This window comes from Acetanaerobacterium sp. MSJ-12 (assembly GCF_018917875.1).
Taxonomy (GTDB): Bacteria; Bacillota; Clostridia; order Oscillospirales; family Ruminococcaceae; genus Bittarella; species Bittarella massiliensis.
On record NZ_JAHLPK010000001.1, the window covers coordinates 228689 to 342214 of the forward strand.

The window sequence follows — 113526 nt, forward strand, 5'->3', positions numbered from 1 at the left end:
TAATATGGATCAGAAAGCGGGGGGCGCGACCCGCAGGCCGGCGTGATCGCGGGCAAAGGCCTCCACCTCGGCCACTGACACGGCCCCGGTGCGGGAGCCCACCGAGAGGATGGAGCGGTTGGCGGCGGCGGTGGCGAACTCCCCGGCCTCCCGCAGGGTCATCCCGCTGCAGAGGCCGTGCAGGAACCCGGCGTTGAAGGTGTCCCCGGCGCCGGTGGTGTCCTTGGGCTTGACGTCGTAGGCGGGGATGGCGATCTCCCCCTCCCGGGTCTTGACGATGCAGCCCTTGGCCCCCAGGGTCAGAAGGACGATCTTGTCGCTCTCGCCGATGAGCTCGTCGATGGCCGACAGCCCCCGCCCGGCGCAGAACTTTTCCAGCGAGGCGTCGTTGAAGGAGAGGACGGAGGCGTGCTCAAAGTAGAAGCGGTCGTCCGGGTCGTCGTAGGAGGTGAAGGTGGAGCGCTCGGCGTCGTACATGATTTTGACCCCGTGGGCCACCAGGTCGTCGATCAGCTCCCGGTTGCCGGCGATCTCCTTCATGTTGACCATGGTGGTGTAGATGTAGGAGGCCCCCTCCATCAGCTCCCGCTTCTGGGGGGTCATGGTGATGAAGGGCTTGTGGTTTTCGTAGAGGAGCACCGTCTTCTCGTTGCCCGAGAGGAGGATCTGGGCGCGGATGTTCTCCTCCCCCGGCAGCACCTCGATGTAGTCGGTGTCGATGCCGTGGCTGCGCAGGTCCTCTAGCAGCATGGGGGTGTACTGGTCGTCCCCCAGCGAGTCCAGCAGGTAGGTCTTGGTGCCAAAGGCGCTGAGGATGACCGCGCTGTTGGCCGTCAGCCCGCCGGGCGAGACCGACAGCTGGCGGATAAAGCACTTGTCTCCCACCACCAGCGGCTGCACGCACTCGTAGTACTCGTCGATGTCGTTGGGCCCCACGGCCACCACGTAGCCGCCCGGGCGATTTGTCTGATTCATGGCAGTTGCCTCCTTTATATTGCAGCGCGCCGCGCTAGCGCAGCAGCAGCTTTAACAGGTCCAGCTTTTCGCCGTAGGGCGGGTAGCGCACCGGCAGGTCCAGGCTGCCCCGCAGCACCACCGGCTTTTGGTGGCTCATGGCCAAAAAGCCGTGGGGGCCGTGGTAGCGGCCCATCCCGCTGGCCCCCACCCCGCCGAAGGGGAGGGTGTTCCCGGCCATCTGCACCACCGTGTCGTTGACGCAGCCCCCGCCGAAGGAGAGCTGTTCGCAGACCCGGCGCACCGTCCCCGCGCTGCGGGTGAAGAGGTAGAGGGCCAGCGGTTTCTCCCCCGCGCGCACCAGGCGGATGGCGTCGCCCAGCCGGTCGAAGGTGACCAGGGGCAACAGGGGGCCGAAGAGCTCCTCCTTCAGCAGGGGGTCGCCCGGCTCCGCCTCGACGACGGTGGGCTCGATCTTCAGCTCCTCCCGGCAGACGCCACCCCCCACCAGGGGGGTGCGGCCGATGAGCAGCCCCGCCAGCCGGTCAAAGGCGCGGGCGCTCGCCAGGCGGGGGTAGTCTTTGTTGCGGGCAAAGTCGGGGCAAAGCAGCGCCAGCTGCCGCCGCAGCTCTGCCACCAGCGCCTCCTTCACCGAGCGGTGCACCAGCAGGTAGTCGGGGGCCACGCAGGTCTGCCCGGCGTTGAGCAGTTTGCCCCAGAGGATGCGCCGGGCCGCCAGGGGGATGTCGGCGCTGGGGGCGACGATGCAGGGGCTCTTCCCCCCCAGTTCCAGGGTCACCGGGGTCAGGTGTTCCGCCGCCGCCCGCATCACGATCTTCCCCACCCGCTGGCCACCGGTGAAGAAGATGTAGTCAAACCGTTCGGCCAGCAGGGCCTGGGTGGTCTCCACCCCGCCGGGGATGCAGCTGACCCATCCCTCCGGCAGGGCCAGCCGCAGCAGTCGGCAGAGGGCCTGGGCGGTGGCGGGCGCCCCCTCGGAGGGCTTGAGCACCGCGCAGTTGCCCGCGGCGATGGCGTCGATGAGGGGGATGAGGCAGAGCTGCACCGGGTAGTTCCAGGGGGCGATGATCAGCACCAGCCCCCGGGGCTCGGGGCGGAGGAAGGCCCCCGCCGGGAAGTGGAGGGGGGAGACCGCCGCCAGCTTGGGCCTGGCCCACCTTCGAAGGTGGGCCAGGGTGTAGCGCAGGTGCTGCCGCACCAGCCCCACCTCGGTCTCGTACCCCTCAAAGGGGTGTTTGCCCAAATCCCGCTCCAGGGCGGCCAGCAGGTCGCCCTCGCTCTGCTCCAGCGCCCGCAGCAGCCGGCGCAGGGCTGCCTCCCGCCGGGGCAGAGGGCGGGTCGCGCCGCTGTCAAAGTAGACGCGCTGCCGACCTAGCCGCTTTTCCAGATGGTTCATCGCTCTGTCTCCCCACTTGTCAAATCGTTTTTTTCACTCTGTACACCTAGTATAGCACAACCTGGCCCCTCTGTTTCGGCGCTTTCCCGGTTGTCCTCCATTCTCTGTGCAAGTTCACAAAAGATTCACAAAGAAATTGTTGCATATCGCCAACAGCCGACGTATAATAAACCACATTGATAATTTACATACTGAACTATTTGCAGGGGAGGAACGGGAGATGCAGGACGACCGCGCGTTGGCGGTGCAGATTTTGAAGGAGACCCACCGGTTTGGCTACCGGCGGATGGCCCGGGCGCGGGACGCCGCCCTCTTCCAGGGGGAGATGGCGGTGCTCGGCTGTCTCTACGGCTGCACCGAGGGGGCGGAGGGGCCCCTCTCCCCCTCTCAAATCAGCGCCGAGCTGGGAGTCAGCCGGGCCCAGGTGACCTCGGCCCTCAACTCCCTCGAGAAAAAGGGGCTGTTGCAGCGCCAGCCCAGCCAGTCCGACCGCCGCCGGGCCCAGGTCACCCTCACCGAGGAGGGGCGGGCCTTTATCCAGGGGCAGACCGACCTCTTTGTGGAAAAGGTGACCCACATCATCCGCCAGATGGGGCGGGAAGACTTTTTGCAGATGATCTCGCTTGTCAAGGCGGCCTTTCAGGCCGCGTTTCAATACGACCGGGAACACCCCGAGCAGTCGCCCAGGGGGCCCCGGCACACAGGTGAAGGGAGAGAGAGAGATTGACCAAACTGACAAGGTATTTCAAGGCCTACTGGTCGCAGATTTTAGCGGTCTTGGCGCTGCTGTTCCTGCAGGCCATGTGCGACCTGTCGCTGCCCGACTACATGTCGGACATCGTCAACAACGGGGTGGCCGCCCAGGACCTGGCCTACATCCTTCCCGCCGGCGGGAAGATGCTGCTGGTGGCCCTGGTGGGGGCCGGCTGCACCGTGGCGGTGGGGCTGATCGCCGCCCGCATCGCCGCCGGCATCAGCCGCGACCTGCGAAACGACGTCTTTTCCAAGGTGGAGGGGTTTTCCCTGGCCGAGTTTGACCGCTTTGGCGCCTCGTCGCTGATCACCCGCACCACCAACGACATCCAGCAGATCCAGATGGTGACGGTCATGCTGCTGCGCTTCGTCCTCTACGCCCCCATCCAGGGCATCGGCGGCGTCATCAAGGCTGTGGGGAAGAGCCCCTCCATGAGCTGGCTCATCGCCCTGGCGGTGCTGGTCATCCTCGGGGTGATCTTGGTGCTGTTCTCCATCGTCCTGCCCCGCTTCAAGGTGGTGCAGAAGCTGGTGGACCGCCTCAACCGGGTCACCCGCGAATCCCTGGTTGGGATGCTGGTCATCCGCGCCTTCAACAACCAAAACCACGAGGAGGAGCGCTTTGACGAGGCCAACCGCGACCTGACCCGCCTCAACACCTTTGTCCACCGGATCATCGCCGCCATGATGCCCACCATGATGCTGGTGATGAACGCCCTCACCGTGGGCATTGTCTGGTTCGGCTCCCATTATGTGGACGCCGGCAGCATGCGGATCGGCGACATGATGGCCTTCATCCAGTACGCCATGCAGATCATCATGAGCTTCCTGATGGTGTCCATGGCCTTCGTCCTCCTCCCCCGGGCCAGCGTCTCGGCCGAGCGCATCAACGAGGTGCTCACCTGTGAGCCCGCCATCCGCGACCCCGAGGGCGACCGCTCCGCCGAGGGCGGCAACACCCTCCCCGGCACGGTGGAGTTCCGCAACGTCTCCTTTGCCTACCCCGGGGCCGACGACGAGGTCATCAAGAACATCTCCTTTGTCGCCAAGCCCGGGCAGACCACCGCCTTCATCGGCTCCACCGGGTCGGGCAAATCGACCCTCATCAACCTGATCCCCCGCTTCTACGACGCCACCGAGGGCCAGATCTTGGTGGACGGGGTGGACGTGCGGGAGCAGAGCCAGCACGCCCTGCACGACAAAATCGGCTATGTCCCCCAGAAGGGGGTGCTCTTCACCGGCACCATCGCCGACAACCTGCGCTACGGCGACGAGGAGACCAGTGAGGAGGAGCTGCGCCAGGCCGCCCAGGTGGCCCAGGCGCTGGACTTCATCGAGGAGAAGCCCGACGGCTTTGAGACCGAGATCGCCCAGGGCGGCGGCAACGTCTCCGGCGGGCAGAAACAGCGCCTCTCCATCGCCCGCGCCCTGGTGAAAAAGCCCGAGGTCTACATCTTTGACGACAGCTTTTCCGCCCTCGACTTCAAGACCGACGCGGCCCTGCGCCGGGCCCTGGCCCCCCAGACCAAGGACGCCACCGTCCTCATCGTCGCCCAGCGCATCTCCAGCATCATGCACGCCGAGCAGATCGTGGTGATGGACGACGGCCAGATCGCCGGCATCGGCACCCACCGGGAACTGCTGGAAAACTGTGAAGTCTACCGCGAGATCGCCCAGTCGCAGCTTTCAAAGGAGGAATTGGCATGAGTGAGAAAACCACCCACCGCCCCCGCCGCGGCGGCCCCATGGGCGGCGGCATCAAGCCTGCGGGTGAAAAGGCCAAGAACTTCAAGGGCACCATGGGTCAGCTGGCGCGGTACATGCGCCCCTACTACCTGAAAATCGCCGTTGTCTTTCTCTTCGCCATCGCCAGCACTGTCTTTGTGGTCATCGGCCCCAAGATCCTCGGCAACGCCACCGACGCCATTGTGGACGGCTTTGTGCAAAAGGCCGCCTATGGCCAGATCATGGAACACCTGCCCGAGGGCGTTCAGCTGCCGGAGGGCACCACCGCCGGCCAGCTGCTGGCGCAGATGCCCGAGGAGGCCAAGGCCAAGATCCCCGAGGGCACCCTTGAAAAGATCCAGGAGATGGACCTCTCCCACGAGCCGGGCATCGACTTTGGCCGGGTGGGGAGCATCCTCCTCTGGCTGCTGGGGCTCTACGCCCTCAGCGCGGCCTTCAGCTATGTGCAGGGCTTTATCATGAACGGGGTCTCCCAGCAGGTGTCCTACAACCTGCGGCGGGACATCTCCAAAAAAATCAACCGGCTGCCCCTGGCCTACTTTGACCGCCAGACCCACGGCGAGGTGCTCAGCCGGGTCACCAACGACGTGGACACGGTGGCCACCACCCTCAACCAGTCCCTGACCCAGATGGTCACCGCCGTGGCCACCCTGGCCGGCGTCCTCTACATGATGCTGTCCATCAGCGTCTGGATGACCCTGGTCGCCCTGGTGATGCTGCCCATCTCGGTGGGGCTGATCTCCACCGTGGTCAAAAAGAGCCAGAAGCACTTTGTCGGCCAGCAGAAATACCTGGGCAACGTCAACGGCCACATCGAGGAGATGTACTCCGGCCACAACGTGATCAAGGTCTTCAACCGGGAGGACGTCTCGGTCAAGAAGTTCAAAAAAATCAACCGCAAGCTCTACGACTCGGCCTGGAAGAGCCAGTTCCTCTCGGGGCTGATGATGCCCATCATGACCTTCGTGGGCAACCTGGGCTATGTGGGGGTCTGCGTGCTGGGCGGCTACCTGGCGGTGCAGGGCTCCATCAGCATCGGCAACATCCAGTCCTTCATCCAGTACCTGCGGCAGTTCAACCAGCCCATCTCGCAGATGGCGTCCATCGCCAATGTGCTGCAGAGCACTGCCGCCGCGGCGGAGCGGGTGTTTGAGTTTTTGGCCGAGACCGAAGAGGTTCCCGAGAAAGATCCCCCCAAAGAGCTGGGCGAGGTGCGGGGCCAGGTGGACTTTGAAGACGTCTCCTTCGGCTACCGCGACGACAAGATCATCATCCACGACTTCACCTCCCACATCCAGCCGGGGCAGCGCATCGCCATTGTCGGCCCCACCGGCGCCGGCAAGACCACCATCGTCAAGCTGCTCATGCGCTTTTACGACGTCAACGGCGGCGCCATCAAGGTCGACGGGGTGGACATCCGCGACCTGCGGCGCAGCGACCTGCGGGATGTCTTCGGCATGGTGTTGCAGGACACCTGGCTCTACGGCGGCACCATCCGCGAGAACATCCGCTACGGGCGGCTGGACGCCACCGACGAAGAGGTGGAGGCCGCGGGAAAGGCCGCCCATGTGGAGCACTTTGTCAAGACCCTGCCCGGCGGCTACGATGCCGAGCTCAACGAGGAGGCCAGCAACGTCTCCCAGGGGCAAAAGCAGCTTTTGACCATCGCCCGGGCCATGGTCAGCGACCCGAAGATCCTCATCCTCGACGAGGCCACCAGCTCGGTGGACACCCGCACCGAGGTGCGCATCCAAAAGGCCATGAACAACCTGATGAAGGGGCGCACCAGCTTCATCATCGCCCACCGGCTCTCCACCATCAAGGACTGCGATTGGATCTTGGTGATGAAGGACGGCGACATCATTGAGCAGGGCACCCACGACCAGCTCATCGAGCAGGGCGGCTTTTACAAGACCATGTACAACGCCCAGTTTGAACAGACCGCATAAGGGCTTGTCCGACAGACAAAAGGGGCCCGGCGCCATTGCGCGCCGGGTCCCTTTTTTTGGAAGCGGTGCCGGGGGAAGAGGGAAAAAGCCGCCCCCGGCAGGCGGGAACGGCTTGACAGGCCTTTGACCATTACATGGCCAGGATCTGGGCCAGGGTATTGGCCTTTAATTCTGCAATCAAGACATTTTGAATGCGACAGAGTTCTTTGTGGACGGTGCAGACCTTTTCCCCGCTGTTGTTGATACAGACATAGCCCCCTTCCAGGCACTCGTTGAGCAGCAGGTTGCCGCCGATTGCCCGGGCAATGTCCAGCAGGGTCGTCTCGTTGAGATCACAGAGCAGGCGGTAGCCGCCGCCCTGGCCGCGGATGACAGTTACGATTTCGCTGTGACTGAGCTTTTTGAGAACTTTGTAACCGAACTCGGTGGGGATATCCTCCATGCTGCATATTTCTTTGATGTTGTGTTTTTCGCCATCGGCCAGTGCGCGCACCGCCCGAATGGCATAGTCCATTTCCCGTGTGATTAACATGATACACCACCTTATTGAAGAACTGTTGTCTGCACAGCGGAGGACAGGCCCTCGCCGTTTAACTGTACCAACATTCTAACAAAAAAGGCAATAATGGTCAATAAATGGGATTGCTTTACAGAAAATGGATGAAAAGGGAGAAGTACTTCCTGTGCCGGGGGCCATTTCCTGATTTTCCCCGGCGAGGTCCCCGCAGGGCAATCAGGTGCCGGCGGGGGGCAGAAGGGAGGGCCTCTGTCCGGACCAGGGGAGGCAGTGCCGTTCGCGCAACCCCTTCCGGTTTTTGAGGAGTATTTTCTCTGCCGCCGGGCGCACACTCGCCGCCATCTTCATCTAGTGCCGCAATAGATAGAAAAGGGAAAGACTCCCGCCAGTTGATTGCCGCGAAACCCCACGCCAAAATGGAAAAGCGGGGTCACCCAAGGCCGGACGCAGGGCGACTTGCCCTTGTGTGGCGGCTTTCGACCGTGTTATACTGGCGGTAGAAGGAGGCGAGCGCCTGTGAAGACAACGACCCGCTTTTTCCAACTGCTTTCCCTCTGCGCCCTGGCGGCCCTGCTGGCCGGCTGCGCGCCCAAAGAGCCCCCGACCCTCACCGCCCGAGCGGGAGAGACCGCCCTCCCCACCGTCTGTGCCAAGAGCAGGTGGGGCGGCGCGGTGTACGACCGGGAGGACGTTTTTGCCGCCCTCGCCCAGCGGGAGGGGTGGGAGAACCTGCCCGAACTGGCGGAGGGGGAGGAGGTCGTCCTGCGGCTGGACGGCCGTTTCCCCGATGAGATGGCGGCGGGGGGCTGGACGCTGGACGAGCAGGGCCGCCGGCTGGAACCCTTTTCCGCGGCCGCCCCTGTCTGGGACGGGAAGGACGGCAGCTGGACGGTGCCCGCCCTGCCGGAAGGCGAGGCGGTTTGCGGCGTGTTGCTGGCGTGCAGCTGGGGCGAAAACACCCGCTGCGAGTACGCCTTTGCCTACCGACGGTAGCCGCAAAGTTTCGCCGCTCCCCTTGTGTGAGGGGGGCGGCCCTCTTTTTACCGCCCTGCTGGGTGGGGAGACTGACTGTCGGGCGGCAGTGCCCTCTTCCCTTTCCCGGTGGACGGCGTCAGGGCGGGATGCAGGACGGGAGGCCGCCGCGTGGTGGATGCCCTTTCCTGCTGCTGGAGCGGAGGGGGGCGACCGACAGAAGCGATGAGGCCCAGTTTCCCCCCATGCCTTTTCCCCCCACTGGACGCGTAGGAACCGACCGCTGAGCGGTGTTTTCCCCTTTTCCCCCTGCCGGTAAACGGTGCCAGAGAAGGAGGGGGGCGAGGCTGTTGCGGATCGTGTCCCCTCTCCTGCTGCTGGCGGGGCGTGCAGAGAGGGCCGCTTGGGGAGTTGGCAGGGGCCGGGCTGCTTTTTCTGCCTTCCCCTCTTGCTGCCCTGCGGGTGGGAGGGGAGGACTGCCGGGCGGTGTTCCCCTCTCCCCTTTTGCCCTTTCTGGCGGACGGCGTCAGAAAGGGATGTGGGGGGAGAGGCCGCCGTGGGGTGTCCGTCCTCTCACGCCGCTGTCGGGAGGAGAGAGGGGGGCGGACGATGGAGAGCGGTAAAGCCTGTCCTTCCCTCTGCACACCTTTTTATGCCCTGCTGGGTGGGGAGAAACCAACAGCTGGGCGGCCGTGCTCCTCTGCCCTCTGCCAGCGGGCGGCGTCGGGGCGGGATGCAGGGAGGGATCGCCGTGTGGCGGATGCCTTCCCCGCTGCTATCGGGGCGGGAGAGGGGGTGGTCTCTGGAGAGTGACAGGGGCTGGCGGCCCTCCCTCTGCGCGCCTTGTCCCCTGCCGCTAGAGAGGGGATGCGGTCCCCCTCTTTTATAAAAGAGAAAGCCCTTCTCTACCCAGCGGGTGGGGTCGATGGGGAAGAGAACTACTTGACTTGCACACCCTTTTGTAGCTCTCGTTTATAAGGGGGAAAAGACGCCCTCGGTTTGACGATGTGGGAAATGTGAGCTGTCTGGATGTCGAAAAAATCTCCCTGCTCCCCGCTCTCGTTCATTTTCCCAGCCAGGGAACTTTGGATGGGGAAATGACGAGATCGGCGATTTGGCGGAGCGGTATCGCCAATTGAGTGAGGAGGACTGGGCGGTTTCCGAAAGACCGCCGAGACTCTTTGAGAGGGGCAGGCGGCCCGCCGCGACCGGAGGGCGGGGAGAAGGGGAGCGCACCTTCTCTTTTTTTGCGGGCCGGTTGCAAAGGGCGTCGAAATTTGTTAGACTTGGAGTATCTTTTCAGAAAGGGAGTATGGCCCATGTCTTGTTCCACCAGTGCCAACAAGGACACCTGCCCCTGCACCGCCGACTGCAAAAATCACGGCCACTGCTGCGAGTGCATCAAGCTGCACCGGCAGGAGAACATCCACGAGGCGGTGGCTTGCATGCAGTGCAAGTTCGCTGAGAAAAAGTAGGATTTCCCGGCAGGAGGGGGCGGCCCGGCAGGCGCTGGGCCGCCTTTTTTTGCGCCGTCGGCCAAACTGTGCTATACTGAACAAAACGACAGATCGCCCCCTGGGGGCGGGGAGGAGCCGACTGTGATCAAGTGGTTTAAAAAGCTGCCCAACACCACCAAAATGCTGATGATGTCGGGCGTGGTGGCCCTGTTGGCCATTCTTTTGGTGACCGTCACCGTCCTGCAAAACGCATAAAAAAGGGCCCGCTTCCGGCGGGCCCTTTTTTGTGCTTACGAGAGCGGGGGCACGGGGCCTGCGGAAGGGCCCCGCCCTGGGGTCGACTGGCGGGAAGGGAAGCGGTGGTAAAACACAAAAAGGGCGCCCGCGAACCCCGTTCGCGGGCGCTTCTTTATGCGCGTCAGACCTGCGCTGCCTCCGGCAGGCGGATGCGGTCGAGGGCCGCCTGGTCGGCAATCATCCGCCCGGTCTGGCGGAAATCCACCCGGTAGATGGTGCAGGCCAGCTGGATCACCGTGTCGATAAAGGGGGTGGGGATCCCCAGCAGCCGCCCCACACTGGAGATGGGGACCAGGCCGGTGGGCACATCCTCCCAGACATAGCGGCAGTCGGTGGACTGGGGGGCGTAGACGTCGGCGTAGGCGGGGTTTTTCTGAATGGTCTCGTAGAGGTCGGCCCCCGGCTCGATGCCGTAGGAGCGCACCAGCCACTCCAGGGCGGTCTCCACCTCCAGCCCGAGGCCGGCGGCCACGGCCACCCGCTCGGCGTCCACCTGGCTGATGTACTGGGCGACCATGGGGGTGATGGCCTCTTTGTAGTAGAGGAAGGTCTGCCCCGACTCGATGCGGGTGTAGTTGAGGAGGATGGGGGTGGGGTGGAAGATCATGCCGATGTTGGTCAGCCCGGTGTAGAGGATGGAGGGCACCCCGTGGATCCCGGAGAAGAGCTCCTGCATCAGCTCCACCGCCGCCGGGGTCCGCTCTGGCTCCAGGCAGGCAAGGCGGATGTCCTCTTTGATGGAGTAGATGATGGGGTGGTTGAACTCCTGGTTGCGGCAGGTGAACACCAGGGTGTCGGTCTCGGCCACGGTGACGTCGGCGGTGCAGCCGCAGCTCTCCAGGGTGTGGGCAAACTCGTAGGCGCCAAAGGTGCGGCCGGGGTTGAGGACCACTGTCTGCCCGCTCTTCAAATAGGGGGCCATTTTGGTGGCGATCTCCTTGTGGGTGTTGGCAGGGGTGGCCACCATGATCAGTTCGCTGCCGCGAATGGCCTCCTCCATGTCCAGGGTCACCAGGCCCACCGGCACGGTGGCGTTCACCACACCGGCCAGGTTGATTTCCGGCTGGGCGCGGTAGAGTTCCACCTTCTGGGGGGTGCGGGTGAACAGCTTGACCTGGTGGCCCAGGTAGGTCAGGTAGCCGGTAAAGGCGGTGCCGCCGTTGCCGCTGCCGATGACAGTAATTTTCATCCTGAATCCCCCTCTGCTTATGCGTGAAGGGGAGCGGGGTCCAAGTGTCCCTCAATCGGGATCCCCTCTTTTTCGCAGAGGTGGGCCAGCCGTTCCCGCTCGGTCAATTCCCGACCGGCCTTCCGGTCGTACGCCACGCAGCGGCCGCCAATGATGGTGGTGAACAGGTCGCCGGTGAATTCGCCGCCCTTGACGATGTGCGGGGCGTCGATAAAGCCCCGCTTGATGCAGTCGGCAATGACGGCCGGCTCGCAGAGGGGGTCTTGGTAATTGCTGTAAAACCGCTCGATAAAGGAGAGGAGGAAGCGGGCCTCCTTGAGAAGGTGCTCTTTGCGGGTCTGCACCCGGGGGTCGTGCACCAGGTCGATCTGGTCTTCCAGGCAGGTCTTGATGACCCCGCGCACGATCTTGCAGCTCTCGATGACGTCTTTGGGGGAGGCGATGTGCTCCGCCTCACAAAAGCCCACCACGTGGATGATGTGGGGGTGGACCGCCATCTGCATATAGGTGGTGGCCGCCAGCTGGCCCTTGGCCACGTCGAGATCGGCGCTGAGGAAGGGCAGGCCGGCCCGGGTCTCCCGGTAGAGGGTGAAGGTGTCGTCCTGCAGGCTTTCGGTCAGCTCGATCATGGCCAGCACCCGCGCCAAGTCCATGGGGAAGGAGAGGGAGTTGGGGACGTTGAACATGTACTGGCTGACGTAGTGGCGGACCCCCGCCTTTTTGGCGTTGCGGGCGCTCAGGTAGGCCATGACCACCGGAATGACGTCGTGGGCGTCGCGCAGGCCCCAGTGGTGGGGTTCGTTCGCCTCGACGGGGATGCCCCGCTCGGCGTGCCAGCGCATCAGCTCCACCGCCTCTTTGACCGAGGTGTCGATGTCCCGGTCGCCCCGGCCGTCGAGCTTGTTGTACCAGCACAGGGGGACGGCGCACCAGGCGTTGTTGAGGGTGTCTTTGAGCAGCTGCGCCATGTCGAAGACGTCGGCAGTGCCGCTGTAACAGCGGATGAGGGGCTGGTTGCCAAACTTGGTGGCGGCCTTCAGGGCCTCGAACTCCTCCCTTGTGCGCAGGGGGACGCCGCCGGCGCCCTCGTACTCGGGTTTGCGCTTTTCGGGGTGGAAGTAAAACTGCTGGGTATTCTGGTCGGGGCCGACGGAGATGACGTCCAGCACCCGGCTCTCGGCGATCTCGCGGATGCCGGCGACCGTCTTTTCCACCGAGGGCTCGCCGTAGTGGTGGCGCAGCAGGGGGTAGGGGTACTTGGCGCCGATACGGGCCACCAGGTCGTCGGGGAGGACCTCGTCTTTGGTGGCCTTTTTGCCGTTGCGCAGAAAGTAGAGGGAGTCGTCGATGTCGTCGCTCCCGTCGGAGATGTAGTCGAAGAAGTCAAACTCCTCCGCCACCCGGGCCACCGGGCCGGTGCCGCCAAAGGACCAGACGGTCTCGATCCCCCGCTCTCTCACCTTTTGCACCAGTTCGGCGATCAGGGGGCGGGCATTGTCGGGGGTGAGCCGGTAGCCGACAGCCACCATGGCGGGGTGGTGCAGCTCGATTTCCCGCAGCAGGTCGTCCACGGGGATGGCGGGCCCCAGGTAGATGGGGGTGTAGCCCTCCCGCTCGGCCAGCTGCAAAAAGTGGGCCACGCCGCCCACGTGCACGCAGTTGCCAAGGGATGCGCCGAGAATGATTTTTTCCATAGTCATTTCCTCCCTCCGAGAAGAGACAGGGCGGTCTTTCGACAAAAAAGCCCCGCAAAACACCCGGGCGGGGCGTTTTGCGGGGCAAACCCGCTTCAGGTATAGCGCAATCAATGGATTTTTGGTGCCGGGTCATTCGCTTGTTCCGCTATCTGCTTCAAAACGCCTCCAGGTGTGTGTTCACCTCTGTTAACTGTTGTTTGTATCGCAATTATTATAGCAGAATTGCCGGCCCTTAACAATCAACATTTTGTGAACAAAAGGGCCCACACAGAAAAGGCGGAGGAGAAATATTGGGGAATTTGACGAAAATTATGAAAAATCATTGTCGCGTTTCAATGGTTTGGGCTGGAAAAGACTGGTGGATCGACCGCTGCGGGCGGGACGGCGATTACTTGTAGGACTCGCACTTGACGGCGAAAAAGCTCTGGGGGTGGTGGCAGGCCGGGCAGATGGCCGGGGCCTCTTTTCCCTCGAACTGGTAGCCGCAGGAGCCGCACTGCCATAGCACCTTTTCCCCCTTTTTGAAAACTGCCCCCTGGGAGAGGTTTTCGATCAGGGCGCGGTAGCGCTCCTCGTGGGCCTTCTCCACCGAGCCGACCTTGGCAAAGAGGTCGGCGATCTCGGTGAAGCCCTCCTCCCGGGCCTCCTTCTCGAAGCGCTCGTAGAGGTCGGTCCACTCGGCATGTTCGCCGCCGGCGGCGTCCAACAGGTTCTCCATGGTGGAGGGGATGCCCGCGTGCAGCAGCTTGAACCAGACTTTGGCGTGTTCCAACTCGTTGGCGGCGGTCTCGGAAAAGAGTTTGCCGTAGGCGTGCAGCCCGTCCACCCCCGCCTGGGTGGCGTAGAATTGGTACTTGGCGCAGGCCTGTGTCTCCCCGGAAAAGGCGGCCCGGAGATTTCGTTCGGTGGCGGTGCCTTTGAGTGATTTCATGAGATGTTCCTCCTCGAAATGGTTTGTGGGCGCTTTTGCGAGGGAGCGCGAAAGCCCTTCAAGCCATTTGTATGCACTGCGGGCCATTTTTGAACCGATTTGGCGCAAAAATGGAACAGAAAGGAGAGAAAAGGGCCTCTTTGACCGGGCGTTTGGGGGAGAGAGGAAGGGGCAAAAAAATCCCGCGGCGGGTGGCCGCGGGGAAGGGGTGCGTGAAGGGAAAGGGAGAAGGGGGAGGGACGGACTAGCGCTTGATCCGGGCGGTGACGGCGTCCACCCCCTTGGCGATCTCCTCGCGGGCGCTCTCCAGGGCGGCGGTGGGGGAGGCCCCCTCGGCGGGCTCGGGCCCCAGGGCCAGGTAGAAGAGATAGTCGCCTGCCCGCACCACCTGGGCGGCCTGGGCCTTGGGGCTGTCGGGGTACTCGCGGACGGCCTTGTCCCGGTAGGCGGCCAACTCCTCTTCCAGGGCGTCGGCCTCCCCCTCCTTGGCCTTGATGGCGATGAAGGCGTCGGGGTGTTCGGAGAGGGCGGCCTCCTCGGCGATGACTTCGTCCATCTTCTCGCGGGTCAGGCCGTACTTGCGGGACAGGGTGTCGTTGTCGATGGCCAGGGAGGGGTAGTACGCCTCGCCGTAGAGGGCCTTGACCTCCCGGTGGATGGCCGAGAGGTCGGCGTCGCTGGAGGAGCCGTTGGAGTCGTTGCCGCAGCCGGTAAAGGCCAGCAGGGCGGCCAGGAACAGGGGGAGCAGGCGGGTGATGGGGGTGTGGCGCATGGCGGTCGTACCTCGATTCTCGATTTCAAGGCCGCCGGGAAAGGGCGGCCCTTTTTCCAGAGTGTTCCCCGGCCGCGCGCCGTTATGCGCAAAAAAGCCGCCGGCCTTTTTGCCGGCGGCTTTTTTGTGAAAAGCGGAAATTTAGCGGGAGAAGCGGGCGCAGATGTCGAGCAGCATCTGGTTGAATTTGTCGCGGTCAGCGTCCAGGGCGACCCAGCAGTTGTCCGGTAGGTTGTGGAGCTTGCGGGTGTCCACGATGGTCTGGCCGTCGGCAAAGCCGCCGGAGATGTCCACGTCCACCCGGGTGTGCAGCAGGCCGGGGAGGACGCTGGGGTCGATGACGTAAGCCACGCAGAGGGCGTCGTGAATGGGGCAGAGGTCGGGCTCGTGCAGGGGCTGTAAGAGGTTGTAGGCCCGGGTGCGGATCTCGATGAGCTGGGCCACCATCTCCCCCACGGGGGTGTGCAGGTCGCGGTAGAGCTGGGCCTCCTCCAGCCGGGTGGAGGCCTTGTGGGTGGCGTCCAGCGGCACCAGCACCACCTTGGCCCCACAGGTGAGGACAATCTCGGCGGCCTCGGGGTCCTTCCAGATATTGAACTCGGCCGCGGCAGTGGAGTTGCGCTCGGTGTGGCCGCCGCCCATGATGACGATCTCCTCGATATTCTCCACCACGGTGGGGTCGGCCCGCAGCACCATGGCGATGTTGGTCAGCGGCCCCACCGGGATGAGGGTGACCTTTTCGGGGCAGGACTTGATGGTGCGGATGTACCAGGGAATGAAGTTTTCATCCACCGGCTTGAGGGTGGCCTTGGGCAGGTCGAACTCCTTGGGGTGGTAGCAGATCTCGCGGCCCTGGTCGTCGTACTGGGTGGTGGGGGTCATGGGCTGGTGCAGCCGCCCGGGGTTGAGCTCTTTGACCAGGGGGACGTCCATCCCCTTGACCACGGGGATGCGCTCCTGCGCCCCCAGCAGCTCGACGATGCGCAGGGTATTTTCCAGGGTGTAGCACAGGGGCTGGTTGCCGTTGACCGCGCAGACCCCCAACAGGTCGATGTCGGGAGAGAGGTCGGCCATGATGATGGCGATGGCGTCGTCGGAGCCGGTGTCCACGTCGAGGATGACTTTGCGGGGTGTCGATTGCATGGGAAAAACCTCCTTTGATTGCCTTGGCTTTGGGTTTTAGTATAGGTGCAGCTTTTGGGGGAGGTCAAGGGGAAAGTGGGGTTTTCTCCCAAACGCTGCAAAGGGGCGGGGCGGCTTTGTGAAAAGGCCACAGTTGCCCGCAAAAAAGCCCCCCGCAGCGCAGTGCTGCAGGGGGCTTACAGGCGCGGGGAAACCGGCCGCCCTCACACGGGGATGAGAAAGGTGGAGAGGAAGAGGACGGCGGGGATGGTGATGACCGAGCAGATGGTGGTGACCGCCACGATCTTGCCGGCGTAGACGTCGTCGGCGCCGAAGATGTTGGCGAACATGGCCGTGGCCACCGCCGAGGGGGTGGAACTGGCGATCAGGTTGACCATCACCGCGAACTCGATGTTTTCGATGCCGGTCTGGCAGAGGAGCCACCCCAGCCCCAAGATCAGCAGGGGGCAGAGCAGCAGGCGGGCCGCCGCCACCTGAAAGACCTCCCTGTTTTTCACCAGCTCTTTGGGCTTTACGTTGGAGATGAGGATGCCGATGATCAGCATGGAGGAGGCGGTGTTCAGGTTGGCGATGTTCTGAATGGCCCCGGTGAAGACGGTGGGCGGGGTGAAGCGGCAGATGTAGAGCAGAAAGCCGATAGCCGCCCCGATGTTGCTGGGGTTGATGAGGGCCTTTTTCAGGTTGATCTTGTAGCGGCCGTTTGACACCTCTTTGGCGCCGTTGGTCCACATGAAGATGCCCGAGGCCGCCAGGAAGCCCACCAGCAGGAACACCCCGGTGGAGCCCAGGCTGGCCTGCACCAGGGGGATGCCGATAAACCCGGCGTTGGAGTAGCCGGTGCCGTAGCGGTTGATGCCGTTCAAGGGGTCGCCCTTTTTGCGGAAGATCAGGGTGCCGGTGAGGACGCAGACGCCCTGCACCACCACCCCCAGCGCAAAGGCGTAGAGGAAGAGGCGAAACTCGGCCGCGTCAAAGGGGCGCAGGAAGGAGTTGATGATCAGCATGGGGGAGACCAGGTAGAGCAGGATGTTGCTCAAAGGGGTGGTGAGGGCATCGCTGATCTTGCCGGTCTTTTTCAGCAGGATGCCGCAGACGGCGATGATGACCATCACCACGACCTGGCCGGATACTGCAAGGGCAATTTCCATAGGGGGTGCACTGTCCTCTCTGTGATGGGATTTGGGGCGGCCCGCCGCAGGGCCGAAAAGGGTGGGGTTTAGAGGGCGGGCTCGTCGTCCGGGGCCTCGATCTCCAGTTCCATCAGCAGCTCTTTGAGGGAGTAGAGCTCCTCCTTGGTGATGGTGACGCCCTTGCCCATCTTGCTGTGGTCGGGGGACCACTCGCGGATGTCGTACTTGGGCTCCCGCTCGTTCCAGCTGATGAGGTTGAGCTCTTTGGTCCAGCCCTTGGCGTTTTCAGAGAGAACGCCGATCATGTCCACGATTTCGTATTTGAATTCTGCCAATTTGAAATACCTCCTGAAAGTCGGCGGGCGCTCTTCGCCCGGCCGCCGTGTTCTCGCTGGCGCTGCGCCGGGGGCGGGGGATACCGCGCTTCCCGGGCGCATCCATTTGTATATCATAGCACACTCCCGCCCGCAAAAAAAGCATGAAAACCAATTTTTGGCCCCTTTTTCGACCGGGGGAGGGGGGATGCGTCGGCGGGGGTGATCGGGAAGGGGCGGGCACAGTGGGGGCGGCGACGGCCGCCGCCCCTTTTATGACCGGGTGAAGAGGAGGTTGCCCCGACGGAGGGGGGCTAAGGGGAAAATGGCGAAGTGGGGGCAACGGCGGGAATGCCCCCTTTTTTGACCGAGAGGGGAGGGGCTGCCCTGGCAGAGGGAGGGGCGGGGGAAACCCGGCAAGGTGGGGGCGAGAGCGGCAGGTTCCCCCCTCTCTTTTTTAGCGGGGAAAGAGGGGCCACCCCGGAGAGGAAGGGGGGATTACCCCGACGGAGGGAGGAGAGAAAACCGGCCCAATGGGGAGCGGCAGTGGCGCCCTCCCTCCTTTTGACTGGAGATGTGGGGGGCGATTTGGCGGGAGAAGATGGCGAAGCGGAGGCGGCGATGGTAGCCCCCGCTTTTTGGGATTGGGGAAGGGCCCCCCTGGCGAGGAGAAAACCGGCAGAGAGACGGCGGCAGCGGCGATCCGCCCTTTTTTGCCGCCGGCGCACGGAGAGGGTGAGGGGTGAAAAAGATTGGCAAAGGGCGGTTGACAACCCTGGTGGATTGTGGTATTTTGGGGCTACAGCAAAGAGCAAAAAAGCCCAGAAGGGGACAGCGGACCAGACGGGACCTTACAGAGAAGCGCCGGTTGGTGAAAGGCGCGAAGGAAACCGTGTGGAAGGGCCTTGGCCCGGCGGACCGTTCCGCCGCCGATCACCCCGGAGCTGCGCAGTGAAACCCAAAAGGGGGAGTAAGTGTCGCCGGTATCCCACCGTTAGAGGGGAGCGTGTTGTTGGACACGGCTGAGCGGCCCTTTTGAGGGGCAACTGAGAGTGGTACCGCGGAGCAGCGATGAAAAACAGTCGGCTTCGTCTCTCTGAACCGATCCGCCCGGGAGGGCGGGTCGGTCAGGGGGGCGGAGCTTTTTTTCTTGCCTTCACGGCAGGGCCCACGTCCAACAGGGAAACAAAACCAGAGTCAGAGGAGGACATTGCAATGCTGCAAAATGAAATCAGCCAAATTGCCGAGAGACTGCGGGGCCTGCGCCAGATGACCGACACCACCCCCGAGGAGATGGCCCAGGTCACCGACACCGCGGTGGAGGAGTACCTGCGCCTGGAGGAGGGGGAGGAGGATTTCTCCTTCACCTTCCTCTACAACTGCGCCAAACACCTGGGGGTGGACTTGACCGAACTGATCACCGGCGAAATGCCGAAGCTGTCCTTTTTCACCGTGGTGCGCCGGGGCGAGGGGATGCCCATCCGCCGCCGGGCGGGGTTTGAGTACCAGCACCTGGCCTATCTGCTGCGGGGGCGGATGTGCGAGCCCTTTTTGGTCAAAGCTCCCTATCGGAAGGAAGAGCAAAACCAGGAGATCGCCCTCTCCCGCCACAAGGGGCAGGAGTTCGACTTTGTCCTCAAGGGGAGCCTGAAGGTGCGCATTGAGGACCACTACACGGTGCTGCACGCGGGGGATTCGATCTACTACGACTCCAGCCACGGGCACGGGATGATCGCCGCCGAGGGCGAGGACTGCGAATTTTTGGCAATGGTTGTGGAAGGGCGTGACGAGAAGTGAGCGAGATGATCTACCAGAGATTTACGGAGGAGACGGTGGACGAAAAGGGGCGGCTGACCGGCATCTCCTTTCACCCGCCAGAACACTTTAACTTTGCCTTTGACGTGATGGACGAACTGGGGCGGACCAAACCCGACGAGCGGGCCATGGTCTGGCTGTCCGAGGCAATGGAGGAGCGGGTCTTCACCTTTGGGGACTTCAAGCGGGAGTCCTCCCGGGCGGCCCACTACTTTGCCAACATGGGCATTGGCAAGGGGGACGTGGTGATGCTGGTGCTCAAGCGCCACTACCAGTTCTGGTTTGCGGTGCTGGCGCTGCACAAGCTGGGGGCGATCGTCATCCCCGCCACCAACCAGCTGATGAAGAAGGACTTTGTCTACCGCTTCAACGCCGCCCGGGTGAAGGCCATCGTCTGCACCTGCGACGGGACGGTGGCCGACGAGGTGGACCGGGCCATGGCGGAGAGCCCCACGGTGGAGCTGAAAATCTGCGTCAACGGGGAGCGGCCGGGCTGGCGGCCCTTTGACGCGGAGTACGGGGCCTTCCCCGGCGAGTTTCCCCGCCCGGCCCCCGAGGAGGCGCCGGACAACGAGGACCCGATGCTGATGTTCTTCACCTCCGGCACCACCGGGTACCCGAAAATCGCGGCCCACTCCTTCACCTACCCGCTGGGGCATGTGGTGACCGCCCGCTGGTGGCACAACAACCGGCCGGGGGGACTGCACTTCACCATCTCCGACACCGGCTGGGGGAAGGCCATGTGGGGGAAACTCTACGGCCAGTGGCTATGTGAGGACTGCATCTTCACCTACGATTTCGACCGCTTTGACGCCAACAAGATCCTGCCCCTGTTTGCCAAGTACCACATCACCACCTTCTGCGCGCCGCCCACCATGTACCGCTTCTTTATAAAGGAAGACCTGAGCAGGTACGACCTGTCCTCCCTGGTCTACTCCAACACCGCCGGCGAGGCCCTCAACCCCGAGGTGTTTCGCCAGTGGAAGGCGGCCACCGGCCTGACCTTGATGGAGGGCTTTGGCCAGACCGAGACCACCCTGACGGTGGGCAACCTCTTGGGGGCCGAGCCGCGGATGGGGGCCATGGGCAAGCCCAGCCCCCAGTACGACGTGGACATTGTGGACGAAAACGGCCGCTCCTGCGTGCCCGGCGCGGTGGGGGAGATCGTCATCCGCACCGACAAGGGGAAGCCCTGCGGGATGTTCATCGGCTACTACCTGGACGAGGCCCTGACAAAGGAGGCCTGGCACGACGGGATGTACCACACCGGCGACACCGCCTGGCGGGATGAAGACGGCTACTTCTTCTTTGTGGGACGCACCGACGACGTGATCAAGTCCTCCGGCTACCGGATCGGGCCGTTTGAGATCGAGAGCGTCATCATGGAGCACCCCTCGGTGCTGGAGTGCGCGGTGACGGCGGCCCCCGACCCGGTGCGGGGCCAGGTGGTGAAGGCCACCATCGTGCTGGCCCGGGGCTACGCCCCCAGCGAGGAGCTGAAAAAGGAGATCCAACAGTACGTGAAAAAGAACACCGCCCCCTACAAGTACCCGCGGATCGTGGAGTTTGTGGAGGAGCTGCCCAAGACCATCAGCGGCAAGATCCGCCGGGTGGAGTTGCGGCAGGAAGCACAGAAGTAGGCGACTGTCAAAAAGCAAAAAAGGGCCCGAGACCGAAGGCGCGGTCTCGAGCCTTTTTTGTTGTGAAATGGGTCACTGCTGCCCCTTTTTGGCCTTGGCGAGCAGGGGGGACCGGGCGTAGTCGCGGTAGAGGCGGGAGGCGGAGCCGGAGAGGGCCAGCAGGCCCAGCAGGTTGGGGATGACCATCAGCCCGTTGAAGAGGTCGGCCAGAGACCAGACCAGTTCCAGCTTGAGCAGGGAGCCCAGGACGATGAAGCCCACCACCAGCAGGGCATAGGGGAGGACGGCCTTTTTGCCAAAGAGGTAGACGATGTTCTGCTGGCCGAAGAAAAACCAGCCCACGATGGTGGAGAAGGCGAAGAAGAGCAGGCAGATGGCGATAAAACTGTTGCCGAACGGGCCGAAGGTGGCGGTGAAGGCCGCCTGGGTCAGCTCGATCCCGTCTGCTCCCGAGCCGTACTGGCCGCTGGTGAGGATCACCAGGGCGGTGAGGGTGAGGACCACAAAGGTGTCGATGAAGACCCCCATCATGGCGACAATGCCCTGCTGGCAGGGGTGCTCCACCTGGGCCAGGGCGTGGGCGTGGGGGGTGGAGCCCATGCCGGCCTCATTGGAGAAGAGGCCGCGGGCCACCCCGTAGCGCATGGCCTTTTGCACCCCGATGCCGCAGGCGCCCCCCAGCACGGCGGCGGGGGAGAAGGCGCCCACAAAGATCTGGCGGAAGGCGTCGCCGATGGAGCCGGCGTGAAAGGCCAGGGCGACGGCGCAGCCCAGGATGTAGACAATGGCCATGAAGGGGACGATCTTCTCGGTGAGGGAGGCGATGCGGCGGATGCCGCCGATGAAGACAAAGCCGGCCAGCACGGCGATGGCGATGCCCACAACCAGTTTGTTGGCGCCAAAGGCGGTGGCGAAGGCCGAGGAGATGGAGTTGGCCTGGACCATGTTCCCCATAAAGCCCAGAGCGAGGATGATGAAGACCGAGAAGAGGACGGCCAGCACCCTGCCGAAGCGCCCCTTAAAGGCCGCTTTTATGTAGTAGACCGGCCCGCCGATGACCGCGCCGTCCTTTTGGGTGCGGTGGGCCTGCGCCAGGCTGGCCTCGGCAAAGATGGTGGCCATGCCGAAGAAGGCGGAGAGCCACATCCAGAAGATGGCGCCGGGTCCGCCCATGACGATGGCGGTGGCGGCCCCCGCCAGGTTGCCGGTGCCCACCTGGGCGGCCACGGCGGTGGCCAGGGACTGAAACGAGCTCATGCCGTCGTCGCCGGCCTTTTTCCCGCTGAAGCGGATCTTGCCGAAGACCTCTTTACAGCTCTGACCGAAGCGGCGCACCTGCACGAATCGCAGGCGGAAGGTGAAATAGATCCCCGCCCCGCAGAGCAGAAAGAGGAGGAAGTAGTTCCAGAGATAGTCGTTTGCAACCGATACGAGAGATTCCAAAAATGACATGATAACGCCCCTTTTTTCTTTTGTCACACGTTTGGCAGTATACCAGAGAAATCGGCAGTTGTCTACAGCAAAAATGCAGGTGTGTTCGGTGTGGAGACAATTGGGCGGGCTGTCAGCTGGTGAAGGACAGAAGGAAAAAGAAACAAAACGGTAAAAAATAGTTGCAAATTAGAAACAAACGCGGTATACTGTATTTACAGAGTTGCGAAAAAGAAATTTAGCAATGAGGACACGATGGGCTGCTGGAAGGGGGGATACTTCCGTCCAGTCAGTTTGCGACCCCATGAGTGAAGATTCTATAAAAATGGCGCGGCACCCCTGTCCGGGGGCTGCGCCGGGGAGAGGTGCGCCCTTTTCGTTTCTGAAAAGAAACGATTATTCGAGTGTCAGGTCGCCTCGGTAGTGTTCGGCGATCTGCTGCAGCTCGCCCAGGGTGGTGATCTCGGCCCCGGAGTCGAGGATGATCTCGCGGACGGCGACGGGGAGGGAGTTGAAGTAGGGGGAGAGGGCGGGGTCGTTGAGGTAGAAGTTGGCATTGGCGGACATGAGAAAGACCTCCTTTGGGAAGAGATGATGGGTTTGCATTTACTGTTTCCTAGCGGGGGCAAAAAATACGGGAGGACAAAAAATGACAGAGAGAGAATGGCGGGAGCTGCCCCATCTGCAGCGGGAGGTCAAGCTGCTGCAGGGGCAGTTGGAGCGGCTGCGCAGGGCGCAGGAGAGGTGGACGATGCGGCGGCCCCGTGAAGGGGAGATGGCGCAGGAGGAGATCGGCACCGAGATGTGGGAGCTGGAGCGCCGCCTGCAGGCCACCGTTCGCGAATACCTGATGCGGGTGGAAGAGGGCTATGCGTTTTTGGGCGAGGTGGAGGACAGCCAGATGCGGCAGATCTTGAACCTGCGCTACCTCGAGGGGATGAGCTGGCAGCGGGTGGCCTTTGCCATTGGCGAGTACGATGAGCAGTACCCCCGCAAAAAGTGCCGCCGGTTCTGGGTGAAGGAGGAGGGACGCATTTGACGAAAAGGACGGCCGGAGGGCGGTATACTGAAATTGTGGAAGGGGAGGACACTCCCCCGATGTGGCAGAGACACCGCAGCGAAGCGGCAGGGGAAGGGGCCGGCGGTGCAGGATAACCAGGGCGGTGAGCCCAGACGATAAAGGGGGAACAGACGTTGACAAAAGCGGAAATCAAGGCCGTTTTGACCGGCGCGCTGCAGGATGGGGTGGCGCTGTACTGGCAGTTCCCACCCAGCGGCACAGGGCGCTGCCTGGTGTGGGGAGAGACCGGCCCGGCCGGGGGGCCAGCCGCCGACAACCGGCCGGGGGAACGGGGGATGAAGGGGATGGTGGAACTCTACACCGCCCTGGAGGAAGACCCCTTGTTTGCCGCGGTGGAAGAGGCGATGCGCGGGGCGAGGCTGGCGTTTTCCTGGGAGAGCAGCGGCTACGACCGGGACGCGGGGCTGGTCAAGCACCGCTGGCGCTGGGTCAGCCTGTGAGGGCTTTTGAGAGGGTGCAGACCGCCGAGAGAGGCGTTTGCAAATAAATTTTTTAAAGGAGCGGATCAAGATGGCGACTATTGGCGTGAGCAAACCGTATTATGCCCTGTATCAGAGCGAGGGCGGCACCGTCAGCTACCAGGGCGGCGGCCTGATGGGCAGGGCAGTGGAACTGTCTGCCAGCATCGAGGCTGGCGAGGAGAACAACCTGTACGCCGACAACATGGTGGTGGAGAGCGACAGCTCGTTTGCCGGCGGCACCCTGACCATTACCACCGACGACCTGCTGCAGGAGGCGAGCAAAGCCCTGCTGGGGCTCAAGACCAACGAAGTGACCGTGGGCGAGGAGAAGGTCACCGAGCTGGTGTACGACGACGAGTCCGTCGCCCCCTATCTGGGGGTGGGGATCATCATCAAGAAAAAGCGCAGCGGCAGCTATGCCTATCGCGCCATTATCTTCACCAAGGTGCAGTTCAAGGTGCCGGAGGACAGCGCCACCACCCAGGGCGAGGCGGTGGAATGGCAGACCCCGGCCATCGAGGGGGCCATCTTCCGGGACGACAGCGCCACCCACGTCTGGAAGAGGGAGGCCACCCTGGACAGCGAGGAGAAGGCGGAGGCCTACATCAAGCAGGTGCTGCACATTGGGGCCCCCTCTCCCGAGCCCCAGGTGTAAGGGGGAGAGCCGATGGAGAGGTTGAGTTATATTGAGCTGGCCGGCCGGCAGTGCCCGCTGAATTTCTCGCTGGGTGCGGTGGAGGAGATCGGCAGGCGCTACGGCAGCCTGGAGGGGATGCAGGAGGCCTTTTCGGCCTTTGACGAAAAGCCGATCCACGAGGCGCTGGGCGACATCCTCTGGATCCTGGCGGTCCTGCTGCGCCAGGGGGCCGAGTACTGCCGGGTGATGGAGGGAAGAGAGGAAGAGCCCTTCACCGAAGAGCAGCTGAAGTGCCTGCTGGGCGCGCAGGACGCCGGGCGGATCACAGAGGCCCTGACCGAGGCGATGCAGCTGGGCCAGGGCAGAGAGGTCGAGGTGCAGGCCGACCCAAAAAACGGGGAGGCCGCGCAGGGCCGGTAAGCACTGCGTGGTACTGGTTTTACGGGAGGATGCTGGGGATCCCCCGCCGAGAGCTGTGCGCGATGCCGATGGGGGAGCTGTGCGACTTGATCGCCTGCTGGCAGATCGCCCAGGGGGCAAAGGAGCGGCCGATGCGGCCGCTGGATGAGGAGATGATCCCCGACCTCCCGTAGGGAAAAGAGAGAAGGGGCGGGCGGTCGTTGGCCGCCCGCCCTTTCTAAAGAGAGAGAAAGGAGGAGAGGATTTGGCGAATGCGATGACGTTTGACTTTAAGGTCGAGGGGAGCGATGCTGCGCAGAAGCAGCTGGATTTGCTGGGGCAGACGATGAAGACGATGCAGGCGCAGATGGACTACGTCTCACAGAAGTTCAAGCTGTTTGGCGGCACAGTCGGCGTGACGACAAGCAAGCTGCTTCTTCTCAACAGCCAGGCAAAAGAGCAAAAGAAGGTACTGGATATCCTGTCTGCCGAACAGGGGAAGCAGATCCAAGCGCTCAACAGTGCCAGAGAGGCGCTTTCTGAGCTGACCAAGGGAAAAAAACAGTACACCGATTTGACGGAAGACGAGAAGAAAGCCGTAGACGATGCGAAAGACAAGGTTTTGGAGCACCAGCTGGCCGTGAGCAAGTTGCAGGAGGAGTACCTGCACGCCAGGACCAATATGGACGGCTTTGCCGATGCGGCCAAGGGCAGCTTAAAGGAGGCGTTTGACCAGTCGAGCGTGAACGCACTGGGGCAGAAGCTGGCCGGTGGGTTCCGAGTGGCCCTTTCGGGGATGCGGTCGGCATTGACCGGTTTTGGTGTGACAATGGCGAAGTCGCTGCCCGCCACCGTCGGGGCGGCCACCAAGGCGGCTGTCTCGCTGGTTTCCTACGCAAAGGACAAGTTTGTAGACTACGCCAAAAATATCTACAGCGCCGCCATGAGCACAGAGGTGGGAAAGGCTTTTAAAGAGCAGTTTGAGGAGGTGAAGGGGAGCGCCCAAGGGGTGCTCAACGAGGCGTTTACCCCGATGTTCCAGGGGCTGAGCGGGCTGCTCACCGCCTTTGGGCCACAGCTCACAACCGCCCTTAGCGGCATCTTTCAGGGGGGAGACGGGAACCTGCTTGCAGATGGGCTCACCAGGTTGTTTACAGATGGGATCGTGCTGCTGTCACAGCAGTTGCCCACTATTTTGGAGGGCCTGAACACTGTGGTGGTCGCGGTGCTGACGGCTTTGGGAGAATCCCTGCCGACGTTGATCAATACGCTGTTGCCGGTCTTAGTGGGGGGATTTGTAGCACTTATTACCAGTATGGTCACCCTACTGCCGGATCTACTGCCCGTTTTACTAGAGGCCGGCATACAGCTGTTTTTACAGCTCATCAACGGTCTCAACACGGTGGTGCCCATTCTCATCGGCCAGCTGCCGGAAATCATTGGGCAGGTCAGCCAGGTGATCATCGAAAACCTGCCGCTGCTCATCAATGCCGGCGTCGAGCTGCTCTTAAATCTGATGGAGGGCGTCACGGTGGCCCTTCCAGAATTGATGGAGCAGTTCATGGCGATGGTGCCGACGCTGGCAAACCTCATCTCCGAGAATCTGCCCAAGATCATCGAGACGGGGATTGCGCTGCTGGTGGCCCTCATCAATGGGATTGTAGACGCCTTGCCGCAGTTGGTTCAACAGATTGTCGACCTGATTCCGACCATTGTCAATACGCTGCTCGACCATCTGCCGGAACTAATTGATGCGGGACTTGATTTGCTGCTTGCGGTGACCATGGGACTGGTGCAGGCGATTCCACAGCTCATCGATGAGATCCCCGGAATCATTGAGAAAATCATCGACACATTTTTGAACACCGACTGGCTGCAGGTGGGTATCGACATCCTAAAAGGACTCGCACAGGGGCTGATCGAGGGGGTCAAACACGCGATCGAAGCGGTGAAAAAGGTGGCCAAGATGATTCTCGACAAGTTCTTTGGCCTCTTTAAAATTCACTCCCCGTCCAGAGTTTTTCGGGACAAGGTGGGTGTAAATCTGGCCAAAGGCATTGGCGTTGGATTTGTAGATGAGATGGAACATGTCAGCAGGCAGATGGCTGCCGCCATTCCCACCCGGTTTAGCGGGATCGTGTTGGCGGGGGGGATCTCTCCCAGCACACTGGCCGCCGCCTCTGCCGGGGCGCCCGGCGGGGTGGTCCTCAACCAGACGGTGAACAACTACAGCCCCAAGGCCCTTTCGCCGGCGGAGACGGCGCGGCTCAACCGCAATGCAATGCGCCAGATGGTGATGGGGGTGAAATTCGCTTGATCACACAGAAGAAAATTACCTGTGAAAACAGCAGGGGGGAGAAGATCTCCTTTGGGTATTTTCTGCCCCTCTGGCTCAAGGACGCCACCGGGCTGACCTCGGCTGCCTATGAGGTGAGCACCCAGCGGCAGGACGGAATGGACGGGGAGAGCTGGCAGAGCAGCTGCGCCCAGAAGAGGAACATCGTCATCACCGCGGCGATCAAGGGGGAGTACGCGGCCCAGAGAGAGCGGCTTTTTGGCTTCTTTCAGCCCCGGGAGAGGGGGACCCTCACCTACTGGGAACAGGGGGGCCGGGAGAAGGTCATCGATTACCAGGTGGAGAGCGTGGAGTTTGCGCTGCAGGGAAAGACCCGGGATGTGAGCATCTCCCTCATCTGCCCCTACCCGCTGTTTCGCGCGCCGGAGCGGTCGGTGGTGAACATGGCCTATTGGGAGCCGCTGGTGCGCTTCCCCTTTGTGTACGGCGCCCCCATCATGACCGCCCGGCGGATCGCGGAGCGGATCGTGGAGGTGCAAAACGACCAGAACGTGGCCTGCGACCTGACAATTACCTTTGTGGCCCGCGGGCCGGTCAAAGACCCCTCTCTCGCCGAGTTGGGGAGCGGGGGAAAGTTGGCGCTTGCGCTGGAGATGGCGGAGGGGGACACGGTGGTGGTGACGACCGGGCGCGGCCAGAAGCGGACGCTGCTCAACGGGATCTCCCACCCGGAGATCTGGCCCCTGGCAAACGACTGGATCCAGCTGTACCCCGGGAAGAACACCTATCAGTACGGCGCGAAACAGGGGGTGGAACACCTGGATGTGAAGCTGGAGTACACCCTGGAATACTGGGGGGCTTGAGAGATGGAACTGTATGTGTACCCACCCGTCGGCCAAGGGCTGGCGTGGAACGGGGTGATCGATCAATTCGGCTCCCTGCGCTGGCGCCGGAAATACACCGAGCCGGGGGAGTTTGAGCTGCACCTCCCCGCCAGCAAAGAGAATGTCGCCCTCCTCCGCCCAGGGGCCCGGCTGCAGCGGCTGGACTGCCGGGAGCAGGGGGAGATTGCGGGGATCAAGCTGGAGGGGGAGGAGATGTCGGTGACCGGCCGCATGCTCTCCGCCCGGCTGGACCAGCACATCCAACCGCTGTTTGCCTGCTCCTGCAGCGCGGTCGAGGCCATGCGCAGGGCGGTGGCGGCCGGGGAGGTAAAGGCGCTGACAGAGCCCTCTGTTGGGGGCGGGGGAGCGGAGGAGACCGTTCAGCTGCAGGCGCGGTTCAAGAGCGACCTGCAGATCGTCTCCGCCCTGGCAAAGGCCTACAACCTGGGGTTTTATCTGGAGGTGCTGGGAGACGGCGCCCTTCAGCTGGCCATCTACCAGGGGGCCGTTCGGACGCTGGAACAGACGGAGAACGCCCAGGTGATCTTCAGCGACCTGTATGACAATCTGCTCGCCCCGGTCTACACCTATTCGGCCACCGGCTACAAAAACGTGGCCCTGGTGGCCGGGGAGGAGGCCGAAAACGGCGAGCGGATGGTGGTGGAGGTGGACCGAAGCGGCGGGGGTGACCGGCGGATGCTCTACGTCGATGCCGGCGGCCTGCGGCGGGAGGAGCGCACAGAGGAGGAGTACCGGGCGCTCCTGCGCCAGGAGGGACTGCAGAAGCTGGCGGAGAGCCAGGTGGCGGAAAACTTCGACTCCTCCATTCTGCCCACCGCCCCCTTTGTGTACGGGGAGGACTGGGCGCTGGGCGATGTGGTGAGCGTCTACGATTCCCGATGGGGGATCCGGCTGGACGCCCGGGTCACCGAGATAGAAGAGGTCTTTGAGGGCGGGGTACACCAGGTGATCCCGGTGCTGGGGACCCCCCTTCCAGAGACGTTGCAGTTGTAAAAGGAGGGATTTGCAGATGGCGGAACAATACGGATATTTTAACGGGCTGGCCTATGACGAGGACTTTCCGGCCCAGCGAATTGCGGCTTTGGTGCCAAACGGCGTCTACCAAAACGGGTCGCAGGTGCTGGCCGACGGGTCGATGAAACTGCAGGTCACGCCGGGACGGGCCTGGATCAACGGGTATTTTTACCGCAGCGACGAGGCGGTCGAGGTCACCGTGCCCACAGCGCACCCCTCGCTGCCCCGCAAGGACGCGGTGGTGCTGCGGTGGGATCTGCCGGAAAAGGTGATGGGGGTGTGCGTGGTCGAGGGGACGCCTGCCAACAACCCGCAGCCCCCCGCCCTGCGCCGGGACAGCCAGGTGTACGACCTGCAGTTGGCGCTGGTGAAGGTGGAGACGGGGACGATCGCCCTGACCCAGTCGGCGGTACAGGACACCCGGACGGACAAGGCGGTCTGCGGGTACACCCAGGGGTTTGACCAGATGGATTTCAGCCAGCTGATGGCGCAGTTGGACGCCTGGGCGGAGGAGTACCGCACCGGCAAAAACGAGGAGTTTCAGGGCTGGTTCGACACCATTAAGGACCAGCTGACGGACAATGTGGCGGGGTCTCTGCAGGCACAGATCAACCAGATCACCGAGAGCAAGGGGCAGCCGGGGGGCATTGCCGGGCAGGACGCACTGCAGGCGCTGGCGGACAGCAGGGGGCAGGCGGACGGGATCGCCACCCTGGACGGCGCGGGCAAGCTGGCGCAGATGCCGACGGCCGGCGATGTGGGGGCCGATGCGGCCGGCAGTGCGGCGGCGGTGCAGGCGGCGCTGGGCAGCCACACCGGCAACAAGCAAAACCCCCACGGGGTGACGGCGGCCCAGGTCGGCGCGGCCCTTGCGGGGCACACCCACACGGCGGCCCAGGTGGGGGCGGTACCCCTCTCGGGCGGAAACGCCAGTATTTCCGGGGGATTGACTGCCGGGGGAACGGTGCGCGCCAACTATTTTTGCGCCAGTGCCAACCAGGGGCTGCGCTATCAAAAGGACGCGGCCACGCAGACCGAGATCATCTTTGGAAATGGCGGGAACACCTATCTGCCGAACCAGAATGTCTACGCCACCTACCAGATATTTCAGAACAACGGGAAACCGGTGGGGGATTACGAGGTGGGCAGCTGGACGCCGAACTGCGCGCAGCTCAACATCGGCTCTAGGAGCGGGCGCTATGTGCGGATCGGCAAACTTGTGTACGCTCAATTTGAAATCCACATTTCCAGCACCAAGACCAACGGGGGGGAGATGGAGTTTTCCGGCCTGCCGTATACGAGCGATTCATTCGGCGTCGGCAATTTGTTCTACACAAATGTGTGCTTTTACATCAATGCCTCCAGCAACAATCCGGCGCCGTCGGTCTTCCCGGGGTGTTATGCTGGAAGCAATACGTTTAGATTGATGGGGTTTTCGGGCGGGCGCCCCTGGACCCTGAGTGGGCGCGAAGTTTCGGGCAGTGGCGACGACGTGATCACCGGTGGCATTGTCTACCGAATTGCTTAGGAGGAGAGAGATATGGAACAGATCTACATTGCGGGACAGATGGTTGATTTACAGGACGAACGGCTGTCATTTCGACTGGACGCGGTCGACCGGGACGGCTGCCAGATCAAAGCGCAGTTGACGGTGGACCTGGGCGGGGCCAAATACACCATTCCCGAGGGCCACAGCGAGGCGCTGAAAAATTCGGAGGAGGGGCGGCAGCGGCTGATGAGCTACCCCAAGCAGGTGCAGGACTGGCTGATCCCCAACGTCTGGGGAGAGGCCCCGACTGTCAGCGAGAACAGAGGAGGGCAGTGATGTCGACCTGTCCCAACGAATACTGCACCGAGCGTTTTTCGAGGCTGGAGGGGCGGGTGGACCAAAAGAGCCAGGAGCTGGACCACCACGCGGTGCAGCTCGCCCGTCTCGAGGAGAAATTCGACAGCCTGACCCACTCCCTACAGGGGCTGACCAAGGCGCTGTGGGGGATGAGCGGGGCCATTGTCTCGGTCCTGCTGGGATTTTTTATCTGGTATGTCCAGACACTTTAAAGGAGGGGTGCAAGTGCAGGTAAAGGAGAAGTTGGCGCGGCTCATCGATGTCAAGAGCATCATCACCCTGATGGTGATGGGGGTCTTCTGCGCGCTGTCGGCAGCGGGGAGGGTCGATGTGCAGAGTTTTATGACGGTGGCCACAGCGGTGATCACCTTCTATTTTGCAAAACAGCCGTCCAGCGGCAAAAAGGGGGAATGAGAGATGGCACAGAGACTGATCCAGCCCCTCAACCGGGCGCGGGTGACCGCGTCTTACAAGTGGGGCGGCGCCTACCAGCGGGAATTTGGGGCCCTGCACTACGGGCAGGACATGACCGGCGGCCCCATCGTCTACGCCCAGGGCGAGGGCACGGTGGCCTTTGCCGGTTGGGACAACGTCTGCGGCTATGTGGTGGGCATCGTCTACGACGACTGCGTCAACCACTTTGACGGCGGCCACCGCCCCCTGGTGGGGCGGTACTACCACATGGCAGACGTGCGGGTGAAAAAGGGGCAGCGGGTCACCAAGGACACCCGCATCGGCACGGTGGGGAACACCGGGAAGCTGACCACCGGCCCCCACCTGCATGTCGAGTTTGACACCGACACCCGCTACCCGGCCTACACCCCCACCCTGACGGGGCACTCCAATCTGCTCAAGAGGGGGCTGCGGGGGGCGAAGGACACCACGGTGGACCCCATGCGGGTGACCCACTGCAAGGCCTCCGGCCCCGACTGGCAGGCCATCGCCACCGGCTACGGCCGGGAATGGGTCGACCCGCGGGATGCGCAGATCCCCGAGATCCAGTAGCGACAAGACCCCATAGAGGGGGAGAGGCCCGACCGAATCGCCGGTCGGGCCTTTCCCTTTGGTGCGCGGGGCATTCACGCCTGCCGCCGCCGGTAGGTGGCGGGGCGCAGGAGGATGAGCATGGGGAAGATCTCCAGCCGCCCCAAGAGCATGTCTAGGCTGAGGACGATCTTTGAGAGGTCGGAGTAGGTGGAGTAATTGTGGATGGGCCCCACGATGTCGAGTCCGGGGCCGATGTTGTTGAAACAGGAGAGGACGGCGCTCAGGTTGGTCACCAGGCTGAAGTTGTCCAGGGAGACGACCAGCAGGGAGGCGATGGCGATTAGGCAGTAGGCCGACATGTAGGTGTTGATCCCCTCGAGCACCGAGCGGCTGACCGGGCGGCCGTTGAGCTTGACCGTCTCCACGCTGTTGGGGTGCAGCAGCTTGCGAAAGCCCGCCTTCATGTTCTTGAAGATGAGGAGCAGGCGGATGGTCTTGACGCCGCCGCCGGTGGAGCCGGCGCAGGCCCCGGCGATCATCAGCACCAGGAGAAGGGCCCGGGAGAGCTCCGGCCAGAGGTCGAAGTTGGAGATGGCAAAGCCGGTGGTGGTCATGATGCTGCTGGTGTGGAAGGTGGCCTCGTGGATGCTCATCCCCACCGAGCCCATCTGGGGGTAGATGTTGCAGGCGATGACGGCCGAGACGCTGAGCATGATGGCGAAGTAGAGCCGCACCTCCTCGTCCTTGAGGGCGGCGCGCCAGTTGCGAAAGAGGAGGTAGTAGACGCTGAAATTGACCCCGAAGAGGGCCATAAAGACGGTGCAGACCCCCTGCAGGTAGATGGAATAGCCGGCCATGCTGTCGTTTTTGATGCCGAAGCCCCCGGTGCCGGCGGTGCCGAAGGCGGTGCAGAGGCTGTCGAAGAGGGGCATCCCCCCCGCCAGCAGGAAGAGGACGCAGATGACCGTTAGCCCGACGTAGAGGAGATAGAGGATCTTGGCGGTCTGGCGCATCTTGGGCACCAGTTTCCCCACCGAGGGGCCGGGGCTCTCGGCGCGCATCAGGTGCAGGGTAAAGCCCTGCCCCTTTTGCCCGGGCGCGACGGCCAGCAGGAAGACCAACATCCCCATGCCGCCCAGCCAGTGGGTGAAGCTGCGCCAGAAGAGCAGCCCCTTGCTCATGGCCTCCACGTCGGTGAGGATAGAGGCGCCGGTGGTGGTGAAGCCGGAGACCGTCTCAAAAAAGCAGTCCACCAGGCTGGGGATCTCCCCGCTGAAGTAGAAGGGGAGGCTGCCCAGAAAGGACATGACCACCCAGGCCAGGGCCACCAACACAAACCCCTCTTTGGCGTAGAAGGTGGAGCCGGATCTCTGCCCTGCCTGCCGCAGGAGGAGCCCCAGCACCACGAGGATGCCGACAGTCAGGAGGAGGCCGCGGCGGGCGGCCTCCTCCCCCAGGGAGGCGGAGATGGCGGCGGGGGGGACGAGGAAGGCCGCTTCCAACAGCAGGAGATTGCCCAGGTAGCGGCTGATGATCGCGCAGTTCATAGCTTCCTCCCCCGCCTATCCCGCGAAGATGTCGCCCAGGTCCCGGATGGTCTGCTCGGCGGTGGTGACGACGATGACGGTGTCGCCCAGGTGGATGCAGTCGGAGCCCTGGGGGATGATGGTCTTTCCCCCGCGCAGGATGCAGGAGAGGAGGATGTTGGGTTTGATGGGCACCTGGGTCAGGGGCTCGTCCAGATGGCGGGTGGCGGAGGTGGCCACGAACTCCAGCGCCTCCGCCTTCCCCTCGACGATGTAGTGCAGGGTCTGCACCGCGCCGCCGGTGGTGTTTTCCATGGCGCGCACATAGCGGACGATGTCGGTGCAGCAGAGGTCTTTGGGGCTGATGACCGTGTCGATGCCCAGGTCGGAGAAGGTGTCGACGTACTCGGCCCGGTTGATCTTGGTGATGCTCTTGGGGACCCCCACATGGGTGGCGTACATCGAGATGATGAGGTTTTCCTCGTCCATGTCGGTGAGGGTGACCACCGCGTCGGTGGAGGCGATCCCCTCGGCCCGCAGGATGTCCTGCCGGCTGCCGTCGGCGTTGATGATGGTGGCCTTGGGCAGCAGGGCGGCCAGCTCCTCGCAGCGGGCGATGTCCTGCTCGATGATCTTGACGGTGATGCCGCTGGAGAGGAGGCGGCGCGCCAGGTAGTAGGCGATGCGGCTGCCGCCGATGATGAGGGCGCTGCGGGTGCGCTCGGTGGTGAGACCCAGATTTTTTAGCAGGGTCACCAAGTCCTTGCTGTCGGCGGTGACCGAGATCTTGTCCCCCTCTTCAAGGGTGAAGGCGCCGGAGGGGATGTAGACCATCCCCCGCCGCTCGACAGCGCAGACGAGCACCTTGACCCGGATGAGTTTGTAGAGCTGGGAGAGGGGCTTGCCCCGCAGGGGGGAGTCGGTGCAGATCTTCAGCTCCACGATCTCCACCCGCCCCTTGGCGAAGCGGTCGCGCTTGAGGAAGGAGGGGAACTGGAGCAGGTGGTCGATCTCCCGGGCGGCGGCCATCTCGGGGTTGATGGTCATGGAGAGGCCCAGCTCGTCCTTGAGGAAGTTGAGCTGGCCGGCGTATTCGGGGCTGCGCACCCGGGCGATGGTGTGGACATTGGCCATCTTGTTGGCCACCATGCAGCACAGGAGGTTGATCTCGTCGCTGCTGGTGGCAGCGATGAGGAGATCGGCGGTGTCGATGCCCGCCTCCTCCAGCACCGACTTGCAGGCGCCGTTGCCCTGCACCACCATCACGTCATAGGTCTGTAAACTCTCTTCCAGCACCCGGGGATCGCGGTCGATGACCACCACGTCGTGCCCGGCGCGGGACAGGCGGGCGGTGAGGGCCAGACCGACCTTGCCGTCGCCGACAATGACGATTTTCATTTCAACACCTCTCATCTCTCGTGAAAAGAAAAGAATTTTGTCGCGATGGGTATATCTTAACACGTTATTAACAATAAGGCGAATGAAATTAACGAAATCTTTATATAAATCCTGCCCTGATTTTTTGGCGAAAAGGGAGAAAAACAGGGGGGCAGGTCGGGGAGGAGGGCTACCGGGGGCGGCGAAAATCTGCTATACTGTCTGACAGGAGATCGCGGGGGCGGCTGGCTTGCCCCTGGAGTAAGGGAGGAAATGAGCGGTGGAAGAGCGGGTGTTGGAAGTCCCCAACCTAGACTACTTTGAGAGCGGAAACGACTATGTGGGCAGCCACAGGGGGTTTAACTACCGGATCTGGCCCCAGGAGGGACAGCTGCTCGCGGAGGTCTGGTACGGGTATTTTTGCCGGGCCAAGAGCGCGGTGGAGGGCGAGCAGTCCTTTCCCCTCGACGAGGGGGGGCGCACCGCCCTGGAGGGTTGGCTGAAAGAGGCCGACGCCGCCTTTGCGGAGAAAAAAGAGGCGGGGGAACTGGAGGAGAAGCTGCGCATCTAAAAGAAGGGCCGCCTGCAGGCGACTTGAGAGAAGAAAAAGAGCGGGTCACCGGCAACTGTGCCGGTGGCCCGCTCTTTTTATGTGGGAGGGAGAGGGGCCTGCCCCCAGATGGGAAGTGGGGACAGGCCTTTTTTTGTTGGTTTTCTCTGCCGGTGATGGGGGAAAATCGCCTTTTGCCAGGGGGCGAAAGCGCACTCTGCCCATTCAACGGGAGCAAAAGGGAAGGGGGATACAGGGACAGGGGCGCCTTTTCGTTCGCGGGTCGGGGGGGAGGTTGGGGGTAGAGATGGGCGCAGTCTTTCCCCTCGGGGGCCTGTGGCGGAGGAAGCCGGGAGGAGAGATGGGTGCGGCCCTTCTCCTGGGGGGTGCGTCGAGAGAGGCCGGAGAGAGGTGAGCGCAGTTTTTCCCCTGGGGTCTGCGGCGGGGGAAGTCAGGGGAAGAGATGGGTGCGGCCCTTCCCCCGGGGTTGCGTCGGGAGAGGCAGGGGGAAGAGATGGCGCGGCTTTTCTCCGGGGCCTGCGGCGGGGGGAAGTCGGGGGGAGAGATGGCGCGGCCTTTCCCGGGGGCCTGCGGCGGGGGAGGTTGGGAGGAGAGACGGGTGCGCCCTTTTTCCTGGGACCTGCGCTGGGGGAGGCAGAGGAGAGAGATGGGGCGGCCTTCTCGCGGAGTCTGTGTTGGGAGAAGCCGCCCTTTGCTGCCGGTTTTTCCCCTTTAATGGAGGTTGGGGGCGGCGGCGAGGATGGCCTCTTTCCACTGCGCCTGCTTGGGCAGGGTGAGCTTTAGCACCCCGCCGTCCGCTGCGATGACCACAAGCGCCTTTTGCAGCAGGCCGAACTTGCCGTCCCGCACGGCCTGGATCTCCTCCAGCGGGATGGAGATGGCGCCGTACTGGCCGGTCATCTTGTTGACAGCGGCGGCGGTGAGCCCGGTCCTCAGGTTGAATCCCTCCAGCTTTTCGGGGATCGCCAGCAGTCGCCGGTCGGTGAGGTAGATGGACGCGCTTGTGCTCATCTTCCCGAAAAACTGCTTGTCCTCGGTCGTGAAGGTGCCAGACGCTTCCAGCAGTTTTTTCTCCCCTTCGCCGCCTGCGAGGCGGGTGCCGCAGCGGGGGCAGCAGTCCTCGCCGTCCGGAGCCTGCTCGGCAAAGCCACAGAGGGGGCATTTGATCTCTGACATAGGGTGTAGACCTCCTTTTTTCTGTGTCGGCGGGAGGGGCCCTTTCGGCCGCGCGCCGGCAGATGTCCCCAAAAGGGGGATGTATTGGCATGATTTGAGTATAGCACGAATGGGGAAGCGCCACAATGGCCCCCTTGGCGGCGAGTCGGGCGGAGGGGGAGGGTCTGCCCGACCTGTGCAGCAGCCTTATGACGGTCCGGCCTTTGCGCCCGCTGGGCGTCCCCCCGCCCCTGGCAAAGAGGGGAGCGGCGGCAAAAGAAAAAAGGAATGGCCTTTTGATAGTGGACAGACTGCTGTCAGCTTTTTTGCGGTAGGATGGGAGCAGCAAAGGGGAAGACCCCCTTGGAGAGAGGAGCGTATCAAATGAGCGAAGCGTACTGCCAATCCTGCGGGATGCCATTGGGCGAAGGCGAAGAGATGCGGGGGAGCGAGGCCGACGGCAGCCCCAGCCGCGACTACTGCAAATACTGCTACGAAAAGGGCCGGTTTCTGGCCGACTGCACCATGGAGGAGATGATCGACTTCTGCGTCCCCCTCATGGCCCAGTCGGGGATGGACGCCGGCCAGGCCAGGAGGCAGATGGAGGCGGTTTTTCCCCAGCTGAAGCGCTGGAAGCGGGATTGAGACAAAAAGGGGGAGCCCCGGGACAGGAAGTCTGTCCCGGGGCTCCCCCTTTTTGCCGGTTTAGCGGTAGAAGCCGTACTTGACCTTGATACGCTCGAGCTTTTGGATGAGGGAGGGGCCGAAGAGGAAAAGAAAGAGGGCGGTCCCCGCCCCGTGGAGGGCATCGTAAGGGACGCCGGAGAGGTAGAGGAGCCCCAGGGAGGGGAGGGTGAGCCCCATGCCCGAGGCGGGGAGGGCGCTGGCCATCACCAGGGCGGCGGCGTTCATGATCCCCCCGTAGACGATGAAGGTGGTGAGAAAGCCGAAGGAGGCGAGGGTCAGCCCGTCCAGCGGCAGCCGCCTGCGCTGGATGACCAGCCCGCAGAGGAGCCCCAGGGCGCCGAAGGCGTAGAGCCGCCAGCCGAGAAAGCTGCCTCCGCCGTCCCAGCGCTTGGCCAGGAGGGCCAGGGGAACGGCCAGCCCCAGGCAGAGGAGGGCGGCGAGGAGGGGGAGGGCGTCCCCCGCCCGCCGCCACTGCCAAACGCCCAGGCCGAGGGCGGCGGCGACGGCGGTGAGGGCGGCCGCCAGCAGCGCCAGGCGCCCCCCGGCGAGGGCCCCGGTGCCCAGCAGGTGGACCGCCAGGGCCGTCGCCACCGAAAGGAGGGTGCAGACCACCGGCCCCTGCACCAGCTGGAATTGGCGGGAGTTGGTGCGGTTGGCGGCGGCGCGGTTGAAGACCAACCCCGCCAGAAAGCCCAGCAGCCCCCAGCAAAACATCTGCCAGGGGGTCCAGGGCCCCTGCATGGAAAAGAGGTTGGCGCAGAGCCGGGCCAGGGCCCCGGTGAGAAACCCCGCCTCGGGCCCGAAGGCGATGCCGGCGATGATGACCAGGGCGGTGCCCGGCTGCAGGGGGCCCGCCAGATAGCCCAGCAGGTTGCCGCAGACGGCCAGGGCCGCCATCATGGCGATCATCACGATCTCCCGCGCCTTGGGCCGCCGCTTTTCGTAGACGAGGAAGAAGGGCAGAGAGGTGTAAAAGACGATCAGCAGGCTGACCAGGAGATAGCGCTGGTCGTCCAGCAACGCTACCCCCGCGAAGATGGTGAGGGGGATCAGCAGAAAGATGATGGCGGCGGAGAGGAGGGTGCGCCGCTTTCTGGCCCGGAGCTGTTGGCGGTCAAATTCATTGCGCACAGTGTGATCACATCCTGACAGGTGACGGCCTCTGCAAACAGGTGGCGGGACATCCGGTTGGCGGAGGTGGTGTAAAAGCTGTTGCCGCCGAAGAAGCGGCGAGGCGGGTCCTGCGAGGCGATGCAGCCGTCGAAGAAGAGGGCGCAGGTGTCCCCGTATTCGGCGCAGAACTCGATGTCGTGGGAGACCATGAAGAGGGTGAGCCCCCGGGCCAGCAGAGACTTGAGCAGCTTGGCCAGAGAGGCCTTGAAGAAGGGGTCGAGGCCCTTGGTGGGCTCGTCCAGCAGCAGGATCTGGGGCTGGCGCAGGAGGATCTTGCCCAGGGCCAGCCGCTGCTGTTCCCCCCCGCTCAGGTCGTAGGGGTGGGCGGCGCGCCGGCCGGTCAACTCCAGCAGGGCGAGCATCTCCTCCACCCCCTCCCGGCGGGCGCGATCGGTGCCGGGGAGGTCTGCCAGGGCGTCGAAGAGCTCCTCCTCGGCGCGCAGCTCGGTGAAGAGGGCCTGGGGGTTTTGGGGCAGCACCCCCAGGGCCAGCCCGTCGGCCACCTTTACCCGGCCGCGGTTTGGCTTGAGCAGCCCGGCAATCAGTTTGAGGGCGGTGCTCTTGCCCGCCCCGTTGCCCCCCAGCAGGCAGTACCACTCCCCCCGGCGCACCGTCAGGGAGAGCCCCCGCACCACCTCGTCCTCCCCTCGCCGGTAGCGAAACCAGACGTTTTCCAGGGCGAGGGCGGGCTCCGCCGGGGGCGGGGGGGCGGTGTCCCTCTCCGGGAGGGCGGGCTGGGGGACCCCCTGGGGAAAGAGGTCGTCCAGCCAGAGCCGCCCCTCCCGCACGGTGACGGGGCAGGGGCCCTGGGGCTGCACCCCGGCGCAGATGCGCACCGCCGCCGGCAGGCCCAGGTACATGGGGTGCGCCTGCCCGGCCCGGCTCAACTGGGCGCTGACGGCCTGGGGGGTGTCGAAGGCGGCGATGCGGCCCCCCTCCATCACCATCACCCGGTCGGCCAGGGGGAAGGCCTCCTCCAGCCGGTGCTCGGAGAGGAAGACGGTGGTGCCCAGCTCCCGGTTGATTTTGGCGAGGGTGGCGAAAAACTCCGAGGCGGCGATGGGGTCGAGCTGGGAGGTGGGCTCGTCGAGCACCAGCACCTGCGGCTGCATGGCCATGACCGCGGCCAGGTTCAGCAGCTGCTTTTGCCCGCCGGAGAGGGCGTAGACGTCCCGGTGGAACCAGTCCTGAATGCCGAAAAAGCTGGCCATCTCCGCCACCCGGCGGCGGATCTCGGGGGTGGGCAGCCCCAGGTTTTCCAGCCCGAAGGCCAGCTCGTGCCACACCTTGTCGGTCACCAGCTGGGCGTCGGGGTCCTGCTGCACAAAGCCGATGGCGCAGGCGGCGGTGCGGGGGTCGAGCCGGTCGATGGGGGTGCCGCGGTAGAGGACCTCCCCCCGGCGGTCGCCGTAGGGGGTCATGCTGGCCTTGAGGTGGCGCAGCAGGGTGGATTTGCCGCAGCCCGAGCGGCCGCAGAGGACGGCGAAGGAGGCGGCAGAGAGGGAGAAGCTGACCTCCCGCAGGGCGTCCTCCTCCCGGTCGGGATAGCAAAAGCTCAATCGCTCACAGCGGATCTCTTCCATTGGCGCTCTCCTTTCCAGTCGATCAGGGGGGGCAGCAACAGCAGCGCCCCGTAGGCGGCGGCAGAACAGACAAAGAGGGGGCTTGCGGGGGGAAGGACGATCTTGGGGTAGAAGGCCACCTCCCAGGCGCCGCTGAAGATGCCAGCGCAGGCCGCGGCAAAGAGCCCCCCGATCAGCCCCAGCAGGGCGCCGTCTTGCCGGGTGAAGCGGAAGGTGTGAAAGCTGGTGCGGCCCTTGAGGCCGTAGCCGCGGGCCTCCATCGAGTCGGAGGTGGCGATGGCCGCCTCCAGCGACCAGGAGAGGAGGATGGACAACTCCCGCCCAAAGACCCGCAGCCGGGACAGGGGGCCGCCCTGTCCCCCCCTGCCCAGGCAGCGTTGCCCCGTGGACACCTCCCCAAACCGGGCTTTGAGCAGGGGGACAAAGCGGAGACAGATGGAGAGGGTGAGGGAGAGGGCGGGGGAGACCCGGCCGAAGAGGTAGACCACCTTGTCGGAGCGAAAGAGGGGCCCCATGCAGGAAAACCAGAGGAGGATGCCCCCCATCAGCACGCCGGTGGCCAGCCCGTAGAGAAAGGCCTCGGCGGTCATGGGGTTGTCGGCCAGGTAGAAGAGGACGGTGGCCCCCCGGTGGTTGAAGAGGGGGTTGATCAGCGCCGTCAGCACCACCGCCGGCAGGAGGAAGAGGAGGGCCAGCCGCAGGGCGGCCGCCCCCCGCTGCAAGAGGGCATAGAGGAGGGCCGAGCAGAAGGTCAGCCCCAACAGCAGCGGGTGGAGGGAGAAGACCGAGGCGACCACCAGGGCGGCAAAGTAGGCAAAGGTGACCAGGGGGTGGCAGCGGGCAAAGCCGCCCTCCCGCGGGGGGGCCCTCATCTGCCCCCCACGTCCTTGCCGAAGTCGCAGGTGTAGCACCAGACCAGGGTGTCCCCGTCCTTGAGCGGGTACTGGCTGCATCCGTAGTTGGGGAAGGTGCCGTTCACCTTGTACATCCACCCGCTGCCGCTGCCCACCTGTTTTTCGTAGAGGTGGCCGATCCCCTCGATATAGGCGCTGCCGTAGCCCGACTGGCTCTGAAATTCCATCTGGATGCGGTGGCTGCGGGTCACCCGCTTGAGCACCTCAAAGGCGCTCTCCCCATCCTGGATCTCCACCTTGGTGGGGGGGAGGATGACCCCGTTTTGGGGGATGTAGGGGCGGAGATTGTCGTCCACCTGGTCGAGTTTGTCCAACAGGGTGGTGCAGACGATGGAGACGGTGACGGTGGAGGTTTGGGGGGTGCTGCTCCCCCCGGACGGAGCGCCCTGCGACGAGCCGGCGGAACTGCCGGCGCTGCTGGGACCCGACGGGCTGGCGGGGGCAGAGGAGCTGCCGCCCGCGGGGGTGGTCGAGGGGGCGGAGGGGGCTTCGGGCTGCTCCTCCTCCCCGCTGGACTGATCGGGAGCCTCCTCCCCTGTCGCGGGGAGGAGGACCCAGCTCCCCCCCTCCCCCAGGGAGAAGGAGAGGGCCCCCTCCTCCGCCTGCACCGGGCCGGCGTATTCCAGCGCGCCGCCGGTGTAGCGGTAGAGGGCGGCGTAGGCTGTCTCCCCCCCTGTTTTCAGGGAGAGGTCGGCCCGCACCGGCAGGGCCCCGTTGTGGCAGAAGGCGAGGGTGAGGGCAAAGGCGGGGTCCTCTTTCCCCTGCGCTGCCAGCAGTTGGGCGATCTCGTCGCCCTCCGACCCGCCGGCGACCACCTGCAGGTTGACGGGGACCGCCTCCCCCAGCTGGTCGCAGGGGAGGGACCAGGTCAGTTCCCCCGCCCCCTCGACGGAGAGGGTTCGGGTCAGGGGCGCGCCGCTCTCGGCGGCGGCCTGCAGCTCCTGCGGGGTCAGACAGTTTTGGTTGGCGCCCTCGGCAAAGCGGGCACCCTCCTCCGCCAGGGCCTGGGCGGCGGCTGCCCGCTCCTCCTCGGTGGCGCTGTCGCTCTGGGCCAGGGTCTGGGCGCTCTCCAGCGCGCGGCGCAGGGCACCCAGGGCGTTCCAGGAGTATTCGCCGGCGGCGTTCCCCTCCTGGGCGCCGTCGAGAAGGGCCTGGGCGGCCTCGATCTGCGCCCCCAGTTCCCCGCCGCGCCCGGCCGGTTCGATGGTGGTCAGTTTGAAGATCCCCGCCGCGGCGAGGAGGGCAAAAATGCCCACAACGGCCCACAGGCGGGCCCTTTTTTTCCAGGTGCTCATCGGCATCTCCCCCTTGGTTTGGTCCGTGCGCGCAAAGGGCGACCGGCGACGGGGCCGGTCGCCCTTTTCAGCGGGTGGGTGCGAACAGATAAGGCGGTCAGGCCCGGCGGCGCTTGCAGGCGAGGGCCAGCGAAAGGGCGGTCAGCGCGGCGGCAAGCAGGGCTGCCGGGGCGGAGGCGTCGGCGGTGTTGGCGCTGGCGTCGCCATTGCCTCCCTCTGCGCCGGGCTCATCCAGCAGGGCGGCGGCCTGCTGGGCCACCTCGTCGGCCAGCTGGCCGTTTTGCAGGTACTTCAAGTCCCCTTCCAGGATGCCGTCGCGGTAGCCCTGGATCTCCCGAGCGATCGCCAGCAGCTCGGCGGCGTTTTCGGCGGTGACGGGGATGGGCTGTCCGTCCTTCATCAGCAGCTGGGCGGTCATCAGGTTGACCAGGTCCACCTTGGCCGGGCTCAGGTACTGCTCGATCTCGGAAATTTTGGCCAGGTCGGCGGGGAGCAGCCCCTCCAGCGCCCGGTCCAGCTCCTGGATGAGGGGGCGGCTCTCCAGGGTAATCTCCGCCCCGCCGAGTTTGTCGGAAATCAACTGGGCGGCAGCGGCCATCTGCTCCTCGATGGCAGCCACCCGGGCGCGGCTGTCGGCCAGCCGCTGCCGGTTGGCCAGTTTCTCCCGCTGGGCGTCGGGGAGGGCCTCATAGCGCGATTGCAGGCTGTCCACCGCGGCGCGGTCGCCGGAGGTGAGGGCGGAAAGGCCGGGCAGGGCGGCGATGTCCTCGTCCAGCTTCTGGACGATCGCCTCCTGGCGCAGGGCCTCGATGGCGGCCGCCGCCCTTTGCAGGGTGTCGACGCCGGCGATCTGCGATTGCTCCTGGGCGGAGAGGGCCTCATAGGCCGAGAGCAGGGCGCTCACCTTGTCCGCGTCTTGCAGGGTGAGGGACGGGAGGTCGAGAGAGGCGATGCCCTGGTTGATGCGGGCGATGGGGTCGGCGGTGGAGAGGGCCAAGATCTCCTCCAACTTGCCGTGGTTTGTCACCTTGGCCTGTTCGGCGGCGGAGAGGGCGCGGTAGCGGGTCTCCACCCGCCGGGCCTCCGCCAGGTTGACGTAGCGGTAGGAGCTGGCGTCGGGCAGCCGCTCGATCTGGCGCTGCACATCGGCGGCGGTGAGGGCGGTGTTCCCCTTGTTGCCGTAGCAGTAGAGGTAGCCGGCGTCGTTGTACCAGACCAGCGAGCCGTTGGGGGCGATGGCGATGCTCTGGGTGCAGTACTGGCGGCGGCCGATGCCCGGGACCACCTCCACCTGGGGCGCGGTCTGGCCCTCTTTATCCTTTAAGATGAAGAGGTTGTCGGAAGACTCGTTGGCCACGAAGTAGAGATAGACCTGGTTGCCGTTTTCGGCGCTGGCATAGGCGGTGGTCAGGGCGGCGGAGCCGGCGCTGTTGACCGCGTCGGTCTGGTAGAGGGTGGTCATGGTGTTTGTGTCGACGACAAAGACCGGCATCTGCGCGCCAAAGCTCTGGCCGGCCAGGTAGAGCCGGTCGTTGTAGATGACCGGGGAGGACTGGGTGTCTCCCCCCGAGATGCCGGCCGTCCACTCCCGCAGGCTGGCCTGGTCCAGCTTGCCGTCGGCGAGCAGCTTGTAGCTGCGCACCGCCGCCCCCGCCGTGGGGTGGCCGGAGGAGAGGTAGACGCGGCCGTCCTTTTCATAGTAAAAGGGGGTGGAGCGGGCGTTGTAGCCGCTGGGCAGCGAAAAGGTGTCGGCCACCGCGCCGGTCTTGTAGTTGACCGACCAGACGGTGCTGGAGCCGGCGTAGTTGGCGTCGGTGAAGAGGGCATAGTCCCCGGCAAAGGCCACGCCGTTTGTGTTGAAGCCGGCGTCAGAGGGGGAGGCAACGGTCCAGTTTGCGGCCTTCACCTCGGTGGCGCTGGCGGGGTTTTCGTCGGCGGTGTCAAAACAGGCGTAGACCCCGCCGGTGCGGTAGGAGCCGGTGAACACCCGCCCGTCGTGGCAGGTGACCGGGCTCTGCACGGCCGAGCCCGGCAGCTCCTGGGTGACGTAGAGCTGCTCGAGGGTCTCGGCGTCAAAGGCGCGCAGGAAGTTTTTCTGCACCCCGGTGGCGTCGGCGTCCAGGTTGTTGATCTCGCAGGGGACGAAGATCTTGCCGTCCCCCGCGCCCAGGATCATGGTGTACTGGTTGTGGGCCGCGCCGAAGACCGGGGCGCTGGCCACCTCTTTGCCGCTGCCCAGCTCGTACTTGCGCAGGCGCTGAAAGCTGTAGCAGTAGACGTAGTCCCCCAGGATGACGGGGGTGCTCGACGAGTCGGTCCAGGTGCTGGAGTCGCCGGTCTGCTTCTCCCACTTGAGCTCGATTTCGGCGGCGGTGGTGGGGGCCTTGGCGTCGGAGACGCCCTTGAGCCCGTCGGCTCCCAAAAACTGGGGCCAGCCCAGTTCCGCCGACGGTTCTGCCGCCAGGGCGGGCAGGCTGCCGGAGGCGCAGAGGCAGAGCGCCAGCAACGCCGCTGCCGCCCGTTTTTTTACAGAGATGTTTCCCATTTTTTCTCTTCCTCTCGATGGTCGCGGGGGATGGGCGGCCGGGGAGGACGACAAAAAAAGACCGTCGTCCGACGGTCTCTCGTGCAAAAAGGGGCGAGCGCAGGGCAGCCCAGCCTGTTTTGGCACTTTTGTCCTCGGCCGGAACTACTCATACACCCTGTTGCGGCAGGTCTCCTGACTCGGATGTCTCCCTACTCTCCAACCCGCCTTCCCAGGTCCAAAAGACCCAGTGGCGGCAGCAAAGCTGCCGTTGGATTTCGCCATCCTCACAGTAGCGGCGACTGTCACGGATTTTCACCGTGTTCCCTTTTGCTCCGCCCCAGAAGGGGCGGACCACAACAAACCATTTTATTTTGATGAGACCACTATACCACGGCCCGGGCCCACAAGTCAATTGAAGGGGGGATTTTGCCGCAGATGTGCGCCCGGCCGCGGGAAGGCCGGTCCATTTTTCCCCGCTGGGCGGGCGGTCTTTGGCGGCGGCTGGATAACGGCGGGGCGGCTGTGAAAAATAAGGGGGAGGAAGGGAGGGGGAGAAACGAATGGACGCATTCACAGCGTATCTGGAGGGGCTTGAGACGGTGCAGCAGCGGGCAGTCCTCGGCGGGGTCCTGCGCTGGGTCGGGGAGGCGTTTCCCGATTTGACCCCCAAAATTGCCTGGAGCCAGCCGATGTTCACCGACCACGGCACCTTCATCATCGGCTTTAGCGCCGCCAAGGCCCACCTGGCGGTCGCCCCGGAGAGGGCCGGGATCCTCCGCTTCTCCGGCGCGATCGAACGGGCAGGGTACCGCCACAGCAAGGAGCTCATCCGCATCCCCTGGGGACAGGCGGTGGACTTTGCGCTGCTGGGGGAGATCATCCGCTTCAACCGGGAGGACAAGCGGGACTGCACCAGATTTTGGCGGGGGTGAACCGCCCTCTGCCCCTGCGCGCCGGTTTCCCCCACCGGGGTGGCGGGGGGAGGACGACCCGCACAGGGGCAGAGAAAAAAGCCCCGGCGCAGACGCGCCAGGGCTTTTTTGTTTGGAGCAGGCGATGGGAATCGAACCCACAACCTCAGCTTGGGAAGCTGATGTTTTACCACTAAACTACGCCTGCACCTGTAAGTGCTTTACTATTATAGTACGGCTTGGCCCCAAACGTCAAGCCCCGGGCGAGAAATTACAAAAAAATTCCCGATCCCCACCCCTTCGACAGGGCGGGGGACAGCTGTGGAAAAAAGGGCGTTGTACTTGGGTGAAAAAGGTGCTATTTTAGAGGGGAGAAAGAGGGGAGTCGCGAGATGAAAGAGGCAAAGGGGGAGAAGCGGGTGTGGATTTTGTACGCGGTGCTGTCGGCGGTGTTTGCCGCCCTCACCTCGATTTTGGCCAAGGTGGGCATTGAGAAGATCGATTCCAACCTGGCCACCGCCATCCGCACGGCGGTGGTGCTGGTGATGGCCTGGGGGATCGTCTTCCTCACCGGCGCCCAGGCGGGGCTGCGGCAGATCGGCGGGCGCAGCCTGGTCTTTTTGGTGCTGTCGGGGCTGGCCACCGGGGCCTCCTGGCTGTTTTACTACAAGGCCATCCAGATGGGGGAGGTCTCCCGGGTGGTGCCCATCGACAAGTTCAGCGTGGTCATCACCATGGTGCTGGCCTTTGTCTTTTTGCACGAAAAAATCACCCTGAAGACCGCCCTGGGCGGGGTGCTGATCACCGCTGGGACCTTTGTCATGATTTTGTGATCCGGCCGGGCGGACGAGGGGCGGACCCCGTCGGGGGCGCCGAAGGCGGGCGAGCGGACCGCGGCAACAGGCGGGGGAGAGGGGATGCCTTCTCCCCCGCCTGTTTCTGCGCCCTTTGGGCGCTGGAGGGGGGCGCCCTCTCCCCGCAAACTGCGCCCAGGGGGCAGAGAGGGACCGCGCCCTCCCCCGCCGTCAATCGGCGTTTTGCGTATATCGGCACCTGGGGAAATGGGAGCAGCCCCAAAACTGCTCTCCCGCATGCGCCCCTCTGGTGGCCGTTCTGAGGACGAGTTTGCCCCCGCATCTCGGGCAGACTTTATTGGCCGACGGACTGGCGGGCGAATGGTGCTTTTTGTGTATATTTTCGATGTGCGACCGCTTTTCGGAATCGCCCGCTTGCGCCAGTGGGGCCAGCCGGTCGTACAGCTCATCGATTTTTTGGGGTTTGAGCTGGCTGCCCAGCCCTCTTGCCGTCTGGGCTATATCGGACAGGACGTCGTATCGGTTGACGACGCGGTGTTCCCGGCTGGTCAGGCGGATGTCTTTTAATGTGCAGCGATCGCTAAAGACGATATAGGAGAGAAAGGGGACAAAATCCTCCTGCAAAAACGCCTTCAGCCATTTCAGATGCACCTTGTTCTGCACGATCGGGTTGAGAAATGAAACTTTTTTTGCACGGCCCTTCCCCGCGGGCAGGGTCTGCGTCCAGTATGAGTTGGTTTCGGTGCCAAAGATCCACCCGCTGTAGTTTTTTGATTCAAAGACATATATGCCCGACTCGTGGAGGAAAATGACGTCTATCTCTGTTTTTCCCCCGTCCTGCTTTGGCAAATAGCAGTTGAAGAGGAAGCGCTTGTAACCCGGCAGTTGCCGCAGGCACCGGTATGTATAAAACTCGCCAAGCAGCCCCTTGTCCCTTCGGACGCGCCAGTAGGGGTTGCGGGTTTGTTTGAAATACGCCGTCTTTTCGTATCTTTTTCGCGCGATCTCACAGGCCAAAAAGGCGGTTGCGACGACGGCCAAAAGCAATATCATAGGCTCCCCCCTGTGCGTCTGTCTGCTGTGCTGCAGCGCACTGTTTCGGCTGTTCGATCGCCCTTTTCGCCGCATTTCCGCTTTTGCCGAAAAGCAGTGCTGCCGGCCTTCCCCAGAGGCGGAAAAACGGCGGTCCACAGGGGCTTGCCGCTGCTGTGACAGGGTTTTTATTGACCAAAGGGGACCTGTTTTTTTCGAGTTCTCCCCTGGTCTCCACCCAGTTTTCCGCGTGGCCGCAGTCGCAGCAGACATAGCGGATGACGGGGATCTTCCCCATCGGGGTCATGGACGAGGGGGAGATGTTGCTGCCGCTGGCATGGCGATTCGGAGCGTCTGGGACGCGGACGGTGTTTTGCGAACCGCACTTGGGCCATCTTCTCGCATTCTCCACTTCTTCATCTCCCTTCCCCCTATATTATAGGTTTGTCCTGCGGGGGAGCGCAAGTGAAAAGGGGAAAGATCTCGCAGAGTTTTGGCCGCTGCGCTATTCCCGTGTTCCCTGTATCCCCTCTTGTGGCTGGGTGCGGCTGAAAGGTGAGGGCGCGCCGACCGCCGTGCGGCGGGAAAAAGAGAAACGACACCGCTTTGGCGGTGCCGTTTCTCTTTTGGGGAAGGGCATTTTCTCGCGAGAGGATCGCCCTTCGCGGACTAGATGTTGAAGCTGGGCGGCTGCTTTTTGGCCGGGTCGAAGGACTGGCCGCCGGGGTAGGACAGGTCGAAGTAGATGCGCGAATCCACCGTGGTGCCCCACTCTTTCTGGCTGCCGGTGTCCTGAATGCGGTTGAAGGCCTCGCGGAACATGGTGTTGTGGGCCTCCTCCCGGTTGAGGAGGAAGTCGATGGTGTCCCGCACCCCCTTGTCGTCGATTTGGCGGTAGAGGTACTGGTAGACCACCTTGGCCCGCTGCTCGGCGGCGATGTCCGAGAGGATGTCGGCTGCCAGGTCGCCGGTCTCGTTGACGTAGGCGGCTGTCCAGAGGTAGCCGGAGGCATTGGCCAGCATGGGGGTCAGCCCGGTGAGGACGTGGGCCTCCACGTTCCCCACGGTGGCGTGGGCGGCGTCCAGGTCATGGCCGTTGAGCAGGTTGACTGCGGTGGCCACCATCTCCATGTGGCAGAGCTCCTCGGCGGCCACGTCCAAAAACAGGTCTTTGATCTCCGGGTCCTTGATGCGCATGCTCTGGGACAGGTACTGCAGGGCGGCCTTCAGCTCGCCCTGGGGCCCGCCCAACTGCTCCTGCAGCATGGCGGCGTAGTTGGGGTTGGGCCTGTCCACCTTTACTTCGTGGAGCAACTTTTTCTCGTGTTTGAACAACGTTTCTTCCTCCTTTGGCGCCAGAGGCGCAGCTGTTTTTAGCGGGGGGCGGTCCGCTCTGCCGACCCCCCGCTGCCGGGGAAAGAGGGAGCTTAGCGGCCCAGGCGGCCAAAGGTCGCCCGGCGGCCCAGCTCCTCCTCAATGGCGAGCAGGCGGTTGTACTTGCAGACCCGCTCGCTGCGGGCGGGGGCGCCGGTCTTGATCTGCCCGGCCGAGAGCCCCACGGCGAGGTCGGCGATCGAGGTGTCCTCGGTCTCGCCGCTGCGGTGGGAGAGGATGGCCCGGTAGCCGTTTTGGCGGGCCAGGGACACCGTCTCCGCCGTCTCGCTGAGGGTGCCGATCTGGTTGGGCTTGACCAGCACCGCGTTGGCGGCCCCCGCCGCAATGCCCTGGCGCAGCCGGGCGGGGTTGGTGACGAAGAGGTCGTCCCCCACGATCTGCACCCGGCCGCCCAGGCGGGCGGTGAGGGCGGCAAAACCGGTGAAGTCGCTCTCCCCCAGCGGGTCCTCTAGGGAGACGATGGGCCAGCGCCCGCAGAGACCGCACCAGTACTCGGCCAGCTCTCCGGGGGTGAAGGGCTGGCCCCGCTTGGGCAGCCGGTACCCCTCGCCCTGGCTCCACTCGCTGGCCGCCGCGTCCAGGGCGATGGACAGGTCCTGCCCTGGGCGGTAGCCGGCAGCCTCGATGGCCTGGCAGAGCAGGGCGAGGGCCTCCTCGTCCCCCGGCAGGTCGGGGGCAAAGCCCCCCTCGTCCCCCACGGCGGTGGAGAGGCCCCGCTCCCGCAGCAGGCGGCCCAGGCTGTGGTAGACCGCGACGCCCATCTCCATGGCCTGGGAAAACCGATTTGCCCCCACCGGCACGATCATGAACTCCTGTACGTCCAGGTTGTTGCCGGCGTGGGCGCCGCCGTTTAGGATGTTCATCATCGGCAGCGGCAGGGTGCAGGCGGCCGCTCCGCCCAGCCAGCGGTAGAGGGGCAGCTCCCGCGCGGCAGCGGCGGCCTTGGCGCTGGCCAGGGAGAGGGCCAAAATGGCGTTGGCCCCCAGGCGGGACTTTGACTCGGTGCCGTCGGCGTCGAGCATGGCCCGGTCCACCGCCAGCTGGTCGTCGGCGTCCAGGCCGGTGAGGGCCTGGGCCAGCGCCCCTTTGACGTGGGAGACCGCCCGGGTCACCCCTTTGCCGCCAAAGGGCTCTCCGCCGTCCCGCAGCTCCCGCGCCTCAAAGGCCCCGGTGGAGGCGCCGGAGGGCACCATCGCCTCCCCCACTGCGCCGCAGCGCAGCCGCACCTGGGCGGCGACGGTGGGGTTGGCCCGGGAGTCAAAGACCTGTCGGCCACTCACCCCGCAGATGGCGGTGGGAAAACAAGTTTTTTCATCCATTTTTTTGCCCTCCTTGTGTCGCGCCCTGGCGCTCCCGCCGGTGGTCGTAGAGCACTTCGCCCCCGATGAGGGTGTAGAGGGTCTCGGTGAACACCTCCATGGGGTTGCCGGAAAAGACGGCGATGTCGGCGTCCTTCCCCGGCTCCAAGGTGCCCAGTCGGTCGTCCACCCCGCAGATGGCGGCGGCGTCACAGGTGATGGCCCGCAGGGCCCGCATGACGCCCAGTCCCTCCCGGGCGGCGATCCCCGCGTAGATGGGCAGATACTGGAGAAGGGAGACCGGGTGGTCGGTGGTGATGGCCACCGTCACCCCCTCGTCGGCCAGGATCCCCGCGGTCTTGAAATCGGCGTACTGCACCTCCACCTTGTTGCGCGAGGCGATGGAGGGCCCGACGATGGCGGGGAAGCCCGACTCCTTGACCTGCCGGGCGATCAGGTGCCCCTCGGTGCAGTGGTCCAGGGTGAGGCGGAGGTCGAATTCCCGCGCAATGCGGATGGCGGTGAGGATGTCGTCGGTCCGGTGCGCGTGGGCCTTGAGGGGGATCTCCCGGCGGAGCACCGGCAGCCAGCACTCCTTGCGAAAGTCCTTCTCAAATTCGCCGCCGCTTTTTTGGGCGGCCTCCTTTTTGGCCAGGTAGGCCCGGGCGGCAGTGAGCTCTTCCCGCAGCATCCCGGCAATGCTCATGCGGGTGGCCGGCATCTTGCCCTGGCCGCTGTAGTTGGTCTTGGGGTTCTCGCCGAAGGCGACCTTCATGGCCGCCGGGGCCAGCACCACCATCTCGTCCACGCTGCGGCCGTCGGTCTTTAAAAAGGCGAACTGCCCCCCCACCACATTGGAGCTGCCCGGGCCGATCATGGCGCCGGTGATGCCCGCCCGCACGGCGTTGTGAAAGGCCGCGTCCATGGGGTTGATGGCGTCAATGGCCCGCAGATAGGGGGTGATGGGGTCGGTGGTCTCGTTGCAGTCGTCCCCCTGCAGACCGGTCTTCTCCTCGCTGATGCCCAGGTGGCAGTGGGCCTCGATGATGCCCGGCAGGATCCAGCCGCCGCCGGCGTCCAACACGGTGGCCCCCGCCCGCTCCTTTGGGGTGCAGTGGGTGTCCACCCGCAAAATTTTGCCCTCCTTAATAAGGACACATCCGTTTTCAATGGGGTCTTCGCACATGGGGAAGACCCGCCCGTTTTCAATGATCAGCACGCTTTCGCCGCCCTTCGAGTGATTCCTTGTTTTGGCAGTATTAGCATGGCTTTTTCCCCTTCTTTTATGCGGTGACGGCTGCATAAAAAGGCGGCGCAGGGCGGATACTAACAGCGTACTTTTCAATGGAAAGGGGGGTCGATCCATGTACGAGCAGAATCAGCAGCAGAACCAGCAGAACCAGCAGAATCAGCAGAACCAGCAGCAGAGACAGCAGCGCCAGAACCAGCAGAACCAGCAGCAGAAAAAGCAGCAGCAGAATCAGCAGAACCAGCAGAACCAGCGTCAGAACAACAACGACTAGTGATCTGATGTTTTGAAGGCCGGAGCCTTGAACCGCTTTTTATAGGGCGGCTCAGGGCTCTGGCTATTTTTGTGTCTTTTGAAAGGGGAGATGGGTATGTAGGGGGGCGGAGGTCCGCCCCCTGTCAGCTCGTCTCTGCCGCCGGTTCAGTTGAGCTTGAGCACCTGCCCGGGATAGATGAGGCGGGGATTTTTCAGTTCGTTGATCCCCGCGAGGCGGTTGACGGTGGTGCCAAAGCGGGTGGCAATGGACCAGAGAGTGTCCCCCCGCTGTACGGTATAGGTGATGGCCCCGCCGCTGGCGGCGCTCGCCTGACCCGCGGAGATCCGCAGCACCTGCCCGGGGTAGATGCGGCTGGGGTTTTGGATGCCGTTTTCGCTGGCGATGGCCGAGACGGTGGTGCCGAAGCGGCGGGCGATAGCCCAGAGGGTATCGCCCCGGCGCACGGTGTAGGTGGCGGCGGACACAGAAGAGCGGTCGACCGCCGCGCCGGAAGAGGCGGCCCCGACCCGCAGCACCTGCCCGGGGTAGATGCGGCTGGGGTTTTGGATGCCATTTTCGCTGGCAATGGCCGAGACGGTGGTGCCGAAGCGACGGGCGATGGCCCAGAGGGTGTCCCCCCGGCGCACGGTGTAGGTGATGGGCCCACCGCTGGCGCCGACGGTGCCGCTGCCGGCGTGGCCGGGCAGGCGCAGCACCTGCCCGGGATAGATGAGGTTAGGGTTTGAGATGTCGTTGAGGGAGGCCAGCCTCCCCACAGTGGTGCCGAAGCGGCGGGCGATGGCCCAGAGGGTGTCTCCCCGCCGCACGGTATAGCTGCCACCGGCGGGCACCGGCGCGGGGGCGGTGACGGTGGGCAGGGGATCGCTGTCGCCGCGCAGCAGGGCCTGGGTGAAGCGGTCTAGGTCCACCCGGCCGGAGATGCCGGGCACCTGGCCGTCGTCGGCGTACTGCCAGCCGGCCCAGTAGGCCCAGACGTTGCCGGCATTGGGCCGGTCGACCCCGTACTCGGCGACCCACAGGGGGTAGGAGGCAAAGCGGCTGTCGAAGACGTCCCGGGCGTTGGAGGCGTCGGCATAGATGGCGCAGGGTTTGCCGGTGACTTCCTCCAGCTCTTCCAGGAAGGCCAGACCGACGGCGCCGATCTCCTCACGGCTCAGGGAGCCAAAGGCCTCAAAGTCCATGGCCAGCAGGCAGTCCGGCTGGGTGCCCCCGGCCAGCGAGGCGAAGTAGCGGGCCTCCTGCCGGGCCTGGTCGGGGGTGCGGGCGGTCACGTAGTGGTAGAGGCCCACCAGCAGCCCGGCATCCTTGGCCCGGCGGTAGTTTTGCCGGTAGAGGGGGTCTTGGTAGTCGCCCCCTACCCCGGCGCGGATATAGACCATCTCAACGCCGGAGGCGCGGACGGCGGAAAAGTCGATGTCTCCCTGCCACTCGCTCACGTCGATGCCGCGGTATTCCCGGCCGGGGGCCGGGTCCAGGGCAAAGGCGGGCAGCGCGCAGCCCAGACAGAGCAGCGCAGCGAGCAGGGCGACGGCCCATTTGCGTAAAGGGCGGTCAAACACGGTTGATCCCTCCCGTTGGGTGTAGATTTGAGGTGCGCGCTCGGCGCACACCACCAGTTTATGAGCGGGGGGAGAGGCGGGTGTTTGGGGGGGAGGAGGGGCTATATACAAGTACAGAATGCTCGGCAGTAATTTTTGGTGGGCTGTCAATAAAAAGAAGAGAGATTGTTGTGACCATATGAGTAAAGCTTTAGAAAAAGAGCATTATTGAAAATATTTCTGCAACAAATTACCAAACTGGTAAAAAGGAGAATACCTGAGAACTTGTAAGAGTTGGTAAAAAGGTCGGTATTCCGTATAAACTAGAGGCAATCGTAAAACAAGTAACTGATTAAAAGGAGAAGGCTGATATACTATTAGATAATTTATACGACAAGGCTAAAAAAGAAATTGAAAAACATATGGCGGGTTTGCAGTGTGAGGAAAATTTCAAGAAGATGTAAAATTATTAGGGTTAAACGCTTACAACGTGAAGCTTTAAAGCTAGAATAGAAAGGAATAATGGCTATTTGGCATGAGTAGCCTAGAAGCTCTAATTGAAAAAAGTGTCCTAGTACAGTATAATGTTTGTAATATTAGCCGATGAGACTAAAAAGTTGTGTGATGGTGTTATGAAGAGTTATAGTGTGTTGATGTCAGTTTATTATAAGGAAAACCCAGAGTTTCTTCGTCAAAGTATATACAGCATGATAGATCAAACAGTACAAACAGATAACTTTATACTTGTTTGTGATGGACCACTTACGGAGGAGTTAGATGAAGTTATTGCCTGCTTTTCCGAAAAGTATCCAACGATTTTTAATGTAATTCGTTTGAAAGTTAATCAGGGTTTGGGGCATGCGCTAAATGTCGGTTTGAGGCATTGTAAAAATGAGCTTGTGGCAAGAATGGATTCTGATGATATTAGCGTGAGAGAACGCTGTTCTATGCAGATGCGTAAATTTGCAGAAAATCCTGAGTTAACAGTGGTCAGTGGTACCGTTAAAGAATTTATGGGCAGTGCTGAACATATCACAGCAGTTAAGATTTTACCAGAACAACATGAAGATATTTATGAATACGCGAAAATGCGTTGCCCATTTAATCATCCGGCAGTTATGTATCGCAAATCTGCAGTGTTGTGTGCAGGTGGGTACCAAGAGGTCCCTTTATATGAGGATTATGATTTATGGGTACGCATGCTTATAAGGGGAGCAAAAGCCTATAATTTTCCTGAAACTCTTTGTCTAATGCGGGCAGATAGTGGGTTGTATAATCGCCGAGGCGGCTGGAGCTATCTAAAAAAGGTGGCAGCCTTTCGCACTAGAATAAGGAAAATGCATTTTTGCACTTTTTTGCAATATATAATTGGAATATGTGGGCAAGGGATAGTATGTTTGGTTCCTAGCAGCTTGCGCCGCTGGATTTATATGCATTTTTTGCGCAAATCTAACAAAAATGTAGATGCAAATTAAAGGTGGGGATATCGTTGGCTTTCCTAAGTATTATTATACCCGTTTATAATGCAGAAAAAACTGTAGGATATTCCATTGAGAGTGTTTTGGCACAGAAATGGGATGATATAGAAATAATTGTAGTAGATGATGGCTCTTCAGATGGATCGTTAACAATATGCAAAGAGTATGAAAAGAAAGACACACGGATTAAAGTAATTCATCAGGAAAATGGTGGGCCTGGGGCAGCAAGAAATACTGGCTTGCAAAATGCGAAAGGAGACTATATTGCATTTGTAGATGCCGACGACTATATAGAAAATGAAATGTATGATATACTCCTTGAAAAACTGTGTTCTACAGATGCAGATGTTGCTATCTGTGGATATATACGAGAATATTATAAAGGCGAACACCTTTCGGCATGTAAGAAGGTAACAACTGAAAGTGCAGAGGTTTCTAAAAAAGCTTGGCGGCAATATTTCGATGAATGGTACTATAAAAATTATTTCAACGTCCTTTGGAACAAAATATATAAAAAGGAAGTAATCGAGAATTATAATATTTTATTTCAAACGGACATATACAATGGGGAAGATTTGATTTTTAACCTTTCTTACTTTGCCCATATACAAAAAGTTGTAGTATTGGATCAAGCATTATACCACTATGTAGAAAGGCGAGGGGATTCTTTAACTCACCGATGTGATCCGAGCTTTTTCAAAAATAAAATTTATCTTTTTGAAGCCGTCTCTAAATTTTGTCAAACCCATTTCTCGGATTCACATTCATATTGTTCTATTTACAGTGTCTTTTTAAGAGATTGTTTTCAAAGTATAGATAGATATTATCAGGACAAAGAGACTATAAAACAGATAATTGACCATCCTTATACTTCTATAGCGATTCAAAATAGTGCCTCAGCGAATGGGGCGTTTTTGTTGTACAGGTTGGCGCTAAAAAGTAGATTGGTTTGGGTAGTTAGAAAAGTTTCCGACTTAAGGAAATTGTTTAAAAATCATTTGTTAGGACGATGAAAGGATAAAAATGAATAAAATATTATCGGTTGTTGTGCCTTCTTATAATGTTGAAAACTACATAAAAAAAGGTCTAGAATCCTTTATAAGCGCAAAAGCAATGGAGTATCTAGAAGTCATAATTGTAGACGATGGTTCATCGGACCAGACAGCAAAGATTGCCGAAATGTTTGTAAATGAGTACCCTCAAACTTTTTTTCTAATTAGTAAAGAAAACGGGGGACATGGCTCTGCTGTCAATGCTGGTATTAAACATGCTACCGGAAAATATTTTAAAATTGTTGACGGCGATGACTGGATTGAGACAGAAAATCTGGAAAGCTTTTTGTCTCAACTAATGATGACCAATGCAGAGCTGGTTCTTACGGATTATCAAACTGTTCACATGGAAACAGGTGAAGTGCAAAAATATTTATTTAATGGTTTGGAAAGAAACCAGGAATATACAGTTGAAGCGATTTTACAGTCAGGTGTTCTCTTTCCAATGGCAACATTATGTTATCGGACTGATATATTACAGAAAAATAATATTCGGCTTCAAGAAAAAACTTTTTATGTAGATGAAGAGTTTGATGTACTTCCTTTTGTGTACATACAAAAGATTTTTGTGTCCAGTCTTTTAATATATAATTATTTGATAGGGAATAGCAATCAAAGTGTTTTTATGCAGAATCAAATACGCCGGTTGGAAGACAAGAAAAAAGTAACTCGGCGATTAGCAAAATATTTAGTAGAAAATCAGACTGTAAGTAGCAATTATCAATATTGCTTTTATAAGGTAAAAGGAGCTATTGAATCAGTTTTCCTAGTTTCTTTTATTTATGATGAAGACTCACTTCACGGCCGTAAAAATGCAGTGCAGTTTTATAAAGAGATGAAAGAAATAAATATACGATTAGCTGTAGCGGTTAGAAAAAAATTTGTTTTGTTTTGGTTATTAAATCACTTTAAAAATCGAAAATCCTTGTATCTAAAAATAAAACAGGCGAAAAAAATAAAACAATAAAAAATGGGGTGCGCTATTTATGGAAAATATAATAGTTGTCGGATGTGGATATGCAGGGGCTGTCGTTGCAAGATTAGCTGCAGAGAATGGATATTCTGTCACTGTTTTGGAAAAACGTGGGCAAATAGCAGGTAATATGTTTGACTTTTATAATAAAGATGGAATTTTAGTTCACAAATTTGGTCCACATATTTCAGTGATGAATAAAGAAGAAGTCTTTAATTTTCTTTCTCGATTTACAGAGTGGGTGCCATATATTCATCATGTAAATGCAGAAATTGATGGAATCGAAGTTCCATTGCCTTTTAATCTTAATGGGATAGATCGACTCTTCTCATCAGAAAAAGCATCAGCATATAAAAAAGCTCTTTGTGATGAATATGGGATAGGGAAAAGTGTGCCAATTTTGACCCTTTTACAATGTGAAAATCCGTTGATACAGGAACTGGCACAATTTGTTTTTGAAAAAGTTTTTTTACACTATACTATTAAAATGTGGGGTCTCTCCCCTGATAAAATTGATCCGGCTGTGACCGGGAGAGTTCCAATACGCCTTTCTTATGATGACCAGCATTTTCTTCATAAATACCAAGTTATGCCCAAAGATGGCTTTACGGTGCTTTTTGAAAGGATGCTTAATCATCCTTCAATTTGTGTAAAATTAAATACAGATGCACTGAATGTGTTGCGGCTGGATGAGGCAAATCATGTAGTTTGGTACAATAATGAACGGTTTGAAGGGAAAGTTGTTTATACAGGTGCTTTAGACGCCCTGTTTGCTTATGAGTTTGGCATGTTGCCGTATCGCTCTTTAAAGTTCGAGTTCAATACATTTGATGTAGATTATATACAGAGTACATCTGTCTTAAACTGGCCTGATTCACGTAGCGCTACCCGACGGACAGAGATGAAGCGGCTTACACAACAGGTGCTCCCTGGTAAAACGACTACAATTACAGAATTTCCAGGGGCATATGAGTTAGATTCAAAAGAGTTTGGGGAGCCATATTACCCTATTGCCAATGAAGAATGCTTGGCCATATACAATAGGTATAAAGACAAACTAAAACAGTTTCCATCTGTATTAGGAGTAGGGCGTTTGGCAGATTATAAATATTACAATATGGAAGATACAATTAGCAGAGCCTTAGATTTTTTTGAAGAGCATTTAAAATAAGGAGAACTAATATGCAAAAAGTACTGCATATTGTTGCAAAAAGCAGAACTCTATTTATCTACTGCTATATTTTTGCTATGACAGCAGTTACAGTCCCCTTTCTTCATTACTATACTGGTTCGATAACAAAAGTACTATTAGTGTGGGCAGCGCTAATCTGCTGTGTGGATATTGTACAAAGAAGAGATATCACGAAAGTGTTTGGAGGAAAAATACTACTTGCTTTTATTGCCTGTTCAGTCATTACAATTATTGTAAATTATCGGCTTAACTTGATTGAAAATTTAAAGAACTTTGCGTATTCATTGGTGCTGTTACTAATTGTTTTTACAGACTATTATGGGAAGTCAAGGGAACGCTGTGAATTAGATTTTGAGCATTACAACAGGTTCTTTTGCATGATCACATGTATTGCGTCAGCTATTTCTTTAGTGATGTTTTCGTTGCGATATACTGTAGTTTTTAATCAATATCGTATTGGATTTTATTTGGGCAGGCTATGGGGAGTATATGTTAGCCCTAATGCGGGAGGAATTACTGCAACTATTTCAATAATTTTATCTTTGGTATCTATCTTTTCCCTAATTCATCAAAACATAAAAGCAAAAAGGACATGGCAATTTTTCTATTGGTTTAATATTATTATCGAGTTTGTGTATATTTCTCTGACAGATTCTTATGGAACCTTTGTTTCCTGTATTATAGGCTCTGCTATAGTTGGCTTTATGGTTGCAAAATTTATTTTATGTAGGAAATATACATTTTGTTTCTGGAAAAAATATTTATTAGTTTTTCTGTATGTGCTTATATTCCCTTTCCTTTGTTTTAGTTTGCTTAAGGGTATTGCTAAAGTTGTAAGCTATTTACCTTCAATAGTATATGTGGTGCAAGATCAGAGTGAAACCAATAAGTCTGAAAGTGTGATACCATATGATATTACATCGAATGGTAACCAGGAAAAAGAACCCCTTCCAGAATCTTCATCATCAAAGCAGGCAATCTCTCAGTCTTCAAAACCTGCAAATGAGTCTAAGCCTTTGCGCCTGTGGTCAGAAAAAACAGAACGTCAGTATGAGGACGATCCGGGTGGATCTGGACGTATCACGCTTTGGCGGGTTGGTTTACGCATTTTAAAGCAAAAGCCTGTTTGGGGTGTTGGACAAGCAAATATTTTAGATTATGCACAGCAAAACAGCTACGGACTGAATCAAAATATCGTTGCTAGGACAGCATCCGGAATGCATAATATTTATTTACAGGTAGCAGTAAGCAATGGATTGATAGGGGCTATTCTATTTTTGTCCTTCTTTGCTTATGGGTTTGTGGATTTTGTCCGAGATATTAAAAAAGGAAAATATTCTATTTCTATTATTGACATTCTTCTGTTTGGATTGATTGCTCTTATGCTTGCCAATAATATGGTTGAGGCTACTGTATATATGTGCCAATCGGGGATTACAGTAATGTTTTGGCTAGTGCTAGGATACTTTGTTGGCATTAGAAAAGCAGGGCTGATTGGAAATACTCTGTAGGGAGAGGAACGAGCAACGTGATCGCTTTTTTATGTGCGACCCCCTATCAAATATTTAACTGCGTGGCTTTGAAAACAACATTATACTCTGATGAAAAGGCGGACTTATACCTTCTCACGCATACCAGTGATATTTCAATGTATTTTTCGAGATTAAAAGCTTCGCATATGTTTTCAAATATATATGTTATCAATGCTTTTCGCCATCCATCAAATATGTGGAATACGATGAAGGACTTTCTGTTTTTAGACAAAAGCTTGTCAAATGTTCTAAATAAAAAGTTCTACAAGATACTACTGGGGACATGTATAGGTGTTATTAATTCCGTCTTTTACTCTAAACTTTATAAAAATAATCCAGATTTGCGATTTTTTTATTATGATGAAGGAATAGGTATTTACTGTACTCCACTTATTGAGGCTAGCACTAAGCTTAAGTTTTTTATAAGAAGTATAGGAGGAAGAGATTATTTTGAGTCAATTTCTGGGTTGTATGCTTATATGCCAGAGGCAATACTCACTAACAGGCAATTCCCAGGCTACTGCATTCCTGCAGTATCTTTAGAGAGACAGGAGTTATTTAATTGTATTTTTGCTTATAGTGGTGAAGCCGAGTTTTATAAAGATAAAACTTTTGTCTATTTAGATCAAGCATATAAAAAGCAGCTAAATATCGATATTGATAATGGCAAGTTACTAACACAAATTTGCAGAGTAGTTTGTAAAAGTCAGATTACTTTACGATTACATCCTACACGAATGCCTGATGATCAAGAATATTCAGGTAATAGCGTCGAGGTTGCACCTGCTGTCGATATTCCTTGGGAAGTCCTCCTGTTGAATATGGATTTACAAAATAAAGTGTTTATATCCATTAATTCGACCGCGTGTATTACTTCTAAAATGGTTTTTGATCAAGAACCGTTTGTCATTTTGCTATATGAGCTTGTACCTGAATGTATGGCATTTCACGCAGATGGAGGAAAAACAATGAAAATGTTTTTTGAAAAAATTCGGTGTTCTTATCGAAACCCGGAACGCTTTTTTATTCCAAAGACTTTTGACGAGCTTCATAATGTGTTGGAATCCATAAGTAAAGAGGTACAATAGAGTATAATTGCATTTGTAGCGTAACTAGATGTTTAAAGAACGGTGAAGTGTATTTATGTCTAAAATCCGTCGCATTATTAGTTCAAAAAACGAAAATGTTTTGGCTATATTTAATATTTTGGGGCCAGTTGTGCTCAATGGTATTAATTTTTTTACGGTCCCAATTTTTACTCGATTGTTGGGGACAGATAACTATGGAATTGTCTCCCTTTATACAACATGGGTTCAAGTGTTTTCTATTATTATGGGTATCCAAACAGGAGGAACGATTGCCGTCTCCCGTGCTCATCTGAAAGAAAAAGAACAGGACAGATATTATTCTAGTATTATATCTTTGTCATGTCTATCTTCAATAGCAATAGCTGTTTTAACTGTCGTATTTATAGGACCAATATCTAAGTTTATGAAGTTTTCACCAGCGCTGGTTTTCGTCATGCTACTTCAGTCTTTTGGTACCTATATAATTAATTTTGCTTCACTTAAGTTTACATACCATAAAGAGGCATTTTCCAATTTTATTATATCCACAAGCGTAGCTATCATCTCTGTGGCCTTGTCCTTAGTTTTAGTTTCTTGTATTAGCTCTTTTGAAGATCGATATTGGGGAAGAATTATTGGTTATGCGATACCAGCAGGGGTTGTTGGTATCAGTATACTTGCTTTCTTTTTATTGCGAGGGAAAACTTTCTTTGATAAGCAATATTGGAAGTTTTGTTTGCCGTTGTGCCTTCCCCTAGTTTTTCATGGTTTATCCCATATTGTACTAAGTCAATCGGATCGTATTATGTTGCAGCAACAGCTTCAAGATACAGGTGCTGTCGGCATCTATAGTTTTGTTTTTACTTTAACTCATATTTTGTCGATTATCTGGAGTGCTCTCAATAATACCTGGGTTCCTTTTTACTATGATTATTTATCTCAAAAAGATACAAAAGTAATTATACGCAGAAGCCGAAATTATATTTTTCTTTTTACATCTCTTTGTGTTGGCTTTATATTGGTAGCACCTGAATTTACTATGTTATTTGCATCAAGGGATTTTTGGTCTGGCATGGATTTAATCCCAATTATGGTTATTTCTGTTTACATGGTATTTTTGTATAGCTTTCCAGTGAATTTTGAATTCTTTCATAAAAAAACATCGGTTATTGCTGTAGGCACTTGTGGCGCAGCAATTTTAAACATTGTGCTCAATTTCTTATTGATTCCTATTTGGGGTACAATGGGGGCTGCATTAGCTACTATGGCTGCCTATGTGCTTCTTTTCTGCTTTCATCAGATATTAGCAAACTATATCGGTCAAGGAGATTATCATTATAGAACAATGATGTTTTTGCCAGGATTGGCAGTTTTAACTCTTGCTGCTGTTATTTATTATATTACTTCTGATTTTTGGTATATTCGGTGGATTTTAGCATTGGTGACTGGAGTCCTTTTGCTATGGCGGATCATTAAACAAAAAAGTGTATTCTAAGTGCTTTTAAGGTGAAGAGAGGATTTTTATGAAGGTTTTAGCTATTATCCCTGCTCGAGGTGGCTCAAAGGGAATCCCACGAAAAAATGTGCGATTAATGAATGGTAAGCCTTTAATTTACTATGCCATTCATAATGCACAGCTGTGCAGTTTAATTACTGACGTAGCAGTTAGCAGCGATGATGAAGAGATTTTAGGTATTGCTGCAACCTATGGTGCCGAAGCCTTACAAAGGCCTGCCTATTTAGCAGAAGATTCTGTAACACTAGATCCAGTGATTTGCGATGCGGTGTTACAAATGGAGAAAATGCGAAACCAGCATTATGATATAGTTATTACGCTACAACCTACATCACCCGTTTTGCGTGCGCAAACACTTGAAAAGGCATTACAAGCATTTATAGAAGATGCTGCTGATACATATATCAGTGCTGTTAATAAGCCTCATCTATCCTGGTCTAAGTCTGACAAAGGCTACTACCCCCTATATAAGGAACGTCTAAACCGTCAACAACTTCCCCCCAATTATTTAGAGGCAGGAGCTTTTTTTATCACTCGTAGAGAGTTTATTACAGAGAACAGCCGTATGGGAAGTCAAATTTCGGTATATGAAATTCCTGAACAAGAGGCAGTAGATATTGACACAGCTAACGATTGGATAGTTTGTGAAGCTATTTTAGGGCGCAAGAAGATTGTTCTACGTGCTGATGGTCATCAAACACTTGGCATGGGACACATTTATCATTGTTTAACTCTAGCTTATAATTTGATTGGCCACGAAGTAATGTTTGTAACAAAAGCAAGATATCGAGAGGGGATAGAAAAACTCCAAGAATCCTTTATGCCCATAATGATAGTGGAAAATGACGAGGAGTTTTTTCGATTTTTAGAAAAATATTGTCCGGATGTGGTGGTTAATGATTGTCTTGACACTTCTGAAGAGTATATGAAAAAATTGAAAAAAATTTGTCCGCGCGTGGTTACCATTGAAGATATGGGGGAAGGAGCTCGCTATGCCGATGTAGTAATTAATGCTTTGTATGCAGATGAGAAGGTGGCGGTTTGGAAAAATGTATACTGCGGTGAAGACTATATTTGCCTACGAGATGAATTTTTAGTGGCTGAGCCTAAGCCATTGTCTCAAGAGGTTCGGGAGGTTGTGGTTCTCTTCGGTGGGACAGATCCATCAAATTTGACGGAAAAGGCATATCGTTTGGCAAAGAAAATTCACCCACAATATCCCCATATGCATTTTACTTTTATTGTAGGGATTGGTTATGACAGTAAAGCCCACGGGGTGATTTCTTGCGAGGGATGTAATATAACAGTTATACAAAATGCAAAGTTTGTTAGTGCTTACATGAAGCGGGCCGATTTAGCTCTCACGTCACAAGGGCGTACGGTGTATGAACTAGCAGCTTTAGGTATTCCTGCAGTTGTCATGGCACAGAATGAGAGAGAGCAACTTCACATTTTTGCGCAAATGCAGAATGGCTTCTTTAATTTAGGATTGGGGTCTCATTTAGAGGATGAAACATTAGAACGCACATTTGAGTTTTTAGTCAACACACCTCAACTTCGCGATGAAATGCGTCAACTAATGCTATCCCACCGTCAGCGCCTAAAAAATGGAGTAAAAAATGAAATTAGACTTATTTTAGATGAAAGATAAAATCAATTTATTGGTTCAGCATTTCTCGAAAAATGCTTTGTTTGCTATTTGTGTGTAGAAAAGAGAGGCTGGTGTTACAATGGAGAGTACAGTAGTTCGCAGACTTGAGGAAGGTAAGTTTGTACTTATTGCTGAAATTGGTGTAAATTATTATGATATAGCCACGGAGCGAGGAATCTCCCCTATGGATGCTGCCAAGCTGATGGTGCGAGAAGCAAAGGCGGCGGGTATTCATGCTGTTAAATTTCAAACCTACAAAGCTGAAACATTAGCTGCCAAGGCATCCCCTTACTATTGGGACATAACTGAGGAACCAACCCGCTCTCAGTTTGAACTGTTTCAAAAATTTGATGCATTTGGCAGAGAAGAGTATGAACTATTGGCCAAATACTGTGATGAACTGGGTATTGAGTTTTGTTCTACGGCTTTTGATTTCGAATCTGCAGATTATTTAGACTCCATGATGAATATCTACAAAATTTCATCGTCTGATCTCAGCAATCTTCCGTTTATCATTCATCAAGCCAAAAAAAATAAGCCTATTTTATTGTCTGTGGGGGCTTCCAATTTGGATGAAATTGACCATGCAGTTGAGACTATTCGACAGTATAATAAATGCCCCCTTGTTTTGCTTCACTGTGTCCTTGAGTATCCGACTCCCTATGAACACGCAAATTTAAATAAAATTATTTCGCTAAAAGAGCGTTATCCAAATGTGTTCATAGGTTACTCGGATCATACAAAGCCCGATGCCTGTTATGATGTAATTAAAACTGCGTATTGCCTGGGGGCACAAATAATAGAAAAACATTTCACTCTTAATAAGAAGCTAAAGGGGAACGATCATTACCACGCTATGGATCCGGATGATGCTCATAAAATCTTAGATAGTATCGAGTTTATCAACCAAATTAGAGGGAGTTATGAGATAAAGTGTCTTGATAGCGAACGAAAGGCACGGCACAATGCAAGAAGATCAATTGTAGCAGCATGTGACATACCTCAAGGAACGATTTTGACTCGAGAAATGCTCACCTTTAAACGACCGGGAAGTGGCATTTCACCAGCAGAAATAGAGAGTATCGTGGGTGCTGTTACTGCAACAGCAATAGCTAATGATACTATTTTGCAAATGGATATGTTGAAAAAGTGATTTTTAGGCAAAAAAATTTCCCCGAAAAATATAAGCACATCTTTCGGGGAAATTTGGCGGAGCGGGTGGGATTCGAACCCACGGAGCCTTGCGGCTCAACTGATTTCGAGTCAGTCCCGTTATGACCACTTCGATACCGCTCCCTATTCAATTGGGCTGTGACTACCTGTCACAGCCCAATTATTATAACAAATCGCTCTACAAAAGGCAATAGCCTGCAAAAAATTGCTTTCATGGCCTGCCCTTTTTCACCCCTTCATGCAGGGAGGAACGGCACTAGTATTTTCGCTCGATATCGATTGCGTGAGGAACAGCCCCAGTCTCAATAAAAGCGGAGATGTTGCGGTTGGCGATTTCGACGATCCGCTCCCTGCTGACAGCGTTGCAGGAGCCGCCGGTGACGTGGGGGGTGATCAGCACGTTGGGGTATTTCCAGAGGCGGTGCTCTTGGGGGAGGGGCTCCGGGTCGGTGACATCCAGCCCGGCGGCGCCGACTTTGCCGGCGTCCAGCGCCTGGCAGAGGGCCTCGGTGTCGATGGCGGTCCCCCGCCCGATATTGATGACCAAGACGCCGTCCTTGCAGCAGGAGAGGGTGCGGGCATTGAGGATTTGGCGCGTTTCGGGGGTGTCGGGGAGGGAGAGGACCAGGGCGTCGGCCTGGGGCAGGACCTCTTCTAGCTGGTCCATCGTCGCCACCTGGTCAAAACCGGGCAGATTTGCGGCGGGGGTGCGCTTGACGCCAATGGTATGGGCGCCCAGCAGCTGGGCTTTTTTGGCGTAGCTGGCCCCCAAATCGCCGGTTCCCAGGCAGACCACCGTGCTTCCGGCCAGCTGGCTCACCTGGCCGAGCATCTCCCATCTGCCCTCTGCCATGGCGTCTCGGTACTGGCCGAGCTGCTTGAGCAGGTAGAGGTGCATGCCAATGGTGAACTCGGCAATGATCTCTCCGTAGGCGCCGCTGGCATTGGCCAAAATGACCTGGCGGGGATAGTCGGGGTCGTTGACGTAGACGTCCACGCCGGCCGAACAGAGCTGCAGCAGCTTGAGGTCGGGGAGCTCTTTTATGAGCGAAACCGGGGGATTGCCGATGATGCAGTCAAACCCGGCGAGTTCGGCTGGGGTGGGCAGGTGATCAAAGAAGTGGACTTCCTGGCGGGGATGGGCCGTCTTCAGCCGCTCCTTTTGAGCGGGGCTGAAGGGGCCAAAAGACGGGATAACGGCAGTTTGAAACACGGTGAGCACTTCCTTTCAAATGGTGCGGGTGTAAGGCAATTGTAACACAGCGGGGGAGAATGGCACAAGAAAAGAGGGCCCTTTGCGGCCCTCTTTTTCTATCGCTAAACGCTGATGACATCCGCAAACCCATATCCCTTTGCGATCTCCGCCAGCTGCCCCATATACTCCTCTGACGGGGTTTCCAGCTGGTTGTATGGCTCCCGCACCCCAAAGGGGCGAAAGCGGATCAACTTGTAGCGGATGGGCCCTGCGGAGAGGTAGGGGGCCAGCAATTCACAGTAGCCCCGCACCGTCTCCTCATTGGGCAGATAGTCGGGGATGACCACCGTGCGGATCTCGGTGAGTTTCCCCCTTTTTGCCAGAAAAACGGCGTTTTCCCGCACCTGTTCACTGGGCTGGCCGGTGAGTTTTTGGTGGATGGCGCTGTCAAAGCACTTGATGTCCAGCATCACCCCGTCACTGGCGTCCAGCAGTTCGGCATCGGCGGAGAAGTCCCGGCTCCCGTTGGAGTCCAGAAGGGCGGTCAGCCCCAGGGCGTGGACCCGCTCGAAGAGGGAGACGACGAAATCGCGGTAGAGGGTGCACTCCCCGCCGGAGACGGTGATCCCCCGAATAAAGGGCACCCCCTTCTCGATTTCGGCCAGCACCTCCTCCACCGTGAGCAGCCGCACCTTGGGGGAGGAGAGGTGGGGGCAGACCTTGATGCAGGTGTCGCAGCCGACGCACAGGGCGGGGTCCCAGCAGACGGCTCCCGCTGCATCCCTCTGCAGGGCGCCCACCGGGCAGTCCGCCACGCAGGTCCCGCAGTTTTGGCAGAGGTGGATGGTCTCCGGGTTGTGGCAGTAGTGACAGCTGAAATTGCACCCCTGAAAGAAGATGGCCGTCCGGTTGCCGGGGCCGTCCACACTGCTCTGGGGGATGATTTTGTTGACGGGCGCTCTCAGCATAAGCTCCTCAGCTTTCGGTCGTCAAAGTGGCGCAGCCGCATGGAGTTGGCGCCCAGGGCCACTGTGTCGTGCTGGACGGCCTTGCCGCTGTCGTATTTTTCCATGTCGCTCCGCTTGACCAGATAGCCGGTGATGCGGATGACGTCGCTGTCGCTAGAGTAGGTGGAGAAGTAGCGCATCCCCGCGGCAAAGCCGCCCTTGATGACGTCCAGCACGCTCTCGGGGTTGCGGGCGGCGGTGGACTCGAAGGGGAAGATGTCGCCGGCGCCGGAGACGAAGTACTTCTCGTAGCGGCCGCAGTGGCGCAGGTGGTCGTAGAGTTCGGGCTCGTCGCCGATGGCGATGCGCACACCGGGGGAGCACTGGCTGTCGCTGTCCACCCCCACCTGGGCGTGCAGGAGGAAACGGCCGCCGGTCTGGGGGCAGTAGGGGTTGTGGTGGGCCTTGACCCGCTGGTCGATGAAGGCCATGATCTCATCGCCCAGGGCGTTGGCCACCTCGTCGTGGCCGTAGCGCCCGTCCACGCCCTCTTTTTTCAGCAGGTCGTTGACGCACTCGCACATCCCCACCATCCCGAACATCCCGGTAAAGCGGTCGGGGTGGACAAACCCCTCGGTGACCAGGAAGTTGGAGCGGAAGAAGGCGGATTTGTTGACCAAAAAGTCGATTTTGGCGTCCATGATGGCGCACTGCACATCGATGGCCCGGGGCAGGCGGTTCTGGAAGAAGTCCTCCTTGCCCTCGGAGTGGAAGGCGATGTTGTTGAGCAGCAGCCGGGCCAGGGTGTAGGAGCCGCCGCCCAGCAGCAGCCCGTTGTAGCAGCTGGCGATGCCGTACTCGTTTTCGCCCAGGTCGGCGGAGAACATCTTGTGGTTGGCAAAGGAGGGCTTGGCGCAGTCCAGCGCCGCCTGTACACAGAGACAGGCAAAGTCGTCCGGCGTCTTGTCTGGGTCGTAGAGGAGGGTGATGTTGGGGGTGGAGTCCTGCAGCTCCCGCTCCGCCTCCAGAATGAGCCGGCCGGCGGTGGTGGCCTCGGGGCCCAGGTCGCCGTGGCAGAAGGAGTCGGAGATGGTGCGGTCGATAAAGCGCATGAAGTCCTTGATCAGGACCTTGGCCTCCGCCTCATCCTCGATAAAGGGCTCCAGCAGGCGGTCCAGCTTGCCGATGAAGACGGGGAAGTGGGTGGTGGAGGGGACGTGGTGATAGAAGATCTCCAGGGTGTTGATGGCCTCCCGCAGGTTGGTGGGGGGATCGAGGCGGAGGAACTGGCAGCCCTCTCTCATCAGCTTGTCGTAGTCGGGGAGGATGTAGCGGGGGACATAGGGGACAAAGCCCTCCCCCATGGCGCTCATCTCGTCCAGTTCATCCTGCAGCTCTAAAAAGCCCTCCGGCATGGGGAAGCCCTCGGTGTAGCTCTCGGCCAGGCGGGAGAGCTGCATCATGGCCTGTTCATGGGTCAGGTGGGTGTCGCTGACCACCCGCAGAACGGCCTCTTGAAACTGTCTGTATTTGGAATTTTCTTCCACGGCGATATCCTCCTTATGGCGGGGGCGGTCCGGTCCGGCGGGAAAGGCGCCCCTTCGCAGTTTGTCTATGGCCTTATTGTAGCGCCGGGTGTATACTAAAAACAATGACAGTTGTCACTGTTTGGGGGAGGTTTTGCAGAGATGGCCGTGGGGTACAGCGAAGGGGAGAAGAGGAAGGTCGCCGCCATTGTGGCAGGGGGGATGGGGCGCCAGCACACAGACGGGTCGGTCCGGCGGGAGCTGGCGCCGCTCTGCGGGCAGACTGCCTTTTTGAGGCGGGCCAAGAGGGGGGAGGTGCTGCTGCTGAACGGCGACCCGGCGGACCGGGTGGTGCTCTTTCTCTGCGGGCGGTGTGCGGTCAGCCGGTACAGCGCGGAGGGGGACAACCTCTCCTACGCGGTCCACGAGGAGGCCATCCTGCTGGGGTTGCTGGAGTACCTGGGGGGACAGTCGGCGGTGCTGGCCACCGTGTCGGCGCTGGACGAATGCTGGTACCTGACCTTTCCGGGGGAACTGTTTTTGGAGGTGGTGCTGTCTGACCGGGAACTGACGCTGAAGATCCTCCGGTTTTTGGCCTCCTTCGCCGGGGGCAGCATCGATCGGGTCAACGAACTGGCCCAGTACACCAACCGGGAGAATGTACTGCTCTGCCTCTACCGGTACAGCCGGGGACAACCCCTCCCCTTTGTGTTCAAAAAGAGCAAGCGGGCCCTGGCGGAGGAGCTGGCGATGAACCTGCGCACCCTCTACCGGCAGCTCGACGCGATAGAGGGGGAGGGACTCATCCAGCGGGTGGGGGGAAAGATATGGATTGGGGAGCGGGAGAGCAGGCGGCTGGAGGAGGCGGCGTCTAGATTGTTGTAGTATAGCGGCAGGGAGAGTATGGCTGTTTTGGGGGGATGCTGGCGGCTTACCTGATGGAACGCCCTTTTCCCTTGCATTCTTCCAGAAATTTGGATACACTGAAATAGAGTGCCAGCAGGTATGCGCTGCGGGCGCCGTCGAGAAAAGACATATAGTATTTCTGGTTATATAATATACGAATTGTTATAGGAGGGCGAGGACATGAGTGAGACCACCAAGACCGATATTGTCATCATTGGCGCCGGCGCTGCGGGGATGACCGCCGCCGTCTACGCCGCGCGGGGAGGCAACAGCGCCATTGTGCTGGAACAAAATGTCCACGGCGGGCAGATCGTCAACACCGGCGAGGTGGAGAACTACCCCGCCATCCTCAGTATCTCCGGGGTGGAGTTTGCCGGCAACCTCTACGAGCAGGCCACCTCCCACGGGGCGGACATCCGCTACGAAAAGGTCACCGGCTTTGATTTTTCCGGCCCGGTGAAGGTGGTGGAGACCGATGAGGGCCGCTACGAGTGCAAGGCGGTCATCCTGGCCAACGGGGTGGTCAAGCGCAAGCTCGGGGTGCCCGGGGAGGAGAAGTTCCAGGGCCGGGGCGTCTCCTACTGCGCCACCTGTGACGGCGGCTTCTTCCGCGGCAAAAAGACGGCGGTGGTCGGCGGGGGGAACACCGCGCTGGAAGACGCCCTCTTCCTGGCCAACCTCTGCGAGGAGGTGACCCTCATCCACCGGCGGGACGAGTTCCGGGGCGACGCCCACAACGTCAAGGCGGTGCTGGCGCGGGAGAACATCCGCATCCTCTACGACACCGTCCCCCTGGAGGTGCTCGGCGACCAGCAGGTCACCGGCCTCAAGGTGCAGAACAAAAAGACGGGCGAAGAGAGCGAACTGGCGGTGGACGGGGTCTTTGTGGCGGTGGGCCAGATCCCGCAAAACGAGCTCTTTCGCGGGGCGGTCGAGATGGACGAGAGCGGCTTTGTCGCCGCCGGCGAGGACACCAAGACCAACATCCCCGGCGTCTTTGCCGCGGGGGACACCCGCCAGAAGCTGGTGCGGCAGTTGGTGACGGCGGCGGCCGACGGCGCGGTGGCGGCTGTCATGGCCGGCAGTTATATCTTCTCCCTCTAGCTCATAGAATCAATACTGGGACAAGCGGGCCGCCCGGTCCCCTGGGGACTGGGCGGCTCCTTTTTATTCCGCAGAGAGAAAGGGGTGGCAAGCGGTGGCGAGACCTCCTTACCGCCGGCCGTACCGGGACAGCCGGAGCAGAAAGGCGGGCGGTGGCGGCACCCGCTTTTTGGCGGTGTTGCTGGCCGCTGCCCTGATGGCGGGCGCCTTTTGGCTGCTGCCTCGCCTCTCGGGCAGGGGGGAGGGGGGACCGTCCTCTGCCGCCCCCTCTGCCTCCGGCGGCAGCGGCGGCTTGAGCGCCCTGGAGAGCAGCGAGGCTCCGGACGGCGAGTACCGGGCCGTCTGGTTTTCCTACCTGGACCTGGCAGACATCCTCACCGGAAAGGGCGAAACGGAATTTACTAAAAGTATAAACAATGAATTTCAAAACTGTACGGAGATGGGACTCAACACCGTCATCGTCCAGGTGCGGCCTTACAGCGACGCCCTCTACCCCTCCAAGCTGTTCCCCTACTCCAAGTACGTGGCGGGGAAGCAGGGGCAGGATCCGGGGTTTGACCCGCTCAAGATCATGGTGGGGGCGGCCCACCAGAAGGGGCTGAAGATCGAGGCCTGGATCAACCCCTACCGCATCAGTTCGGCGGCCGATTCGGCCCCCTGTGCCGAGAATCCCGGCGCCAAGTGGTTTGCCGACAGCGCCACCAAGGGCGACTGGGTGGTGCAGGTGGGCGAGGGGCTCTACTACAATCCGGCCATCCCCCAGGTGCAGGACCTGATCGTCTCCGGCGTGGAGGAGATCTTGCAGAACTACGCCGTTGACGGCATCCACTTTGACGACTACTTCTACCCCTCCGGCACCGACGACAGCTTTGACGCGGCGGCCTACCGGCGCTACCAGGACGGGGGTGGCCAGCTCTCCCTGGGCGATTTTCGCCGCGCCAATGTGGATGCGCTGGTGCAGCGGGTCTACCGGGCGGTGAAGGCCAAAAACCCCGCCCTGGTCTTCGGCATCAGCCCCCAGGGGAACGTGGACAACTGCTACCGCTCCATGTATGCCGACGTGAAGAAGTGGGCCTCGCAGCCGGGGTATGTGGACTACATAGCCCCCCAGATCTACTGGGGGTACAGCCACCCCCAGGCATCGGCCCGCTACGATGTGAAAATCAGCGAGTGGAACAGCTACTGCAAAGAGCCGTCGGTCAAACTCTACATCGGGCTGGCGGCCTACCGGATGGGCGACGAGGCCACCGGCTTCTCCCAAAACGGCGACGACATGGTGCGGATGGTGGCCGACGCCCGCAAAAAATCGGCCTATCGGGGGTTCATCCTCTTTCGCTATCAAAACCTGACGGACGGCGGTGAGGTCGCGCAAAAAGAGGTGGGCAACCTGAAGGACCTGTTGAAAAAATAGAGGGCGCTTTTGGCGGGGACGGGGTCCCCGCCTTTTTTATGGGGCGGAAAGGGGAAGCTTTTCCGCCGGGGGCGGTAGGCAACGGGGCCCGGCCGTGCTATACTGGAAAAAACAGCCCGGCAGCAGGTGCTTTTGCCGGGCGAGTCTGCAAAAAACGGGGGAATTTGTCGTGGCCAATCTACTGCTGAAAAACGCCCTGATCCTCACCATGGACCAGGCGCTGACGACGGTGCAGAGGGGATACCTGCAGATCCGCGGCGACTGCATCGCCGCCCTGGGCGAGGGGGAACCGCCCTTTTCCGAAGAGGGGTACCAGGTGCTGGACTGCAGCGGAAAGATCGTCATCCCGGGGATGATCAACACCCACAACCACCTGCCCATGATCCTCTTTCGCAGCCTGGGCGACGACGTGGCCGACCGGCTCAAGCGCTACCTCTTCCCGCTGGAAAACGAGTCGCTGGACGCCCCCATGGTCCGCGCCGGGGCCGACTACGCCTTTGCCGAACTGCTCTTCGGCGGGGTGACCACCTGTTACGACGCCTACTACTTTGAGGACGAGGTGGCCCAGGCGGCCGAGGCCTGCGGCATCCGCGCGGTGCTGGCCGAGACCATTTTAGAGGGGCCCAGCCCCAGCGCCAAGGAGCCCTATGGCGAGTGGGCGTACACCAAGTGGTTTGTGGAGAAGTGGAAGGGCCACCCCCGCATCACCCCTTCGGTCAACTGCCACGCCCCCTATTCCAACGACACCGAGCACCTGGTGGCCGCTCACGACCTGGCCCGGCGGGAGGGGCTGCTGATGAGTATGCACGTGGCGGAGATGGCCTACGAGCACACCGGCTGTCTCGAGCGCTACGGCCTGAGCCCGGTGGCCTACCTGGATTCCATCGGCATCCTGGACGAGCACTTCCTGGCCGCCCACTCCATCCTCATGGACGAGGCCGACCTGGACATCTACCAGCGCCGGGGGGTCAAGGTCTCCTACAACGCCGGCTCCAACGCCAAGTCCGCCAAGGGGGTGGCCAAGATCCGGCAGATGCTGGACCGGGGCATCCCCGTCTCCCTGGGGACCGACGGGGCCATGAGCGGCAACACCATCGACATTGTGACCCAGCTCTCCCTGGTGGGGAAGATCCAAAAGCTCTTTAACGGCGACCGCACCCTCTTTCCCGCGCGGGAAATCTTGCAGCTGGCCACCATCGGCGGGGCCCGCGCCCTGGGGATGGAGGGGGAGATTGGCTCCCTCGAGGTGGGGAAGAAGGCGGACATCGCCATCTTCGAGACCGACAGCGTCAACATGAGCCCGCTCTACGACCCCTACTCGGTCATTGTCTACAGCGCCAACCCGGGCAACGTGGAGAGCACCATCGCCGACGGCGAGCTGGTCATGCACCGCCGCCAACTGCGCAGCATGGACTTTGGCGCGGTCAAGGCCCGACTGCTGGGCTACCAGGAGCAGATCCGGCAGACGGCGGCGGAGCTGGACCGGGCGCTGGCGGAGGGATGACGGCGTTGACGGGGAAAGAGGGGGGAGAGCGGATGAAGCGGGTCTTGGTCGTCGTCGGCGGGGGCCGGCCCGGCGGGAACACCGCCCAGCTGGTGGACGCCTTCGTGCGGGGGGCCCGGGAGGCTGGGTGTCAGGTGGAGCGGGTCTCCCTGCTGCAAACCGAGGTGAAGGGCTGCCTCGGCTGCAACGCCTGCCGCCGCGGCCGCCCCTGCATGATGCGGGACGGGTTTGCCGACCTGGTCCCCAAAATAGAGGGGGCCGACCTGATCGTCTTTGCCTCGCCCCTCTATTTTTGGACCCTCTCCTCCCGCATCAAGGCCTTGATCGAGCGGTTTTACTCCCTTGCGCAGGCCGACGAAAACCCGCCCCTGGGCCGGTACGAGCGGTACCCGGACAAGGAGTGCGCCCTGCTGATGACGGCGGCGGACAACCTTTTCTGGACCTTTGAGCAGGCGGTGTCCTACTACCGCTTTGCCCTGGTCAACTACATCGGCTTTCGCGACCGGGGGATGGTGCTGGCGGGCGGGTGCGGCCCCACCGAAGGGGCGCCGCAGATCGCGCAGACCGGCCACCTGGAAGAGGCCTATGCCTTTGGCAGGTCGCTCTGACCGGGGAGGGCGAAGGGCGAAGGGAAAAGGTCGAAAAAATAGAAAGGGGAGCGCTTTGGAAGCGCTCCCTTTTTTGACGGATCTGACCGGCGGCTATTTTCTCTTTCGGTAGAAGAGAAAGGAGATCACACTCAACAGGGCGATGAGAACAGCCGCCAGGCCGATAAAGCCCAGGACCGACAGGGCGGAGACAGAGCGGGCGGCAAGTACCATAAAAATCCCTCCTCTACGGCGCTGGCCCAAACATGGGCAAAGTCTTCTGTTCACCCCTATCATACCCGGGCCGGGGGCGGCCGACAAGGGGGGGAGGGCAATCGTTAGAGGGGCGCAAAACAAACTTCATCACTTCGTCATTTTCGGAGAAAAAACAGCCGGTTTCCGGCAGACAGAAAAGCCCCCGCTCTCTCGCGAGCGGGGGCCGGTTGCCTGTTTGCAGAGGGCGCTCAGACGGTTTCGGGCTCGTCCTCCCCGTCCAGGTCCAGTTTGACGTAGTGGCGGTACAGGTCGCGGTAGCTGTCGTTTTCCCGGTCGTTGATCAGGCCGATGGCGACAGCCGCCAGGGCGATGACGATGAGCAGTTTCAGCAGGCCTTTCACAGGTATGTCCTCCCTTTTGGCCCGGGGCGGCAGAGCGCCCGGGGCGGTTGAGTCGCGCCGTTTGGTCCAGTATACACCCTAGAGGCGCAAAAATTCAATGTCGCAGAAGCCATCGGTGCGGTAGACCGAGGTGCTTTCCCGCTCCTCCACCGGGGAGACGGCGCCGAAATGGGCCATCTTGGGGTTTTGGCAGCAGATGTACAGGTTCCCCTTCATCACCGTGGTCTCGTCCAGCTGGTGGGCGCCGTAGAGCCGCTCGAAGAGCCGCTCGGAGAGGAGGAAGGTACACCCCCAGTAGACCCCGATCTCGTTGTAGCCGCCCTGGGTGAGGGGGGTGAAGTCGGCGCAGATCTCCCGGGTCAGGTCGTCGACGATCTCGGCCCCGTCGCAGAGGGTGGCGAGAAACCCGCCGTAGATGTCGCAGGTGACGTTGATGTAGTAGCGGCTGGCCTGGGGGAAGGGGTCGAGGGAGAAGGAGGCGCAGCAGTTTTGGAAGATGTCCCCCTCGTCCCGCTGGATGGGGATCAGGTCGGGATTTTCAAAGACGGCGTGGTTGACGTAGAGGCCGGCCCCTGCAACCGCGGCCAGGCGGGTGTGCATAAAGGGCTTGAAAGAGCCCTTTTCTTGGGGAAAGTCGGTGGGATAAACGGCGGGCAGCATGTCGAAAGCCGGCATGGAGTCCTGCAAAACGGCGGTGATCTTCACAGGGCAAAGTCCCCCTTTGAACGATTTTGGAGCGGCGGGGCGCCTTCCCCGCGCCGCAAATACCCTTACAGTATAGCACAATTCCCGCCGAAAAGGGGGAGAATGCCGCGGCGGATACAAAAAAGCCGGTTGTCTTTTGGGACCCCAGCGTGGTATGATGGGGGCGGACAGAGGGCTTTGCCCCCCGCCCCATCACAAAAAAGAGGAGAGCTGTTTTTTGAAGCGTTCCAACCAGTCGGAGATTGCGCCAAACCGGGAGGTTTGCGCAAACTGATCTCCGCAACCCTCCCGACAGAGCGACCCCGCTTTTAGGAGGAGTTTCCATGAATCGCGAAAACAAGAGAAGACAAAAAGACCCAGGGTATTACCGGACCCACCACTGCGAAGAGGTCTTTACCTGCAAGGTGTGCGGCCGCCAAGTGGTGCCCGAGGGGGCCGGCAGCGGACACCGCAACCACTGTCCCAACTGCCTGCACAGCCTGCACGTCGACGACCGGCCCGGCGACCGGGCCGCCTGCTGCGGCGGGATCATGGAGCCGGTGGGCGTCTGGGTGCGGAAGGGCGGCGAGTGGGCGGTCATCCACCGCTGCCGGCGCTGCGGACATCTCTCGTCCAACCGGGTGGCGGCCGACGACAACCCCATGAAGCTGATGTCCATCGCCCTCAAGCCCTTGGCACTACCCTCCTTCCCCCTCGAGCGGGTGGAGGAGCTCACCGCCCTGATGGGCGGCGAGGGCAGCTTGAAAGAGTAGGAACTGCAAAAAAAGCGGCGAGCATGCGCTCGCCGCTTTTTGGCGTCTCTTGGCAAATCAGCCCACCAGGACCTTGCCCTCGGGCATGACCTGGTTTTTTTTGCGCCCGCCCCGGCCGGAGGCCAGGGAGATGGCGAGGGAGGCGGGGCCGACTCGGCCGATGAACATGGTGAGCATGGTGATGATGTGGGTGAGGGCGTTCCCCTCGCCGGTGAGCCCGTCGGAGAGGCCCACGGTGCCAAAGGCCGAGCAGGCCTCGAAGATGGCGTTGATGGGGGTGTTGAACTCGCTGCGGGGGATGGAGTAGAACATCACCGAGGAGGTGATGAAGACCACCACCAGGGCCAGCGCGGAGATGGTGAGGGCTTTGTAGACGGTCTTGTGGTCGATGCGCCGCTTGAGGATGACGGTGTTCTCCCGCCCGGAGGAGAAGCTGAGGATGGTCATGACGATGACGGCGAAGGTGGTGACCTTGATGCCGCCGCCGGTGGAGGCGGGGCCCGCGCCGATAAACATCAGGATGCTGGCGACCAGTTTGGTAAAGCCCGACATGGCGTTGAGGTCGATGGAGTTAAAGCCCGCCGTCCGGCAGGAGATGGACTGAAAGAGCCCGGCCCCCAGCTTTTCGGGGACGGAGAGGGGGCCCATGGTGGAGGGGTTGTTCCATTCCAGCACGCAGAAGAGGAGGGTCCCCAGCAGGATGAGGAGGGCGGTGATGAAGAGGACGATCTTGGTGTGCAGCCGCAGTTTTTTGGTGTGCCGGAGACCGTAGAGGTCGGCCCAGACCAAAAAGCCCAGGCCGCCGATGACGATCAGGGCGCTGATGGTGCCGATGACGATGGGGTCGCCGGTGTAGTGGATCAGGCTGCTGTAAGCCCCCTCGTGGCCCAAAATGTCAAAGCCCGCGTTGCAGAAGGCCGACACCGCCAGGAAGAAGGCGGTCCACAGCCCCTGCAAAAAGCCGTAGCGGGGGATAAAGCTGAGGCAGAGCAGCAGGGTGCCGCAGCCCTCGATGAGCAGCGAGGCCTTGACCACCATCCGCACCAGGTGGGGCAGCCCGCTGACCGAGGAGGCGCTGATGGACTCCTGCGCCAGGGACATGTTCTTGAAGCGCATCTTCTTGCCCACCGCCACGCTGAAAAAGGTGACGAAGGTGATGAGCCCCAGCCCGCCGATCTGGATCAGGCAGAGGATGACCAGCTGCCCGAAAAAGCTGAAGTGCAGGTAGGTGTCCACCACGATCAGCCCGGTGACGCAGGTGGCCGAGGTGGCGGTGAACAGGGCGTCCAAGAAGGGGGTGAACTCCCCGCTGCGCGAGGAGAGGGGCAGACAGAGAAGCAGCCCCCCCACGGTGATGACCAGCAGGAAGCTGGCGACGATGATCTGGGTGGGGGAGAGCGGTTTCTTGACCTTTTTTTCTACCGTTTGTTCCGACATGACAGCAATCTCTCTTCTCTTTCAAATTTTTGCCTATCGAACCACTGAAACGGCGCCCGGGGCGGGGGCGAAATGGGCTGCCCCCGCCGGAGCGAACTGCCTATCAGTATAGCAAATCCCCATTTTCTTTACAACAAGTTTAGGCTTCTTTTTCCTCTCTTAACGCTTTCTTAATACCCCCCTTCGGGGCGGGGCGGGCATTGCTTTTGAAAGGGGAGTCTGCTATAATAATGGACAGCCGACCGACTCGCAGCGCGGGCCGGAGAGGCCCCTTTGCATCTGCGCTTGTAACTCAGCTGGATAGAGTGCATCCCTCCTAAGGATGAAGCCGGGGGTTCGAATCCCTTCAAGCGCGCCAGCGGCAAGTTGCCGCACCCAAGTCGCACACCTCACTTTGTGGGGTGTGTTTTCTTTTGCGCCTGTGCTGAAACGGGTATCGGGTATCTATTTCGTCAACGCTTCCCACGCCTGCGGTGAGCAAGACGCGCGCCGCTGGTTTTTTCTATTGTTTTTCGATAGTGCCCGCGTCTTTAATGGGCACCTATTTTGTTAGCACTTCTCAGCGGCGGGCTGCCGCGCCCAAGTCGCACACTCACTTAGGGGGGCTTTTGCGCCCGCGCCGAGGGGGCCCTCATTTTGTCAAAGCTTTTCCCTTTTACGGCTAGAAGGTGGAGATGAAAACAGGGCGACGTTTCACAGAGCGGGAAAATGTGCTGGAAGCACGTCTTTTAGCCTGTGGGTAGGATCCCAACGCTTCCGCCAGCAGCAAGTTGCTGCACCTAAGTCATATCGTATATCTCACCCTGTGGTGTGTGTTTTCTCTTGTACCCGCGCCGGGGCGGGCCTCTTTTTGTCAACACCTCCTGCAGCGCCGCGGACCTTCTGCCGTTTGTGGCGACTTTTCTCTTAAAAAAGTTGTCGGCGTGCGCCGTCGCTCCTCCTTCCCGAAAAGAGCCGCGCTTGCCACGGCCGTTCGCAAGCGCGCCCACAACGCCTCTGCGGCGCTGCTGACCTTGTGCGGACTTTCTTTTCTGTGGCAACCTGCGGCTATCCTGCTCGCCAAGGGTTTCCGCTGCCAGGACAAAGTCCGCTTTGTTCCGACTTGCTTTTTGTCTTCGGCGGGAACCAAGCCATACGCCTGCTTCTTTTCTCTCGCATGGAGGACATGCTCGCATTGTCCGCTCGGCCGCAAACGCCCTCGGGACGGCCTTGGTGCACCGCCGACCTTTTGCGGGTCAGCGCTGCGGCAACCTGCGGGAGTCCTGTTCGCCAGCGTTTCCCGGGCGGGCTGGGCCTGTCCCCCAATTGCGCGCCTCGCTTGGCGGGTGCGCTCTGTTTTTTGCGCCGATGTCTTTGTTGGGGACCTTTTTATGGTGCAAATCCGCGCCGGCAGTGGGCGAAGCAGTTTGTGCCCGCCCTTTTTGTGGTTTTGCCGCCGAGGTTTGGAGTGGGCGGCTGTTTGGCGGGTGTTTCCCAGCGGCAGGTAGCCGCGCCCCACTTGGCGGGCTCTCCCCCCTTTATGCTTGCGCAGGGGCAGCTGCCTTTTTGGCAGCACGGGTCGGCGCTGTGAACCGCGCACCTCTTGCCGCTTTTTTTGCGAGCGACGCCACGTCCACTTTGCTGCGGCGCCTCTCCCGCAAGGGGGGATCGCCCCATCCTTGTGGCCTTTGACTCGCTGCCGCCCTTTGCAAGTTGGGATTTTTTGATATTCCGGCCCCTGTTTCCAGATGGCCTGTCCCCAGTGTCCGCAGCGAAACTGGGGACGGGCTTGCCGGGGCCCCCACTCGGCTCCAAAACACATTGACAAATGTCTATGGGTGTGGTAACATATAGACAGAAATCTATGTGAGGTGAATGCAGTGCAGGAGATGGACGTGGCCTTGATCTGCAAGGCGCTTGGCGACGCCAACAGATTAAAGATTGTCAAGATGCTGTCGGACGGGGAGAAGTGCGGCTGCAAGCTGCTGGAGGCCTTTGAAATCACCCAGCCGACGCTCTCCCACCACATGAAAATTTTGTGCGAGTGCGGTTTGGTGGAGACGCGCCGGGAGGGCCGGTGGTCGCACTACTCCCTAAGCGGCGAGACGCTGTCCGCATTCCAGGCCTTTATTGGGGGCCTCAACGGCACGAGGGGCGGTGACTGCGGGTGTCGGTAGTTTGGACTTTTTTTCAGGAGCAGCTTCTCGGCATGAAGTGGCTGAATGCACTGATCGGCGCGGGGCTCTCTGCCCTGGGGGTGGACACCGCCGGGCGGGTTGGCGGCAGCGTGCAGTTCTTTCTCTACGACGTCGCAAAAATCGCGGTGCTGCTCTGCCTTTTGATTTTTCTCATCAGCTATATTCAGAGCTACTTCCCGCCGGAGCGCAGCAAGAAAATCCTGGGGCGATTTCGCGGGATAGGGGCGAATGTCGTCGCCGCGCTGCTGGGGACGGTCACCCCCTTCTGCTCCTGTTCCTCCATCCCACTGTTTATCGGGTTCACCAGCGCCGGGCTCCCCCTCGGCGTGACCTTTTCTTTTTTGATTTCGTCCCCGATGGTCGATCTCGGGAGTCTCCTCTTGCTCTCCAGCATTTTCGGCTGGAAAATCGCCCTCGCCTATGTGGCGGTCGGCCTGGTGATTGCCGTTGTGGGCGGCACATTGATCGAAAAATGGCAGATGGAGAGGTATGTGGAGTCCTTTATCAAAACTGCGGGCGCGGTCGACATTGAAGCCCCCTCGCTGACGCAGGGAGAGCGGCTGATTTACGCAAGGGACCAGATGCTCGCCACCTTTAAAAAGGTGTTCCCCTACATCCTCGTAGGGGTGGGGATCGGCGCCGTCATCCACAACTGGATCCCCGAGCACTGGGTCGAGGCCGTTTTGGGGAGCGGCAACCCCTTGGGCGTGGTCCTTGCGGCGATTATCGGCGTGCCGATGTACGCGGACATCTTCGGGACGATCCCCGTGGCGGAAGCACTGCTCTCCAAGGGGGCGCAGCTGGGCACCGTTCTCAGCTTTATGATGGCGGTGACGACGCTGTCCCTCCCCTCGCTGATCATGTTGCGAAAAGCGGTGAAGCCCAAATTGCTGGCGCTCTTCATCGGCATCTGCACAGGGGGGATCATCGCGGTCGGCTACCTGTTCAACATCTTTCAGTATCTATTTATTTAGGAGGGATCACCGTGCATTTGTTTGGAAGAAAGAAGAAGGAGAGCGGTTGTTGTGGGGGTGGCTGCAACGGCCGGGCCGCGCGGCCGGCGCAGGGCGGAAAGACCGCCGGTGCGGGCGTAAAAATCCTCGGCTCGGGCTGCGCCAAGTGCAACCAGTTGGAGGCGAACGCGCTGGAGGCGCTAAAGGCCCTCGGCATGGACACGGCGATCGACCACGTCACCGACTTTGCGCAGATCGCGGCGTACGGCGTGATGACGACCCCCGCCCTTGTGGTGGATGGAAAGGTGGTCTCTTTTGGCAAGGTGCTGAAAACCGAAGAGGTGATTGCCCTTTTGAAAGAGGCGAGGGGAGGGCCCACCCGGTAGGGAGCGCTGTCGCCCACCGGCCCAAACGGCCCGGCCTGCCCCGGCGGAGGATTTTGCACCTGGCGGCGCCCTGCCGCAAAGGGGGCATGTTCCCTCCCCCAAAGGGGAAATCACGCACTGCCTTTAAAAGCCCTGGGGCCAGTCTGCCCTGGGGCTTTTTTCGTGGACTGCGCGCCCGCAGCCGCCCCTAAAAAACGGCCTTGCGCCGCCCCACCCTGGCCGGTGGCGCTTTGCTTTTTGGCAGGGGGTATGCTATAATGATGGCAATTTATTGGCGGGGCCCGCCGCCCCAGCGCCCGCTTGCCGGGAAAGGCGGGGGGCGGGTCCGCCCCATTCCAACACCGCTCTTTTTTAAAAGGAGGAGTTTTCGTGCAGCGCATTCCCGACCGCGTGGTCATCAAGGTGGGGACTTCCACCCTTACATACAGCACCGGCCACCTGAACATCCGCCGCATCGAGGCCCTGGTAGAGGCCATTTCCGACATCAAAAATTCGGGCAAACAGGTGATCTTGGTCTCCTCCGGCGCCATCGGCGTGGGGATGAGCAAGCTGCAGATGCGCGACCGGCCCACCGACATCCCCTCCAAGCAGGCGGCGGCCGCGGTGGGGCAGTGCGAGCTGATGTACATGTACGACAAGCGCTTTTCCGTCTACAACCACGTGGTCTCCCAGGTGCTTTTGACCCGGGACATCATCGACCAGGACGAGCGCCGGCACAACGCCCGCAACACCCTGAACCGGCTGTTGGAGCTGGACGTCATCCCCATCATCAACGAAAACGACACCATCTCCACCGACGAGATCAAGTTCGGCGACAACGATGCCCTCTCGGCCATGGTGGGGGAGCTGGTGGGCGCCGACAAGCTGATCATCATGTCCGACATCGACGGGCTGTTTGACAAGGACCCCCGCCAGGACCCCACCGCCCAAATCATCCGCCGGGTCGAGAAAATCGACGAGCGGGTGCGGGCCATGGCCGGCGGGGCCGGCAGCCGCCGGGGCACCGGCGGCATGATCACCAAGATCCACGCCGCCGAGATCTTCACCGCCACCGGCGGCGACATGGTCATCATCAACGGCGGCGACCCCCGGCTCCTCTACGACGTCTTTGACGGCAAGCCGGTGGGCACCACCTTTGTGGGACAGGAGGGAGAGAAATGACCGATTTGACAGCCCTCGGCGGCCGCGCCAAGGCGGCTGCCCGCGAGTTGGCCCTGCTGGACAGCGGGGAGAAAAACCGGCTGCTGGCCGCCGTGGCCCAGCAGGTGCGCGACGACTGCGCTGCCATCTTACAGGCAAACGGGGAAGACGTGGCCGCCGCCCGGGAGGCGGGGATCAGCGAATCCCTCATCGACCGGCTGCTCCTCAACGAGCAGCGGGTACTGGCCATGGCCGACGCGGCCGAGCAGGTCGCGGCGCTGCCCGACCCGGTGGGCCGGGTGCTGGGGGGCCAGCGGCTGCCCAGCGGACTGGAGATGACCAAGGTCTCCACCCCCCTGGGGGTCTGCGGCATCATCTACGAGGCCCGCCCCAATGTCACCCTGGACGCGGCGGCCCTCTGCCTCAAGTCCTCCAACGCGGTCATCCTCAAGGGCGGCAAAGAGGCCCTTCGCTCCAACCGGGCCGTCGTCGCCTCGGTGCGGGCGGCTCTGGCCGTCGCGGGGCAAAACCCCGACTTCGTCCAGCTCATCGAGGACAGCGCCCGCGAGACCACCAGCGCCTTTATGAAGCTAAACGGCTACCTGGACGTGCTGATCCCCCGCGGCGGGGCGGGGCTGATCCGGGCGGTGGTGGAGAACGCCACCGTCCCGGTCATCGAGACCGGCACCGGCAACTGCCACATCTACGTGGAGGGCACGGCCGACCTGGAGATGGCCGCCGACATTGCCTACAACGCCAAGGTCTCCCGCCCCTCGGTCTGCAATGCGGCCGAGACCTTTTTGGTGGACCGGTCGGTGGCCGCCCAGTGGCTGCCCATGATCGCCGGGCGGATGGACGCCTCCCCCCGGGTGGAGATCCGCGGCTGCCCCGAGACCTGCGCCATCCTGGGCGAGCGGGCCGTTCCCGCCGTCGAGAGCGACTGGGAGCGCGAGTTTTTGGACTACGTCGTCGCAATCAAGGTGGTGGACGGCTTTGAAGAGGCTGTCGCCCACATTCAGCGATACACCACCGGCCACAGCGAGTGCATCGTCACCCGGGACTACGAGAAGAGCCGGGCCTTCTGCCGCCGGATCGACGCGGCGGCGGTCTACGTCAACGCCTCGACCCGCTTTACCGACGGCGGGGAGTTCGGCATGGGGGCGGAGATCGGCATCTCCACCCAGAAGCTGCACGCCCGTGGGCCCATGGGGCTGGAACAACTGACCACCCACAAGTACATCCTGCAGGGTGACGGCCAAATTCGATAGGAGCTGATCTTTTGTCTGCACGCAAACACAAGCTTTCCAAGAAGGGAAAAGCCCGCCTGGCGGGGTACACCATCCTCGGCCTGGCGGTCTTGGGGGTTGCCTTTTTGGTGTTTTTGGGCACCAAAGGGGTGCAGTTCCTCTTAGACGACAGCGACAAGCGGCTGGAGTACCAGAAGTTCATCGAGCCGGTGGTCATGCTCGACCCGGTCCCCTTTGACTCCCCCGACCAAGCAAACCCCGACTTTTTGCTGCAGTCGGCGGTCTGGGCGGTGCTGAAAAACGAGGACACCAGCCGCTACGCCACCGACCAGACCGGCGCTGTGCTGCTGCCGGCGGCCGACGTCGACCTCTACGGCGCCAAGCTCTACGGCAGCGACATCAAGCTGGAGCACAAGAGCTTTGGCGACGACACCATGAAATTTCAGTACGACACCGCCACCCAGTGCTACCGGCTGCCCGCCACCGGCCTGATGGGCTACTACACCCCCCTGGTCTCCAAGATGGAGAAGCGGGGGAAGATCATCCGCCTGACGGTGGGCTATGTGGCCGCGGGCAGCGCCTGGACCGGCGACGCCGATGGAAACATCTACCAGCCCGAGGTCGACAAGACCATGATCTACACCCTCGCCAAGACCAGCGACGGCAGCTATGTCATCCACTCCATCGCCGAGGCGGCCGAGGATGAGACGGTCAAGAATGAGCAGAAGAAGGGGAGCAGCAGCGCCTCTTCCAGCGCCCCCGCCGCGGGGGATGGCACCACCCCCGCCCCCGGCACCGAGAACAGTCCCCAGGAGGACACCACCAGCGGGGAGGCGGCAGCCCCTGCCGCTGCCTGACAGAAGAATAGAAGAGCAGGGCCCCGATCCGGCGGGCCCTGCTCTTTTTGACAATCAAATATTACAAATTGTATTAAAGTATAGAACGTATACTTTTAATCGGGGATGGCGAAGAGGCGGCGGGCGTTTTCGTTGGTGACCCGCAGGATCTCCTCCACCTCCACCCCCTTGATTTCAGCCAGCCGGGCGGCGGTGTGGGGGATCATCCGGGAGTCGCAGCGCTTGCCCCGCAGGGGCACCGGGGCCATGTAGGGGCAGTCGGTCTCGACGAGGAGCCGCTCCAGGGGCACCTGGGCCGCCGCCTCCACCGGCTTTTTGGCGTTTTTGAAGGTCACCGAGCCGGTGAAGCCGATGTGGTAGCCCAGCTTCAGGTACTCCCGGGCGGTCTCGGCCGAGCCGGAGAAGCAGTGGACCACCCCGCGGCAGCGGTGGCGGCGGACGATTTCCAGGGTGTCGGCCGACGCCTCCCGGCTGTGGATGATCACTGGCAGGTCCAGCGCCTCGGCCAGGGCCATCTGCTCGTCAAAGACGGCCTTCTGCACCTCCCGGGGGGAGAAGTCGTAGTGGTAGTCCAGCCCGATCTCCCCGATGGCCACTGCCTTTTCGTTTCCCCGGGCGGCGCGATCCAGGTAGCGCAGGTAGTCGCTCCCAGCCACTTCCTGCGCGGCGTGGGGGTGCACCCCCACGCTGCAGTAGAAAAAGGGCCAGCGGCGGGTCAGGGCGAGGGAGCTCTCGCAGGAGGGCAGGTCGCAGGCGGCGTTGAGGACCAGCTCCACCCCGCTGCCGGGCAGGGAGGCAATGAGCTCCTCCCGGTCGGGGGCAAAGCGCTCGTCGTCGTAGTGGGCGTGTGAGTCAAAAATCGGTTGCACAGTCGATCCTCCAGACAGTTGTTGCAAGAGAAGGGGGCGGGCCTGTTCGCCCGCCCCCTTCCCGGGTGTGTTCGTTGCTAGCAGACGCTGCTGCCGGGGGCGATGTTGTCGCCCAGCAGGAGCACCTGGATCGAGTCGCCCTTCTCCGCCGAGAGGATCATCCCCTCGCTGATCTCGCCCCGCAGCTTGACCGGTTTGAGGTTGGCAACCACCAGCACCGTCTTGCCGACGAGCTCTTCGGGCCGGTACCATTTGGCGATCCCAGAGACCACCTGGCGGCCCTTGCCGCCGTCGTCCAGCTGGAATTTCAGCAGCTTGTCGCTCCCCTTCACCGGCTGGCAGTCCAGCACCTTGCAGGGCAGCAGCTGCACCTTGCCAAAGTCGTCGATGGTGATGACGCCGGGGACCTTCTCCCCTTTTTCCGCGGCGGGCTCCTCCGCCGGGGCGGCGGCCTGTTTGGCCTTCTGCTCGGCCTCGAGGGCGGCCAGTTCCTTTTTGGCGTCGATGCGGGGGAAGAGGGTCTCGCCCTTGTGCACCTGCACCTCGGCGGGCAGGGCCCCAAAGACGCCGGCCTTGTCGTAGCTGGTCTCGGCCTCGCCCGCGCCGATCTGGGCGAAGATCTTCTCCACCGTCTGGGGCATGAAGGGGGTCAGCAGCTGGGCGCAGATGCGGATGCACTCCAGGAGGTTGTACATGACGGTGGCCAGCCGGTCCCGGTTGGCCTCGTCCTTGCAGAGCACCCAGGGGGCGGTCTCGTCGATGTACTTGTTGGTGCGGCTGACCACCCTGAAGACCTCGATCAGGGCCGACTGGAAGGCGTACTGCTCCATCTGCTCCTCATAGGCGGCCTTCAGGCCGGTGGCCAGGGAGATGAGCTCGTCGTCCAGCGGGTCGGCCTGCCGCCCGGCGGGCAGCTTGCCGCCAAAGTACTTCTCGACCATGGCCACGGTGCGGCTGACCAGGTTGCCCAGGTCGTTGGCCAGGTCGGCGTTGATGCGGCTGATGAGCAGCTCGTTGGTGAAGTTGCCGTCCGAGCCGAAGGGGAATTCCCGCATCAGGAAGTAGCGCAGGGCGTCGACCCCGTAGCGGTTGCAGAGGATCTCCGGGTCCACCACATTGCCGAAGGACTTGCTCATCTTCCCGCCGTCGATGAGCAGCCAGCCGTGGCCGTACACCTTTTTGGGCAGGGGCAGGTCCAGCGCCATCAGCATGGCCGGCCAGATGATGGTGTGAAAGCGGGTGATCTCCTTGCCCACAAACTGCACGTCGGCGGGCCAGTACTTGTCAAAGTCGTGGTATCTGTCGTTGCCGTAGCCCAGGGCGGTGATGTAGTTGGAGAGGGCGTCGATCCAGACGTAGACCACGTGTTTGGGGTCGAAGTCCACCGGGACGCCCCAGCTGAAGGTGGTGCGGGAGACACAGGTGTCCTCCAGCCCGGGCTTTATAAAGTTGTTGACCATCTCGTTGAGGCGGGACTCGGGGGAGATGAAGTCGGGGTGTTCCTCATAGTATTTCACCAGCCGGTCGGCGTACTTGGACAGCTTGAAGAAGTAGGCCTCCTCCTCGGCGTCCACCACCTCCCGACCGCAGTCGGGGCACTTGCCGTCCACCAGCTGGCTCTCGGTCCAGAAGGACTCGCAGGGGGTGCAGTACTTGCCCTTGTAGACCGACTTGTAGATGTCGCCCTGCTCGTAGAGCTTGCGGAAGATCTTCTGCACCGACTCCACGTGGTAGTCGTCGGTGGTGCGGATGAAGCGGTCGTTGGAGATGTTCATCAGCTTCCACAGGTCCTGGATCCCGGCGACGATCTCGTCCACATACTGCTGGGGGGTGACCCCGGCGGCCTTGGCCTTCTGCTCGATTTTCAGGCCGTGCTCGTCGGTGCCGGTCAAAAACATCACATCAAACCCCTGCATTCGCTTGTACCGCGCCATGACGTCGGTGGCGACGGTGCAGTAGCTGTGTCCGATATGCAGTTTGTCGGACGGGTAGTAGATGGGCGTTGTAATATAAAATGTGTTCTTCTGACTCATTTTATATCCTCCTTTAGATGTGTAATGGATTTGATGTGTGTCTAATTTGTTATTATAGCAGAATTTGGGCGGGCAAGAAAGGTGTATCGGGCAGAAAAAGCGCGGCAATTTGCAAATGGGGGCAGATTTGCCCGCCTTTTGGACGGGCCGATTGCAGGATCTCCTCGGGGGTGATATGATGGGAAAAACGAGCGAGGAGGGAAATGCCGTGCGACACATCCTCATTGACACCGACACCGGCTCCGACGACGCGGTGGCCATCGTCATGGCCCTGCACTGCCCGGGGGTCCGGGTCGAGGCGATCACCGCCGTGGCGGGCAACGTCCCGCTGGAACAGGCCGGGCGCAACGCCCGCATCGCCGTGGAGTGGGCGGGCCCGGCCCGGCCGCCGGTCTACCTGGGCTGCGGCGGGCCGATGCTGCGGGAGCTGACCTATGCCTACGAGACCCACGGCCGGGACGGGATGGGGGACATCGGCATCCCCGACCCGCAGATGCCCCTGGCCGCCGGCCACGGGGCCGACGTCATCATCGAGCTGGCCCGGCGCTTTGCCGGGGAATTGGAGATCGTGGCCCTGGGGCCGCTGACCAACCTGGCCCTGGCCCTGCTGCGGGAGCCGCGGGTGGCCGGCTGGGTCAAACAGCTGACGGTGATGGGCTCGGCCGGCTTTGGCCCGGGCAACGTCACCCCCACGGCCGAGTTCAACATCTGGGCCGACCCCGAGGCCTGTGCCGTGGTGCTGCGCGCGGGCATCCCCCAGCTCTACGCCGGGTGGGACCTCTGCTGCGGCGAGGCCGTCCTCACCGAGGGGGAGATCGAGGGGGTGCTGGCGGAGGGCAGCCCCTGCGCCCAGCTGTGCATCCGCTGCAACCGCTGCCTGATGGAGCTCAACACCCGCCGCTTCGGCTCCCCCTGTTTGGACATGGCCGACCCGGTGGCCATGGCGGTGGCCCTCTGGCCGGAGCTCGTCAAGGAGAGTCTGCCCTGTTTTTCCTATGTCAACACCGGCGAGGGGCTGGACAGGGGCCAGCTGGTATTCGACTGGACCGGCGCCGCCGAGCGCCCCGCCAACGCCGCCGTGGTGCGCGCCATCCACATCCCCGCCATGAAGCGGCGGCTGTTGGAGGCCATCGCGTGAGAGAAAACGGGCGGGGGCTTGACCCGCTGGCCGCCGGGCTTCGCCCCTGCGATCGCTGCGAACAAGTTGGGACCGGCGGATGGATGCCGCGACAAACGGATAGAAGGAGGAAATGGCTGTGGAATGGGAGATCCGCACTGCGCTGAAGGGGATCGTGCGCCGGGGGGAGAGGATACTCGTCCTCCGCCGCTCGGACAGCGACGAGATCGGGCCGGGGACCTGGGAGTTCCCCGGCGGCAAGATCCGCTTTGGGGAGGAGCTGGAGGAGGCCCTCCTGCGGGAGATCGAAGAGGAGAGCGGCCTGGCCGTTGAGCCGGGGGAACTGCTCTACGCCACCACCTTCCACCCGGCCCCCCACCGGCAGATCGTGCTGCTCAGCTATGCCTGTTACTGGACGGGGGGCGAGGTGGCCCTGTCGGAGGAGCACCAGGAGGCCCGCTGGGCCACCCGGGAGGAGCTGGGGGAGCTGCTGCCCACCTCCATCCTGGCCGATTTGGAGCGCTGGGACGTCTGGGACCGGCTGGGACTGGCCTGAATTTCAGAGAGGGGCGGAGACGCAAAGAGGGGCGGGCTTCATCTTGCGTGCCACGTGTCCCGTTTGAACGGCTTTTCGGGAGGGGAGGCTGCGCCCGGCGCGGCCCCCTGCGGTGAAAAGGGCGGGGAGAGCAGGGGAAACGGCCCTCCCCCGCCCTTTTTTTGTGCAGGCCGTAGATGGGGAGAGGATGCCCCAATTCCGCGGCAGGGATGGGCAAAAGAAGGAAAAATAGCGCAAAAGCGGTAAAAGATTGGCTCAATTGAGATATATTTGTTGCAATTCTTTACAAAGCGCGTTATACTATTAACAAATTAAGGCGTGCTTTTTCGTTCATTTCAATTTTTTGAATTTGTGCACAAAAAAAGCAGGTCTGTCCTAGACAGACCTGCTAAAAAACCGTGCTCTTTTCTCGATTTCATCCGCGAATGAAAAGCTACACCTTTCAAACTGGAAAAATTGAATTGAGGAGTTGAATTTGCCATGAAGATGCAAAAGCGGTTGCTCTGCATCGCGCTGGCTCTGGTTTTGGCGGTGGGCAACCTGCCGGTTGTCCTGGCGGAGGGCGAGCCTTCGGTCACCTCCACCATCGGCATCGAGCCGGGCTACGCAAACGAGATACAGCAGGGCGAGAGCGGGTACCAAAACGGTTACCACACCTACACCTTCCCCGAGTTGGAGGTGACCCAGCCGGGCAACCAGCCCATCAAGAGCGTGGTGGTGCAGTTCTCGCGGGCCATCCAGTCCGGGGATGCCATCCAGGCGGCAAACCCGGCCGCGGCGGGCATCACCTCGGTGAGCGCCGGGGGCTGGGTGACCAACTGCGTCCTCACCAGCGCCAGCGGGCTGACCGCCCAGCAGTGGCAGGATTACCTGCGCCAAAACCTGCAGGTGCGCCTGACCAACACCTCGGCCGTGGTGCGCAGCCTTCGCTTCTCGGTGAGTGTGGAGCAGCTCAACAGCGTCTACCACTACAACGAGGACAACGGCCACTACTACCTGGCCGTGCCCACCGCCGTCAACTGGCCCACCGCCTATCAGCTGGCCTCCCAGCAGAGCTATTTGGGGCGGCAGGGGTACCTGGTGACCGTCACCTCTCAAGCCGAGCACGACTTTGTCTACTCCCTGATCGGCACCAACTGTTGGACCGGCGCCACCTGTCTGGACGACTACACCGGCCACCCGGGCAGCTACGGGTCTGCCAAGGCGGACTACTACTGGGTCACCGGGCCGGAGGCCGGGCAGTTGATGTGGTCGGGTGCGTATAAGCAGACAAACTCCAACAACCCGGAGAGCTCGAAGATGTACACCAACTGGTCCACCGGCGAGCCCAACAATTCAGGTGGCGAGCAGTGCATGCACTTTTACTCTAGCCAGCAGGGGAAATGGAACGACTTTTCCAAAGACACCAACTGCGCCTATGTGGTGGAGTTCGGCGGGCTGGAGGGGGACAGCGAGGGGATCACCGACACCTCCAGCACCACCGATATGGCCCTGGATATGACCGGCAAGACCCTGGGGGTCAACTGCTCCGACATCACCTACGGCGGCGCGGTCGTCCCCAGCACCAACGTCAACGGCAAGCCCTTTGAGGAAGAGGTAATCTATACCTATTATAAAAAGCAGCCGGACGGCAGCTTTGCCAAGATCGAGGGGGCACCCAGCGACGCCGGCACCTACAAGGTGGAGGTGACCAAGCCGGACGACGCCACCTACACCGGCTCCAGCAAGACCTTCACCATCTACCCCAAGGTGATCACCGCCGCTGATTTGGGCATCTCCCCCACCGTCAAGCCCTATGACGGCACCAACCAGTTTTTGGGGTCGGTGAGCATCTCCTCCGCCGTGGCGGGGGACGAGCTGTCCGTCCAGTTTGACAGCAGTTCGGGCTACAACTCGCCCGAGGTGGCGGACGCCGACACCATCACCCTCACCGGCCTGACCCTGGCCGGGGCGGACGCGGGCAACTACACCTTGGAGCCCGACCGCCTGGAGGTGGCCGGCTCCATCACCCCGCGGGAGGTGTGGGTGGGCCCCACTGCCGACCCGAGCGAGAAAAAGGTGGGGGAGGCCATCCCCCGCTACGGGGTGCAGTGGCTGCAAAAGCCGAGTGCCCGCGCCGCCGCGGCAGACCCCTTTGCCCGCCCGGTGAGCGATCTGGGCACCCCCTCCTTTACCTGCCAGAACAGCGCCGGGGTGGAGTTGAGCGAGACCAGCCCGGCCGGCACCTACTACCTCTGCGTGGTGGGATTCACCGACGGGAACGACGTCTGGCAAAACCCCAACTACCGGGTGCACCTGGTCAACCCGGCCACCGTGGTGGTCACCCAGGACGGGGGCGAGTACCAAATCACCGGCGAGCGCAAAAATAACAGCGGCTGGTTCACCGGCCCGGTGACCGCCGCCCCCACCGCCGAGAGCGACTACCGGCAGATCGCCGACTTGCTGGCGGGGAGCCCCGCCATTTGGGGGAGCGAGCAGATCATCACGGGAGACGGCCTTCACCAGCTGCAGTTGCAGCTGAAAAAAGAGGATACCGGCGCGGTGACCGACCCGGCCGACGAGGTGGTGAAGATCGACGCCACCGCCCCTGTATTGGATGAAGACCGGGACATTTCGACCGCCTACCGGGACGGAAAGAGCCACCCGGTCCTGCCCCCCATGGACGGGTTTGAGCGGGTGTACAACACCCCCATCGACCTGCTGGTACACGCCGCCGACGCCACCAGCGGGCTGGCCTCCATCCAGTACGCGCTGCACGCCACCGCCGACCCGGCGGAGATCTACACCCCCGCCGCCCAGGAGTGGCGCAGCGACCTGACCCCCGACGGCAGTGGAAAGATCGCCATCCCCTTTACCAGCGACTTTCGGGGGATCGTCTACCTGAAGGCGGTGGACGTGGCCGGCAACGAGACGGTCGTGGCCTGCCCGCTGCTCGTCGACCTGACCCCGCCGGCAGTTTCTGGCGCGCAGAACGGCGGCATCTACTACGTGAAAAAAGACCTGCAGGTGAGCGATTTCAACTTGCAGCAGGTGATCGTCATCCAGGACGGGGTGATCGTCCACCAGGCGACGGCCGGCCAGGGACAGGAGCGGGTCGACCTGACCCTGCCCAGCGGCGAGGAGCCGGCGGACTACACCGTTTTGGCCTATGACAAGGCCGGACACGTGACCGAGTACAAGGTGTCCACCCGTCCCATCGGCGAGATCCCCGCCCCCATCGAGGACGTGACCGTCGACACCGTCACCGGCGACGACCGGGAGGAGATCGAGTCAGTCAAGGAGAAGGCCGAAGAGGTGAAAAACGACCCCGACGCCAGCGAGGAGCAGAAGAAGGAGCTGCAGGAGATCATCGACAACTGCGACGAGCTGCTGGACAAGCTGGACGAGGTGAAGGAGAAGATCGAAGAGGTCAAGAAGCCGGACGGGGGCAGTGAGCCCCTGGACCCCGGTGCGGTGGACAAGGAGAACAAGGACGACGCCCAGCAGGTGGTGGACAAGATCGAGGACCTGCTGGACGAAGAGGACAGCCACCTGACCGAGGAGGAGCGAAAGGAACTGGAGGACCTGGTCGACCAACTGGAAGACGCCATCGGTGAAGTGGAGGAGGTGGAGCAGCTGGAGGAAGATGTTCGCCAGCTGCCGGAGGATCTGCGCGACGCCACTTCAGAGGAGCAGAAGGACATTTTGGACCGGTACAGCCAGCTCAGCGAGCACCAAAAAGAGATGATGGACCCGGCCCTGCGGGAGAGGATCGAGGCCCTGGTGGTGTACACCGGCGACGCCTCTTCCCCCCTGGGCTGGGGGCTGTTGGCAGCCCTGGGCGGCCTGGTGATGGCGGTCGCGGGCAAGCGCCGCCGCGAGGCGTAGGCGAAGGGATCTGAATAGCGCTTTTTGCAGATAAAGAGAGAGGGGGCCCGGCCAATTTGGCCGGGCCCCCTCTCTCTGCCTTTGCCGCGGGTGCCAAGGGGAAGGGGGCGGACCGCTCTCTGGCCCCCTGGGGGTGTTTGGGCCGCCCCCCTGTGCTGTTGGCGGGGGAAGGGCGGTCAGAGGGCCGCGCCGGGCGGGATGACCGCCGGCAGGCCGCTTTGCGTGGGGATCAGTGCTCCCGGACGGCGGTCTCGCACCAGCGGGCCATGGCCTCCCGCACGGCGGGGATGTCCGACTCGTCGCAGAGGAGGGAGAGCTGGTCCCCCTGCAAGAGGAGGGTGGCCCCGCCGGGCACCAGCTCCCGCTCCCCCCGGCGGACCGAGACCACCAGGCTGCCTGTGGGCCAGTCGATCTGGCTGAGGGTGCGGCCGCAGGCGGGGGAGCCCATGCAGACCGGCGCCTCCACCAGCACCTTTTCGCCGGTGGGCTCCAGGGGGCGGCCCCGGCCTTTGAGCAGCCGCTCCAACAGCTCGTCGTAGACCGGCTTGCACCCCAGTAAGTCGGCGGTGGCGTAGGCCACCAGGGAGACCAGCGAGAGGGTGAGCATGTGGGTGAAGCTGCCGGTCATCTCGCTGATGAGGAGGATGCCGGTCACCGGCGCGCGGACGATGGCGGCAAAGTACCCGGCCATCCCCAGGATGACGAAGTTGTCGATCATCTCGGGGGCCAGCCCCAGCGAGGGGGCCAACCCGGCGAAGAAGCCCGCCCCCACCAGGGAGCCCAGCACCAGCAGCGGCAGGAAGATGCCCCCCGGCACCCCCGAGCCGAAGCTGGCCATGGAGAAGAGGAACTTGCAGCCAAAGAGGAGGGCCACCGCCCCCAGGGTGGCGGCGGGATCGATCCCCTCCACCAGGGCGTGGCCGCCCCCCAGCAGCTGGGGGGCGACAAAGGCCAGCACTCCGGCCAGCAAAAAGGGGACCAGGGTGCGCAGATAGGCGGGGCGGACGCGGGCGTAGAGGTCCTGCGCCAGGGAGGTGCAGCGGTTGTAGAGCACCCCCAACAGCCCCAGGGCGACGCCCAGCAGGGCCACCGCCCAGTAGTGGCGGATGGGGAGCATCTGCCGCACCGACAGGTCAAAGACCGGCTTCAGGCCGAAGATGTTTTTGGACAGGAAGTCGGCGGTGATGGAGGCGGACATGGCCGGCAGCAGCACGTCCAGCGAGAAGTTCTTGTGCACCTCCTCCAGGGAGAAGAGGACCCCGGCAAAGGGGGCGTTGAAGGCCGCGGCCAGACCGGCTGAAGCGCCGCAGGTCATCAGCAACTTCTCCTCGGTGCGGATGCGGGCGGTCAGCCGGGAAAAGCCCTTGCCCGCCATGGCCCCCAACTGGATGGAGGGGCCCTCCCGCCCCAGGGAGAGGCCGGCCCCCAGGCTGAGTAGCCCGCCGGCGAATTTGCACAGCAGCACCCGCCACCAGCGCTGGTGCACCTGGCCCACCATCTCCCCCTCCACCTGGGGGATGCCCGAGCCGGAGATGTAGGGCTCCCACCGCAGAAGGAGGGTCACCAGCCCCGCCGCCCCGGCCAGGGCCAAAAACCAGAGGGCCACCGCCCAGCCGCCCCGCTCTCTGCAAAAGGCGATGGCCTGGCCCCGCAGGCCGTCGGCCCCCTGGATGGCCAGCCGGAAGAGAACGGCCACCAGCCCGGCGGCCGCGCCCACGGCGATCCCCTCCAGCACCAGGGAGTACCGGTACCCCCGCACCCGCTTGACCGTCTTGGCGACGGCGCTTTCCCCTTGTTCTGACATCGCAGTTTCCCCCTCTGTTCTTCTTTTGCCGCAAAAAGGCCGCGTTCCCCGGCGGGGCGCTCCCCACCGGCTCGCGGCCGGACGATTTCCGCTTTTTAGTATACTGCGTCGCCGCGCCAAAGAAAAGGGAAAGGGGCGGTCAAAACGACGAAATATCGACAGAATTTGAACCCATTCTCGGGCAGTTCAACCGCCCCCCTCTCCCGCGCTTGTGTGGGGGGAGAAAATCCCGTATAATGGGAGCGAGAAAGAGGACGCCCCGCGAGCGGGGGAAAGGGAGGGACCGACATTGTCAAAATACCGCTTTGTCCTGCTGGATGCCGACAACACCCTGCTGGATTTCGACCGGGCCGAGGAGATCGCCCTGCAGACCGCCTTTGCGCGGTGGGAGGTGCCCCTGACAGAGGCCGTTCGGGCGCGCTATCAGGTCATCAACAGCCGGCTGTGGGAGCAATTTGAGCGGGGGGAGGTCAGCAAGGAGAAACTCCAGTCCCAGCGCTTTGACGAGCTCTTCGCCGAGCTGGGGCTGCCCCACTCGGGGGCGGATTTCAACCGCACCTATATGGACGCCCTGGGGGAGCAGGGCTGCTCGATCCCCGGGGCGGCCGACGTCTGCCGCCGGCTGGCCCAGCACTGCCCCCTCTACCTGGTGACCAACGGGGTCAGCCGCACCCAGCACCGCCGATTGCAGGGCAGCGACATCACCCCCTACATCGCCGACGTCTTCGTCTCCGAGGACACCGGCTACCAAAAGCCCCAGAAAGAGTACTTTGACTACGTGGCCGCCCACATCCCCGGCTTTGACCGGGCGGCGGCCCTGCTGGTGGGGGACTCCCTCACCTCCGACATGATGGGGGGGCAGAACGCCGGCATCGACACCTGCTGGTACAACCCCGGGGGCAAGCCCAACGCCCTGGGGGTGCCCATCACCTACGAGATCGCCCGCCTCGAGGAGCTGCCCGCCCTTGTGGTCGGGGCGTGAGCGGCGGGATGGAGACGCCGGTCGAAGAGGGGCGCTACGCCCTGTTCTTGCAGCTTTTGGACGCCCTGGACGAGGGCTGCCGGCTGATGGAGGTGTACGACGCCATGCCCCACCGCTATGGCGGCGAGACCCTCTACCAGGCCGAGAGCCACACCATCGCCCTCATCGGCCGCAGCCCGGGCATCACCGTCACCGACCTGGCGGCAAAACTGCAAAAGACCCCCAGCGCCTGCTCGCAGATGGTGCGCCGGCTGCGGGAGAAGGGCTGGGTGACCCAGGCCAAGAACGCCCGCAACAACCGGGAACAGAACCTGGGCCTCACCGAGCACGGCTGGGTCATCTTTGAAAACCACGAGCGCTTTGACAGGGAGTGCTATCAGCGCAGCTGCCGCAACCTGGCGGGCTTTAGCGACGAGGAGTTGCGGACCTATCTGGCGGTGCAGGAGCACCTCAACGCCTCCTTCCGTCAGGATGTGGAAAGAAGCCGCCGGGATTTTAGCGAAATCCCCGAAAAATGAGTTTTGCCCCCGCGCCGATTGACAAACACCCCTCTGGGGCGATAGGATGGAATGAGAGAATACTTAAGCAGCTTAAATGTTGCCGGCGCCGGGCCTCTCCCCACTCGGGATGGGGGCGGGCCCGGCCCGGCGGCCAAAAAAGGAGACGTGTGCGATGAGACAGTACGATCTGGACCAGCTCGTTGACCGCAAGGGCACCTTTAGCTCCAAGTGGGAGTTTATGCCCGGCGACGACCAGTCCGCCCTCCCCCTCTGGGTGGCGGACATGGACTTCCCCTGCGCCGACCCCATCATCGACGCGCTGCACAAGCGCATCGACCGCAAGATTTTCGGCTACACCGTGTACAACAACCCCACCTATAAAGAGGCGGTCACCGGCTGGTACAAGCGCCGCCACGGGTGGGACGTCAAGGCCGAGGACATCTTCTTCTCCCCCGGCGTGGTGCCCGCCATCTGCTACCTGATCCAGGCCCTGTCGGAGGAGGGGGACGGCATCGTCATCCAGCGCCCGGTCTACTACCCCTTCACCAACAGCATCCTCGGCAACGGCCGCAAGGTGGTCAACAACCCCCTGATTTACCAGGACGGCCGCTACACCATGGACTACGAGGACCTGGACAAGAAGATGGCCGACCCCGGCGTCAAGGGGATGATCCTCTGCAGCCCCCACAACCCGGTGGGCCGGGTCTGGACCCTGGACGAGCTGAAAAAGGTGGTGGAGATCGCCAAGAAGTACGACAAGTGGATCATCTCCGACGAGATCCACTTTGACCTGGTGCGGGAGGGGGTCACCCACATCCCCCTGCTCAAGGCCTGCCCTGAGTACAAGGACCGGATCATCGTCTGCACCGCCCCCAGCAAGACCTTCAACCTGGCGGGGATGCAGCTGTCCAACATCGTCATCGAAAACCCCGAGTACCAGGAGAAGTGGCTGCACACCATCGGCGACAAGAACTCGGTGGGCTTTGCCAACCCCTTCGGCATCACCGCCATGATCGCCGCCTACAACGAGAGCGAGGACTGGCTCAACCAGGTCAACGCCTACATCGACGGCAACATCGCCTTCTGCAAAGAGTTTGTGGCCGAGCGGCTGCCCAAGGCCACCATGGTCGACTGCGAGGGCACCTACTTGGTCTGGCTGGACCTGCGGGAGTACTGCAAGGACAAGGAGGAGCTGGAGGAGATGATGCTCCGCCGGGCCAAGGTCGCCCTGGACGAGGGCTACATGTTCGGCGAAGAGGGCATCGGCTTTGAGCGCATCAACGTGGCCTGCCCCCGCTCCATCGTCAAGGAGTGCATGGAGCGGATGGCCCAGGTACTGGAAGGCAAATAGAAAGAGCGAGCGCCTCTGCGCGGCGAGAGCCGGGCGGCCGGAAGTTTTCGGCCCCCGGCTCTCTTTGCGCCCTTTTTTTGCGGCGCGAGCGGTGGACGGGGGCGAAACCAGTGCCCCACCCGCCGCCCGCCCCGGCTGCATTGACAAAGGCTGCCCGCCGGGGGATAATGGGAAAAATGAGAGAGGAGGGGCCCTTTGTGGAGAAGCCGCCCTTTGCGCTAAATCGCTGGCAGCCCCGGGACTATCGGGCCTTTGTGGCCTACCTGCGGGAGCGGGCCGAGCCGGGCTACCGGGCCTTTAACGCCCGCATCGTAAACGACCCCCAGTGCCCCCTGCTGGGGGTGCGGATGCCGGTGCTGCAAGCCTGTGCCCGCGCCATCGCGCAGGGGGACTGGTGGGGGTTTCTCGCCCTCTCCCGAGACGACAGCCACGAGGAGGGGATGGTGGCCGCCCTGGTGGCGGGCCGCGCCTCCTCCCTGCCCTGGCCCGAGGGGGTGTCGGCGGTGGAGGGGTACATCCCCCGGGTGCACAACTGGTCCCTCTGCGACAGCTTCTGCACCGCCTGCAAGGGGTTGGCCGGCCAGCCGGCGTACACCTGGTCCCTCTGCCAGAGGCTGGTTCAGGGCGGCAGCGCCTCCTGGGAGAAGCGGGTGGGGCTGGTGTTGGCCATGACCTACCTGCTTTGGGGGGACTGGGCCCCGTTGGCGGTGGAGCTGGCGGCCGCGGCCCCTGCAGGGGAATACTATGTGGACATGGCCAGGGCCTGGCTCCTCTGCACCGCCTGGCCCCGCTTCCCCGCGCTGGTAGAAACCCTGCTCGCCGAGGGGCGGCTGGACGACTTCACCCACAACAAAACCCTCTCCAAGCTGCGCGACTCCCGCCTGGTGGCACCGGAGGAGAAGGTGCGGCTGTGCGCCCTGCGGCGGGGGAAGGGGGCGGGGAGATGAGGGAGATCACCCGGACCGAGGCGGTGGCCCGGCGGCTGGCCGCCCACCACCTGACCGCGCCCCTTTCTGGAGAAGGGGCGGTGGAGCGGGCCCTCCCCCTGGGGGTGCAGGACAGTCCGCCGGGGATGGGGGAGGCCGCCCTCTTCTGCCGGGTGGGGGATCTGCCCCCCGGCTGGGTGGAGGAGGCGGTGGCCTCCGGTACACTCTGCCGCTGCTGGAGTTTTCGCGGCGCGCCCTACCTCTTCCCCGCGGCCCAGCGGGGCCTCTTTCTCGGCGCGCTCTGCGCCCAGGAGGGGGAGGAGTGGATCTACGCCTACCCCGGCTTTGCCCCGGTGGCCGCGCGGCTGGGGCTGGGGGCAGACCGGCTGTTGCCCCTGCTCTGCCGGGCGGCGGAGGAGCTGCCCGCCCCGGTGACCGGCAAGGCCGAGCTGGACCGGCAGCTGGCGGACCGAATGGCCCCCCGCCTGCCCGCATGGGTGAGGGAGGGATGGGAGGGCCCCTCCCTCTACGGGCCGGACCAGCGGCTGGGGGAGGCGGCGATCTCCTTTTTGCTGCGGGCCTGCGCCCTGCAGGGGCACCTGGTGCTGGGGCCCCGCCAGGGGCGCTCCCCCCTCTTCTGGCCGGGGGACTGGGGGCGGGAGCGACTGGCCCCCACCGACCCCGCCCTCTCGGGCGAGCCGGGCCGGCGGGAGTTGGCGCGCCGCTTTCTCGCCCTCTACGGTCCGGCCACCGAGGGGGAGTTTGCCACCTTTTTGGGCTGCTGCCCCCGGCAGGGCAGGCGGCTTTGGGCCCTGGCCGAAGAGGTGGGGGAGCCGGTCACCTTTTTGGGACACCGGGCCCTGGCCCTGGCGGAGGGGGACTGCCCCTCCGCCCCGCGGGGGGTGCAGCTGCTGCCCCCCTATGACCCCTACCTCTACGGGGGGCGCCGCTGGCTCTGCGAAGAGGGGCTGGCGGGGCAGCTCTGGAAGACGGTGGGCAACCCCGGGGCCCTGCTGCGGGACGGCGTTGCCGTGGGCTGGTGGCGGGGCAAGACGTCGGGCAGGAACTGGTCGGTCCAGCTGATGGGGTCGCCCCTCTCCCCCGGGGAGAGGGAGGCGGCCGTCGCCTGGCTGGAGCGGTACGCGGCCTTTCGCGATCTGCGGCTGAAGGCGGTGGCGTGGCCCGAGTAGGGCAAAGAGAAAATCCGGTGCGGGAAACGGCCGTTTCCCGCACCGGATTTGTTGTTTTGGGGGAGGGGCGCTCACTCCTCCCGCTGTTCCCGATGCCGCTCGATCCCCCGCCGGACGAGGCTGAGCCCGGCGATGTAGCAGAAGAAGACCCCCATCACCAGCGGCTGGATCGAGATGGAGAGGAGGCCGCCTTCGACAAAGGCGACCCGCCCGGCGGCCCAGGAGAAGAGGAATTCCCCCAAAAAGAGGGCGCCGAGGGCCAGGTAGACCCAGGAGAGCCAGCTGCCGCTGCGCCCGAAATAGGCGTTTTTGCAGATGGCCAGGGTGAGGAAGTAGAGGGTCGGCAGCACGATGAGGAGGAGGGCCTCCATCATCGGCTCGGCCCACTCGCCCCAGCCGGTGCGGACGATGCCGTCGGCCAGGATGAGAGCGAGGGCCAACAGGAGGGTCCGCATGGCGATTTTTTGCCGCTGCTGCAGCTGGTACTCGTCGTACTCCCGCTCACTCACTGCTCTTCCCCCTCTTCCTCGGCCTGGGCCCGCTTCCACTGGATGTGGTAGATCAGGGCCTGCGCCCCCAAAAACAACACCATCAGCAGGGCGGCGCCGCCGTCGAGCTGGCCGTTCTCGGTGAGGGTGAAGTTGCCCCAGATGGCGTCGCAGGCGAAGAAGGCCAGCGCCCCCAGCACAAAGACGGGGACGACATAGTAAAACAGGCGGTGGTAGCCGGGGTGCTTGGGCAGCACCTGGCGCAGGGCGCAGAGGCAGCCGAAGAGGGACTGGCCCCCCACCACGATCAAAAAGGCGGAGTGCTGGGGGCTGGCCCAGTCAAAGCCCGCTTCCCGCACCAAGCCGTCGGCCAGCACAGCGGCAAAGACGGCAATCAGCGTCTGCAGGCCGACGCGGTCCCGCTCCCGCAGCTGCCGCTCGTCGTACTGCCCTTCGCAGTGAAATGTCTTGTTCATTGTCCTTCCTCCCAAAACAGTTGATCCAGTGTCTGCCCCAGCGCCCGGCAGATGGCGCGGCAGAGGTTGATGGTGGGGTTGTAGTCCCCCTTTTCAATGGCGACGATGGTCTGCCGGGTGACCCCCACCTTTTCCGCCAGGTCCTTTTGCGACAGCCCCAGCATGGCGCGTGCCGCCTTGAGCTTCACGTTTTTCCCCATCTGCTCACCTCTTTTCTCTGCCACCAATATATAACTTACCAGACATAAAGTCAAGTATATTTTACTAAAAGAAAACTGTTTTATGCTTGGCAAAGAAAAAAGGCCGTTCCAGCGCACAGCGCGGCGGCCTTTTTGAAAAGGGGAGGAGATATTTGGTGAACCGAGTGGGGGCTGCTGGGAGCCTTGGATACGGGGCGCTAGGCGATTCGGGCGCAGGGCGCTCGGCGACCCGGGTGCGGGTCGCTTGGCCAACGGGGGATAAGCTGGTCGGCAAATCGAGCGCTGACCGTTCAATGGCTCGGGCGGGTGCAGGACGGTGCTGCTTCTCCCCCTGCCGCACGGCCCAGAGGGCAGCCCCTGGGCTTGTGCGGCGGGGCCTTGTCAGAACGCAAGGCGGACACAGAGGGGGAACAGGTCCCCGGAGCGCCGGGGGGCAGCCTACCCAGAGGACTTTTGCTTCTTAAGGGCGCGCAGGGCCTTTCCCACGGCGGTGACAGCCCAAAAGAGACTGGCCACCGCCCCAGCCGCCACCGTCACAGAGCCGAAGGAGACCTGCCCCAAGAGCAGGTTGAGCTGGGAAAACAGCGGGTTTCGAAAGGAGAAGGGGAAAAAGACCGGGATACAGAGAAGGGGAAAAGGCAGGTAGAGGAGCAGCCGCAGCCAAAGGGGGTCGACGGCCCGGCGCTCGCAGTACCCGCCGGCGAGCAGGAAGGAAAAGAGCGCCAGGGCGGACGGCAGCAGGAGCAGCAGGGGGATGACAGGGATGAGAGCGGGGTCGTCGACAGGCTTGCCGAAAAAGACATAGGTGAAAAAGCGACCCATGTTGACGCGGACCTCCTGCAAAAAGGCGGCGTAGGGGAGTAGCAGGACCGGGGCGGCCAACAGGATCGACCGGCAGAGGTGGGGCAGCAGCCGGCTGGGTTTGCGCCCCGGGCGGGGCCGGGAAAACCGCTTTTTGAGGGCCGTGCCGAGGAGGAAGAGACCGCCCAGCGCCGCCGGCAGCCCGGCGGAGAAACCGGCGGCGCTGCTGTGCACCAACTGGGAGAGACCCGTTGGAAGGAGGGGCGGGGAGAGAAAGAGCAGGGTCAGGGGAAAGGGCAGGTAGAGGGCACAGCGCAGCCAGAGGGGATCGCGCCCCTCCTGCTCGTAGGACCGGCCCACCGCCCAGAACAGCAGGGGGAAGAGGACGGCGAGGAGGGAGAGGAGCAGGGGAAAGAGCTGAAAGGCAAAGACCCCTTCCAGCCGGTGGCCCAAGAGAACCCAGCCGTAGTTTCGGGAAAAGGACTCGCCCGCCAAATAGCGCAGGAGAAGTGCCCCGCAGTAGAGGGGCGGCGAGAGGAGCAGGCAGAGGCGATGCAGATGAATTTTCACAAAAAGGCCCCCTTTCTGATTTTATTATACCAGCGACAGGGCGGAGAGAGAAGGGGGAGAAGCCCCTGTATAGGCGATTTGGAGAAGGGGCCAATGGATGAGAAAAAATTTGTGCGCCTTTCTCAAATTTTGGCGTTTTTTGTCGAATTTGTGAAAACAAAGGGGGATAGAGCCGGTCAAACAGCCAATGGACAAGCCCTTTTCAATGTAGGAAAATAGATTCAGACGGGAGGGAATGCCGATGGAAAAGAGAAAGAACGCAAATTTAGAGGCAATCGAGCCCGAAATCATCGCCATGCGCAAGGAGGGGATGACCCGGCGGGAGATCGCCGCCTTTTTCGGCCTGGATCTGGACCAGATCCGTTGGTGGGTGACCCGGTACAACCGCAAGCAGGCGCGGCTGGCGGCCGGCGAGGTGCTTCGCCCCAAGGGGCGGCCGCGAAAGGAAAAGAACCCCTAGAGAGCGGATCTTGACGACAGGAGAGCGGCGCGCCCCCAGTCAGGGGCGCGCCGCTCTTTACACAGTGGGGGGAGGATCCCCCTATTTGCCGATCATGATGTTGAGGATCTCCACGTCGGTGGATTTCATCCCCACCCGGCCCATCCGGCCGATGGCATGCACCGTCTCCTCCGGGGTGTTCATCACCAACCCCTCCCCGGCGCCAAAGGTGCGGTTTTGCAGGGACATGCAGTGGCTGAGGATGGCCGCGTCCACCGCCGAGGCGATTTTGGCCGCGCAGGAGGGTTTGGCCCCGTCGCAGACCACCCCCGACACGTCGGCCAGGGTGTTGACCACCGTGCGGCAGATGGCCTCAAAGTCGCCGCCGCAGAGATAGGTGATGGCGGCCCCAGAGGCGGCCGCAGCGGACACCGCCCCGCAGTAGGCGCTGAGCTTGCCCAGCCCCTTTTTCTGGTAGATGGCGATCAGGTTGGAGAGGACCAGGGCCCGGTAGGCCTTTTCCTCGCTGACCCCCAGCTCCTGGGCGTAGGCCAGCACCGGCAGGCAGACGGTCATCCCCTGGTTGCCGCTGCCGGAGTTGGTGACCACCGGCAGGGCGCAGCCGCTCATCCGCGCGTCGCTGCCGGCGGCGGCCCAGGCGCGGGCCCGGATCTTGACGTCGTCGCCGTACTCGCTGAGCAGGGTGCGCCCCACCTGGGCGCCGTAGGGGTGGGAGAGCCCCTCTTTGGCGATGGCGTAGTTGTACTCGATCTGGCGGGAGATCACCTTGCGCACGTCGTCCAAGTCCACCGTCTCGGCAAAGGTGTAGATGTCGGCCAGGTCCAGCAGCTCGTAGGCCTCGCTCAGGTGGTCCTCCACCGGGGTGTCGGCGCCGCCCACCAGCACCTCGCCGTCGCGCTCGACCCGGACGATATTGGTGTGGGAGTAGCAGATCTCCACCACTGAGGTGTGCGCCCCCGCCGCGGCCTCGACGATGATCTGCAGGTTGGAGACCCCCTCCAGCAGCTCGGTCTCACAGATGCCGGCGTCCAGCAGCTCCCTGGCCCGCTGCAGGTCGGCGGGGGTGACGGCAGTCAGCACCTCCAGCCCCCGCTCGGGGTCGCCCCCCACCGCGCCCAGCACGGCGCTGGTGTCGATCCCCTTGAGGCCGCCGGAGTTGGGGACCACCACCCCCTTGACGTTTTTGATGATGTTGCCGCTGCAGGAGACCACCATCTTCTGGGGTTCCTCCCCCAGCACCTGGCGGGCCTTGGCGGCGGCCAGGGCGATGGCAATGGGCTCGGTGCAGCCCAGGGCGGGTACCAGTTCCCCCTCTAAAATGGCAATGTACTGCTCGTAAATATTGCGGTTCACGATCGACGTCCCCCTCTATTCGCGCGCCGGCGTGGCCGGTGGCTTGTCTTTGCACCCATTATACTCCTTTTTCAAGCGGGCGACCATCCCCCTTTTGCACGGGGAAAACTGCCGGTTGAAAGGGGGGAGCGGTTGTATTACAATAAAACAGTACGACCGGTTTGCGCCGATTGCAAGAAAGTTGAAAGAAAGGCGGGCGGCAGGATGAATACCATATTACAGACGCTCAAGCAGGAGATGATCGACCGCGGCTACAAGTGCGTGGCCGGGAAGGGGGAGGGGGTGCTCTTCTCCTCCCACAAAAACGGGATCGCCCCCCTGTTGGACCTGTACGAGGCCCAGCTGGGCGGCGAGGGCGGCCTCTGCATCTGTGACCGGGTCTTTGGCAAGGCGGCGGTCTTTGTGGCCTACCTCTGCGGCGCGAGGGACTGCTACGCCTTTGTGGCCAGCCGCCCCGCCCTGGACCTGGCCGCCGAGCTGGGGATGCGTCTGGACTGCGAGACCGAGGTCCCCTTCATCGAAAACCGGGACAAAACCGGCCAGTGCCCCATCGAAAATTCGGTGATGGACTGTAGCACCCCCGAAGAGGCGCTGGCGGCCATCCGTCGGCGGCTGGCCGCGCTGCGGGGCTGAGCGCAAGCACCCCTGAAAAAATGTGTGAAAAATCCCTTTTTCCCCTTGCCAGAGGGGGGCGGTTTCTGGTATTTTAGAGCAAGTTGCAATTTTAAGATGTATGAGAGGGATGCCCATGTCTGTCGATCTCGCCCCGGCTGTCGCCTATCCGGCCCGCCCGACCCTGCCGTCTGCCCAAGCGCCGGCGGGCAGGCGCTATATCTACCTGGTGTTCACCCACACCGGCACCCGCTTTTCCAAGGTGCTGAAGATGGTCACCCGGGGGGAATACACCCACGTCTCCATCGCCATGGACGCCAGCTTGAACCGCCTTTACTCCTTTGGCCGCAACAGCATCAAAGAGCGCCCCTGGGAGGCCGGCTTTGTCTGCGAGCAGAAGGACGGCGGCGTCTACCGGGAGCTGCCCGGCACCCGCTGCACCGTCTACCAGCTGGAGGTGAGCGAGGAGCAGTACCGCCGCGCGCAGGAGATCATCGACCTCTTTTTGCGCCACCAGTCGGTCTTTAAATACAACTACCCGGGGCTGTTTTTCATGTCCATCGGCTGGGCCAAGCGGTGCAAGCGCCGGTTTGTCTGCTCGCAGTTTGTGGCCTATGTCCTCGAAAACAGCGGCACCATGCGCTTTCAAAAGGACTTCAGCCTGATGCGCCCGGCTGATTTGAAGGGCCTTCTCTACGCCCCGGTCTACACCGGCATGCTGCGCAGCTATTCGGCGGCCCGCGCCATGTGATGACGCCTTCTCCCGACAGAACTACTCCAGACGGCCACAGGGCCGTTTTTTTGTCGCCCGCTCTGCCGCTGTCCGGGAGAGGTGATCTCTTGTGCTGCCGCGTTGGCGTGCTACTGTGCAAAAGTTAATTTGCACAACGTTTTTTCTGAGCAGATGGCGCTTTTTATGAGATGGTGACAGTATTTTTTCGGTTTTTTTACCAATGTGTACAAACTTTTAACAGAGTGGCCGTGGGCGTTGGAAAAAGGCCACCGATATGATACACTACAAATGTCGGCCCGAAGGCGGGTTCTGCGCGCGCTTCCCAATGGGGTCCGGCGCCCTTTTTTTGCCCGTTCGCCGCACGGCGGCGGGAAGGGCAGTTTTTGAAGAGATAGGAGAGGGAGAGAAATTTGAGTAGAAAAATTGCGATTGAACGAGACCAGGTCTTCTACGGCTCGGTGCTGTCCCTGGCCATTCCCCTGGCGCTGCAGTCGGCGCTGATGTACAGCGTGACCACCCTCAACAGCATCATGCTGGGCGCCCTGGGCGAGATCCCCATGTCCGCCTCGGCCATTGCCGACCAGCCCTTCAACATCGTCTCGGGCATCTTCCGCGGCCTGACGCTGGGCGGGGCCATCCTCATTGCCCAGTACTGGGGCAAGGGGGACACCAAGGCCATCCGCCGGGTCATCGCCATCGGCATTCGCTGCTCGGTGCTCATCTCCCTGCTGACGGCCATTCTGGTCATCGCCTTCCCGGCCCCCATCATGGGCATCTTCTCCACCGACAAGGCGGTCATTGACGCGGGCATCGACTACCTGCGCATCGTGGCGCTGACCTACCCCATGTTCGCCGTCAGCAACTGCTATATGCTCTCCATCCGGGCGACCGAGAACGCCCGCACCCCGCTGCTGATCAACCTGCTCTCCTACGGGGTGAACATCCTCCTCAACTACGGCTTCATCTTCGGCAAGTTCGGCCTGCCGGAGATGGGGATCACCGGTGTGGCCATCGGCACCCTGCTGGCCCGCGGGATCGAGTTTGTCTGTGTGCTGGTGCACATGCTCTGCCTCAACAAGAAGGTGCGGATGAAGCTGAGCGACTTTGTCAAGCGCGACAAGCTGCTCTTCAAGGACTTTATGACCTATGCCGCCCCCTCCCTCCTCAGCGAGATGATCTTCACCATCGGCATGTCCGCCTACTCGGTCATCTTCGGCCGCCTGGGCACCACCACCATCGCCGCCAACACGGTGGCCGAGGTGCTCCACCGCATCGGCTCGGTCTTCTTTGCCGGCCTCTCGGGCGCCTCTTCGGTCATCATCGGCAAGACCATCGGCTCGGGCGACATCCAGCGGGCCAAGCTGCAGAAAAAGACCTTCAACGTGCTGGCCATGGGGGTGGGCCTGTTCACCACCGCCCTGCTGCTGGCCATCAAAAACTTCGTCCTCTCCCTCTACAACATCGCCCCTGAGACCTACGCCATGGCCGACAAGATGATCGTCATCAACGCCATCTTCATGATTGCCTTTGCCTACGAGTCCCTCTATGTCACCGGGCTGCAGGTGGGCAGCGGCGACGCCACCAACATCCTCATCTACACCACCGTCATCATGTGGGGGATCACCATGCCCATTGCCTTTGCGGGGGCCTTCTGGTTCAAGCTCTCCCCCCTGGTGGTCTTTGTCATCCTCAAGTGCGACTATGCCGTCAAGGGCGTTTACGGCTACTTCCGCACCCGGGGCGACAAGTGGATCAAGCAGGTCACCCGGGATGAAAAGGACCTGCAGGCGCAGGAGTAGACCCACTTCCCGCACAAAAAAGAAAATGGACAAAGGGGGCGGGCAGCCACAGCTGCCCGCCCCCTTTTTGCCGCGCCGAAAAAAGAGCGGATATTTTCAAACCGCCTCATTGCAGAGGGGGGAGGAATGCGCTATGCTGGGGGTGCAAGGGGGAAAATGAGATGGCAAATGAGGAGAAAAAGGACTTTAACGCAATGCTGCACAGGGACGCGGGGATGCCCAAGACCCAGATCGTCACCGCCCCCAAGGCGGTGGCCAAATACGGCGGGGAGAGGATGTACTTCGCCCCGCCCATCGACTACGACCGGGTGATGCGGCGGATCCCCTTCGGCAAGGTGATCACGGTGGGGGCCATACGCGAGCACTTTGCCGCCCAGAACGGGGCCGACTTCACCGACCCCATCACGGCGGGTATCTTTGTCTCCATCGCCGCCTGGGCCAGTTTTCAGCGGCAGGGGGACGAGACCCCCTACTGGCGCACCCTCAAGGCCGGGGGCGAACTCAACCCCAAGTACCCCGGAGGCGTCGAGGCGCAGCGCGCCCGCCTTGAAGAGGAGGGGCACGTTGTCTTGCAGCGGGGGCGAACCAACCTGCGCTATTTTGTAAAGGACTACGAGCAGGCCCTCTTCCCCCTGGACGAGAGGGGATAGAGGGAAAAAAGAGAGCCGGTCGAACAACTCGACCGGCTCTCTTTTTCTCGTTACTGGTGGGCAATCAGGTAGCGGATGCCCTCGACGGTGGCCTTGATGGCCTTTTCGGTGTCGTGGTCATAGGGATTCTCCATCCCCAGGGCGGCCCGCTCCTGGTTTTGGATGACGTGCATCACCGCGCCCGCCTTGCAGCCCAGGGACTGGCAGACGGTGAAGAGGGCGGCAGACTCCATCTCGCTGCCCAGGGTGCCGGCCCGCTTCCAGGCCTCCCAGCGGTTGAGCAGCTCATAGGAGATGGGCATCCTGTCGGGGGAGTGCTGGCCGTAGAACGAGTCCTTGCACTGCACCACCCCGGTGTGCACCCGGTAGCCCAGCTTTTTGGCGCCCTCCCGCAGGGCGTAGGCGATGTCCAGATCGGCCACGGCCGGGAACTCGATGGGCAGGTACTCCTTCGAGGTGCCCTCGGCGCGGATGGCGCCGGTGACCACCACCACGTCGCCGCCCATGACGTCGAGGTTGATGCCGCCGCAGGTGCCGATGCGGATGAAATTGTTTACCCCCAGCAGGTGCAGCTCCTCGATGCAGATGGCGGCGGAGGGGCCGCCGATGCCGGTGGAGCAGACAATGACCTTCACGCCGTCCAAGAAGCCCTCGTAGGAGACGTACTCCCGGTTTTCACCCAGCTTGCGCGGGTTGTCTAAAAAGGCGGCGATTTTGGGCACCCGGCCCGGGTCGCCGGGCAGGATGGCATACTGTGCGCCCTTGACGTCCTCCTCGTTGAGTTTGATGTGGTAGGTCCTCCCGTCGTCGCCGACGATCATCTTGCTGAGCATGTACAACACACCTTTCTATTTTAATCAAATTTAATCAAACACAGGTTTGTAAAAATACACCTTCATTATACACCCGTTGGAAGCGTTTACACAATTCGGAAAATGCGCCAAGAAGCGCGGCCCTTTTTAGATAAAAAGTCAAGGCAAAAGAAAGGGGGACAAGGGCAATCCGCTAAAAATACGGGCTGCGAGAGGACAAAATCGGGCAAAAATACAATATTTGTGCGAAAGAATTGACAAATCTTCGCGGTCAACAGTATATTATGAATAGGTGGAAAACGCTTGCGCTTGCAGCGGCGAAACGTTTTGATATCGCCTGCCAGGCGGCTTTTTGAGGGGTCGGCCACCGGCAGTAAATGAGGGGCTTTGACCCCGTAAAGGTGGAGTGAAGAGTGGAGACCAAGCAGATTACCATCAAGGACATCGCGCAGAAGGCGGGGGTGGCGGTGTCCACCGTCTCCCGGGTGCTCAACGGCAAGGACCGGGTGAGCCCCGAGACGCGGCGGCGGGTACAGCAGATCATCGACGAGTACGACTACGTGCAAAACGCCGCGGCGGTGTCGGTGGTCAAGCGCAAGACCAACATGATCGGCGTCATCATCCCCGAGATCCAAAACCCATTTAACGCCTCCATCGTCTACGGGGTCGACAAGGTCTGCAAGACCCGGGGGTACAACATCTGCGTCTTCTCCACCGACGACAAGGTGGCCGACGAGGAGCGGCTCATCCGCTCGGTGGTCAGCCCCCTGGTGGACGGGATCATCGCCATCACCTGCACCGACGGGCGCATCTATCTGGGCGGCCGCAAGCCGGTGGTGCTGGTGGACAGGGGTCTGGGCGCCGACGACTTTGACGAGGTGGTCATCGACAACATGGGCGGGATGCACCGCGCCTGCGATTACCTGATCAAAAAGGGGCACCGCAAAATCGCCTACATCTCCGGACCGCTGGAGTTCACCACCGGCCTGGGGCGGCTGCAGGGCTTTCGCAGCTGCATGGAGGAGCACGGCATCCCCATCGACGAGGACAACGTCTACGTGGGCGACTGGTTCGTGGCCGACGGCCGCCGCGCCACCCAGAAGATACTGGAGAGAAATCGCGCCGGTGCGGGGGTCACGGCCATCCTCTGCAGCAACAACCTCATCTGCAAGGGCTGCATCGAGGTGCTGCACGAGGCCAAGGTGGCCATTGGCGAGGACATCTCCCTGCTGGGCTTTGACGAAAACGACCTGGTGCACTACACCACCCCCAAAATCACCTATGTGGCCCGCCCCACCTACGAGATGGGGGAGAAGGCGGCCGAGATGCTCTTGGAGAAGATCGCCTCGGAGAAGAGCTACCTGGGGCAGAAGATGGTGATGCGCACCCGGCTCATCGAGCAGGGCTCGGTCAAGGACCTAAACAAGAAATAGCGGCGGAGGATCTGCCGAAAGAGAAAGACGACTGCCTTTGGGTGGTCGCCTTTTTTGCACTTTGGGCTTGCTTCTGGCGGGGGATCGCGGCGGACCAGCAGTTGATTCGCGGTTGGGGCAGGCCGTGGTGGAGAGGGGAAGGGCGGGGTTCCCGCCTGCGGCCGAATGAGCGCGCCCTGGGGGTTGGCGCTCCCCCCGACCAGGCGGAGGAACTGGCGCAAAGCCAGCGCCGCAGCCTGCGGGCTGCCGGGCGCATGGGGGTGCGGGGGGAGACGGCGGCGCGCATTCGCGCCTTCTGTGGTCCCCCTACCCCTTACCCCGGGAGTATCTGCCCGCGCCGGAGGAGTTGTCGGCGGCTTTGCCACTTTAAGAGCCAGCTTGGCGGGAGGTTGAGCGACCGGGAATGGATGGGCTGGATGCCCCTCTGTTTTGGCGAGAGCTGTAGGGGATTGCTGGAACCACTGGAAACGGGAACAGTTGGCCCAGGCCCTGTGGGAGGGGGAAAAACCGCCCCGCTGCAGGACTACACCGGCAAAGGCCCATGGAGGCATGAAAAGGAGGGGGAAAGGATAGCGGGCGAGCGAGTGAGTGGGCGGCGGCCCTCTCCCCAGTCGGCTGACAGCCACCTCTGGACGAGCTGCTGGCCCTTTGGACCGAGGAGGTGGCGTGACAGTTGGACTGGGAGGGCAGCTCCATCGAGCAGGGGGCGGCAAACACCCTGCTGCGCTCCGTCTGCTCCATGATTTCCCCGTGTCAAGGGGAGGGGGACGTGTCCGGCATTCCGCCGCGGGACGAGTGGCTGTCCTCTTTTCCAGCTCTGCTCGGGGGGGGAGCGCCGCCGCCCCCGCTTTGTCGGCGCCCCATCCTGTCGGATGAAGGACTGCGGCGGCCAGCCGACTGGGGAACGGTGCGGCTATGTCCTCTCCGACAAGCTGGCGCTGGCAACGGGGGTAGCGGCCTGGGGCCCTGCTGGAGCACAGGCGTTTTGCCACCGGCGAGCGCGTCCCCCTCTTTGAGACTTTGGGGGAGACGGTGCAATCTCTCCTCTTATGAATAGCCAACTATTTTTTTAAGGGGGAGAGGGGGAGATGCCGGGCGAAAAAAAGCCACTTCTGCGCTGCCCTTCCCCAACCCCGACAGAAGTGGTCGCGGGAGCTGGCCGCCGGGGGGCAGAGGGATGGCAGGGTGCAAAAAAAGAGCTGTTTGAACCGGTCAAACAGCTCTTTTTCTCTTCGGGAAGGATCACCGCTCCCCGCTGCCCAGGGCCTGTTCGGCCAGGCGCAGGGTGTAGACGGCGGCGGCCAGTTGGTCGGGGTCGCGCATCCCCTGGGCGGACTGGCGGTCCAGGGGGAACTCCACCACGTCGGCCCGCATGGCGGCGGCCATCACCGGCACCACGTCGTAGCCGGTGCCGTCGTAGTAGCCGACCCCCTCTTGAAACCGGCCCTTGAGGACGATCATCGCCCGCAGGTTGGCCTCTTCGGGCGGGGCGGGAAAGGCGGGCGCGCCGTGCAGCAGGGTGACCGGGCCACTGCCGGCGCCGTGCAGGGCGACCAGGGCCTGGCGGAGCAGGTCAGTGGAGGCGTCCTCAGCGCAGAGGAGGACGGGGGCCCCGCTGGCGCCCGCCGCCTTCAGCAGCGGGGTATCGTCCAGGGCAGTCCTCCCCAGCTGCCAGAGGGGCATGCCCAGCTCTGCCAGGCGCTGGGCGTGCTCGGCTTTTTCGGGGAGCACCAGCAGGAGGATGCCCAGGGCGTTTGCCTCCTCTTTTAGCTGGGTATAGTGGGGTCCGGCGACGGCAAAGGGGAGAAGCAGGCCGTTGACCCCCGCCTCGGCGGCGGCGCGGGTGAAGAAGTGGGCGTCCTCCTCGCTGCGGCAGCCGCGGGTGGCGTCGGCCAGCAGGATGCAGCGGCTCATTGGGCCTGCTGCTCCCCGCCGTCGATGACCAGCTCTTTTAAGGAGGCGGCCAGCCCGGCCATGGACTGGATCTCGGAGGGGATGATGATCTTGGTGGCCCGCCCGTCGGCCACCTTCTCAAAGGCCTCCAGACTCTTGAGGGCAATGACCTTGTCGCCGGGATTGGCCTCATTGAGCAGGCGCAGGCTGTCCGCATAGGCCCGCTGCACCATCAGGATGGCTTCGGCCTCGCCCTCGGCCTCGTGGATCTTCTGTTCCTTGACCGCCTCGGCCCGCAGGATGGCCGACTCCTTCTCGCCCTCGGCCACCAGGATCTGGCTGCGCTTCTCGCCCTCGGCCCGCAGGATGGACTCGCGGCGCTGGCGCTCGGCCTTCATCTGTTTCTCCATGGCGTCCTGGATCTCGGCCGGGGGCACGATGTTCTTGACCTCCACCCGATTGACCTTGATGCCCCACTTGTCGGTGGCCTCGTCGAGGATGGTGGTGATGCGGGTGTTGATGACGTCGCGGGAGGTGAGGGTGTTGTCCAGTTCCAGGTCGCCGATGATGTTGCGCAGGGTGGTGGCGGTCAAAAACTCAATGGCGGCCATGGGGTTGTCGACGCCGTAGGTGAACAGCTTGGGGTCGGTGACCTGGAAGAAGACCACCGTGTCGATCTGCATGGTGACGTTGTCCTTGGTGATGACCGCCTGGGGGGCAAAGTCCACCACCTTCTCTTTCAGGGAGACCCTCTTGGCGACCCGGTCCACAAAGGGGATCTTGAAGTGCAGGCCGGTGGCCCAGGTCTCCCGGTAGGCGCCGATGCGCTCGACGACATAGGCGTTTGCCTGGGGCACCACCCGGATGTTGGCGACCAGGATGATCAGGATCAGGGCGACAAGCGCCAGCAGGATGTATTGCATTGTGACTCCTCCTCGTTTTGGTTATTGGGGTTTCTCGTCGGCGGGGCGGACAAAGAGCCGGACCCCTTCAATGCGGCAGACTTGCACCACCGCGCCCTGGGGGATGGTCTCGCCCCCCTCGCTGCGGGCGGCCCAGCTCTGCCCGCAGACAAAGACCCGCCCGCTGGGGGCCAGGTTGTCCACGGCCTGGGTGATGGTCCCCTCTTTGCCGATGACCATGTCGGCATTGGTCCGCTGGGACCGGCCGCTCAAGAACTTTTTGCACAGGGGGCGGGTGGCGGCCAGCAGCAGTCCACTGACCACGAAAAAGACCAGCAACTGCACCCACAGGGACTCGGTGAACAGGGAGGTGATGAGGCCGGCCACCCCGCCGGCGGCAAACCAGATGGACACCAGGGCCACGGTCGCCGCCTCGGCAATGGCGAAGACGGCGATGGCGACCAGCCATCCCACAGCGTAGATCATGAGCAGAGAACCTCCTTTGCAAGGTGACGGGCGGCGCCGGCGCTGGATAGTGCCGGCGGAGCGGGTGAGATCGGCCGGCAGGGGCGGGGAGCGGGGCGGACAAAAGCTGTCCGCCGCCGCGGCGCTCCGGCCGTTTGCGGTCGTGCTTTCCCGGGCGCAAAGCGCGCGGGGGGATTTGGCCGTGGGGCAGGGGGCAAACAGGAGTTGCGCCCTCTGCCCGGCCCTCTCGGCACAATGACTGCGTTGCGGTTATTATACCACAGTTTGGCCGGAAAAACGATTTTGCCCCCACAAATTGGCCGAATCCCCCAAAAGGAGGGGGCAAGCAGCGCAGCCGGTGCATTTTGCGGGGGAAAACAGCCCCTCTTTTGGCAGTTTTCTCAAAAGGTCGCGATTTGTCCGGCAAGATGGAGAAACTGGCGATATGACCGGCCTTTTTTGCCCCTTTGCGCCCTCTAATTTCGGCAGAAAGCGGATTGCAAAGGCCGTTTGCCCGGTGGTACAA

General features: G+C 61.2%; 104 protein-coding genes, 3 tRNA genes and 1 riboswitch. Of the genes, 62 read left to right on the forward strand and 45 right to left on the reverse strand.

Annotated elements, in window-relative coordinates; all coding sequences use genetic code 11:
- Window positions 1-9: 9 nt before the first annotated feature.
- Both KQI11_RS01065 and KQI11_RS01070 read right to left on the reverse strand, forming a co-directional pair.
- The gene (locus KQI11_RS01065; RefSeq protein ID WP_216400770.1) at window positions 10-975 is read right to left on the reverse strand and encodes a carbohydrate kinase family protein; all 966 of its coding nucleotides are present in this window, start codon (window positions 973-975) and stop codon (window positions 10-12) included.
- A 34-nt stretch (window positions 976-1009) separates the two neighbouring features.
- A complete protein-coding gene (locus KQI11_RS01070; protein WP_216400771.1) occupies window positions 1010-2371 on the reverse strand; it encodes an aldehyde dehydrogenase family protein in 1362 nt (453 codons plus the stop codon).
- Between the two features lie 220 nt (window positions 2372-2591).
- Here KQI11_RS01070 and KQI11_RS01075 point away from each other — a divergent pair, with 220 nt between their 5' ends.
- From KQI11_RS01075 to KQI11_RS01085, 3 genes are read left to right on the forward strand one after another with little or no spacing between them, the layout of a single operon-like run.
- Window positions 2592-3098 (forward strand): MarR family winged helix-turn-helix transcriptional regulator, encoded by a 507-nt coding sequence (locus KQI11_RS01075; RefSeq protein ID WP_216400772.1) that lies wholly within the window; start codon window positions 2592-2594, stop codon window positions 3096-3098.
- Complete coding sequence (locus tag KQI11_RS01080; RefSeq protein WP_216400773.1) at window positions 3095-4831, forward strand: ABC transporter ATP-binding protein; 1737 nt, start codon at window positions 3095-3097, stop codon at window positions 4829-4831. The genes KQI11_RS01075 and KQI11_RS01080 overlap by 4 nt, the downstream gene beginning before the upstream one ends.
- Window positions 4828-6819, forward strand: coding sequence for an ABC transporter ATP-binding protein (locus tag KQI11_RS01085; RefSeq protein ID WP_216400774.1), 1992 nt, complete (start codon window positions 4828-4830; stop codon window positions 6817-6819). Before KQI11_RS01080 ends, KQI11_RS01085 begins: the two co-directional genes overlap by 4 nt.
- A gap of 130 nt (window positions 6820-6949) precedes the next feature.
- Here KQI11_RS01085 and KQI11_RS01090 read toward each other — a convergent pair whose 3' ends face one another.
- Window positions 6950-7351 (reverse strand): RrF2 family transcriptional regulator, encoded by a 402-nt coding sequence (locus KQI11_RS01090; RefSeq protein ID WP_185915521.1) that lies wholly within the window; start codon window positions 7349-7351, stop codon window positions 6950-6952.
- Window positions 7352-7852: 501 nt separating this feature from the next.
- Between KQI11_RS01090 and KQI11_RS01095 the strand changes: the two genes are divergently transcribed.
- Window positions 7853-8329 (forward strand): hypothetical protein, encoded by a 477-nt coding sequence (locus tag KQI11_RS01095; RefSeq protein ID WP_216400775.1) that lies wholly within the window; start codon window positions 7853-7855, stop codon window positions 8327-8329.
- A gap of 1298 nt (window positions 8330-9627) precedes the next feature.
- Window positions 9628-9783, forward strand: a complete 156-nt coding sequence (locus tag KQI11_RS01100) for a hypothetical protein (RefSeq protein ID WP_021660986.1) — start codon at window positions 9628-9630, stop codon at window positions 9781-9783.
- A 400-nt stretch (window positions 9784-10183) separates the two neighbouring features.
- On the opposite strand, the gene KQI11_RS01105 is transcribed toward KQI11_RS01100, so the two are convergent.
- The 7 genes from KQI11_RS01105 to KQI11_RS01135 all read right to left on the reverse strand — a co-directional run bounded on the left by KQI11_RS01105 (window position 10184) and on the right by KQI11_RS01135 (window position 17259).
- The gene (locus KQI11_RS01105; protein WP_216400776.1) at window positions 10184-11251 is read right to left on the reverse strand and encodes an NAD/NADP-dependent octopine/nopaline dehydrogenase family protein; all 1068 of its coding nucleotides are present in this window, start codon (window positions 11249-11251) and stop codon (window positions 10184-10186) included.
- A 17-nt stretch (window positions 11252-11268) separates the two neighbouring features.
- Window positions 11269-12945: a cobalamin B12-binding domain-containing protein gene (locus KQI11_RS01110; RefSeq protein ID WP_216400777.1), complete on the reverse strand. Its 1677-nt coding sequence runs from the start codon at window positions 12943-12945 to the stop codon at window positions 11269-11271.
- A 391-nt stretch (window positions 12946-13336) separates the two neighbouring features.
- Entirely contained in the window at window positions 13337-13879 is a 543-nt protein-coding gene (gene rbr, locus KQI11_RS01115; RefSeq protein ID WP_059003345.1) for a rubrerythrin, read from the reverse strand.
- Between the two features lie 244 nt (window positions 13880-14123).
- Entirely contained in the window at window positions 14124-14651 is a 528-nt protein-coding gene (locus tag KQI11_RS01120) for a DUF4358 domain-containing protein (protein WP_216400778.1), read from the reverse strand.
- Window positions 14652-14792: 141 nt separating this feature from the next.
- Window positions 14793-15794 carry a nucleoside hydrolase gene (locus KQI11_RS01125; RefSeq protein ID WP_216400779.1) on the reverse strand — a complete coding sequence of 334 codons (1002 nt, stop codon included), beginning with the start codon at window positions 15792-15794 and terminating at the stop codon, window positions 14793-14795.
- Between the two features lie 203 nt (window positions 15795-15997).
- Window positions 15998-16942 carry an AEC family transporter gene (locus KQI11_RS01130; RefSeq protein WP_216400780.1) on the reverse strand — a complete coding sequence of 315 codons (945 nt, stop codon included), beginning with the start codon at window positions 16940-16942 and terminating at the stop codon, window positions 15998-16000.
- Window positions 16943-17010: 68 nt separating this feature from the next.
- On the reverse strand, window positions 17011-17259 hold the full coding sequence (locus KQI11_RS01135; protein WP_185915526.1) for a YdbC family protein: 249 nt from the start codon (window positions 17257-17259) through the stop codon (window positions 17011-17013).
- Between the two features lie 1194 nt (window positions 17260-18453).
- On the opposite strand from KQI11_RS01135, the gene KQI11_RS01140 reads away from it, so the two are divergent.
- Together KQI11_RS01140 and KQI11_RS01145 are read left to right on the forward strand one after the other, a co-directional pair.
- Entirely contained in the window at window positions 18454-19035 is a 582-nt protein-coding gene (locus KQI11_RS01140) for a helix-turn-helix domain-containing protein (RefSeq protein ID WP_205301319.1), read from the forward strand.
- A gap of 5 nt (window positions 19036-19040) precedes the next feature.
- A complete protein-coding gene (locus tag KQI11_RS01145) occupies window positions 19041-20693 on the forward strand; it encodes an AMP-binding protein (RefSeq protein ID WP_216400781.1) in 1653 nt (550 codons plus the stop codon).
- Between the two features lie 72 nt (window positions 20694-20765).
- Here KQI11_RS01145 and KQI11_RS01150 read toward each other — a convergent pair whose 3' ends face one another.
- Together KQI11_RS01150 and KQI11_RS01155 are read right to left on the reverse strand one after the other, a co-directional pair.
- Window positions 20766-22145 (reverse strand): alanine/glycine:cation symporter family protein, encoded by a 1380-nt coding sequence (locus KQI11_RS01150; RefSeq protein WP_216400782.1) that lies wholly within the window; start codon window positions 22143-22145, stop codon window positions 20766-20768.
- A 375-nt stretch (window positions 22146-22520) separates the two neighbouring features.
- Window positions 22521-22691 carry a hypothetical protein gene (locus KQI11_RS01155; RefSeq protein WP_185915530.1) on the reverse strand — a complete coding sequence of 57 codons (171 nt, stop codon included), beginning with the start codon at window positions 22689-22691 and terminating at the stop codon, window positions 22521-22523.
- Window positions 22692-22773: 82 nt separating this feature from the next.
- On the opposite strand from KQI11_RS01155, the gene KQI11_RS01160 reads away from it, so the two are divergent.
- The 13 genes from KQI11_RS01160 to KQI11_RS01220 all read left to right on the forward strand — a co-directional run bounded on the left by KQI11_RS01160 (window position 22774) and on the right by KQI11_RS01220 (window position 31768).
- Window positions 22774-23163 (forward strand): hypothetical protein, encoded by a 390-nt coding sequence (locus tag KQI11_RS01160; RefSeq protein WP_216400783.1) that lies wholly within the window; start codon window positions 22774-22776, stop codon window positions 23161-23163.
- A gap of 155 nt (window positions 23164-23318) precedes the next feature.
- Window positions 23319-23645: a hypothetical protein gene (locus KQI11_RS01165; RefSeq protein ID WP_216400784.1), complete on the forward strand. Its 327-nt coding sequence runs from the start codon at window positions 23319-23321 to the stop codon at window positions 23643-23645.
- Between the two features lie 70 nt (window positions 23646-23715).
- Window positions 23716-24321, forward strand: a complete 606-nt coding sequence (locus tag KQI11_RS01170; protein ID WP_216400785.1) for a major tail protein — start codon at window positions 23716-23718, stop codon at window positions 24319-24321.
- A 12-nt stretch (window positions 24322-24333) separates the two neighbouring features.
- A complete protein-coding gene (locus KQI11_RS01175; RefSeq protein ID WP_021660963.1) occupies window positions 24334-24723 on the forward strand; it encodes a hypothetical protein in 390 nt (129 codons plus the stop codon).
- Window positions 24724-24752: 29 nt separating this feature from the next.
- Window positions 24753-24896: a hypothetical protein gene (locus tag KQI11_RS01180; RefSeq protein ID WP_216400786.1), complete on the forward strand. Its 144-nt coding sequence runs from the start codon at window positions 24753-24755 to the stop codon at window positions 24894-24896.
- A 71-nt stretch (window positions 24897-24967) separates the two neighbouring features.
- On the forward strand, window positions 24968-27019 hold the full coding sequence (locus KQI11_RS01185; protein WP_216400787.1) for a phage tail protein: 2052 nt from the start codon (window positions 24968-24970) through the stop codon (window positions 27017-27019).
- The gene (locus KQI11_RS01190; protein ID WP_216400788.1) at window positions 27016-27861 is read left to right on the forward strand and encodes a phage distal tail protein; all 846 of its coding nucleotides are present in this window, start codon (window positions 27016-27018) and stop codon (window positions 27859-27861) included. The genes KQI11_RS01185 and KQI11_RS01190 overlap by 4 nt, the downstream gene beginning before the upstream one ends.
- Window positions 27862-27864: 3 nt before the next feature.
- Window positions 27865-28896 carry a siphovirus ReqiPepy6 Gp37-like family protein gene (locus KQI11_RS01195; protein WP_216400789.1) on the forward strand — a complete coding sequence of 344 codons (1032 nt, stop codon included), beginning with the start codon at window positions 27865-27867 and terminating at the stop codon, window positions 28894-28896.
- A 16-nt stretch (window positions 28897-28912) separates the two neighbouring features.
- The gene (locus tag KQI11_RS01200; protein WP_216400790.1) at window positions 28913-30445 is read left to right on the forward strand and encodes a hypothetical protein; all 1533 of its coding nucleotides are present in this window, start codon (window positions 28913-28915) and stop codon (window positions 30443-30445) included.
- A 12-nt stretch (window positions 30446-30457) separates the two neighbouring features.
- Complete coding sequence (locus KQI11_RS01205; protein WP_021660957.1) at window positions 30458-30742, forward strand: hypothetical protein; 285 nt, start codon at window positions 30458-30460, stop codon at window positions 30740-30742.
- Window positions 30742-30975 carry a hypothetical protein gene (locus KQI11_RS01210; RefSeq protein ID WP_021660956.1) on the forward strand — a complete coding sequence of 78 codons (234 nt, stop codon included), beginning with the start codon at window positions 30742-30744 and terminating at the stop codon, window positions 30973-30975. The genes KQI11_RS01205 and KQI11_RS01210 overlap by 1 nt, the downstream gene beginning before the upstream one ends.
- A 13-nt stretch (window positions 30976-30988) precedes the next feature.
- Window positions 30989-31177 carry a hypothetical protein gene (locus tag KQI11_RS01215; protein ID WP_286172468.1) on the forward strand — a complete coding sequence of 63 codons (189 nt, stop codon included), beginning with the start codon at window positions 30989-30991 and terminating at the stop codon, window positions 31175-31177.
- 3 nt (window positions 31178-31180) lie between these two features.
- Complete coding sequence (locus KQI11_RS01220) at window positions 31181-31768, forward strand: M23 family metallopeptidase (RefSeq protein WP_216400792.1); 588 nt, start codon at window positions 31181-31183, stop codon at window positions 31766-31768.
- Between the two features lie 74 nt (window positions 31769-31842).
- Here the strand turns inward: KQI11_RS01220 and KQI11_RS01225 are convergent, their stop codons facing one another.
- Both KQI11_RS01225 and trkA read right to left on the reverse strand, forming a co-directional pair.
- Complete coding sequence (locus KQI11_RS01225; protein WP_216400793.1) at window positions 31843-33297, reverse strand: TrkH family potassium uptake protein; 1455 nt, start codon at window positions 33295-33297, stop codon at window positions 31843-31845.
- Between the two features lie 15 nt (window positions 33298-33312).
- On the reverse strand, window positions 33313-34674 hold the full coding sequence (gene trkA, locus KQI11_RS01230; protein ID WP_216400794.1) for a Trk system potassium transporter TrkA: 1362 nt from the start codon (window positions 34672-34674) through the stop codon (window positions 33313-33315).
- 259 nt (window positions 34675-34933) lie between these two features.
- On the opposite strand from trkA, the gene KQI11_RS01235 reads away from it, so the two are divergent.
- The gene (locus KQI11_RS01235; RefSeq protein ID WP_216400795.1) at window positions 34934-35224 is read left to right on the forward strand and encodes a hypothetical protein; all 291 of its coding nucleotides are present in this window, start codon (window positions 34934-34936) and stop codon (window positions 35222-35224) included.
- Between the two features lie 711 nt (window positions 35225-35935).
- Here the strand turns inward: KQI11_RS01235 and KQI11_RS01240 are convergent.
- Window positions 35936-36400: a TFIIB-type zinc ribbon-containing protein gene (locus KQI11_RS01240; protein ID WP_216400796.1), complete on the reverse strand. Its 465-nt coding sequence runs from the start codon at window positions 36398-36400 to the stop codon at window positions 35936-35938.
- Between the two features lie 363 nt (window positions 36401-36763).
- Here KQI11_RS01240 and KQI11_RS01245 point away from each other — a divergent pair, with 363 nt between their 5' ends.
- Window positions 36764-37024 carry a zinc ribbon domain-containing protein gene (locus KQI11_RS01245; protein ID WP_185915545.1) on the forward strand — a complete coding sequence of 87 codons (261 nt, stop codon included), beginning with the start codon at window positions 36764-36766 and terminating at the stop codon, window positions 37022-37024.
- 60 nt (window positions 37025-37084) lie between these two features.
- Here the strand turns inward: KQI11_RS01245 and KQI11_RS01250 are convergent, their stop codons facing one another.
- From KQI11_RS01250 to KQI11_RS01270, 5 genes are all read right to left on the reverse strand, one after another.
- Window positions 37085-38197 (reverse strand): ECF transporter S component, encoded by a 1113-nt coding sequence (locus KQI11_RS01250; RefSeq protein WP_216400797.1) that lies wholly within the window; start codon window positions 38195-38197, stop codon window positions 37085-37087.
- Complete coding sequence (locus KQI11_RS01255) at window positions 38116-39822, reverse strand: ABC transporter ATP-binding protein (RefSeq protein ID WP_216400798.1); 1707 nt, start codon at window positions 39820-39822, stop codon at window positions 38116-38118. The genes KQI11_RS01250 and KQI11_RS01255 overlap by 82 nt, the downstream gene beginning before the upstream one ends.
- Window positions 39795-40694, reverse strand: a complete 900-nt coding sequence (locus tag KQI11_RS01260) for an energy-coupling factor transporter transmembrane component T (RefSeq protein ID WP_216400799.1) — start codon at window positions 40692-40694, stop codon at window positions 39795-39797. Before KQI11_RS01260 ends, KQI11_RS01255 begins: the two co-directional genes overlap by 28 nt.
- Window positions 40691-42031: a DUF4430 domain-containing protein gene (locus KQI11_RS01265; RefSeq protein ID WP_216400800.1), complete on the reverse strand. Its 1341-nt coding sequence runs from the start codon at window positions 42029-42031 to the stop codon at window positions 40691-40693. Before KQI11_RS01265 ends, KQI11_RS01260 begins: the two co-directional genes overlap by 4 nt.
- Before the next feature lie 97 nt (window positions 42032-42128).
- Window positions 42129-44576: a hypothetical protein gene (locus KQI11_RS01270; RefSeq protein WP_216400801.1), complete on the reverse strand. Its 2448-nt coding sequence runs from the start codon at window positions 44574-44576 to the stop codon at window positions 42129-42131.
- A gap of 147 nt (window positions 44577-44723) precedes the next feature.
- Window positions 44724-44929, reverse strand: a riboswitch (cobalamin riboswitch).
- 189 nt (window positions 44930-45118) lie between these two features.
- Here KQI11_RS01270 and KQI11_RS01275 point away from each other — a divergent pair.
- On the forward strand, window positions 45119-45490 hold the full coding sequence (locus KQI11_RS01275; protein ID WP_216400802.1) for an iron chaperone: 372 nt from the start codon (window positions 45119-45121) through the stop codon (window positions 45488-45490).
- Between the two features lie 113 nt (window positions 45491-45603).
- Here KQI11_RS01275 and KQI11_RS01280 read toward each other — a convergent pair.
- Window positions 45604-45677, reverse strand: a tRNA-Gly gene (locus KQI11_RS01280).
- Window positions 45678-45861: 184 nt separating this feature from the next.
- Between KQI11_RS01280 and KQI11_RS01285 the strand changes: the two genes are divergently transcribed.
- Window positions 45862-46302, forward strand: a complete 441-nt coding sequence (locus KQI11_RS01285) for an EamA family transporter (RefSeq protein WP_207721257.1) — start codon at window positions 45862-45864, stop codon at window positions 46300-46302.
- A gap of 192 nt (window positions 46303-46494) precedes the next feature.
- On the opposite strand, the gene KQI11_RS01290 is transcribed toward KQI11_RS01285, so the two are convergent.
- The 4 genes from KQI11_RS01290 to KQI11_RS01305 all read right to left on the reverse strand — a co-directional run bounded on the left by KQI11_RS01290 (window position 46495) and on the right by KQI11_RS01305 (window position 51228).
- Window positions 46495-47337, reverse strand: coding sequence for a nuclease-related domain-containing protein (locus KQI11_RS01290; protein ID WP_216400803.1), 843 nt, complete (start codon window positions 47335-47337; stop codon window positions 46495-46497).
- Between the two features lie 648 nt (window positions 47338-47985).
- Window positions 47986-48651 (reverse strand): manganese catalase family protein, encoded by a 666-nt coding sequence (locus KQI11_RS01295; RefSeq protein ID WP_185915553.1) that lies wholly within the window; start codon window positions 48649-48651, stop codon window positions 47986-47988.
- Between the two features lie 92 nt (window positions 48652-48743).
- Window positions 48744-50030: a phosphopyruvate hydratase gene (gene eno, locus KQI11_RS01300; protein WP_185915554.1), complete on the reverse strand. Its 1287-nt coding sequence runs from the start codon at window positions 50028-50030 to the stop codon at window positions 48744-48746.
- Window positions 50023-51228 (reverse strand): amidohydrolase, encoded by a 1206-nt coding sequence (locus KQI11_RS01305; RefSeq protein WP_353653878.1) that lies wholly within the window; start codon window positions 51226-51228, stop codon window positions 50023-50025. The genes eno and KQI11_RS01305 overlap by 8 nt, the downstream gene beginning before the upstream one ends.
- Before the next feature lie 145 nt (window positions 51229-51373).
- On the opposite strand from KQI11_RS01305, the gene KQI11_RS01310 reads away from it, so the two are divergent.
- Window positions 51374-51532, forward strand: coding sequence for a hypothetical protein (locus tag KQI11_RS01310; protein WP_216400805.1), 159 nt, complete (start codon window positions 51374-51376; stop codon window positions 51530-51532).
- A 146-nt stretch (window positions 51533-51678) separates the two neighbouring features.
- Here KQI11_RS01310 and KQI11_RS01315 read toward each other — a convergent pair whose 3' ends face one another.
- Complete coding sequence (locus KQI11_RS01315) at window positions 51679-53094, reverse strand: LysM peptidoglycan-binding domain-containing protein (RefSeq protein ID WP_216400806.1); 1416 nt, start codon at window positions 53092-53094, stop codon at window positions 51679-51681.
- Between the two features lie 632 nt (window positions 53095-53726).
- On the opposite strand from KQI11_RS01315, the gene KQI11_RS01320 reads away from it, so the two are divergent.
- The 9 genes from KQI11_RS01320 (at window position 53727) to KQI11_RS01360 (ending at window position 64687) form a co-directional block, all read left to right on the forward strand.
- A complete protein-coding gene (locus KQI11_RS01320) occupies window positions 53727-54548 on the forward strand; it encodes a glycosyltransferase (RefSeq protein WP_243164361.1) in 822 nt (273 codons plus the stop codon).
- A gap of 14 nt (window positions 54549-54562) precedes the next feature.
- Entirely contained in the window at window positions 54563-55564 is a 1002-nt protein-coding gene (locus KQI11_RS01325) for a glycosyltransferase (RefSeq protein WP_185915559.1), read from the forward strand.
- A 10-nt stretch (window positions 55565-55574) separates the two neighbouring features.
- A complete protein-coding gene (locus tag KQI11_RS01330; RefSeq protein WP_185915560.1) occupies window positions 55575-56570 on the forward strand; it encodes a glycosyltransferase family 2 protein in 996 nt (331 codons plus the stop codon).
- Window positions 56571-56589: 19 nt separating this feature from the next.
- Complete coding sequence (gene glf, locus KQI11_RS01335; RefSeq protein WP_185915561.1) at window positions 56590-57747, forward strand: UDP-galactopyranose mutase; 1158 nt, start codon at window positions 56590-56592, stop codon at window positions 57745-57747.
- A gap of 11 nt (window positions 57748-57758) precedes the next feature.
- On the forward strand, window positions 57759-59279 hold the full coding sequence (locus KQI11_RS01340; protein WP_216400807.1) for an O-antigen ligase family protein: 1521 nt from the start codon (window positions 57759-57761) through the stop codon (window positions 59277-59279).
- Between the two features lie 17 nt (window positions 59280-59296).
- Complete coding sequence (locus KQI11_RS01345) at window positions 59297-60388, forward strand: polysialyltransferase family glycosyltransferase (protein ID WP_216400808.1); 1092 nt, start codon at window positions 59297-59299, stop codon at window positions 60386-60388.
- A gap of 55 nt (window positions 60389-60443) precedes the next feature.
- Entirely contained in the window at window positions 60444-61862 is a 1419-nt protein-coding gene (locus KQI11_RS01350) for a lipopolysaccharide biosynthesis protein (protein ID WP_185915564.1), read from the forward strand.
- Between the two features lie 28 nt (window positions 61863-61890).
- Window positions 61891-63534, forward strand: coding sequence for a cytidylyltransferase domain-containing protein (locus tag KQI11_RS01355; protein WP_216400809.1), 1644 nt, complete (start codon window positions 61891-61893; stop codon window positions 63532-63534).
- Window positions 63535-63613: 79 nt separating this feature from the next.
- Window positions 63614-64687, forward strand: coding sequence for an N-acetylneuraminate synthase family protein (locus KQI11_RS01360; protein ID WP_185915566.1), 1074 nt, complete (start codon window positions 63614-63616; stop codon window positions 64685-64687).
- Between the two features lie 54 nt (window positions 64688-64741).
- On the opposite strand, the gene KQI11_RS01365 is transcribed toward KQI11_RS01360, so the two are convergent.
- From KQI11_RS01365 to KQI11_RS01380, 4 genes are all read right to left on the reverse strand, one after another.
- A tRNA-Ser gene (locus KQI11_RS01365) sits at window positions 64742-64830 on the reverse strand.
- A gap of 133 nt (window positions 64831-64963) precedes the next feature.
- Window positions 64964-65920, reverse strand: a complete 957-nt coding sequence (locus KQI11_RS01370) for a D-2-hydroxyacid dehydrogenase (RefSeq protein WP_216400810.1) — start codon at window positions 65918-65920, stop codon at window positions 64964-64966.
- Window positions 65921-66024: 104 nt separating this feature from the next.
- On the reverse strand, window positions 66025-66870 hold the full coding sequence (locus KQI11_RS01375; RefSeq protein ID WP_185915568.1) for a YjjW family glycine radical enzyme activase: 846 nt from the start codon (window positions 66868-66870) through the stop codon (window positions 66025-66027).
- Window positions 66864-68396: a YjjI family glycine radical enzyme gene (locus tag KQI11_RS01380; protein WP_185915569.1), complete on the reverse strand. Its 1533-nt coding sequence runs from the start codon at window positions 68394-68396 to the stop codon at window positions 66864-66866. Before KQI11_RS01380 ends, KQI11_RS01375 begins: the two co-directional genes overlap by 7 nt.
- 141 nt (window positions 68397-68537) lie before the next feature.
- On the opposite strand from KQI11_RS01380, the gene KQI11_RS01385 reads away from it, so the two are divergent.
- The 5 genes from KQI11_RS01385 (at window position 68538) to KQI11_RS01405 (ending at window position 73908) form a co-directional block, all read left to right on the forward strand.
- Window positions 68538-69260, forward strand: coding sequence for a Crp/Fnr family transcriptional regulator (locus KQI11_RS01385; RefSeq protein ID WP_216400811.1), 723 nt, complete (start codon window positions 68538-68540; stop codon window positions 69258-69260).
- Window positions 69261-69461: 201 nt separating this feature from the next.
- The gene (gene trxB, locus KQI11_RS01390; RefSeq protein ID WP_021657924.1) at window positions 69462-70385 is read left to right on the forward strand and encodes a thioredoxin-disulfide reductase; all 924 of its coding nucleotides are present in this window, start codon (window positions 69462-69464) and stop codon (window positions 70383-70385) included.
- A gap of 94 nt (window positions 70386-70479) precedes the next feature.
- Entirely contained in the window at window positions 70480-71796 is a 1317-nt protein-coding gene (locus KQI11_RS01395) for a glycoside hydrolase family 10-like protein (protein WP_216400812.1), read from the forward strand.
- A gap of 169 nt (window positions 71797-71965) precedes the next feature.
- Window positions 71966-73300 carry an amidohydrolase gene (locus KQI11_RS01400; RefSeq protein WP_216400813.1) on the forward strand — a complete coding sequence of 445 codons (1335 nt, stop codon included), beginning with the start codon at window positions 71966-71968 and terminating at the stop codon, window positions 73298-73300.
- Window positions 73301-73332: 32 nt separating this feature from the next.
- Window positions 73333-73908 (forward strand): flavodoxin family protein, encoded by a 576-nt coding sequence (locus KQI11_RS01405; RefSeq protein WP_216400814.1) that lies wholly within the window; start codon window positions 73333-73335, stop codon window positions 73906-73908.
- Window positions 73909-74351: 443 nt separating this feature from the next.
- Here the strand turns inward: KQI11_RS01405 and KQI11_RS01410 are convergent, their stop codons facing one another.
- Window positions 74352-74504 carry a hypothetical protein gene (locus KQI11_RS01410; RefSeq protein WP_154668936.1) on the reverse strand — a complete coding sequence of 51 codons (153 nt, stop codon included), beginning with the start codon at window positions 74502-74504 and terminating at the stop codon, window positions 74352-74354.
- Between the two features lie 78 nt (window positions 74505-74582).
- Window positions 74583-75209: a hypothetical protein gene (locus tag KQI11_RS01415; protein ID WP_216400815.1), complete on the reverse strand. Its 627-nt coding sequence runs from the start codon at window positions 75207-75209 to the stop codon at window positions 74583-74585.
- A gap of 323 nt (window positions 75210-75532) precedes the next feature.
- On the opposite strand from KQI11_RS01415, the gene KQI11_RS01420 reads away from it, so the two are divergent.
- The gene (locus KQI11_RS01420) at window positions 75533-75961 is read left to right on the forward strand and encodes an RNHCP domain-containing protein (RefSeq protein ID WP_216400816.1); all 429 of its coding nucleotides are present in this window, start codon (window positions 75533-75535) and stop codon (window positions 75959-75961) included.
- A 57-nt stretch (window positions 75962-76018) separates the two neighbouring features.
- Here KQI11_RS01420 and KQI11_RS01425 read toward each other — a convergent pair whose 3' ends face one another.
- A complete protein-coding gene (locus KQI11_RS01425; RefSeq protein ID WP_216400817.1) occupies window positions 76019-77398 on the reverse strand; it encodes a TrkH family potassium uptake protein in 1380 nt (459 codons plus the stop codon).
- A gap of 281 nt (window positions 77399-77679) precedes the next feature.
- Here KQI11_RS01425 and KQI11_RS01430 point away from each other — a divergent pair.
- The 7 genes from KQI11_RS01430 to KQI11_RS01460 all read left to right on the forward strand — a co-directional run bounded on the left by KQI11_RS01430 (window position 77680) and on the right by KQI11_RS01460 (window position 84158).
- Window positions 77680-77756 (forward strand) — tRNA-Arg (locus KQI11_RS01430).
- Between the two features lie 1510 nt (window positions 77757-79266).
- The gene (locus KQI11_RS01435; protein ID WP_286172452.1) at window positions 79267-79554 is read left to right on the forward strand and encodes an ArsR/SmtB family transcription factor; all 288 of its coding nucleotides are present in this window, start codon (window positions 79267-79269) and stop codon (window positions 79552-79554) included.
- Between the two features lie 32 nt (window positions 79555-79586).
- Complete coding sequence (locus KQI11_RS01440; protein ID WP_216400818.1) at window positions 79587-80549, forward strand: permease; 963 nt, start codon at window positions 79587-79589, stop codon at window positions 80547-80549.
- An 11-nt stretch (window positions 80550-80560) separates the two neighbouring features.
- Window positions 80561-80914: a thioredoxin family protein gene (locus tag KQI11_RS01445; RefSeq protein ID WP_216400819.1), complete on the forward strand. Its 354-nt coding sequence runs from the start codon at window positions 80561-80563 to the stop codon at window positions 80912-80914.
- 369 nt (window positions 80915-81283) lie between these two features.
- Window positions 81284-82075, forward strand: coding sequence for a glutamate 5-kinase (gene proB / locus KQI11_RS01450; RefSeq protein ID WP_185915579.1), 792 nt, complete (start codon window positions 81284-81286; stop codon window positions 82073-82075).
- Window positions 82072-83322 (forward strand): glutamate-5-semialdehyde dehydrogenase, encoded by a 1251-nt coding sequence (locus KQI11_RS01455; RefSeq protein ID WP_185915580.1) that lies wholly within the window; start codon window positions 82072-82074, stop codon window positions 83320-83322. The genes proB and KQI11_RS01455 overlap by 4 nt, the downstream gene beginning before the upstream one ends.
- 11 nt (window positions 83323-83333) lie before the next feature.
- A complete protein-coding gene (locus KQI11_RS01460; protein WP_216400820.1) occupies window positions 83334-84158 on the forward strand; it encodes a hypothetical protein in 825 nt (274 codons plus the stop codon).
- 95 nt (window positions 84159-84253) lie between these two features.
- On the opposite strand, the gene KQI11_RS01465 is transcribed toward KQI11_RS01460, so the two are convergent.
- A complete protein-coding gene (locus tag KQI11_RS01465) occupies window positions 84254-85027 on the reverse strand; it encodes a TatD family hydrolase (protein ID WP_216400821.1) in 774 nt (257 codons plus the stop codon).
- A 77-nt stretch (window positions 85028-85104) separates the two neighbouring features.
- A complete protein-coding gene (gene metG, locus KQI11_RS01470; protein ID WP_216400822.1) occupies window positions 85105-87060 on the reverse strand; it encodes a methionine--tRNA ligase in 1956 nt (651 codons plus the stop codon).
- Between the two features lie 208 nt (window positions 87061-87268).
- On the opposite strand from metG, the gene KQI11_RS01475 reads away from it, so the two are divergent.
- The 3 genes from KQI11_RS01475 to KQI11_RS01485 all read left to right on the forward strand — a co-directional run bounded on the left by KQI11_RS01475 (window position 87269) and on the right by KQI11_RS01485 (window position 92600).
- Complete coding sequence (locus KQI11_RS01475) at window positions 87269-88198, forward strand: nucleoside hydrolase (protein WP_216400823.1); 930 nt, start codon at window positions 87269-87271, stop codon at window positions 88196-88198.
- Between the two features lie 118 nt (window positions 88199-88316).
- Window positions 88317-88733 carry an NUDIX domain-containing protein gene (locus tag KQI11_RS01480; protein ID WP_207721259.1) on the forward strand — a complete coding sequence of 139 codons (417 nt, stop codon included), beginning with the start codon at window positions 88317-88319 and terminating at the stop codon, window positions 88731-88733.
- A gap of 480 nt (window positions 88734-89213) precedes the next feature.
- A complete protein-coding gene (locus tag KQI11_RS01485; RefSeq protein WP_216400824.1) occupies window positions 89214-92600 on the forward strand; it encodes a YDG domain-containing protein in 3387 nt (1128 codons plus the stop codon).
- Between the two features lie 229 nt (window positions 92601-92829).
- Here the strand turns inward: KQI11_RS01485 and KQI11_RS01490 are convergent, their stop codons facing one another.
- Entirely contained in the window at window positions 92830-94404 is a 1575-nt protein-coding gene (locus tag KQI11_RS01490; protein WP_185915587.1) for a ClC family H(+)/Cl(-) exchange transporter, read from the reverse strand.
- A 289-nt stretch (window positions 94405-94693) separates the two neighbouring features.
- Between KQI11_RS01490 and KQI11_RS01495 the strand changes: the two genes are divergently transcribed.
- From KQI11_RS01495 to KQI11_RS01515, 5 genes are all read left to right on the forward strand, one after another.
- Window positions 94694-95386 carry a YjjG family noncanonical pyrimidine nucleotidase gene (locus KQI11_RS01495; RefSeq protein WP_216400825.1) on the forward strand — a complete coding sequence of 231 codons (693 nt, stop codon included), beginning with the start codon at window positions 94694-94696 and terminating at the stop codon, window positions 95384-95386.
- Between the two features lie 8 nt (window positions 95387-95394).
- The gene (locus tag KQI11_RS01500) at window positions 95395-95904 is read left to right on the forward strand and encodes a MarR family winged helix-turn-helix transcriptional regulator (RefSeq protein ID WP_185915589.1); all 510 of its coding nucleotides are present in this window, start codon (window positions 95395-95397) and stop codon (window positions 95902-95904) included.
- A 154-nt stretch (window positions 95905-96058) separates the two neighbouring features.
- Window positions 96059-97237 (forward strand): MalY/PatB family protein, encoded by a 1179-nt coding sequence (locus KQI11_RS01505; protein WP_185915590.1) that lies wholly within the window; start codon window positions 96059-96061, stop codon window positions 97235-97237.
- 197 nt (window positions 97238-97434) lie between these two features.
- Window positions 97435-98184: a DNA alkylation repair protein gene (locus KQI11_RS01510; RefSeq protein WP_216400826.1), complete on the forward strand. Its 750-nt coding sequence runs from the start codon at window positions 97435-97437 to the stop codon at window positions 98182-98184.
- Window positions 98181-99353: a DNA glycosylase AlkZ-like family protein gene (locus tag KQI11_RS01515; protein ID WP_216400827.1), complete on the forward strand. Its 1173-nt coding sequence runs from the start codon at window positions 98181-98183 to the stop codon at window positions 99351-99353. Before KQI11_RS01510 ends, KQI11_RS01515 begins: the two co-directional genes overlap by 4 nt.
- 71 nt (window positions 99354-99424) lie before the next feature.
- On the opposite strand, the gene KQI11_RS01520 is transcribed toward KQI11_RS01515, so the two are convergent.
- The 4 genes from KQI11_RS01520 to KQI11_RS01535 all read right to left on the reverse strand — a co-directional run bounded on the left by KQI11_RS01520 (window position 99425) and on the right by KQI11_RS01535 (window position 101888).
- Window positions 99425-99862 (reverse strand): hypothetical protein, encoded by a 438-nt coding sequence (locus KQI11_RS01520; RefSeq protein ID WP_216400828.1) that lies wholly within the window; start codon window positions 99860-99862, stop codon window positions 99425-99427.
- A complete protein-coding gene (locus tag KQI11_RS01525) occupies window positions 99859-100317 on the reverse strand; it encodes a hypothetical protein (protein ID WP_216400829.1) in 459 nt (152 codons plus the stop codon). The genes KQI11_RS01520 and KQI11_RS01525 overlap by 4 nt, the downstream gene beginning before the upstream one ends.
- Window positions 100314-100517 (reverse strand): helix-turn-helix transcriptional regulator, encoded by a 204-nt coding sequence (locus KQI11_RS01530; RefSeq protein ID WP_021657956.1) that lies wholly within the window; start codon window positions 100515-100517, stop codon window positions 100314-100316. Before KQI11_RS01530 ends, KQI11_RS01525 begins: the two co-directional genes overlap by 4 nt.
- Window positions 100518-100955: 438 nt before the next feature.
- On the reverse strand, window positions 100956-101888 hold the full coding sequence (locus tag KQI11_RS01535) for a hypothetical protein (RefSeq protein ID WP_216400830.1): 933 nt from the start codon (window positions 101886-101888) through the stop codon (window positions 100956-100958).
- 93 nt (window positions 101889-101981) lie between these two features.
- Between KQI11_RS01535 and KQI11_RS13090 the strand changes: the two genes are divergently transcribed.
- Window positions 101982-102107, forward strand: coding sequence for a hypothetical protein (locus KQI11_RS13090; RefSeq protein ID WP_286172419.1), 126 nt, complete (start codon window positions 101982-101984; stop codon window positions 102105-102107).
- Window positions 102108-102129: 22 nt separating this feature from the next.
- On the forward strand, window positions 102130-102348 hold the full coding sequence (locus KQI11_RS01540) for a helix-turn-helix domain-containing protein (protein ID WP_185915596.1): 219 nt from the start codon (window positions 102130-102132) through the stop codon (window positions 102346-102348).
- 81 nt (window positions 102349-102429) lie between these two features.
- Here the strand turns inward: KQI11_RS01540 and KQI11_RS01545 are convergent, their stop codons facing one another.
- Entirely contained in the window at window positions 102430-103701 is a 1272-nt protein-coding gene (locus KQI11_RS01545) for an L-cysteine desulfidase family protein (RefSeq protein ID WP_216400831.1), read from the reverse strand.
- A gap of 204 nt (window positions 103702-103905) precedes the next feature.
- Here KQI11_RS01545 and KQI11_RS01550 point away from each other — a divergent pair, with 204 nt between their 5' ends.
- From KQI11_RS01550 to KQI11_RS01565, 4 genes are all read left to right on the forward strand, one after another.
- Window positions 103906-104334 (forward strand): DUF1893 domain-containing protein, encoded by a 429-nt coding sequence (locus KQI11_RS01550; RefSeq protein ID WP_216400832.1) that lies wholly within the window; start codon window positions 103906-103908, stop codon window positions 104332-104334.
- 115 nt (window positions 104335-104449) lie between these two features.
- A complete protein-coding gene (locus KQI11_RS01555) occupies window positions 104450-105064 on the forward strand; it encodes a hypothetical protein (RefSeq protein ID WP_185915598.1) in 615 nt (204 codons plus the stop codon).
- A 392-nt stretch (window positions 105065-105456) separates the two neighbouring features.
- Window positions 105457-106845 (forward strand): MATE family efflux transporter, encoded by a 1389-nt coding sequence (locus tag KQI11_RS01560; protein ID WP_185915599.1) that lies wholly within the window; start codon window positions 105457-105459, stop codon window positions 106843-106845.
- 161 nt (window positions 106846-107006) lie between these two features.
- On the forward strand, window positions 107007-107495 hold the full coding sequence (locus KQI11_RS01565) for an MGMT family protein (protein ID WP_216400833.1): 489 nt from the start codon (window positions 107007-107009) through the stop codon (window positions 107493-107495).
- 50 nt (window positions 107496-107545) lie between these two features.
- On the opposite strand, the gene udp is transcribed toward KQI11_RS01565, so the two are convergent.
- The gene (gene udp / locus KQI11_RS01570; RefSeq protein WP_243164334.1) at window positions 107546-108328 is read right to left on the reverse strand and encodes a uridine phosphorylase; all 783 of its coding nucleotides are present in this window, start codon (window positions 108326-108328) and stop codon (window positions 107546-107548) included.
- A 392-nt stretch (window positions 108329-108720) separates the two neighbouring features.
- On the opposite strand from udp, the gene KQI11_RS01575 reads away from it, so the two are divergent.
- Window positions 108721-109740: a LacI family DNA-binding transcriptional regulator gene (locus KQI11_RS01575; protein ID WP_216400834.1), complete on the forward strand. Its 1020-nt coding sequence runs from the start codon at window positions 108721-108723 to the stop codon at window positions 109738-109740.
- Between the two features lie 1242 nt (window positions 109741-110982).
- Here KQI11_RS01575 and KQI11_RS01580 read toward each other — a convergent pair.
- The 3 genes from KQI11_RS01580 to KQI11_RS01590 are packed head-to-tail and all read right to left on the reverse strand — an operon-like array spanning window position 110983 to window position 113021.
- Window positions 110983-111654 (reverse strand): N-acetylneuraminate synthase family protein, encoded by a 672-nt coding sequence (locus KQI11_RS01580; protein WP_216400835.1) that lies wholly within the window; start codon window positions 111652-111654, stop codon window positions 110983-110985.
- Window positions 111651-112556 carry an SPFH domain-containing protein gene (locus KQI11_RS01585; RefSeq protein WP_185915603.1) on the reverse strand — a complete coding sequence of 302 codons (906 nt, stop codon included), beginning with the start codon at window positions 112554-112556 and terminating at the stop codon, window positions 111651-111653. The genes KQI11_RS01580 and KQI11_RS01585 overlap by 4 nt, the downstream gene beginning before the upstream one ends.
- Window positions 112557-112577: 21 nt before the next feature.
- Window positions 112578-113021 (reverse strand): NfeD family protein, encoded by a 444-nt coding sequence (locus KQI11_RS01590; RefSeq protein ID WP_185915604.1) that lies wholly within the window; start codon window positions 113019-113021, stop codon window positions 112578-112580.
- Window positions 113022-113526: the final 505 nt, after the last annotated feature.

Excerpts from the sequence above, each read along its gene's own strand:
- KQI11_RS01065 (WP_216400770.1), bottom strand. The coding sequence starts at position 975 with ATGAATCAGACAAATCGCCCGGGCGGCTACGTGGTGGCCGTGGGGCCC.
- KQI11_RS01070 (WP_216400771.1), bottom strand. The coding sequence starts at position 2,371 with ATGAACCATCTGGAAAAGCGGCTAGGTCGGCAGCGCGTCTACTTTGAC.
- KQI11_RS01075 (WP_216400772.1), top strand. The coding sequence starts at position 2,592 with ATGCAGGACGACCGCGCGTTGGCGGTGCAGATTTTGAAGGAGACCCAC.
- KQI11_RS01085 (WP_216400774.1), top strand. The coding sequence starts at position 4,828 with ATGAGTGAGAAAACCACCCACCGCCCCCGCCGCGGCGGCCCCATGGGC.
- KQI11_RS01090 (WP_185915521.1), bottom strand. The coding sequence starts at position 7,351 with ATGTTAATCACACGGGAAATGGACTATGCCATTCGGGCGGTGCGCGCA.
- KQI11_RS01100 (WP_021660986.1), top strand. The coding sequence starts at position 9,628 with ATGTCTTGTTCCACCAGTGCCAACAAGGACACCTGCCCCTGCACCGCC.
- KQI11_RS01105 (WP_216400776.1), bottom strand. The coding sequence starts at position 11,251 with ATGAAAATTACTGTCATCGGCAGCGGCAACGGCGGCACCGCCTTTACC.
- KQI11_RS01110 (WP_216400777.1), bottom strand. The coding sequence starts at position 12,945 with ATGGAAAAAATCATTCTCGGCGCATCCCTTGGCAACTGCGTGCACGTG.
- rbr (WP_059003345.1), bottom strand. The coding sequence starts at position 13,879 with ATGAAATCACTCAAAGGCACCGCCACCGAACGAAATCTCCGGGCCGCC.
- KQI11_RS01120 (WP_216400778.1), bottom strand. The coding sequence starts at position 14,651 with ATGCGCCACACCCCCATCACCCGCCTGCTCCCCCTGTTCCTGGCCGCC.
- KQI11_RS01125 (WP_216400779.1), bottom strand. The coding sequence starts at position 15,794 with ATGCAATCGACACCCCGCAAAGTCATCCTCGACGTGGACACCGGCTCC.
- KQI11_RS01130 (WP_216400780.1), bottom strand. The coding sequence starts at position 16,942 with ATGGAAATTGCCCTTGCAGTATCCGGCCAGGTCGTGGTGATGGTCATC.
- KQI11_RS01140 (WP_205301319.1), top strand. The coding sequence starts at position 18,454 with ATGCTGCAAAATGAAATCAGCCAAATTGCCGAGAGACTGCGGGGCCTG.
- KQI11_RS01145 (WP_216400781.1), top strand. The coding sequence starts at position 19,041 with ATGATCTACCAGAGATTTACGGAGGAGACGGTGGACGAAAAGGGGCGG.
- KQI11_RS01150 (WP_216400782.1), bottom strand. The coding sequence starts at position 22,145 with ATGTCATTTTTGGAATCTCTCGTATCGGTTGCAAACGACTATCTCTGG.
- KQI11_RS01155 (WP_185915530.1), bottom strand. The coding sequence starts at position 22,691 with ATGTCCGCCAATGCCAACTTCTACCTCAACGACCCCGCCCTCTCCCCC.
- KQI11_RS01160 (WP_216400783.1), top strand. The coding sequence starts at position 22,774 with ATGACAGAGAGAGAATGGCGGGAGCTGCCCCATCTGCAGCGGGAGGTC.
- KQI11_RS01170 (WP_216400785.1), top strand. The coding sequence starts at position 23,716 with ATGGCGACTATTGGCGTGAGCAAACCGTATTATGCCCTGTATCAGAGC.
- KQI11_RS01175 (WP_021660963.1), top strand. The coding sequence starts at position 24,334 with ATGGAGAGGTTGAGTTATATTGAGCTGGCCGGCCGGCAGTGCCCGCTG.
- KQI11_RS01180 (WP_216400786.1), top strand. The coding sequence starts at position 24,753 with ATGCTGGGGATCCCCCGCCGAGAGCTGTGCGCGATGCCGATGGGGGAG.
- KQI11_RS01195 (WP_216400789.1), top strand. The coding sequence starts at position 27,865 with ATGGAACTGTATGTGTACCCACCCGTCGGCCAAGGGCTGGCGTGGAAC.
- KQI11_RS01200 (WP_216400790.1), top strand. The coding sequence starts at position 28,913 with ATGGCGGAACAATACGGATATTTTAACGGGCTGGCCTATGACGAGGAC.
- KQI11_RS01205 (WP_021660957.1), top strand. The coding sequence starts at position 30,458 with ATGGAACAGATCTACATTGCGGGACAGATGGTTGATTTACAGGACGAA.
- KQI11_RS01210 (WP_021660956.1), top strand. The coding sequence starts at position 30,742 with ATGTCGACCTGTCCCAACGAATACTGCACCGAGCGTTTTTCGAGGCTG.
- KQI11_RS01220 (WP_216400792.1), top strand. The coding sequence starts at position 31,181 with ATGGCACAGAGACTGATCCAGCCCCTCAACCGGGCGCGGGTGACCGCG.
- KQI11_RS01225 (WP_216400793.1), bottom strand. The coding sequence starts at position 33,297 with ATGAACTGCGCGATCATCAGCCGCTACCTGGGCAATCTCCTGCTGTTG.
- trkA (WP_216400794.1), bottom strand. The coding sequence starts at position 34,674 with ATGAAAATCGTCATTGTCGGCGACGGCAAGGTCGGTCTGGCCCTCACC.
- KQI11_RS01240 (WP_216400796.1), bottom strand. The coding sequence starts at position 36,400 with ATGTCAGAGATCAAATGCCCCCTCTGTGGCTTTGCCGAGCAGGCTCCG.
- KQI11_RS01245 (WP_185915545.1), top strand. The coding sequence starts at position 36,764 with ATGAGCGAAGCGTACTGCCAATCCTGCGGGATGCCATTGGGCGAAGGC.
- KQI11_RS01255 (WP_216400798.1), bottom strand. The coding sequence starts at position 39,822 with ATGGAAGAGATCCGCTGTGAGCGATTGAGCTTTTGCTATCCCGACCGG.
- KQI11_RS01260 (WP_216400799.1), bottom strand. The coding sequence starts at position 40,694 with ATGAGGGCCCCCCCGCGGGAGGGCGGCTTTGCCCGCTGCCACCCCCTG.
- KQI11_RS01265 (WP_216400800.1), bottom strand. The coding sequence starts at position 42,031 with ATGAGCACCTGGAAAAAAAGGGCCCGCCTGTGGGCCGTTGTGGGCATT.
- KQI11_RS01270 (WP_216400801.1), bottom strand. The coding sequence starts at position 44,576 with ATGGGAAACATCTCTGTAAAAAAACGGGCGGCAGCGGCGTTGCTGGCG.
- KQI11_RS01275 (WP_216400802.1), top strand. The coding sequence starts at position 45,119 with ATGGACGCATTCACAGCGTATCTGGAGGGGCTTGAGACGGTGCAGCAG.
- KQI11_RS01285 (WP_207721257.1), top strand. The coding sequence starts at position 45,862 with ATGAAAGAGGCAAAGGGGGAGAAGCGGGTGTGGATTTTGTACGCGGTG.
- KQI11_RS01290 (WP_216400803.1), bottom strand. The coding sequence starts at position 47,337 with ATGATATTGCTTTTGGCCGTCGTCGCAACCGCCTTTTTGGCCTGTGAG.
- eno (WP_185915554.1), bottom strand. The coding sequence starts at position 50,030 with ATGGATGAAAAAACTTGTTTTCCCACCGCCATCTGCGGGGTGAGTGGC.
- KQI11_RS01310 (WP_216400805.1), top strand. The coding sequence starts at position 51,374 with ATGTACGAGCAGAATCAGCAGCAGAACCAGCAGAACCAGCAGAATCAG.
- KQI11_RS01320 (WP_243164361.1), top strand. The coding sequence starts at position 53,727 with ATGTCAGTTTATTATAAGGAAAACCCAGAGTTTCTTCGTCAAAGTATA.
- KQI11_RS01330 (WP_185915560.1), top strand. The coding sequence starts at position 55,575 with ATGAATAAAATATTATCGGTTGTTGTGCCTTCTTATAATGTTGAAAAC.
- glf (WP_185915561.1), top strand. The coding sequence starts at position 56,590 with ATGGAAAATATAATAGTTGTCGGATGTGGATATGCAGGGGCTGTCGTT.
- KQI11_RS01340 (WP_216400807.1), top strand. The coding sequence starts at position 57,759 with ATGCAAAAAGTACTGCATATTGTTGCAAAAAGCAGAACTCTATTTATC.
- KQI11_RS01350 (WP_185915564.1), top strand. The coding sequence starts at position 60,444 with ATGTCTAAAATCCGTCGCATTATTAGTTCAAAAAACGAAAATGTTTTG.
- KQI11_RS01355 (WP_216400809.1), top strand. The coding sequence starts at position 61,891 with ATGAAGGTTTTAGCTATTATCCCTGCTCGAGGTGGCTCAAAGGGAATC.
- KQI11_RS01360 (WP_185915566.1), top strand. The coding sequence starts at position 63,614 with ATGGAGAGTACAGTAGTTCGCAGACTTGAGGAAGGTAAGTTTGTACTT.
- KQI11_RS01375 (WP_185915568.1), bottom strand. The coding sequence starts at position 66,870 with ATGCTGAGAGCGCCCGTCAACAAAATCATCCCCCAGAGCAGTGTGGAC.
- KQI11_RS01385 (WP_216400811.1), top strand. The coding sequence starts at position 68,538 with ATGGCCGTGGGGTACAGCGAAGGGGAGAAGAGGAAGGTCGCCGCCATT.
- trxB (WP_021657924.1), top strand. The coding sequence starts at position 69,462 with ATGAGTGAGACCACCAAGACCGATATTGTCATCATTGGCGCCGGCGCT.
- KQI11_RS01405 (WP_216400814.1), top strand. The coding sequence starts at position 73,333 with ATGAAGCGGGTCTTGGTCGTCGTCGGCGGGGGCCGGCCCGGCGGGAAC.
- KQI11_RS01420 (WP_216400816.1), top strand. The coding sequence starts at position 75,533 with ATGAATCGCGAAAACAAGAGAAGACAAAAAGACCCAGGGTATTACCGG.
- KQI11_RS01425 (WP_216400817.1), bottom strand. The coding sequence starts at position 77,398 with ATGTCGGAACAAACGGTAGAAAAAAAGGTCAAGAAACCGCTCTCCCCC.
- KQI11_RS01435 (WP_286172452.1), top strand. The coding sequence starts at position 79,267 with ATGGACGTGGCCTTGATCTGCAAGGCGCTTGGCGACGCCAACAGATTA.
- KQI11_RS01440 (WP_216400818.1), top strand. The coding sequence starts at position 79,587 with ATGAAGTGGCTGAATGCACTGATCGGCGCGGGGCTCTCTGCCCTGGGG.
- KQI11_RS01455 (WP_185915580.1), top strand. The coding sequence starts at position 82,072 with ATGACCGATTTGACAGCCCTCGGCGGCCGCGCCAAGGCGGCTGCCCGC.
- metG (WP_216400822.1), bottom strand. The coding sequence starts at position 87,060 with ATGAGTCAGAAGAACACATTTTATATTACAACGCCCATCTACTACCCG.
- KQI11_RS01485 (WP_216400824.1), top strand. The coding sequence starts at position 89,214 with ATGAAGATGCAAAAGCGGTTGCTCTGCATCGCGCTGGCTCTGGTTTTG.
- KQI11_RS01490 (WP_185915587.1), bottom strand. The coding sequence starts at position 94,404 with ATGTCAGAACAAGGGGAAAGCGCCGTCGCCAAGACGGTCAAGCGGGTG.
- KQI11_RS01500 (WP_185915589.1), top strand. The coding sequence starts at position 95,395 with ATGGAGACGCCGGTCGAAGAGGGGCGCTACGCCCTGTTCTTGCAGCTT.
- KQI11_RS01505 (WP_185915590.1), top strand. The coding sequence starts at position 96,059 with ATGAGACAGTACGATCTGGACCAGCTCGTTGACCGCAAGGGCACCTTT.
- KQI11_RS01515 (WP_216400827.1), top strand. The coding sequence starts at position 98,181 with ATGAGGGAGATCACCCGGACCGAGGCGGTGGCCCGGCGGCTGGCCGCC.
- KQI11_RS01525 (WP_216400829.1), bottom strand. The coding sequence starts at position 100,317 with ATGAACAAGACATTTCACTGCGAAGGGCAGTACGACGAGCGGCAGCTG.
- KQI11_RS01530 (WP_021657956.1), bottom strand. The coding sequence starts at position 100,517 with ATGGGGAAAAACGTGAAGCTCAAGGCGGCACGCGCCATGCTGGGGCTG.
- KQI11_RS13090 (WP_286172419.1), top strand. The coding sequence starts at position 101,982 with ATGGATGAGAAAAAATTTGTGCGCCTTTCTCAAATTTTGGCGTTTTTT.
- KQI11_RS01540 (WP_185915596.1), top strand. The coding sequence starts at position 102,130 with ATGGAAAAGAGAAAGAACGCAAATTTAGAGGCAATCGAGCCCGAAATC.
- KQI11_RS01550 (WP_216400832.1), top strand. The coding sequence starts at position 103,906 with ATGAATACCATATTACAGACGCTCAAGCAGGAGATGATCGACCGCGGC.
- KQI11_RS01555 (WP_185915598.1), top strand. The coding sequence starts at position 104,450 with ATGTCTGTCGATCTCGCCCCGGCTGTCGCCTATCCGGCCCGCCCGACC.
- KQI11_RS01565 (WP_216400833.1), top strand. The coding sequence starts at position 107,007 with ATGGCAAATGAGGAGAAAAAGGACTTTAACGCAATGCTGCACAGGGAC.
- udp (WP_243164334.1), bottom strand. The coding sequence starts at position 108,328 with ATGCTCAGCAAGATGATCGTCGGCGACGACGGGAGGACCTACCACATC.
- KQI11_RS01580 (WP_216400835.1), bottom strand. The coding sequence starts at position 111,654 with ATGAGCCGCTGCATCCTGCTGGCCGACGCCACCCGCGGCTGCCGCAGC.
- KQI11_RS01585 (WP_185915603.1), bottom strand. The coding sequence starts at position 112,556 with ATGCAATACATCCTGCTGGCGCTTGTCGCCCTGATCCTGATCATCCTG.
- KQI11_RS01590 (WP_185915604.1), bottom strand. The coding sequence starts at position 113,021 with ATGATCTACGCTGTGGGATGGCTGGTCGCCATCGCCGTCTTCGCCATT.